Annotated in this window: 99 protein-coding genes and 2 pseudogenes (2 of these 101 running past the window's edge); 65 read left to right on the top strand and 36 right to left on the bottom strand. The window is 55.1% G+C overall.

Going from position 1 to position 115,343, the window contains the following annotated elements:
• Window positions 1-726, top strand: the 3' portion of a protein-coding gene (sseB, locus tag ACLHV8_RS16405) for an enhanced serine sensitivity protein SseB (protein ID WP_028016087.1). The gene continues 51 nt to the left of window position 1, outside the view; the window shows 726 of its 777 coding nt (coding positions 52-777); the start codon falls outside the window, past its left edge; its stop codon occupies window positions 724-726.
• A gap of 31 nt (window positions 727-757) precedes the next feature.
• Here sseB and sseA read toward each other — a convergent pair whose 3' ends face one another.
• Complete coding sequence (gene sseA / locus ACLHV8_RS16400) at window positions 758-1,606, bottom strand: 3-mercaptopyruvate sulfurtransferase (protein ID WP_208594781.1); 849 nt, start codon at window positions 1,604-1,606, stop codon at window positions 758-760.
• 193 nt (window positions 1,607-1,799) lie between these two features.
• On the opposite strand from sseA, the gene ACLHV8_RS16395 reads away from it, so the two are divergent.
• The 22 genes and pseudogenes from ACLHV8_RS16395 to ACLHV8_RS16290 all read left to right on the top strand — a co-directional run bounded on the left by ACLHV8_RS16395 (window position 1,800) and on the right by ACLHV8_RS16290 (window position 27,278).
• The gene (locus ACLHV8_RS16395) at window positions 1,800-6,752 is read left to right on the top strand and encodes an alpha-2-macroglobulin family protein (RefSeq protein WP_208594782.1); all 4,953 of its coding nucleotides are present in this window, start codon (window positions 1,800-1,802) and stop codon (window positions 6,750-6,752) included.
• A 1-nt stretch (window position 6,753) separates the two neighbouring features.
• Window positions 6,754-9,078 carry a peptidoglycan glycosyltransferase PbpC gene (gene pbpC / locus ACLHV8_RS16390; protein ID WP_208594789.1) on the top strand — a complete coding sequence of 775 codons (2,325 nt, stop codon included), beginning with the start codon at window positions 6,754-6,756 and terminating at the stop codon, window positions 9,076-9,078.
• Window positions 9,079-9,234: 156 nt separating this feature from the next.
• The gene (ndk, locus tag ACLHV8_RS16385) at window positions 9,235-9,666 is read left to right on the top strand and encodes a nucleoside-diphosphate kinase (protein ID WP_003860625.1); all 432 of its coding nucleotides are present in this window, start codon (window positions 9,235-9,237) and stop codon (window positions 9,664-9,666) included.
• A 169-nt stretch (window positions 9,667-9,835) separates the two neighbouring features.
• Window positions 9,836-11,002 (top strand): bifunctional tRNA (adenosine(37)-C2)-methyltransferase TrmG/ribosomal RNA large subunit methyltransferase RlmN, encoded by a 1,167-nt coding sequence (locus ACLHV8_RS16380; protein ID WP_014832896.1) that lies wholly within the window; start codon window positions 9,836-9,838, stop codon window positions 11,000-11,002.
• Window positions 11,003-11,295: 293 nt separating this feature from the next.
• Window positions 11,296-12,312: a cytoskeleton protein RodZ gene (gene rodZ / locus ACLHV8_RS16375; RefSeq protein WP_208594783.1), complete on the top strand. Its 1,017-nt coding sequence runs from the start codon at window positions 11,296-11,298 to the stop codon at window positions 12,310-12,312.
• A 26-nt stretch (window positions 12,313-12,338) separates the two neighbouring features.
• Window positions 12,339-13,457, top strand: coding sequence for a flavodoxin-dependent (E)-4-hydroxy-3-methylbut-2-enyl-diphosphate synthase (ispG, locus tag ACLHV8_RS16370; RefSeq protein WP_208594784.1), 1,119 nt, complete (start codon window positions 12,339-12,341; stop codon window positions 13,455-13,457).
• Window positions 13,458-13,537: 80 nt separating this feature from the next.
• Window positions 13,538-14,812, top strand: coding sequence for a histidine--tRNA ligase (gene hisS, locus ACLHV8_RS16365; protein ID WP_049005537.1), 1,275 nt, complete (start codon window positions 13,538-13,540; stop codon window positions 14,810-14,812).
• A gap of 13 nt (window positions 14,813-14,825) precedes the next feature.
• Complete coding sequence (locus tag ACLHV8_RS16360) at window positions 14,826-15,446, top strand: YfgM family protein (protein WP_049005538.1); 621 nt, start codon at window positions 14,826-14,828, stop codon at window positions 15,444-15,446.
• Between the two features lie 10 nt (window positions 15,447-15,456).
• A complete protein-coding gene (gene bamB / locus ACLHV8_RS16355) occupies window positions 15,457-16,635 on the top strand; it encodes an outer membrane protein assembly factor BamB (protein ID WP_028016094.1) in 1,179 nt (392 codons plus the stop codon).
• Window positions 16,636-16,747: 112 nt separating this feature from the next.
• Window positions 16,748-18,223, top strand: coding sequence for a ribosome biogenesis GTPase Der (der, locus tag ACLHV8_RS16350; protein ID WP_024908655.1), 1,476 nt, complete (start codon window positions 16,748-16,750; stop codon window positions 18,221-18,223).
• A 227-nt stretch (window positions 18,224-18,450) separates the two neighbouring features.
• Window positions 18,451-19,704 carry a tyrosine-type recombinase/integrase gene (locus tag ACLHV8_RS16345; protein ID WP_241308195.1) on the top strand — a complete coding sequence of 418 codons (1,254 nt, stop codon included), beginning with the start codon at window positions 18,451-18,453 and terminating at the stop codon, window positions 19,702-19,704.
• Between the two features lie 113 nt (window positions 19,705-19,817).
• Entirely contained in the window at window positions 19,818-20,705 is an 888-nt protein-coding gene (locus ACLHV8_RS16340) for a hypothetical protein (protein WP_410376987.1), read from the top strand.
• A gap of 45 nt (window positions 20,706-20,750) precedes the next feature.
• Window positions 20,751-21,731 carry an IS5-like element ISKpn26 family transposase gene (locus ACLHV8_RS16335; RefSeq protein WP_000019445.1) on the top strand — a complete coding sequence of 327 codons (981 nt, stop codon included), beginning with the start codon at window positions 20,751-20,753 and terminating at the stop codon, window positions 21,729-21,731.
• Entirely contained in the window at window positions 21,713-21,919 is a 207-nt protein-coding gene (locus ACLHV8_RS16330) for a hypothetical protein (protein ID WP_410376986.1), read from the top strand. The genes ACLHV8_RS16335 and ACLHV8_RS16330 overlap by 19 nt, the downstream gene beginning before the upstream one ends.
• A gap of 96 nt (window positions 21,920-22,015) precedes the next feature.
• On the top strand, window positions 22,016-22,234 hold the full coding sequence (locus tag ACLHV8_RS16325; protein WP_047026876.1) for a helix-turn-helix transcriptional regulator: 219 nt from the start codon (window positions 22,016-22,018) through the stop codon (window positions 22,232-22,234).
• Window positions 22,234-22,644: a hypothetical protein gene (locus tag ACLHV8_RS16320; protein WP_410376985.1), complete on the top strand. Its 411-nt coding sequence runs from the start codon at window positions 22,234-22,236 to the stop codon at window positions 22,642-22,644. The genes ACLHV8_RS16325 and ACLHV8_RS16320 overlap by 1 nt, the downstream gene beginning before the upstream one ends.
• A pseudogene (locus ACLHV8_RS16315) lies at window positions 22,643-24,073 on the top strand (DUF927 domain-containing protein); the annotation flags it as partial. The gene ACLHV8_RS16320 and the pseudogene ACLHV8_RS16315, both read left to right, overlap by 2 nt.
• 389 nt (window positions 24,074-24,462) lie before the next feature.
• Window positions 24,463-24,924, top strand: a complete 462-nt coding sequence (locus ACLHV8_RS16310) for a single-stranded DNA-binding protein (RefSeq protein WP_047026869.1) — start codon at window positions 24,463-24,465, stop codon at window positions 24,922-24,924.
• 11 nt (window positions 24,925-24,935) lie between these two features.
• Window positions 24,936-25,247, top strand: a complete 312-nt coding sequence (locus ACLHV8_RS16305; protein WP_220394470.1) for a PerC family transcriptional regulator — start codon at window positions 24,936-24,938, stop codon at window positions 25,245-25,247.
• A 417-nt stretch (window positions 25,248-25,664) separates the two neighbouring features.
• Window positions 25,665-26,042, top strand: coding sequence for a hypothetical protein (locus tag ACLHV8_RS16300; protein ID WP_060682968.1), 378 nt, complete (start codon window positions 25,665-25,667; stop codon window positions 26,040-26,042).
• A 387-nt stretch (window positions 26,043-26,429) separates the two neighbouring features.
• On the top strand, window positions 26,430-26,615 hold the full coding sequence (locus ACLHV8_RS16295; protein ID WP_071786473.1) for a hypothetical protein: 186 nt from the start codon (window positions 26,430-26,432) through the stop codon (window positions 26,613-26,615).
• A gap of 120 nt (window positions 26,616-26,735) precedes the next feature.
• Window positions 26,736-27,278, top strand: a complete 543-nt coding sequence (locus ACLHV8_RS16290; protein WP_023308799.1) for a plasmid pRiA4b ORF-3 family protein — start codon at window positions 26,736-26,738, stop codon at window positions 27,276-27,278.
• On the opposite strand, the gene ACLHV8_RS16285 is transcribed toward ACLHV8_RS16290, so the two are convergent.
• Complete coding sequence (locus tag ACLHV8_RS16285) at window positions 27,271-27,630, bottom strand: hypothetical protein (RefSeq protein ID WP_023337612.1); 360 nt, start codon at window positions 27,628-27,630, stop codon at window positions 27,271-27,273. The genes ACLHV8_RS16290 and ACLHV8_RS16285 overlap by 8 nt on opposite strands.
• A 580-nt stretch (window positions 27,631-28,210) precedes the next feature.
• Between ACLHV8_RS16285 and ACLHV8_RS16280 the strand changes: the two genes are divergently transcribed.
• The 3 genes from ACLHV8_RS16280 to ACLHV8_RS16270 all read left to right on the top strand — a co-directional run bounded on the left by ACLHV8_RS16280 (window position 28,211) and on the right by ACLHV8_RS16270 (window position 31,120).
• On the top strand, window positions 28,211-29,752 hold the full coding sequence (locus tag ACLHV8_RS16280) for a peptide MFS transporter (protein WP_208594785.1): 1,542 nt from the start codon (window positions 28,211-28,213) through the stop codon (window positions 29,750-29,752).
• 61 nt (window positions 29,753-29,813) lie between these two features.
• On the top strand, window positions 29,814-30,848 hold the full coding sequence (locus tag ACLHV8_RS16275) for a Gfo/Idh/MocA family oxidoreductase (protein WP_208594786.1): 1,035 nt from the start codon (window positions 29,814-29,816) through the stop codon (window positions 30,846-30,848).
• Window positions 30,849-30,898: 50 nt separating this feature from the next.
• Window positions 30,899-31,120, top strand: coding sequence for a zinc ribbon domain-containing protein (locus ACLHV8_RS16270; protein WP_049005540.1), 222 nt, complete (start codon window positions 30,899-30,901; stop codon window positions 31,118-31,120).
• Here ACLHV8_RS16270 and ACLHV8_RS16265 read toward each other — a convergent pair.
• The 3 genes from ACLHV8_RS16265 to xseA are packed head-to-tail and all read right to left on the bottom strand — an operon-like array spanning window position 31,117 to window position 33,919.
• On the bottom strand, window positions 31,117-31,467 hold the full coding sequence (locus ACLHV8_RS16265; RefSeq protein WP_208594787.1) for a protealysin inhibitor emfourin: 351 nt from the start codon (window positions 31,465-31,467) through the stop codon (window positions 31,117-31,119). The genes ACLHV8_RS16270 and ACLHV8_RS16265 overlap by 4 nt on opposite strands.
• Entirely contained in the window at window positions 31,468-32,487 is a 1,020-nt protein-coding gene (locus ACLHV8_RS16260; protein ID WP_208594788.1) for a M4 family metallopeptidase, read from the bottom strand.
• 58 nt (window positions 32,488-32,545) lie between these two features.
• Entirely contained in the window at window positions 32,546-33,919 is a 1,374-nt protein-coding gene (gene xseA, locus ACLHV8_RS16255; RefSeq protein ID WP_028016100.1) for an exodeoxyribonuclease VII large subunit, read from the bottom strand.
• Window positions 33,920-34,078: 159 nt separating this feature from the next.
• On the opposite strand from xseA, the gene guaB reads away from it, so the two are divergent.
• Window positions 34,079-35,545 (top strand): IMP dehydrogenase, encoded by a 1,467-nt coding sequence (gene guaB, locus ACLHV8_RS16250; protein ID WP_028016101.1) that lies wholly within the window; start codon window positions 34,079-34,081, stop codon window positions 35,543-35,545.
• Between the two features lie 67 nt (window positions 35,546-35,612).
• Complete coding sequence (guaA, locus tag ACLHV8_RS16245; RefSeq protein ID WP_024908661.1) at window positions 35,613-37,190, top strand: glutamine-hydrolyzing GMP synthase; 1,578 nt, start codon at window positions 35,613-35,615, stop codon at window positions 37,188-37,190.
• A 146-nt stretch (window positions 37,191-37,336) separates the two neighbouring features.
• Here guaA and ACLHV8_RS16240 read toward each other — a convergent pair whose 3' ends face one another.
• The gene (locus tag ACLHV8_RS16240) at window positions 37,337-37,555 is read right to left on the bottom strand and encodes a hypothetical protein (RefSeq protein WP_028016102.1); all 219 of its coding nucleotides are present in this window, start codon (window positions 37,553-37,555) and stop codon (window positions 37,337-37,339) included.
• Between the two features lie 236 nt (window positions 37,556-37,791).
• Here ACLHV8_RS16240 and ACLHV8_RS16235 point away from each other — a divergent pair, with 236 nt between their 5' ends.
• From ACLHV8_RS16235 to ACLHV8_RS16220, 4 genes are all read left to right on the top strand, one after another.
• Window positions 37,792-38,277, top strand: a complete 486-nt coding sequence (locus ACLHV8_RS16235) for a GNAT family N-acetyltransferase (RefSeq protein ID WP_028016103.1) — start codon at window positions 37,792-37,794, stop codon at window positions 38,275-38,277.
• A 257-nt stretch (window positions 38,278-38,534) separates the two neighbouring features.
• A complete protein-coding gene (locus tag ACLHV8_RS16230) occupies window positions 38,535-38,897 on the top strand; it encodes a YcgJ family protein (protein ID WP_032666651.1) in 363 nt (120 codons plus the stop codon).
• Between the two features lie 218 nt (window positions 38,898-39,115).
• Window positions 39,116-40,312: an NAD(P)/FAD-dependent oxidoreductase gene (locus tag ACLHV8_RS16225; RefSeq protein WP_208594477.1), complete on the top strand. Its 1,197-nt coding sequence runs from the start codon at window positions 39,116-39,118 to the stop codon at window positions 40,310-40,312.
• Window positions 40,312-40,689, top strand: a complete 378-nt coding sequence (locus ACLHV8_RS16220; protein WP_028016106.1) for a DUF1641 domain-containing protein — start codon at window positions 40,312-40,314, stop codon at window positions 40,687-40,689. Before ACLHV8_RS16225 ends, ACLHV8_RS16220 begins: the two co-directional genes overlap by 1 nt.
• A gap of 55 nt (window positions 40,690-40,744) precedes the next feature.
• On the opposite strand, the gene ACLHV8_RS16215 is transcribed toward ACLHV8_RS16220, so the two are convergent.
• Window positions 40,745-41,578: a MurR/RpiR family transcriptional regulator gene (locus ACLHV8_RS16215; RefSeq protein WP_028016107.1), complete on the bottom strand. Its 834-nt coding sequence runs from the start codon at window positions 41,576-41,578 to the stop codon at window positions 40,745-40,747.
• Between the two features lie 292 nt (window positions 41,579-41,870).
• On the opposite strand from ACLHV8_RS16215, the gene ACLHV8_RS16210 reads away from it, so the two are divergent.
• The 10 genes and pseudogenes from ACLHV8_RS16210 (at window position 41,871) to iolB (ending at window position 54,983) form a co-directional block, all read left to right on the top strand.
• A complete protein-coding gene (locus ACLHV8_RS16210; protein WP_028016108.1) occupies window positions 41,871-43,376 on the top strand; it encodes a CoA-acylating methylmalonate-semialdehyde dehydrogenase in 1,506 nt (501 codons plus the stop codon).
• 11 nt (window positions 43,377-43,387) lie between these two features.
• A pseudogene (iolD, locus tag ACLHV8_RS16205) lies at window positions 43,388-45,312 on the top strand (3D-(3,5/4)-trihydroxycyclohexane-1,2-dione acylhydrolase (decyclizing)).
• Window positions 45,313-45,601: 289 nt separating this feature from the next.
• Window positions 45,602-46,588, top strand: coding sequence for an inositol 2-dehydrogenase (gene iolG, locus ACLHV8_RS16200; RefSeq protein WP_208594479.1), 987 nt, complete (start codon window positions 45,602-45,604; stop codon window positions 46,586-46,588).
• 31 nt (window positions 46,589-46,619) lie between these two features.
• Window positions 46,620-47,549: a sugar ABC transporter substrate-binding protein gene (locus ACLHV8_RS16195; RefSeq protein ID WP_410376984.1), complete on the top strand. Its 930-nt coding sequence runs from the start codon at window positions 46,620-46,622 to the stop codon at window positions 47,547-47,549.
• A 51-nt stretch (window positions 47,550-47,600) separates the two neighbouring features.
• A complete protein-coding gene (locus ACLHV8_RS16190) occupies window positions 47,601-49,148 on the top strand; it encodes a sugar ABC transporter ATP-binding protein (RefSeq protein ID WP_129324013.1) in 1,548 nt (515 codons plus the stop codon).
• Window positions 49,149-49,159: 11 nt separating this feature from the next.
• Window positions 49,160-50,188, top strand: a complete 1,029-nt coding sequence (locus ACLHV8_RS16185) for an ABC transporter permease (protein WP_049005552.1) — start codon at window positions 49,160-49,162, stop codon at window positions 50,186-50,188.
• 8 nt (window positions 50,189-50,196) lie between these two features.
• A complete protein-coding gene (locus ACLHV8_RS16180) occupies window positions 50,197-51,330 on the top strand; it encodes a Gfo/Idh/MocA family protein (protein ID WP_028016113.1) in 1,134 nt (377 codons plus the stop codon).
• Window positions 51,331-51,342: 12 nt separating this feature from the next.
• Entirely contained in the window at window positions 51,343-53,247 is a 1,905-nt protein-coding gene (locus ACLHV8_RS16175; protein ID WP_208594482.1) for a bifunctional 5-dehydro-2-deoxygluconokinase/5-dehydro-2-deoxyphosphogluconate aldolase, read from the top strand.
• An 11-nt stretch (window positions 53,248-53,258) separates the two neighbouring features.
• Window positions 53,259-54,149: a myo-inosose-2 dehydratase gene (gene iolE, locus ACLHV8_RS16170; protein ID WP_208594483.1), complete on the top strand. Its 891-nt coding sequence runs from the start codon at window positions 53,259-53,261 to the stop codon at window positions 54,147-54,149.
• Window positions 54,150-54,158: 9 nt separating this feature from the next.
• Window positions 54,159-54,983, top strand: a complete 825-nt coding sequence (gene iolB / locus ACLHV8_RS16165) for a 5-deoxy-glucuronate isomerase (RefSeq protein WP_208594484.1) — start codon at window positions 54,159-54,161, stop codon at window positions 54,981-54,983.
• A gap of 89 nt (window positions 54,984-55,072) precedes the next feature.
• On the opposite strand, the gene ACLHV8_RS16160 is transcribed toward iolB, so the two are convergent.
• From ACLHV8_RS16160 to ACLHV8_RS16150, 3 genes are all read right to left on the bottom strand, one after another.
• A complete protein-coding gene (locus ACLHV8_RS16160) occupies window positions 55,073-55,816 on the bottom strand; it encodes an alpha/beta fold hydrolase (RefSeq protein WP_108090883.1) in 744 nt (247 codons plus the stop codon).
• An 11-nt stretch (window positions 55,817-55,827) separates the two neighbouring features.
• Window positions 55,828-56,079, bottom strand: a complete 252-nt coding sequence (locus ACLHV8_RS16155) for a DUF6130 family protein (RefSeq protein WP_108090882.1) — start codon at window positions 56,077-56,079, stop codon at window positions 55,828-55,830.
• A gap of 208 nt (window positions 56,080-56,287) precedes the next feature.
• The gene (locus ACLHV8_RS16150) at window positions 56,288-56,476 is read right to left on the bottom strand and encodes a YfgG family protein (protein WP_028016118.1); all 189 of its coding nucleotides are present in this window, start codon (window positions 56,474-56,476) and stop codon (window positions 56,288-56,290) included.
• 353 nt (window positions 56,477-56,829) lie between these two features.
• On the opposite strand from ACLHV8_RS16150, the gene ACLHV8_RS16145 reads away from it, so the two are divergent.
• Complete coding sequence (locus ACLHV8_RS16145; protein ID WP_208594485.1) at window positions 56,830-59,070, top strand: EAL domain-containing protein; 2,241 nt, start codon at window positions 56,830-56,832, stop codon at window positions 59,068-59,070.
• Window positions 59,071-59,074: 4 nt separating this feature from the next.
• Here the strand turns inward: ACLHV8_RS16145 and ppx are convergent, their stop codons facing one another.
• The 4 genes from ppx to purM all read right to left on the bottom strand — a co-directional run bounded on the left by ppx (window position 59,075) and on the right by purM (window position 64,557).
• Window positions 59,075-60,613: an exopolyphosphatase gene (gene ppx, locus ACLHV8_RS16140; RefSeq protein WP_028016120.1), complete on the bottom strand. Its 1,539-nt coding sequence runs from the start codon at window positions 60,611-60,613 to the stop codon at window positions 59,075-59,077.
• Between the two features lie 3 nt (window positions 60,614-60,616).
• The gene (gene ppk1 / locus ACLHV8_RS16135; protein ID WP_208594486.1) at window positions 60,617-62,677 is read right to left on the bottom strand and encodes a polyphosphate kinase 1; all 2,061 of its coding nucleotides are present in this window, start codon (window positions 62,675-62,677) and stop codon (window positions 60,617-60,619) included.
• A gap of 204 nt (window positions 62,678-62,881) precedes the next feature.
• Window positions 62,882-63,523, bottom strand: a complete 642-nt coding sequence (gene purN / locus ACLHV8_RS16130; RefSeq protein ID WP_208594487.1) for a phosphoribosylglycinamide formyltransferase — start codon at window positions 63,521-63,523, stop codon at window positions 62,882-62,884.
• Window positions 63,520-64,557, bottom strand: a complete 1,038-nt coding sequence (gene purM / locus ACLHV8_RS16125) for a phosphoribosylformylglycinamidine cyclo-ligase (protein ID WP_208594488.1) — start codon at window positions 64,555-64,557, stop codon at window positions 63,520-63,522. Before purM ends, purN begins: the two co-directional genes overlap by 4 nt.
• A 266-nt stretch (window positions 64,558-64,823) precedes the next feature.
• On the opposite strand from purM, the gene ACLHV8_RS16120 reads away from it, so the two are divergent.
• From ACLHV8_RS16120 to ACLHV8_RS16105, 4 genes are all read left to right on the top strand, one after another.
• On the top strand, window positions 64,824-66,254 hold the full coding sequence (locus ACLHV8_RS16120) for a 6-phospho-beta-glucosidase (protein ID WP_208594489.1): 1,431 nt from the start codon (window positions 64,824-64,826) through the stop codon (window positions 66,252-66,254).
• A gap of 217 nt (window positions 66,255-66,471) precedes the next feature.
• On the top strand, window positions 66,472-67,098 hold the full coding sequence (gene upp, locus ACLHV8_RS16115; protein WP_008501641.1) for a uracil phosphoribosyltransferase: 627 nt from the start codon (window positions 66,472-66,474) through the stop codon (window positions 67,096-67,098).
• Window positions 67,099-67,181: 83 nt separating this feature from the next.
• Window positions 67,182-68,471, top strand: a complete 1,290-nt coding sequence (gene uraA / locus ACLHV8_RS16110; RefSeq protein WP_049007806.1) for a uracil permease — start codon at window positions 67,182-67,184, stop codon at window positions 68,469-68,471.
• A 95-nt stretch (window positions 68,472-68,566) separates the two neighbouring features.
• Window positions 68,567-69,268 (top strand): DnaA inactivator Hda, encoded by a 702-nt coding sequence (locus tag ACLHV8_RS16105; protein WP_218064865.1) that lies wholly within the window; start codon window positions 68,567-68,569, stop codon window positions 69,266-69,268.
• A 42-nt stretch (window positions 69,269-69,310) separates the two neighbouring features.
• Here the strand turns inward: ACLHV8_RS16105 and ACLHV8_RS16100 are convergent, their stop codons facing one another.
• From ACLHV8_RS16100 to celB, 3 genes are read right to left on the bottom strand one after another with little or no spacing between them, the layout of a single operon-like run.
• Window positions 69,311-70,735, bottom strand: coding sequence for a leucyl aminopeptidase family protein (locus ACLHV8_RS16100; protein WP_208594510.1), 1,425 nt, complete (start codon window positions 70,733-70,735; stop codon window positions 69,311-69,313).
• Window positions 70,735-71,691 (bottom strand): N(4)-(beta-N-acetylglucosaminyl)-L-asparaginase, encoded by a 957-nt coding sequence (locus ACLHV8_RS16095; protein WP_028016128.1) that lies wholly within the window; start codon window positions 71,689-71,691, stop codon window positions 70,735-70,737. The genes ACLHV8_RS16100 and ACLHV8_RS16095 overlap by 1 nt, the downstream gene beginning before the upstream one ends.
• A 3-nt stretch (window positions 71,692-71,694) precedes the next feature.
• Window positions 71,695-73,014 (bottom strand): PTS cellobiose transporter subunit IIC, encoded by a 1,320-nt coding sequence (gene celB / locus ACLHV8_RS16090; RefSeq protein WP_208594490.1) that lies wholly within the window; start codon window positions 73,012-73,014, stop codon window positions 71,695-71,697.
• Between the two features lie 147 nt (window positions 73,015-73,161).
• On the opposite strand from celB, the gene ACLHV8_RS16085 reads away from it, so the two are divergent.
• Window positions 73,162-73,986 (top strand): XRE family transcriptional regulator, encoded by an 825-nt coding sequence (locus ACLHV8_RS16085; protein WP_208594491.1) that lies wholly within the window; start codon window positions 73,162-73,164, stop codon window positions 73,984-73,986.
• On the opposite strand, the gene arsC is transcribed toward ACLHV8_RS16085, so the two are convergent.
• A complete protein-coding gene (gene arsC / locus ACLHV8_RS16080) occupies window positions 73,983-74,339 on the bottom strand; it encodes an arsenate reductase (glutaredoxin) (RefSeq protein ID WP_208594492.1) in 357 nt (118 codons plus the stop codon). The genes ACLHV8_RS16085 and arsC overlap by 4 nt on opposite strands.
• An 18-nt stretch (window positions 74,340-74,357) precedes the next feature.
• Window positions 74,358-75,821, bottom strand: a complete 1,464-nt coding sequence (gene bepA, locus ACLHV8_RS16075) for a beta-barrel assembly-enhancing protease (RefSeq protein WP_028016132.1) — start codon at window positions 75,819-75,821, stop codon at window positions 74,358-74,360.
• A gap of 221 nt (window positions 75,822-76,042) precedes the next feature.
• Between bepA and ACLHV8_RS16070 the strand changes: the two genes are divergently transcribed.
• A complete protein-coding gene (locus ACLHV8_RS16070; RefSeq protein WP_028016133.1) occupies window positions 76,043-77,107 on the top strand; it encodes an AI-2E family transporter in 1,065 nt (354 codons plus the stop codon).
• Between the two features lie 95 nt (window positions 77,108-77,202).
• Here ACLHV8_RS16070 and bcp read toward each other — a convergent pair whose 3' ends face one another.
• Window positions 77,203-77,673, bottom strand: a complete 471-nt coding sequence (gene bcp, locus ACLHV8_RS16065; protein WP_014171119.1) for a thioredoxin-dependent thiol peroxidase — start codon at window positions 77,671-77,673, stop codon at window positions 77,203-77,205.
• Window positions 77,673-78,242: a glycine cleavage system transcriptional repressor gene (locus tag ACLHV8_RS16060; RefSeq protein WP_028016134.1), complete on the bottom strand. Its 570-nt coding sequence runs from the start codon at window positions 78,240-78,242 to the stop codon at window positions 77,673-77,675. The genes bcp and ACLHV8_RS16060 overlap by 1 nt, the downstream gene beginning before the upstream one ends.
• A gap of 145 nt (window positions 78,243-78,387) precedes the next feature.
• Between ACLHV8_RS16060 and dapA the strand changes: the two genes are divergently transcribed.
• From dapA to ypfH, 6 genes are all read left to right on the top strand, one after another.
• A complete protein-coding gene (gene dapA / locus ACLHV8_RS16055; protein ID WP_049007810.1) occupies window positions 78,388-79,266 on the top strand; it encodes a 4-hydroxy-tetrahydrodipicolinate synthase in 879 nt (292 codons plus the stop codon).
• Window positions 79,267-79,282: 16 nt separating this feature from the next.
• Window positions 79,283-80,317 carry an outer membrane protein assembly factor BamC gene (bamC, locus tag ACLHV8_RS16050; RefSeq protein ID WP_028016136.1) on the top strand — a complete coding sequence of 345 codons (1,035 nt, stop codon included), beginning with the start codon at window positions 79,283-79,285 and terminating at the stop codon, window positions 80,315-80,317.
• Between the two features lie 109 nt (window positions 80,318-80,426).
• Window positions 80,427-81,140, top strand: a complete 714-nt coding sequence (gene purC, locus ACLHV8_RS16045; protein WP_014071282.1) for a phosphoribosylaminoimidazolesuccinocarboxamide synthase — start codon at window positions 80,427-80,429, stop codon at window positions 81,138-81,140.
• Window positions 81,141-81,260: 120 nt separating this feature from the next.
• Window positions 81,261-82,130 carry a neutral zinc metallopeptidase gene (locus tag ACLHV8_RS16040; RefSeq protein WP_049007811.1) on the top strand — a complete coding sequence of 290 codons (870 nt, stop codon included), beginning with the start codon at window positions 81,261-81,263 and terminating at the stop codon, window positions 82,128-82,130.
• Window positions 82,130-84,076 carry a tRNA(Met) cytidine acetyltransferase TmcA gene (locus tag ACLHV8_RS16035; RefSeq protein ID WP_208594493.1) on the top strand — a complete coding sequence of 649 codons (1,947 nt, stop codon included), beginning with the start codon at window positions 82,130-82,132 and terminating at the stop codon, window positions 84,074-84,076. Before ACLHV8_RS16040 ends, ACLHV8_RS16035 begins: the two co-directional genes overlap by 1 nt.
• Before the next feature lie 73 nt (window positions 84,077-84,149).
• Window positions 84,150-84,845: an esterase gene (gene ypfH, locus ACLHV8_RS16030; RefSeq protein WP_208594494.1), complete on the top strand. Its 696-nt coding sequence runs from the start codon at window positions 84,150-84,152 to the stop codon at window positions 84,843-84,845.
• Between the two features lie 38 nt (window positions 84,846-84,883).
• Here the strand turns inward: ypfH and ACLHV8_RS16025 are convergent, their stop codons facing one another.
• The 3 genes from ACLHV8_RS16025 to ACLHV8_RS16015 are packed head-to-tail and all read right to left on the bottom strand — an operon-like array spanning window position 84,884 to window position 86,594.
• Window positions 84,884-85,081 carry a YpfN family protein gene (locus tag ACLHV8_RS16025; protein ID WP_014171111.1) on the bottom strand — a complete coding sequence of 66 codons (198 nt, stop codon included), beginning with the start codon at window positions 85,079-85,081 and terminating at the stop codon, window positions 84,884-84,886.
• A gap of 24 nt (window positions 85,082-85,105) precedes the next feature.
• Window positions 85,106-86,233 (bottom strand): succinyl-diaminopimelate desuccinylase, encoded by a 1,128-nt coding sequence (gene dapE / locus ACLHV8_RS16020; RefSeq protein WP_028016140.1) that lies wholly within the window; start codon window positions 86,231-86,233, stop codon window positions 85,106-85,108.
• Between the two features lie 10 nt (window positions 86,234-86,243).
• Window positions 86,244-86,594, bottom strand: a complete 351-nt coding sequence (locus ACLHV8_RS16015; protein ID WP_049007813.1) for an ArsC family reductase — start codon at window positions 86,592-86,594, stop codon at window positions 86,244-86,246.
• Window positions 86,595-86,981: 387 nt separating this feature from the next.
• On the opposite strand from ACLHV8_RS16015, the gene ypfM reads away from it, so the two are divergent.
• Entirely contained in the window at window positions 86,982-87,041 is a 60-nt protein-coding gene (gene ypfM / locus ACLHV8_RS16010) for a protein YpfM (RefSeq protein ID WP_015572204.1), read from the top strand.
• Window positions 87,042-87,150: 109 nt separating this feature from the next.
• Here the strand turns inward: ypfM and acrD are convergent, their stop codons facing one another.
• Together acrD and narQ are read right to left on the bottom strand one after the other, a co-directional pair.
• Complete coding sequence (gene acrD / locus ACLHV8_RS16005) at window positions 87,151-90,264, bottom strand: multidrug efflux RND transporter permease AcrD (protein WP_128348019.1); 3,114 nt, start codon at window positions 90,262-90,264, stop codon at window positions 87,151-87,153.
• 142 nt (window positions 90,265-90,406) lie between these two features.
• A complete protein-coding gene (gene narQ, locus ACLHV8_RS16000; RefSeq protein WP_128348018.1) occupies window positions 90,407-92,101 on the bottom strand; it encodes a nitrate/nitrite two-component system sensor histidine kinase NarQ in 1,695 nt (564 codons plus the stop codon).
• Window positions 92,102-92,253: 152 nt separating this feature from the next.
• Here narQ and aegA point away from each other — a divergent pair, with 152 nt between their 5' ends.
• The 3 genes from aegA to ACLHV8_RS15985 all read left to right on the top strand — a co-directional run bounded on the left by aegA (window position 92,254) and on the right by ACLHV8_RS15985 (window position 96,034).
• Window positions 92,254-94,230 (top strand): formate-dependent uric acid utilization protein AegA, encoded by a 1,977-nt coding sequence (gene aegA / locus ACLHV8_RS15995; RefSeq protein WP_208594495.1) that lies wholly within the window; start codon window positions 92,254-92,256, stop codon window positions 94,228-94,230.
• A 65-nt stretch (window positions 94,231-94,295) separates the two neighbouring features.
• A complete protein-coding gene (nudK, locus tag ACLHV8_RS15990; protein ID WP_028016145.1) occupies window positions 94,296-94,889 on the top strand; it encodes a GDP-mannose pyrophosphatase NudK in 594 nt (197 codons plus the stop codon).
• A 101-nt stretch (window positions 94,890-94,990) separates the two neighbouring features.
• A complete protein-coding gene (locus tag ACLHV8_RS15985; protein WP_208594496.1) occupies window positions 94,991-96,034 on the top strand; it encodes a DUF1176 domain-containing protein in 1,044 nt (347 codons plus the stop codon).
• On the opposite strand, the gene ygjK is transcribed toward ACLHV8_RS15985, so the two are convergent.
• The 6 genes from ygjK to ebgR form a co-directional block, all read right to left on the bottom strand.
• Entirely contained in the window at window positions 96,031-98,376 is a 2,346-nt protein-coding gene (gene ygjK / locus ACLHV8_RS15980; protein WP_410376983.1) for an alpha-glucosidase, read from the bottom strand. The genes ACLHV8_RS15985 and ygjK overlap by 4 nt on opposite strands.
• A 13-nt stretch (window positions 98,377-98,389) precedes the next feature.
• The gene (gene ygjJ, locus ACLHV8_RS15975; RefSeq protein ID WP_028016148.1) at window positions 98,390-99,448 is read right to left on the bottom strand and encodes a protein YgjJ; all 1,059 of its coding nucleotides are present in this window, start codon (window positions 99,446-99,448) and stop codon (window positions 98,390-98,392) included.
• A gap of 38 nt (window positions 99,449-99,486) precedes the next feature.
• Window positions 99,487-100,923 (bottom strand): amino acid permease, encoded by a 1,437-nt coding sequence (locus ACLHV8_RS15970; protein ID WP_028016149.1) that lies wholly within the window; start codon window positions 100,921-100,923, stop codon window positions 99,487-99,489.
• A gap of 56 nt (window positions 100,924-100,979) precedes the next feature.
• The gene (locus ACLHV8_RS15965; RefSeq protein ID WP_028016150.1) at window positions 100,980-101,429 is read right to left on the bottom strand and encodes a beta-galactosidase subunit beta; all 450 of its coding nucleotides are present in this window, start codon (window positions 101,427-101,429) and stop codon (window positions 100,980-100,982) included.
• On the bottom strand, window positions 101,426-104,509 hold the full coding sequence (gene ebgA, locus ACLHV8_RS15960) for a beta-galactosidase subunit alpha (protein WP_208594498.1): 3,084 nt from the start codon (window positions 104,507-104,509) through the stop codon (window positions 101,426-101,428). The genes ACLHV8_RS15965 and ebgA overlap by 4 nt, the downstream gene beginning before the upstream one ends.
• A gap of 146 nt (window positions 104,510-104,655) precedes the next feature.
• The gene (ebgR, locus tag ACLHV8_RS15955) at window positions 104,656-105,639 is read right to left on the bottom strand and encodes a transcriptional regulator EbgR (protein WP_208594499.1); all 984 of its coding nucleotides are present in this window, start codon (window positions 105,637-105,639) and stop codon (window positions 104,656-104,658) included.
• 137 nt (window positions 105,640-105,776) lie between these two features.
• On the opposite strand from ebgR, the gene ACLHV8_RS15950 reads away from it, so the two are divergent.
• Window positions 105,777-106,109: a tRNA-binding protein gene (locus ACLHV8_RS15950; protein WP_108090861.1), complete on the top strand. Its 333-nt coding sequence runs from the start codon at window positions 105,777-105,779 to the stop codon at window positions 106,107-106,109.
• Window positions 106,110-106,199: 90 nt separating this feature from the next.
• On the opposite strand, the gene tkt is transcribed toward ACLHV8_RS15950, so the two are convergent.
• Complete coding sequence (gene tkt, locus ACLHV8_RS15945) at window positions 106,200-108,188, bottom strand: transketolase (protein ID WP_208594500.1); 1,989 nt, start codon at window positions 108,186-108,188, stop codon at window positions 106,200-106,202.
• A 19-nt stretch (window positions 108,189-108,207) separates the two neighbouring features.
• Window positions 108,208-109,158, bottom strand: coding sequence for a transaldolase (gene tal, locus ACLHV8_RS15940; RefSeq protein ID WP_129324032.1), 951 nt, complete (start codon window positions 109,156-109,158; stop codon window positions 108,208-108,210).
• A 289-nt stretch (window positions 109,159-109,447) separates the two neighbouring features.
• On the opposite strand from tal, the gene maeB reads away from it, so the two are divergent.
• Window positions 109,448-111,727: an NADP-dependent oxaloacetate-decarboxylating malate dehydrogenase gene (maeB, locus tag ACLHV8_RS15935; protein WP_114977560.1), complete on the top strand. Its 2,280-nt coding sequence runs from the start codon at window positions 109,448-109,450 to the stop codon at window positions 111,725-111,727.
• Between the two features lie 19 nt (window positions 111,728-111,746).
• On the opposite strand, the gene hemF is transcribed toward maeB, so the two are convergent.
• Together hemF and amiA are read right to left on the bottom strand one after the other, a co-directional pair.
• A complete protein-coding gene (gene hemF / locus ACLHV8_RS15930) occupies window positions 111,747-112,646 on the bottom strand; it encodes an oxygen-dependent coproporphyrinogen oxidase (protein ID WP_029739984.1) in 900 nt (299 codons plus the stop codon).
• Window positions 112,646-113,521: an N-acetylmuramoyl-L-alanine amidase AmiA gene (gene amiA / locus ACLHV8_RS15925; RefSeq protein ID WP_023308739.1), complete on the bottom strand. Its 876-nt coding sequence runs from the start codon at window positions 113,519-113,521 to the stop codon at window positions 112,646-112,648. Before amiA ends, hemF begins: the two co-directional genes overlap by 1 nt.
• Window positions 113,522-113,733: 212 nt before the next feature.
• Between amiA and ACLHV8_RS15920 the strand changes: the two genes are divergently transcribed.
• From ACLHV8_RS15920 to ACLHV8_RS15905, 4 genes are all read left to right on the top strand, one after another.
• Window positions 113,734-114,159 carry a GNAT family acetyltransferase gene (locus tag ACLHV8_RS15920; RefSeq protein WP_023308738.1) on the top strand — a complete coding sequence of 142 codons (426 nt, stop codon included), beginning with the start codon at window positions 113,734-113,736 and terminating at the stop codon, window positions 114,157-114,159.
• On the top strand, window positions 114,146-114,595 hold the full coding sequence (locus ACLHV8_RS15915; protein ID WP_028016158.1) for a DUF2919 domain-containing protein: 450 nt from the start codon (window positions 114,146-114,148) through the stop codon (window positions 114,593-114,595). Before ACLHV8_RS15920 ends, ACLHV8_RS15915 begins: the two co-directional genes overlap by 14 nt.
• A gap of 63 nt (window positions 114,596-114,658) precedes the next feature.
• Window positions 114,659-115,234 carry an RpoE-regulated lipoprotein gene (locus ACLHV8_RS15910; RefSeq protein WP_208594501.1) on the top strand — a complete coding sequence of 192 codons (576 nt, stop codon included), beginning with the start codon at window positions 114,659-114,661 and terminating at the stop codon, window positions 115,232-115,234.
• 92 nt (window positions 115,235-115,326) lie between these two features.
• Window positions 115,327-115,343 carry the 5' portion of a Dyp-type peroxidase gene (locus ACLHV8_RS15905; RefSeq protein WP_028016160.1) on the top strand. The gene runs 883 nt beyond the window's last position, so the window shows 17 of its 900 coding nt (coding positions 1-17); it begins with the start codon at window positions 115,327-115,329; its stop codon lies beyond the right edge, outside the window.

The following is a 115,343-nucleotide window of genomic DNA, read 5'->3' as shown; positions in this document are numbered from 1 at the left end:
GAGCCTGCCCATCGTCCGGCATTTTTCCGCACGCTGCTGGAATCCACCGTCTGGGTGCCGGGTACCGCCGCGGAAGGTGAGCAGGTCGTAGAAGACAGCGCGCTGGATCTGCTGCACTGGGAGAAAGACGACGGCACTTCGGTGATCCCGTTCTTCACCTCACTGGAAGCGTTGCAGCAAGCCGTTGAAGACGAACAGGCGTTCGTGGTGATGCCGGTACGTACCCTGTTTGAAATGACGCTCGGCCAGACGCTGTTCCTCAACGCGAAGCTGCCGACCGGAAAAGAGTTCACCCCGCGTGAAATCAGCCATCTGATTGGCGAAGAGGGTAACCCGCTCAGCACGCAAGAGGTACTGGAAGGGGGCGAAACGCTGCTGTTGTCTGAAGTGGCGGAACCGCCTGCGCAGATGATCGATTCGCTGACCACGTTGTTCAAAACCCTGAAACCGGTAAGACGCGCGTTCCTCTGTTCAATTAAAGAGCATGCAGACGAACAGCCGGTGTTGCTGATCGGTATTGAAGCTGATGGTGATATCGACGAGATCATTCAGGCGGCGGGCAGCGTGGCCACCGATACGCTGCCGGGTGATGAGCCGATTGATATTTGCCAGGTGAAGAACGGAGAGAAGGGCATCAGCCACTTTATTACTGAGCATATCACCCCGTTCTATGAGCGTCGCTGGGGCGGTTTCCTGCGCGATCTCAAAACCACGCGGATCATATAAACTTTTCGGGGTGAATATTCACCCCGTGAGTTTATCTGGTGGGTTCAACCGGCAGATCGTCTCGGGCTCCCCATTCGCTCCAGGCGCCGTCATAGAGCGTCACGTCGTTTACACCGAGCGTGGCGAGCGCCAGGATCACCACGCAAGCCGTTACGCCGGAGCCGCAGCTGGCAATAATCGGACGGTGTAAATCCACACCCTGACTCTCAAAAATAGCGCGAAGTTCGTCTGTGGTTTTCAGTTCGCCTTCAAATACCAGATCGCCCCACGGTACATTCAGTGCGCCCGGGATGTGACCGCGCTTCAGCCCTGGACGCGGCTCATCCGCTTCGGCATTGAAACGCGGAGCTGGGCGGGCATCGACGATTTGTGCCGTTTTTTCATGGCTAACCACCAGTACATCGGTCAGGCGTTTCACCACGTGTGGGGCAAACGTCGCATCGAAATCGCCTTCCGCCTGCGTGACTTCACCCTGTTGCAGCGGCAGTTCATCGCGCTTCCAGCCAGCCAGACCACCTGCCAGAATCGAGACCTTTTCGACGCCGAAGTTTTTCAGCATCCACCACGCGCGCGGCGCGGAGAAGAGGTTGCCCTCATCGTAGACAACCAGATGCTTGTCCTGGTTGATGCCCAGCTCGCGCATCGCCACAGAAAAGGCTTCCGCACGTGGCAGCATGTGTGGCAGGGGAGTGGTGTGATCGGAGAGGGCTTCAATATCAAAATATACCGCACCAGGCAGGTGGCCTGCGCGGTATTCCGCGACCATATCGCGGAGATGTTCCTGCCCGGCAGGGGCCATTCGCGCATCGATAATCTGGACTTCCGGGTCATCGCTGTGCTCAATGAGCCAGTCGGCGGCGACAAAATATGAGGTAGTCATGGGGTGCCTCCATTCTTTTCCGTAAAAAAGAATTGTCGGTGTTTTTTCTGACGTCGACAAGCAAACTGCGTTCAAGTCGCGAGCCACCCCTTAATTTTACGGATTCTCAAATTGGACTTTTTGAATTAGTGAAACTTGCGGATAATACTTATCCGGACGACGACCAACAGGCTCCATGGGCCAGGGACAAAGGATGAAACCGTTTCGCTTAGCCGCGCTCTCTCTTGCGCTGCTTACCACGTTTACGCTTGTCGGCTGTGATAACAGCGACGATAAATCTCAGGCTGCGGCTCCCGCAGCATCCACAGCCACAACACCAAAAGCGGCGGAAAAGCCCGATGCTGAAAAACTGGCCAAACTTGCGGCACAGAGTCAGGGTAAAGCGCTAACTCTGCTGGATGCTTCTGAAGTGCAGCTCGATGGCGCATCAACACTGGTGCTGACCTTCTCTGTCCCGCTGAATCCCGATCAGGATTTCGCGAAAACAGTGCATGTTGTGGATAAGAAAAGTGGCAAGGTTGACGGGGCGTGGGAACTTGCGCCGAACCTGAAAGAGCTGCGTCTGCGCCATCTGGAGCCCAATCGCAATCTGGTCGTTACCGTTGAACGTGGCCTGCAGGCGCTGAACAAAGCGACATTCGGAATTGATTATGAAAAAGCGCTGACCACCCGGGATGTTGAACCGACGGTCGGTTTCGCCAGCCGGGGCTCACTGCTGCCGGGCAAGGTGGTGGAAGGTCTGCCGGTGATGGCGCTCAACGTCAACAATGTGGACGTTAATTTCTACCGCGTGAAGCCGGAATCGTTGGCCTCGTTTGTCAGTCAGTGGGAATACCGTAATTCGCTGACAAACTGGGAATCTGACAATCTGCTGAAGATGGCGGATCTGGTATACACCGGGCGTTTTGACCTCAACCCGGCGCGCAATACGCGCGAAAAATTACTGTTGCCGCTGAAAGATATTAAGCCGCTTCAGCAGTCTGGGGTTTATATCGCGGTGATGAACCAGGCGGGGCACTATAACTACAGTAACGCCGCGACTCTCTTTACCTTAAGCGACATTGGGCTGTCCGCTCACCGTTATCATAATCGTCTGGATATCTTCACCCAGAGCCTGGAAAACGGTGCGGCGCAGTCCGGTGTGACCGTCACCCTGTTGAACGATAAAGGGCAGACGCTTGCCGAAGCGAACAGCGATGGCGATGGTCATGCAAAGCTTGAGACCGACAAAGAGGCCGCGCTGATCCTTGCCAGTAAAGACGGGCAAACGACGCTGCTTGACCTTAAGTTACCGGCCCTCGATCTGGCGGAGTTTGATATTGCAGGGGCGCCGGGTTACAGCAAGCAGTTCTTTATGTTTGGCCCGCGCGATCTCTACCGCCCTGGCGAAACGGTGATCCTTAACGGTTTGTTACGTGACAGTGATGGTAAACCACTTCCCGATCAGCCCGTGAAACTTGACGTGCTGCGTCCGGACGGGCAGGTAGCACGCACAATCGTCGTCCAGCCAGAGAATGGCCTCTATCGCTTTAACTATCAGCTGGACAGCGGGGCGCAGACCGGCATGTGGCATGTCCGTGCCAACACGGGGGATAACCTGCAGCGTCTGTGGGATTTCCACGTTGAAGATTTTATGCCAGAGCGTATGGCGCTCAATCTGACCGGACAAAAAACACCGGTTTCACCGCAGGATAACGTCGACTTTAACGTGGTCGGCTATTACCTGTACGGTGCGCCAGCCAACGGTAATTCCCTGCAGGGCCAGCTTTTCCTGCGTCCGCTGCGTGAGGCAGTGGCTGCGCTGCCGGGCTTCCAGTTTGGTGATATTGCCGAGGAGAACCTGAGCCGCAGCCTGGATGAAGTTCAGCTGACTCTCGATGATAAGGGGCGTGGGCAGGTTTCCACCGAAAGCCAGTGGAAAGAGGTGCACTCTCCTCTGCAATTGATTCTGCAGGCCAGCCTGCTGGAGTCGGGCGGTCGTCCGGTAACGCGCCGTGCTGAGCAGGCCATCTGGCCGGCGGCTGATCTGCCGGGGATCCGTCCTCAGTTCGCCAGCAAAGCCGTTTATGACTACCGTACCGATACGACAGTTAACCAGCCAATTGTCGATGAAAATGGCAACGCCAGCTTTGACATTGTCTATGCCGATGCCAGCGGGGCGAAAAAGGCCGTTTCCGGATTACAGGTTCGCCTGATCCGCGAGCGCCGGGACTATTACTGGAACTGGTCAGAAAGCGAAGGCTGGCAGTCGCAGTTTGATCAAAAAGATCTGATCGAAGGTGAGCAAGAACTGAGTCTTAAGGCCGATGAAACCGGCAAAGTTACCTTCCCGGTAGAGTGGGGCTCATACCGTCTTGAAGTTAAAGCACCGGATGAGATGGTTAGCAGCGTGCGCTTCTGGGCGGGCTACAGCTGGCAGGATAACAGCGACGGCACGGGCGCTGCGCGTCCTGATCGCGTGACGTTGAAGCTGGATAAGCCGTCTTATCAGCCAGGGGATACGATTCAACTGCATATTGCTGCGCCGGCCGCAGGCAAAGGCTATGCGATGATCGAATCCAGCGAAGGTCCGCTGTGGTGGAAAGAGATCGACGTACCGGCAAACGGGCTGGATCTCTCTATTCCGGTGGATAAGGCCTGGAAACGCCACGATCTCTATCTCAGCACACTGGTGGTACGCCCCGGGGACAAATCCAAATCCGCTACGCCAAAACGTGCGGTGGGTCTGCTGCACCTGCCGATGGGCGACGAAAATCGCCGTCTGAACATTGCCCTGGACAACCCGCAGAAGATGCGTCCGAACCAGACGCTCTCTGTGAAGGTGAAAGCCAGCGTGAAAGAGGGTGCGGCTCCGCAGAAAGTGAACGTGTTGCTTTCGGCGGTGGACAGCGGGGTGCTGAACATTACCGATTACGTCACGCCGGATCCGTGGCAAGCCTTCTTCGGTCAGAAGCGTTATGGCGCAGATATCTATGATATCTACGGCCAGGTCATTGAAGGTCAGGGCCGTATGGCCGCGCTGCGTTTTGGTGGTGACGGAGATGAACTCAAGCGTGGCGGCAAACCGCCGGTGAACCACGTCACCATTATCGCCCAGCAGGCTCAGCCGGTTACGCTTGATGCCAACGGGGAAGGTACCGTTACGCTGCCGATTGGCGATTTCAACGGTGAGCTGCGCCTGATGGCGCAGGCCTGGACGGAAGATGATTTCGGCAGCAGCGAAAGCAAAGTCATTGTCGCCGCGCCGGTCATTACCGAGCTGAATACCCCACGCTTCCTGGCAAGTGGAGACACCTCGCGGCTGACGCTGGATCTCACCAACCTGACTGACAAGCCGCAGACGCTGAACATCGCCCTGACCGCGACCGGTAAACTGTCGCTTGAAGGCGCACAGCCGCAGCCGGTTCAGTTATCTCCTGGCGCACGCAGTACGCTGTTTATTCCCGTACGTGCACTGGACGGTTATGGCGACGGTGAAGTGACCGCGCAGGTTACCGGCCTGCAGCTTCCGGGCGAGACTTTCGCACCGCAGCAGAAGAGCTGGAAAATCGGCGTGCGTCCGGCGTTCCCGGCCCAGACGGTGAATACGGGGGCTATGCTGAACCCTGGTGAGTCCTGGACGGCACCTGCGCAGCACATCAATGGTTTCTCTCCTGCGACCCTGCAGGGGCAACTGTTACTGAGCGGCAAACCGCCGCTCAATCTGGCGCGTTATATTCGCGAGCTGCAGGCTTATCCGTATGGCTGTCTGGAACAAACTGCCAGCGGTCTGTTCCCGTCGCTCTACACCAATGCGGCGCAACTCACCGCGCTTGGCATCAAAGGTGATACGGACGACAAACGCCGTGCGGCCATTGATATCGGTATCTCCCGTCTGCTGCAGATGCAGCGTGAGGACGGCGGTTTCGCTCTTTGGGATAAAAATGGCCCGGAAGAGTACTGGCTGACCGCCTACGTTACTGACTTCCTGGTGCGCGCGGGCGAGCAGGGTTACAGCGTACCTGTCGATGCGGTGAATAACGCCAATAGCCGCCTGCTGCGTTATCTGCAGGATCCGGGCATGATGTCCATTCGCTATAGCGACGATACTCAGGCCAGCAAGTTCGCCGTACAGGCTTACGCTGCACTGGTGCTGGCGCGTCAGCAAAAAGCGCCACTGGGTGCGCTGCGTGAGATCTGGGAGCGCCACGGGCAAGCGGCTTCCGGGCTACCGCTGATGCAACTGGGTATGGCACTTAAACTGATGGGTGATGCTCCGCGCAGCCAGCAGGCGCTGGATCTGGCACTCAAAACACCGCGTAACGACAGTAAAACCTGGATGGCCGATTATGGTAGCGTCCTGCGTGATAACGCACTGATGCTCTCCCTCCTGGAGGAGTACAAGCTGCTGCCGGATGCGCAAAATACGCTGTTGAACGCCTTGTCTGAACAAGCCTTCAGCCAGCGCTGGTTGTCCACTCAGGAGAGTAATGCTCTTTTCCTGGCCGGACGTTCGCTGCAAACCTTGTCAGGGGCATGGCAGGCGAAAACATCGTTGTCTGATACCGCTTCAGGTGGGGATAAATCGCTGATCCAAAATGTGAATGGCGATCAGCTTGGCGCACTGCAGGTGACCAATACCGGTACGACACCGCTGTGGGTGCGCCTGGACAGTACGGGTTATCCGGAATACGCGCCTCAGCCAGCCTCTAACGTATTGCAGGTTGAACGCCATATTCTGGCAACAGACGGCAGCACGAAGTCTCTTTCTGAGCTGAGGAGCGGGGAGCTGGTGCTGGTGTGGCTCGAAGTCAAGGCCAGTCAGAACGTGCCTGACGCGCTGGTTGTCGATCTGCTCCCGGCTGGGCTGGAACTGGAAAACCAGAACCTGGCGAGCAGTAGCGCCAGCCTGCAGGATAGCGGTAGCGAAGTGCAGAACTTGCTCAGTCAGATGCAGCAGGCCGATATTCAGCATATGGAGTTCCGTGACGATCGCTTCGTGGCGGCAGTTCCTGTCAATGAAGGACAGCCGGTGACGCTGGTCTACCTGGCCCGTGCGGTCACGCCGGGAACCTACCAGGTGCCGGTTCCGATGGTTGAATCCATGTATGTTCCGCAGTGGCGGGCAACGGGTGCGGCCAGTGGCCCGCTGATTGTTGTTCCGTAATATGCTGATGGCACCTTTGATACGCTCCCGCTGGCTTTGGCTGGCGGGAGCGCTTCTCGTTTTATGGGGGCTGATCTTCGTTGCTGACCGCCTGTGGCCGTTGCCTCTGAAAGAGGTCAACCCTGCGCGGGTTGTGGTGGATGAAAAGGGGACGCCGCTCTGGCGTTTTGCCGACAGCGACGGGATCTGGCGCTACCCTGTGACGATTGAAGAGGTCTCTCCCCGTTATCTTGAGGCCCTGATCCAGTATGAAGATCGCTGGTTCTGGGATCATCCTGGCGTGAACCCTTTCTCTGTTCTTCGTGCGGCCTGGCAGGATCTCTCTTCCGGAAAGGTTGTCTCTGGCGGCAGCACGCTCACCATGCAGGTGGCGCGCCTGCTGGATCCACATCCGCGTACCTTTGGCGGCAAAATTCGTCAACTCTGGCGGGCGATGCAGCTGGAATGGCATCTTTCCAAACGCGAGATCCTCACGCTCTATCTCAACCGCGCCCCGTTTGGCGGCACGTTGCAGGGGGTGGGAGCCGCAAGCTGGACCTATCTCGGCAAACCGCCGTCGCAGCTCAGCTATTCCGATGCGGCGCTGCTGGCGGTGCTCCCTCAGGCTCCGAGTCGTTTACGCCCGGACCGCTGGCCTGAACGGGCCGAAGCGGCGCGCAATAAAGTGCTCGACAGGATGGCGACGCAAGGTGTCTGGTCTGCAAAACAGGTCAAAGAATCCCGTGAAGAAGCGGTATGGCTGGCACCACGACAGATGCCGCAGCTGGCGCCACTCTTTGCACGGATGATGCTCAGTAAAAGTCGCGACACGAAAATTGTCACCACTCTCGATGGCGGGCTGCAACGGCAGCTCGAAGAGCTGGCGATGAACTGGAAATCCCGCCTGCCTGCACGCAGCTCGCTGGCGATGATCGTGGTCGATCATACCGATATGAAAGTGCGCGGCTGGGTGGGATCGGTGGATATCAACGATGACAGTCGTTTCAGCCATGTGGATATGGTCAATGCGATCCGATCCCCGGGATCGGTATTGAAGCCCTTTATCTACGGTATGGCGCTGGACGATGGCCTGATCCATCCCGCGTCGTTGCTTCAGGACGTTCCAAGAAAAACCGGTGATTATCGCCCGGGGAATTTTGACAGTGGGTTCCACGGACCGGTCAGCATGAGTGAAGCGCTGGTGCGCTCCCTCAACCTGCCTGCGGTACAGGTGCTTGAAGCGTATGGGCCAAAACGGTTTGCCGGGATGCTGAGCAACGCAGGCTTGCCGCTTATACTGCCTGCGGGCGCTCAGCCAAACCTTTCGCTGATACTGGGAGGTGCCGGCGCACGACTGGCGGACATTACGGCAGCCTACAGCGCCTTTGCCCGACACGGTAAAGCGGGGCGATTGCGTTTACAGCCAGGCGATCCGCTGATTGAACGTCCGTTATTGTCACCAGGCTCGGCGTGGATTATCCGCCGTATTCTGGCCAACGAGGCCCAGCCGCTGCCGGATAATGCGCTACCGCAAATCGCGCCGCTGGCGTGGAAAACAGGTACCAGCTACGGCTACCGTGATGCCTGGGCCATTGGTCTGAATGCCCGTTACGTGATAGGTATCTGGACCGGACGGCCGGACGGCACGCCCGTGGCGGGGCAGTTTGGTTTTGCCAGTGCCGTGCCGCTGTTAAATCAGGTGAATAACTTGCTTCAGTCCCGCTCAACGGTAGACGAAGCCCGTCTGCCGCGCGATCCGCGTCCGGCAAGTGTCGGGCGGGGTGTGATCTGCTGGCCTGGTGGTCAGTCGTTGCCGGAGGGCAGTGAAAACTGCCGACGTCGTCTTGCGACGTGGTTACTTGACGGGAGTGACCCCCCCACGCTGCTTTTACCGGAACAGGAAGGTATACGCGGCATTCGTTTCCCGGTTTGGCTGGATAAAACCGGCAAACGCGTTGCGGCAGACTGCCCTGATGCTACTGAGAAAGTGCTGGATGTCTGGCCGTTGCCGCTTGAGCCATGGCTGCCTGCCACAGAGCGTCGTGCGGTCCGGGTTCCTCCCTCTTCAGCAACGTGTCCGCCGTTGTCGCAGGATGCACCTGCTCCGCTTATGTTGACCGGCGTGCGTGAGGGGGCCGTTATCAAACGTCTGCCGGGGGAATCCCGCGTTTCGCTGCCGCTTCAGGTGACCGGCAATAGCGGCGAGCGCTGGTGGTTTTTGAACGGCGAACCGCTGAGTGTGAAAGGAAGAGTTTACACATTACAGCTTGATAAATCGGGTGATTATCAGTTACTCGTTATGGATGAGAGTGGGCAGGTCGCGGCGGTGAATTTTACGCTGCAGTAATCCGAAAACAGCTTTCAGATGTGAGCTGTTGCTAAAACTCGTCTTATTTTAAAAAAATGTTACCTGAATCCATAGGCAATGGCGCTATTGCTCATTATAATCCGCGCCACACCATACTCAGGTATGCAAAACAACAGAACATTGACAGAGGTTATCATGGCTATTGAACGTACTTTTTCCATCATCAAACCAAACGCGGTGGCAAAAAACGTTATTGGCAGCATCTTCGCTCGCTTTGAATCAGCAGGTTTTAAGATTGTTGGCACTAAAATGCTGCACCTGACCGTTGAACAGGCTCGCGGTTTCTACGCTGAGCACGAAGGTCGCCCATTCTTTGACGGCCTGGTTGAGTTCATGACCTCTGGTCCGATCGTTGTATCCGTACTGGAAGGCGAAAACGCAGTACAGCGTCACCGTGACCTGCTGGGTGCAACCAACCCGGATAACGCGCTGGCAGGTACCCTGCGCGCCGACTACGCTGACAGCTTCACCGAGAACGGTACTCACGGTTCTGACTCTGTTGAATCTGCTGCCCGCGAAATCGCTTTCTTCTTCGCAGAAGGCGAAGTGTGTCCACGTACCCGTTAATTTAACGGTTTCGTTTACACATTATTTTCGTAAATGCCGCGTCCAGACGTGGCATCCCTGCGTCAGAGTTTGTACAATGCAACGCCCCGGACGAGCAGACTGCTTTCCGGGGCGTTTCTATTCAACCCTCCATGGGCCATAACGTGTAACAACGAGGCCGGAAAATATTATGTCTGAATTAGTGAATACCTCCGAAGTCGCCACGCCTGCGGTTCCAAATAAAAATGGAAAAATCAACCTGCTGGATCTGAACCGTCAGCAGATGCGCGAGTTCTTTAAAGAGATGGGTGAGAAGCCGTTTCGTGCCGATCAGGTGATGAAATGGATGTACCATTACTGCAGCGACAATTTTGATGACATGACTGACATCAACAAGGTCCTGCGTAATAAGCTCAAAGAAGTTGCAGAGATCCGTGCGCCAGAAGTGGTGGAAGAGCAGCGTTCTTCTGACGGCACCATCAAATGGGCGATTGCCGTAGGCGATCAACGCGTTGAAACCGTCTACATCCCGGAAGAAGACCGCGCCACGCTGTGTGTCTCCTCTCAGGTAGGCTGTGCGCTGGAGTGCAAATTCTGCTCTACCGCGCAGCAAGGTTTTAACCGTAACCTGCGTGTCTCTGAAATTATCGGCCAGGTCTGGCGTGCCGCAAAAATTGTGGGCGCAGCAAAAGTGACAGGTACGCGTCCCATTACCAACGTGGTGATGATGGGCATGGGTGAGCCACTGCTGAACTTGACCAACGTCGTTCCGGCGATGGAAATCATGCTGGATGACTTTGGCTTTGGTCTGTCCAAGCGTCGCGTAACGCTGTCGACCTCGGGCGTTGTGCCTGCCCTGGACAAGCTCGGCGACATGATTGACGTTGCGCTGGCAATCTCCCTGCACGCACCAAACGATGAAATCCGTGACGAAATTGTGCCGATCAACAAAAAGTACAATATCGAAACCTTCCTCGCCGCCGTGCGTCGTTACCTGGAGAAATCTAACGCGAACCAGGGCCGTGTCACTATCGAGTACGTGATGCTTGACCATGTTAACGACGGTACCGAACATGCGCATCAGCTGGCTGAACTGCTGAAAGATACGCCATGCAAAATCAACCTGATTCCATGGAACCCGTTCCCGGGCGCACCTTATGGACGTAGCTCGAACAGCCGTATCGATCGCTTCTCCAAAGTGCTGATGGAGTATGGTTTCACCACCATCGTGCGTAAAACCCGTGGTGATGACATTGATGCCGCATGCGGACAGCTGGCAGGTGATGTCATTGACCGTACCAAACGCACCCTGCGTAAACGCATGCAGGGCGAGACGATCGCGGTCAAAGCTGTTTGATTATTATGCACTCACGGCGCATTATTTGCGCCGTGAAGCATAATCTTACTGAATAATCAGTCAGATTCGTGAAGACTGATTAATAATTACGGTGCGTTTCATTCGACTTTCGGGCAGTATGTAACGACGTAACAACAGTTTAGCCGTACGGGCAGGGCTGTACTGTCATCTCCGGGCTGACAGTCTTATACTGTCTGTTCACGGTTAACTGACCAGAAGTTTCGCGGTGCGGGTGGCATTGTGACTCACCGGCACCTGAACCCTTATTTTTCACGTACCAGTAGTTGTAGCGAATGAATACTGAAGCCACTCACGACCAACATGAAGCACTCTCCACTGGCGTTCGTCTTCGCAACGCCCGTGAACAACTCGGACTCAGCCAGCAAGCCGTAGCAGAACGCTTGTGCCTGAAGGTTTCCACGGTTCGCGATATTGAAGAAGATAAGGCGCCTGCCGATCTGGCTTCAACGTTCTTGCGCGGTTATATCCGCTCTTACGCAAAACTGGTGCACATCCCCGAAAACGAATTACTGCCGATGATGGAGAAGCAGGCACCGGTACGTGCAGCGAAAGTTGCGCCGATGCAGACCTTCTCCCTGGGGAAACGTCGTAAAAAACGTGATGGCTGGCTGATGAGCTTTACCTGGCTGGTGCTGTTTGTGGTGATCGGTCTGACCGGGGCATGGTGGTGGCAAAACCACAAGGCGCAGCAGGAAGAGATCACCACCATGGCCGATCAATCCTCCGCCGAACTCAACCAGGCCGGAAGTGAGAACGGCCAGAGCGTGCCGCTGAATACCGACGGCGCAGCGTCCTCCAGCGAGCCACAGACCGTAGCGCCAGACGCGTCGGCGACCGGTGCAGCGCAGGCCCCGGCAGCAACGGCGAACACCGCTGCGCCTCAGGCTCAGGATCAAAACGCGGTGGTTTCCCCTTCTCAGGCTAATGTTGATACGGCGGCGAACGCGCCAGCGGCCACTCAGCCTGCGGACAATACCGCAGCCTCTCTGCCAACCAATCCGGCAGGCACCGCCACGGCAGCCGCCGATCCGAATGCGCTGGTGATGAACTTTAACGCCGACTGCTGGCTGGAAGTGACTGACGCAACAGGTAAAAAACTGTTCAGCGGCCTGCAGCGTAAAGATGGCACGTTAAACCTAACCGGCCAGGCTCCTTATAAACTTAAAATCGGCGCTCCGGCAGCGGTACAGATCCAGTATCAAGGAAAACCTGTCGACCTGAGCCGCTTTATCAGAACTAACCAGGTTGCACGTCTTACCGTTAATGCCGAACAATCAGCAGCACAGTAACAGACGGGCAACGCGGGAGATTTTTCATGCATAACCAGGCTCCGATTCAACGTAGAAAATCGAAACGGATTTACGTTGGGAATGTGCCAATCGGCGATGGGGCACCTATCGCCGTTCAGTCGATGACCAACACGCGCACCACCGATGTGGAAGCGACGGTCAATCAAATCAAAGCATTAGAACGTGTGGGCGCGGACATTGTTCGCGTCTCCGTCCCGACCATGGATGCCGCTGAGGCGTTCAAACTGATCAAACAGCAGGTCAGCGTTCCGCTGGTGGCTGATATCCACTTCGACTACCGCATTGCCCTGAAAGTGGCCGGATACGGCGTCGATTGCCTGCGTATTAACCCGGGCAATATCGGTAACGAAGAGCGTATCCGCATGGTAGTGGACTGCGCCCGCGATAAAAATATTCCTATCCGTATCGGCGTCAATGCCGGTTCCCTGGAAAAAGATCTGCAGGAAAAGTACGGTGAGCCTACGCCACAGGCGTTGCTCGAATCCGCGATGCGTCACGTCGATCATCTCGATCGTCTTAACTTCGATCAGTTCAAAGTCAGTGTAAAAGCGTCCGATGTATTCCTTGCGGTGGAGTCTTACCGCCTGCTGGCAAAACAGATCGACCAGCCTCTGCACCTCGGGATCACCGAAGCAGGCGGTCTGCGTAGCGGTTCGGTAAAATCCGCGATCGGTCTGGGGCTGCTGCTCTCCGAAGGGATCGGTGACACCTTGCGCGTCTCTCTGGCGGCCGATCCGGTCGAAGAGATCAAGGTCGGATTCGATATCCTGAAGTCGCTGCGTATTCGCGCACGTGGGATCAACTTCATTGCCTGCCCAACCTGTTCACGTCAGGAGTTTGATGTGATCGGTACGGTGAATGCTCTGGAACAGCGTCTGGAAGACATCATTACCCCGATGGACGTCTCTATCATCGGCTGTGTGGTGAACGGTCCGGGTGAAGCGCTGGTGTCAACTCTGGGCGTGACCGGCGGTAACAAGAAAAGTGGTCTCTATGAAGATGGCGTTCGTAAAGATCGTCTGGATAATAGCGACATGATCGACCAGCTTGAAGCCCGCATCCGTGCCAAAGCGGCCATGATGGACGAGACACAGCGTATCAGCGTTCAGCAGGTTGAAAAATAACGTGATGGGAAGCCGCGAGCTTCCCATGTATGATTGAACCCATTCTTTGGGTTTTTTTTGTATATAGAAAGAGAATAAACGTGGCAAAAAACATTCAAGCCATCCGCGGCATGAACGATTATCTGCCTGGCGAAACCGCCATCTGGCAGCGCATTGAAGGCACACTGAAGCAGGTGCTCGGCAGCTACGGTTACAGCGAAATCCGTTTGCCGATTGTAGAGCAGACCCCGTTATTCAAACGCGCGATCGGCGAAGTCACCGACGTGGTTGAAAAAGAGATGTACACCTTTGAGGACCGTAACGGCGACAGCCTGACCTTGCGTCCGGAAGGGACGGCGGGCTGCGTACGCGCCGGCATCGAACATGGTCTTCTGTACAATCAGGAGCAACGCCTGTGGTATATCGGCCCGATGTTCCGCCACGAACGTCCCCAGAAAGGTCGTTATCGCCAGTTCAACCAGCTGGGTGTGGAAGTTTTTGGCCTGCAGGGGCCGGATATTGACGCTGAGCTGATTATGCTGACCGCTCGCTGGTGGCGCGCGCTGGGGATTTCTGAGCACGTTTCGCTGGAGCTGAACTCAATCGGCTCTCTGGAAGCACGCGCAAACTACCGTGACGCGCTGGTGGCGTTCCTGGAACAGCATAAAGAGAAGCTGGACGAAGACTGCAAACGTCGTATGTACAGCAACCCGCTGCGCGTTCTGGATTCCAAAAACGCAGATGTACAGGCGCTGCTGAACGATGCGCCTGCGCTGGGTGACTACCTGGATGAAGAGTCTCGCGAACACTTCGCGGGCCTGTGCAAGCTGCTTGAAGCGGCAGGTATCGCTTACACCGTTAACCAGCGCCTGGTGCGCGGTCTGGACTACTACAACCGCACTGTATTCGAGTGGGTTACCTCAAGCCTCGGTTCGCAGGGCACCGTGTGTGCGGGCGGTCGTTATGACGGTCTGGTAGAGCAGTTAGGTGGCCGTGCAGCCCCTGCGGTTGGCTTCGCGATGGGTCTTGAACGACTTGTTTTGTTGGTTCAGGCAGTTAATCCGGAATTTAAAGCAGATTCCGTTGTCGATATATACCTGGTGGCCTCAGGTGCGGATACGCAGTCTGCGGCGATGCAGCTTGCTGAACGCGTGCGCGATGCACTGCCGGACGTTAAGCTGATGACCAACCACGGCGGCGGCAACTTTAAAAAACAGTTTGCTCGTGCCGATAAGTGGGGCGCAAGTATTGCACTGGTGCTGGGCGAGTCCGAAGTGGCTAACGGCGAAGTAGTAGTGAAAGACCTGCGCTCTGGTGAGCAGACAACGGTAACGCAGGACGGCGTTGCGGCGCACTTGCGCACTCTATTAGGCTAAGGAGAAGGACTGCGTGGAAATTTACGAGAACGAACACGATCAGGTCGACGCGATTAAACGCTTCTTCGCTGAAAACGGCAAAGCGCTGGTTGTTGGGGTTATTTTAGGTGTCGGTGCGCTGATAGGCTGGCGTTACTGGAACAATCATCAGGCGGATTCCGCGCGTGGCGCGTCCCTGTCCTATGAAAATACCGTGAGCGCAATTCGAGCCGATCAGCCACAAACGCTGACGGCAGCCGAAAAGTTTGCGGCTGATAACAAAAACACCTACGGTGCACTGGCTGCACTGGAAGTAGCACAGCAGTACGTTGATAAGAACGAACTGGATAAAGCGGCTGCTCAGCTGTCTCAGGGCCTTGCGGCCGCCAGCGATGAAAACCTGAAAGCGGTTATCAACCTTCGTCTGGCACGTATCCAGGTTCAGCAGAAAAAAGCTGACGACGCGCTGAAAACGCTCGATACCATCAAAGGTGATGGCTTTGCTGCCATCGTTGCCGATCTGCGCGGTGAAGCACTGCTGAGCAAAGGTGACAAAGCGGGCGCGCGTAAAGCGTGGCAAGCTGGCGTGGATAGTCAGGCATCACCTGCGCTGAGCGAAATGATGCAGATGAAAATAAATAATTTGTCCGTCTGAGAGGGACCCGATGCAATTGCGTAAATTACTTCTGCCAGGACTGCTTTCTGTTACGTTATTGAGTGGTTGTTCACTGTTCAGTGGCGAAGAAGACGTTGTGAAAATGTCCCCACTGCCGACGGTTGAAAACCAGTTTACCCCATCCACTGCGTGGAGCACCTCCGTGGGTGATGGGATTGGTGATTTCTATTCCAACCTTCATCCGGCCTTTGCCGACAGCGTAATCTATGCGGCTGACCGCAAAGGTACCGTGAAAGCGGTGAACGCTGATGACGGAAAAGAAGTGTGGTCGATTAACCTGGCGGAAAAAGACGGCTGGTTCTCCCGTAAACCTGCACTGCTGTCTGGTGGCCTGACGGTTGCCGGTGGTCATGTCTACGTGGGCAGCGAAAAAGCACAGGTTTATGCCCTGAACAGCAGCGACGGCTCCATTGCCTGGCAAACGACCGTGGCGGGTGAATCCCTGTCTCGTCCGGTGGTGAGTGACGGCCTGGTGCTGATTCATACCAGCAACGGTCAGCTGCAGGCGCTGAACGAAGCGGACGGACTGGTGAAATGGACCGTTAACCTGGATATGCCAGCGCTTTCTCTGCGCGGCGAATCCGCACCGGCTACCGCGTTTGGTGCTGCCATTGTCGGCGGTGACAACGGTCGCGTGAGCGCAGTGCTGATGCAGCAAGGCCAGATGATCTGGCAGCAGCGTATCTCTCAGGCTACGGGCTCAACGGAAATTGACCGTCTGAGCGACGTCGACACAACGCCGGTTATCGTTAACGGTGTGGTTTACGCGCTGGCCTATAACGGTAACCTGACTGCGCTGGATCTGCGCAGCGGCCAGATCATGTGGAAACGTGAGCTGGGCTCGGTGAATGATTTCATCGTTGAGGGTAACCGCATCTATATGGTTGACCAGAACGACCGTCTGCTGGCGCTGAGCACCGAAGGTGGCGTGACGCTGTGGACGCAAAGCGATCTGCTGCACCGTCTGCTGACAGCGCCAGCGCTGTACAACGGTAGCCTGGTGGTTGGTGACAGCGAAGGGTATATGCACTGGATTGATCCAGAAAATGGTCGCTTTGTTGCACAGCAAAAAGTCGACAGCTCTGGTTTCCTGACCGATCCGGTTGTGGCCGATGGTAAACTGCTGATTCAGGCAAAAGACGGCACGCTGTACGCGATCACGCGTTAATTACCCGGCGGTTGTAGTATACTAAACGGCTCCTGTTCATTCAGGAGCCGTTTTGACATTTTTAAAAACGCCGCGAAAGCGACGTTATTTTGAATTTTATGAGGCTTCAAACATGGTACCTGTGGTCGCGCTTGTCGGGCGCCCTAACGTTGGAAAATCCACTCTTTTTAACCGTTTAACACGCACCCGTGATGCGCTGGTTGCGGATTTCCCGGGGCTGACGCGTGACCGTAAGTACGGTCGTGCAGAAGTAGAAGGACGTGAGTTCATCTGTATTGATACCGGTGGTATTGACGGCACTGAAGATGGTGTTGAAACCCGCATGGCAGAGCAGTCGCTGCTGGCAATTGAAGAGGCCGATGTGGTGCTGTTCATGGTGGATGCCCGTGCTGGCCTGATGCCAGCGGACTCCGCGATCGCCAAACACCTGCGTTCACGCGAAAAGCCGACCTTCCTGGTGGCGAACAAAACTGACGGCATCGATGCCGATCAGGCCATCGCGGATTTCTGGTCTCTGGGCCTGGGTGAAATCTACCCTATCGCGGCATCGCATGGCCGTGGCGTAACCAGCCTGCTGGAAACCGTTCTGCTGCCGTGGGTCGACGAAGTTAACCCGCCAGAAGAGGTGGACGAAGACGCCGAATACTGGGCGCAGTTTGAAGACGGAGAAGAGGGCGAAGAAGAAGAGCCTGAAGACGACTTCAACCCGCAGGATCTGCCGATCAAGCTGGCTATCGTGGGTCGTCCAAACGTAGGTAAGTCTACACTTACTAACCGTATCCTGGGTGAAGAACGCGTGGTCGTTTACGACATGCCGGGCACCACCCGTGACAGTATCTACATCCCTATGCAGCGCGATGAGCGTGAGTATGTCCTCATCGACACCGCAGGCGTACGTAAGCGTGGAAAAATCACCGATGTGGTGGAAAAATTCTCCGTTATCAAAACCCTGCAGGCGATTGAAGATGCCAACGTGGTGCTGCTGGTTATTGATGCTCGCGAAGGTATCTCCGATCAGGATCTCTCTCTGCTCGGCTTCATCCTCAATAGTGGGCGCTCACTGGTTATCGTGGTCAACAAATGGGATGGCCTGAGCAATGAAGTGAGAGAGCAGGTGAAAGAGACCCTCGACTTCCGTCTGGGCTTCATCGACTTTGCTCGCGTGCACTTCATCTCCGCGCTGCACGGCAGCGGCGTGGGCAACCTGTTCGAATCGGTGCGTGAAGCGTATGACAGCTCCACCCGTCGTCAGAGTACCGCCATGCTGACCCGCATCATGAACATGGCTGCAGAAGACCATCAGCCGCCGCTGGTGCGCGGTCGTCGCGTGAAGCTGAAATATGCCCACGCCGGTGGTTATAACCCGCCAATCGTGGTGATTCATGGCAACCAGGTGAAAGACCTGCCGGACTCCTACAAGCGCTATTTGATGAACTACTTCCGTAAATCGCTCGACGTGATGGGTACGCCTATCCGTATCCAGTTTAAGGAAGGGGAAAACCCGTTCGCCAACAAGCGCAACACCCTGACGCCAAACCAGATGCGTAAGCGTAAGCGTTTGATTAAACACATTAAGAAAAGCAAATAAGCTATCAGGACGATTCACCCACCAGCATGAAATCCATAAAGCCCGCATATGCCGGGCTTTTTTGTTATCAGGGGCTATCATAACGACGCATCAGAGTGCATGATAATGTTGTACACAAGGTTGTACCCGGTTTGATATACGGCTTTTCTGGGTACAAGTGTGGTGGTTTTTGGGTGCAAAAGCTTTGTACCCATGACGGAATGAGCTTGTTTCACGGGTATTCGCACATGCCAAAACTTACAGATATGCAAATTCGCGCTTGGGTTAAGAGCGGGGAAAGGTTCGAGGGACGTGCTGACGGTGACGGGCTGTATCTGAGGTTTCGTAAAGAGGATAAAACCCCTTTTTGGCGCTACCGCTATCAAATGGCAGGTAAGTCCAGAACTATGCTGATTGGCTCTTACTCTGACTTCCCTTTGTCTAAAGCAAGGGAGATAGCAAGGGAGCTTTCAGCACGCGTTGCGCTGGGTTATGACGTGGCAGCAGAGAAGCAGCAGCGAAAAGCCGATGCTATGGCAAAGATCGAGGCTGAGAGGAACGCCATTAACGTTTCGGCGCTTGCCGCTGAGTATTACACCCGCCAGATAGAACCGAATTACAAACACCCTGACCTTTTCCGCAGCAGCCTACAAAAAAACATCGTGGCGCTAATCGGCAAAATGAACGTCGAGGACGTTCGCCCGCGCCATATTGATAGCATTTTGCAGGACGTACTACAGCGCGGTTCTCCCACAGTCGCTAATGATGTATTGAGAATGCTAAAGCGCCTGTTTGATTACGCTGTGGTGCGCGGAATGATTGAGGTGAACCCTGCTATATCCTTTGGCTCGAAGGATGCCGGGGGTAAGGAGCAGGGGCGAAAACGAGCCTTATCACGCGATGAACTAATCCAGTTCTTTAAAGCGCTACGCCGTGGGCGTGGGATAAGCAGGGAAAACGAGCTTACCTTCAAAATCATTCTTGCGCTGGGCGTCAGAAAGATGGAGCTATGCGCCGCTGAATGGGCTGAGTTCGATTTGAAAAACGCCGTCTGGCACCTGCCGGGCATCCGCGCGAAGAATGGCGATGATATCGATATTCCGCTGCCGCAGCCGGTAATCGAGTGGATCGAAGAAATAAGGCTCTTTGCCGGAGACAGTCGCTGGTTAATTCCGGCCAGGCGAGCCAGAACGACCTCACACGTCAGCCGCGCCACCCTGAATATGGTTATGCCCGCCGTCCTGAAAGAAATGCCGGACGTTGAGCCATTCAGTATTCACGATCTGCGCCGCACGATGCGCACTCAAATGGCAGCGTTGGGGATTGACCCTGTGATAGCTGAGCGATGCCTGAACCACAAAATACCGGGCGTTGAGGGTATCTATAACCGGCATGAGTATTTCGACGAACGAAAAGCGGCGCTGACACAGTGGGCGGGATTGCTGGTGGCACTGGAGCGCGGCGAAGAATACAACGTTACACCGCTGAGAAAGGCGAAATAACCAAGATATGTAAAGAATCAACGGACAGATTGAGCCTAGCCCGACGGGGCGAAAAGCGGAAGCCTTACCGCCTGGCTCAATCAAGTGAAAGGCAAAGCGTGAAAGGTAGCGTGATGATCTTACCAAAGCATAGATATTATTCGCTTGAAAAAGTAGCCAAAATCACTAAGTGCGAAGTGTCTGATTTAATACATTTTGCTTCAATAGGCTTATTACAGTTTTGTATTAAGATGCCTCATATTGAATTTCTATTCGATAGCTCGCCAAAAAATGAGAACGAGGAAGTAAAGTTAATTAATGTTGAGTCTGATAGTATTTTGCCTGTCGATTACTTAAAAGAAAAATATGATATTAAGCCTGAACCTAATGCTGATCTACACTGCCTAAGATTTAGCTATAAGTCAGATTATTTCTCTGTTACAGAGCAATATGATATGAACTCAGGAAATAAATCCATTGAAAAATGGAGTGGTTTTCTGGCGATCCCTCAAGAGTTTATCGAAGCAGAGGAGAGGTATTTATCTGATTATTGGGATGATTGGGATATAACTATCGATACTCTTGATGTGCCCAGATGCGAAAACGCAACGTTTAGAGATGGCTACGTTGCTGGACGATTTTATTTCGATGACTGGTATACTGTTCATAGTAAGGATATGTATATAACCAGTTATGAGCTTGAATTGCTATGCAATGGCGGCAAGGAAATCACATCAGAAACCAATCTTGCAACAAGAAATAGCCCCAATATTTTATCCACCTCACCACTACCAGTTAATAAAAAAGCTGAGAGACATGCTTCCAATAGAGAGGGGCTATTGAAAGCTGCTATTTATATCCTAAGTAAATATCCTGACGACTGCCGAGGGGAAAGAAAAGAAGTCAGTCCTGAAAAATGGCGGGACTGCTTACTTAAACACAAAGATGAAATTCCACCATTAATGATTACCAATGGTGATGTGATCCTTAAACATCTAAGGAAGGTGCGAACAAGTTCCTGATATGAGATCATCATATTCATCCGGAGCGCATCCCAGAGGGACATCATGAGCCATCAACTCACCTTCGCCGATAGTGAATTCAGCACTAAGCGCCGTCAGACCCGAAAAGAGATTTTCCTCTCCCGCATGGAGCAGATTCTGCCATGGCAGAATATGACCGCTGTCATCGAGCCGTTTTATCCCAAGGCGGGCAATGGCCGACGGCCCTATCCGCTGGAGACCATGCTGCGTATTCACTGCATGCAGCATTGGTACAACCTGAGCGACGGTGCCATGGAAGATGCCCTGTACGAAATCGCCTCCATGCGCCTGTTTGCCCGATTATCCCTGGATAGCGCCCTGCCGGATCGCACCACCATCATGAATTTCCGCCACCTGCTCGAGCAGCATCAACTGGCCCGTCAATTGTTCAAGACCATCAATCGCTGGCTGGCCGAAGCAGGCGTCATGATGACCCAAGGCACTTTGGTGGATGCCACCATCATTGAGGCACCCAGCTCTACCAAGAACAAAGAGCAGCAACGCGATCCGGAGATGCATCAGACCAAGAAAGGCAATCAGTGGCACTTTGGCATGAAGGCCCACATTGGTGTCGATGCCAAGAGTGGCCTGACCCACAGCCTGGTCACCACCGCGGCCAACGAGCATGACCTCAATCAGCTGGGTAATCTGCTTCATGGAGAGGAGCAATTTGTCTCAGCCGATGCCGGCTACCAGGGAGCGCCACAGCGCGAGGAGCTGGCCGAGGTGGATGTGGACTGGCTGATCGCCGAGCGTCCCGGCAAGGTAAAAACCTTGAAGCAGCATCCGCGCAAGAACAAAACGGCCATCAACATCGAATACATGAAAGCCAGCATCCGTGCCAGGGTGGAGCACCCGTTTCGCATCATCAAGCGGCAGTTCGGCTTCGTGAAAGCCAGATACAAGGGGCTGCTGAAAAACGATAACCAACTGGCGATGTTATTCACCCTGGCCAACCTGTTTCGGGTGGACCAAATGATACGTCAGTGGGAGAGATCTCAGTAAAAACCGGAAATAACGCCAGAAATGGTGGAAAAAATAGCCTAAATAGGCTGATTCGATGTGTTTGCGGGAAAAAAATCGGCCCAGATCCGCGAAATTTTAATCAGCGAGTCAGCTTGGGAAGAAATGACCTGCTTATTCGCACCTTCCCTAAGATCCTCAGTCAACGGGAAGGGGCAGAGTTAATTTAGTGTAAGGGTACAGTGCGCTTACTGTACCTTATGCTCTCATTTTTTTGCCGCTAACCTCATACCGTAACAACAGCTATCACAGGAGTTACGGGACATATGACAGTACACCACGCAGCACAATCAGCATTTCCCACTACTGGATACATCCGCCGTTTTCGTATGCCGGAACTTCTGGGTGTTTCCATGCCAACCATTGACCGCTGGGTTAAGAACGGCACGCTGCCGCGCCCGGTGAAACTTACCGATAACGTGACCGCCTTTGATGCGGTAGAGATTAATAACTGGCTGGCTGAGCGCCGGGGAAAGGTAGCGTAATGGAAAAGAAAAACCGCCCCGTACAGCAGGCGGCTAACTCAGATATTCGCACGTCTGATATTACGCCGACCACCAGCCCGGTACAAGTACCTAAGCGAACCCCAAAGAAACACCGCGCCCGCGTCTATATGCTGCGCACTGGCGTAGAGGGATGGACAGAAAATGATATTCTGCGCTACTGCCGTCTTTCATCCGGGCGTAATTATGCGTCTGAACTGGAGCGCCAGCTTGATATTCAACTGGAGCGTATCGACGAGAAAAACCCGGATGGTATCGGCGCACACCTGCGCTACCGCTTTTCCTGCCGTGGCGATGTTCTCAAGGTGATCCAGCTTGTGAACCATAACGCCGCCATTAATGAACATCACGGGTTATCTCAGCAGGATATTACCGACATTCTGAACCTCTAATGTCACCACCAAAAGCAGCTTACGGGCGATTCTGGCCGACTGGCTACAGCGTAGCGGCTCGCGTGAATTGTGGCGCGTTGCTCATGCTACAGGCTGGCAGTGCGGGGCATACATCATGCCGGACGGGGAAATCATCGGCACACCTGAGCGGCCTGTTTTGTTCAGCGGGCGCAGTTCAGCCGCTGCCGGATATACCGTAGCAGGAACGTCGGAAAGCTGGCGTAACAGTGTTGCGCGGCTGGCATACGGTAATTACGCGATGATGACAGGCATCGCCGCAGCACTGGCAGCGCCATTAATCGGGGTGGCAGATCGTGACGGATTCGGGATTCATTTTTATGAGCAATCGAGCGCCGGGAAAACAACCACGCAGAACGTGGCGAGCAGTCTATACGGCAACCCTGATGCCTTGCGCCTGACGTGGTACGGCACGGCGCTGGGGCTGATAAACGAGGCCGCCGCCCACAATGACGGGCTGATGCCACTGGATGAAGTCGGACAGGGCGCAGACCCGATAAGCGTTTCTCAGTCTGCCTATGCCCTGTTTAACGGCGTGGGGAAATTGCAGGGAGCAAAGGAAGGAGGCAACCGGGATCTGAAACGCTGGCGCACCGTGGCAATCAGCACCGGGGAAGTGGACTTAGAAACCTTCATCGCCACCGCCGGACGCAAGACCAAAGCCGGGCAACTAGTGCGCCTGCTGAATATTCCGCTGAGTAAGGCGGTACGCTTCCACGACCACCAGAACGGCAAACAACACGCTGATGCGCTGAAAGACGCCTACCAGCACCACCACGGCGCAGCGGGCCGAGAGTGGATCAGATGGCTTTCAGACCACCAGCAACAGGCCATTGATACCGTGCGCGAGTGCGAAGCCCGCTGGCGCAGTCTAATCCCTGCCGACTATGGGGAGCAGGTTCACCGTGTAGGGGCAAGATTTGCCATTCTGGAGGCCGCTTTACTGATGGGTGGCGTGGTTACTGGCTGGGATGCTCAAACGTGCCGGGATGCGATACAGCACGCCTATAACGCATGGCTAAAAGAGTTCGGCACGGGGAACAAAGAGCACCAGCAGATCATCGAGCAGGCGGAGGCATTTTTAAATGCCTATGGCCAGAGTCGATTCGCGCCGCTGCCTTACGACCCCGCCAGCCTGCCGATTCATAATCTGGCTGGATACAGGCAGCGCGGAAATCATGACGATTCACCGATAACGTTTTACACGTTCCCCGACACTTTCGATAAGGATATTGCTAAGGGGTTTAACAGGCAGCAGGTGGCCCGCGTCCTGAAAGAATCGGGGATGCTTACCCCTTCGGCAGACGGAAAAAAATTTCAGAGGAAAAGCCCGCGCATTCAGGGGAGGCAGATTAACGTTTACGTTTTGCAATTCCTGCCGGATGGGGAGGAAAGCCAGCCAGAGCAATAATCTTTTTCACGTGCGAGGTTTTTTGTGGTGGTTCAGGTGGTTCAGGTGGTTCAGTAAGTAATTGTTATTGATTTATAATGTTTTTTTGTAAGAAAGTGAACTACCACTGAACCACCAAACGGGTATTTTGAACCACCAGAGAGAAACGGATTATTTTCACTGGCTGGCAGTGAACCACCAAGAAGGGCGACTGAACCACCAGATAAATTTAAAAGGTGGTTCAGCAAAACCCAGAGCTGGCGCGGCCTAGAGGGGTACTGAACCACTGAACCACCTGAACCACCAACTTTTTTGTTTATATACAAAAAAAATCTGGCGAAGGTGTCCCACAATAAGACGGAGCCGGGTAATCTTCATTAGCAAAACTAATAATTCGAGGTATTCGCAAAATGACAGCACAGATATCAGCCTACGGGCGTTTAGTCGCAGACCCCCAGACCCGCACCACAACGAACGGTACAAGCATGGCAATGGGACGGTTAGCGGTGGCACTGCCCTGCCATGCAGCAGAGGGCGGAGAGGTTACTTTCTGGCTGGGCGTGGTGGCATTCGGCAAACAGGCCGACGCACTGGCAGGACACGTTAAAGGCGATTTAGTCAGTGTTGCCGGAGCGATGCAGGTCAATCAGTGGACGGGCAAGGATGGCGGTACACAGCAGGGGTATCAGGTAGTAGCCGACAGCGTGATCAGTGCGAGGACAGCAAGGCCGGGCGGAAAGCGTGGCGCGTCAGCTAGCAAAAATGAAGTCAACAAAGGCCATACCACGCAACCCGCGCCGGGATGGGAAATATATAACACCCCTGATGATTTTGACCAGCGCCAGCCATTCGACGATGAAGCGCCATTCTGAGGGAGAAAAGCATGGTAAAGGACAGCAAAGCCGAGGCTCTGGAAGCGAAGGGGCTGTATCGCAGGGCAGCTACACGCTGGCAGGAAGTCATGATGATTTGTGCTGAGGACGATGATCGGGAATGGGTAAAGCAGCGCCGTGATACGTGTCTGACGAACGTGAAGCGCCCACCAGTGAAAACCGATGATTACGGCGATCTGCATAAAGCAGTCACTGAGACACAACACCGCATGGGGATAGCGCAACCAAACGGCAATGCCTTCCGATTAAATGGTGGTAAGAAGCAACGACAGCCCACCAGCGGGGGCGATGGTTCGCAGTAACGTTCGCACCAGAACGGATGTAAATCCTGGACTGTCCTGGACGGATCTTAAACCCTCGTAGCGCTAAACCCGCGCCAGTTGCGGGCTGGAAGCCAGAATGTGATTTAGATTGTCCAAAATATTCTGGTTCGCGCCACTGGTTCGCAGTACGCAGTCAGGTACGCGGCAAAACTGCGCATTTAACGTGCGTACCACCTGACGAATGCTAACGGTGGCATTGCGTACAGAAATTGCGAATTCGCAGTAATTTGTAAGCGCGAATTGCGCATTCGCAAAATGGTGGAGAGGCTTGATATTTCTGGCTTGGGCGCTATCCGTTCGCAGTAGATGGCGGAAGTTAGATATACAGTTTTATTAAGGTATTGTTAGGGTTTGTTAAGGTTTTTGCGCACAAAAATGCGCACAGTGAGCCGTTAAATGAAAAAAAATAGCCAACAATCAAGATCGGGATGGGGTGGCAAGCGGAAAGGCGCAGGCGCACCATTGGGCAATAATAATGCCGTCAAGCATGGCGAACGCAGTCGGCGGGCATTCTTCCCATTTGAGGGGGGCGAGGCGCTTTCTCCGCTGGTGCGAAATCGTGCAAGAAACCTCATGCTGGCTGAGAGATACGGGCTATTACTGGCGAATAATCCGACGCCGGGAACAGAAGAATGGCGCGAGATGACATTGATTAACGGATTCATGGGGCTACATGCCGACAGAATCGCACGGCTTGAGCTGAGTTTAGCGAGATCCGTTTCAATGCAAGCAAGGCGGGATCTGCGAAGGGTTAAAAAAAGCGGCGCATGTTAGCAATCCGTATAGTCACCGATGTTGAAATACTGGACTGTTCAGGACAGAACCAAAGCCCATATGAGGCGAGACCCGCGCCAGTAGTGGACAGAATCACGGGCGTGATTGAGCGTAAGACGGGGAAAGCAGCCAGAGGCATTGGCCTGACTTTGTAAAAGCAAAACGCCCGCACGGGGCGTCAAGGAACGGGATAGACTTCTGCGACAATTTGCATTCGCCGCCAATATAGCAAGCCGTCCACATCAAGCAATAAACTATCACCGGGAGGGGGAGGCCAAATCTCTGCAACCCTGAGCCTTAAGGACTGCCCGCCTCCTCGTATTTTTATACCCGCGAAAAATAAAATTTAATCCGGGCGTGTTTCATCCTTCCAGATGGGTATGACGTATGACACCACGCGAAATAGCTTTATTGACCACCGCCAAACTGGAGCACGAAGGCCACCAGCTAACCCCGGCAGATCAACGGGAGATAGAACGCTCAGTTAATGCCGATATAGCCCGGCGTGACAAATTCCGCGAAATGATGCGATCACCCGCCTACCAGTGGAGGAAGCCAGCGCCGCGCAGGTAGATACGGGATTATTCCGCATGTAACTTATGCCTATTAAGCAAATTACCTTTATTCACCTTTACAGAATTGTGAGTGCGTCAGTATCGTTATCCTTCCGATTCGCATTTATTCAGGATTTGCATGTACCAGCTAAAGATAACCATCCGAGACAGCAAACCACCAATATGGCGGCGTGTGCTGGTTCCAGAGCAAATCCCCTTTAGTGAACTTCACGCGGTGATCCAGTTGGCTTTTGGCTGGAATGACGAACATCTGTATATGTTCGAGAAAGGTCGTAAAGGTGATCCCGGTAGCGAGTATCGCGTATGGGGTGAGGATGAAAGCATGGGTAACGCGGCAATCACGCCACTATGGGCGGCGCTCCAGAATGAGGGGGACAGGCTGGTTTACACGTATGACTTTGGCGACTGGTGGGATTGCCTCGTTGTGCTGGAGAAGCGAACACACGATACTAGTAAGCAGCCCATTGGCTGTCTGCGCGGGAAAGGCACCACCCCGGCGGAAAACTCAGGTGGTTTGCATGGATACAATGAATTGCTCTTACAGGCCAGAGATTCTGATAATCCTCAACAGGCCGAGATCCACAATTTTCTGATGCTGGATATTGAACGCCGGGTTTACGACCTGAGCCGCATCAACGACAGATTGCAGGCTATTAACTGACCCGCATGTATTCACCTGATATTGCGTTATCAGCGCCGCCAGTATCGCGCATAACAGCACAATGACCGGGTAAACCGTAACGCACGACCGTTGCGTTAGTCTCACCGCCGCGCCGTACCTGACGAGACTCATACACCGTCACACGCTCAAGCAACCCACCAGCAACCATACTTTCAAGAGTTCGCCGGGTTGATTCGAGCTGGTGGCGCTTATCGAACGACGCCATGCCATGAAGAAGGTAGGCCACGCCCGACACATCGAACGGCGGCGCACCAATCTCACCTGTCACCCATTCGAGGTTATCCGGCTCAAAGTAGCTGAGTATCTCTTTTTTGCGGCTGGTCATTCTCATGGCTGGCTGAGTCCTTATTGTGGGATAGAAGTATCATACAATAAGAAAATGGCTATCACGGTAAGGATACGGTGAGGTTTCGATAGCACGGCAAGATTACGGCAAGGGATCGGAGAAACTGCAAAATTTTCGTAGTTCAAAAAGTGAGCTAAAAAGCAGAGCACTTTGATTTTTGTTGTACACAAGGTTGTACCCATTTTTATTTGTCGAATTATAAAAACATTTAAAATCAATGTTATTGGTGCTGTATTTGTCTTTCACATTAAGAAAAGCAAATAATCATTGCAGATCTCACCAAAGCCCGCGTTTATCGCGGGCTTTTTTTTCGCTCAATCATACCGTCGGTTTTCTCTGTGTGAAGTCAATCACTATCCACTTTTAACCAAGTTTAAATCTAAGAAAGTAGACAATAGTCGAATTTTCATCTTAAAGTCCGGGGTCCGGTACTAGACAAAACTAGCGCCTGGTTATCAAATGGTTAACTAACTTTTCGCCGCATGTAAAAAATCGGTCAGATACGTAACTGACCGGCGTACTTGCTGGTGTTTACAAGCACGACGACATACCTTTCGGGAGAATTATGCAATCCTCTGTTAATCAAAAAGAAAGCCGAACGTTCTTCGGCCATCCGTATCCGCTCGGTTCTCTGTTCTTCACCGAGATGTGGGAGCGCTTCTCGTTTTACGGCATTCGCCCGTTACTGATCCTGTTTATGGCCGCCACCGTCTATGACGGCGGGATGGGGCTGGCGCGCGAAAACGCCTCGGCGATTGTCGGTATCTTTGCCGGGACCATGTATCTGGCCGCACTGCCGGGTGGCTGGCTGGCCGATAACTGGCTCGGCCAGCAGAGAGCCGTCTGGTACGGTTCGATTCTGATTGCGCTCGGTCACCTGTCGATCGCGCTGTCGGCCATCATGGGCGATAACCTGTTCTTCATCGGCCTGATGTTCATCGTGCTCGGCTCTGGTCTGTTCAAAACCTGTATCTCGGTGATGGTCGGTACCCTGTACAAAAAAGGTGACGCGCGTCGTGACGGCGGATTCTCGCTGTTCTACATGGGCATCAACATGGGCTCGTTCATCGCGCCACTGATTTCCGGCTGGCTGATCAAAACCCACGGCTGGCACTGGGGCTTTGGTATTGGCGGTATCGGGATGCTGGTCGCGCTGATTATCTTCCGCGTGTTTGCCGTTCCGGCGATGAAACGCTATGACAGCGAAGTCGGTCTCGACTCCACCTGGAACAGCCCGGTCGTGAAGCGTAACGGCGTGGGCGTGTGGCTCCTGGCACTTGCCGCAGGTGTGGCGACGATCGTCACGCTGATCGCCCAGGGCGTGATTGTGATTAACCCGGTCGCGGTAGCCAGCGTGCTGGTTTACGTGATTGCGGCGTCCGTGGCCCTCTACTTTATTTATCTGTTTGTTTTTGCAGGCCTGAACCGTAAAGAGCGCGCCAGACTGCTGGTCTGTTTTATTCTGCTGATCTCTGCGGCCTTCTTCTGGTCTGCGTTTGAGCAGAAGCCAACCTCGTTCAACCTGTTCGCCAACGACTACACTAACCGCACGATCGGTGATTTCGAAATCCCGGCGGTGTGGTTCCAGTCAATTAATGCCCTGTTCATCATCCTGCTGGCACCGGTATTTAGCTGGGCATGGCCGAAGCTTGCGAGCATGAACATTCGTCCGAGCAGTATCACCAAGTTTGTTATCGGTATTCTGTGTGCTGCGGCAGGTTTTGGCCTGATGATGCTGGCGGCAGAAAACGTGCTGAGTAATGGTGGCGCGGGCGTGTCGCCGTTCTGGCTGGTGGGCAGTATCCTGATGCTGACGCTCGGCGAACTGTGCCTGAGCCCGATTGGCCTGGCGACCATGACATTGCTGGCGCCAGAGAGAATGCGTGGTCAGATGATGGGCTTGTGGTTCTGCGCCAGTGCCCTGGGGAACCTGGCTGCGGGCCTGATTGGCGGTCACGTGAAGGCCGACCAGCTGGATATGCTGCCGGATCTCTTTGCTCGCTGTTCCGTCGCGCTGCTGATTTGTGCCGCGGTACTGATCGTCCTCATTGTTCCAGTGCGTCGTATGCTGGAAAATGCGCAGACTAAACCGGCTGCTAACGCCTGATAAACCTCAGCGTGCCGGGGCAGACGTTACGCCCCGGCACTGTATTCCCTGAGGTGAAATTATGCAGTTAGGATTTGTTGGTCTTGGCGCGGTAGTGGAAACCGCGTATATGCCCGCGTTGCGACACCTTTTTGGTCACTCGGTTCGTTGTTTCGGGTTTGATGTTCTTCCCGCAAAGCACCCTGAAGGCGTTACGCGCTGCACTTCCCTTGCGGAACTTCTTGCTATACCGCTGGATACCCTGTTTATCACCACTGCATCGCTGCATCATCTTGAGGTGCTGGAGCAGGCGATTGCCTCGCCCGTTCCACGCATTGTGGTTGAAAAACCGGTAGTCGCCACGCTTCCCCAAATAGAAAAGCTCAATACGCTGCTGGCAAAACCCGGTGTGGCATCTCGCGTGCTGGCGCTCGACCACTGGATGGCGCGCCTTGAAACGGTGAAGCGGTCGCTGGTGGGTAATGTCTCTGACATCGTCAAAATCGACGGTTTTTTGCAGGAGCCGAGTGGCTATAACGTAGCTGGAGAACCCATCGCGCTTAACTTTGCCACGGGCGAGCCGGATACCCGTACGCTTTGCCATCCTGATGGCGTGATTCTGGATATCGGTACGCACGTGCTGGCGATGCTGCGCGAAACGGTGCGTTATCTGGGAGGCCATGACGATATGACGTTGCAGGTCGTCACGGCTAAAGACCGCCTGGGTCGCGAAATCGCAAAAGGCGACCTGACCACGGCGGAAGGCGAGGCGCATCTTCAGGGAAGCATCAGCGGCGTGCCGGTGGATATCTGGCTTAACAAATACGCGGGACCCGCGGGCGGGCAAAAAGGTTTACGGTTCTGCTTGAGGGACGGGGGCACTATCAGCTACGACCGGCACGGCACAGAAGATGTGCTGGAGCTGATAAATGGCGAGACCCGTCAATGCTGGAAAATTCCCGGCACAATCTACGAACACTGTCTTGCAGAGCATATTCTGGGCGTCAGGAGTCTGTATGAACGGGCTTCGCAAGAGGTGAGTCGCACCACGCGCCGCAGGATCGAGGAAGTGACGCTGCTGCTGACCTTGCAGCAACAGTTGCGTGGCCCGCACTGAACGCAACGTGGTAAAATTATCACAGACATGAATGCGCTAAAGGAGTCACCATGACGATTACCTGCCCGGATTGCCAGACACCGCTTGAGCCCCTGAATGGGGTGGCACATTGCGACAGCTGTAATAAAGACATTGCGCTTGAAGCCCGTTGCCCGGAATGCCATCAGCCGCTCCAGGTATTAAAAGCCTGCGGCGCGGTGGACTATTTCTGCCAGAACGGCCACGGTCTTATCTCTAAAAAACGCGTGGAGTTCGTTCAGGCTGAAGGCTAATCGCACACGCTGCCTTCGCCTTTCTGCCACAGCTCGACCAGCGACTCGGGGGCTTCCTGCTCGGGTACCAGCACGATGATATCGGCGTAGTGCGCCTGATTTTGCCCGGTCCAGATAATCTGGATGCGGAAATAGCGCTGGTCACCGCTGCCGGGTGACGAGGCTTGTCCCGGCGGCTGACCGCGCGGAAAGGCCTGCTCCAGGATGCTCACCACGCGCTGGCGCTGAGCCTCATTGAGCGAAGAAAGCGCGATGGTACGCTGGCCGCTCAGCTTAGGAATAAAAGCGACGCCGCCTTCACGGGCCAGCTCAACCACGGCGTCATCCGTCAGTTCCGGAACCTGCATTTACAGCACTCCCACCTGTTCCCAGGCTTGCTTAATGGCCGCTCCAACGTCGCCACCGGAGCGTTTCTCTCCGTGCGCTATCGTCAGTTTTGCGAAGGCATCAAAATCCGCATCCTGCGCCAGTTTGCGATCGCAAACTGTGTCGTACCAGGCATAACCCGCTTTTTCCCAGGCGTAGCCGCCGATAGCCGTCGCGGCCAGATAAAATGCCCGGTTGGGGATGCCGGAGTTCAGGTGTACGCCGCCGTTATCCTCACGCGTTTTAATGAAATCTTTCATGTGCGCGGGCTGCGGATCTTTGCCGAGCAGCGGATCGTCGTAGGCGGTGCCGGGTTCAGACATCGAGCGCAGCCCTTTACCGTTGATTCCTTTTGCAAGCAGCCCTTCACCAATGAGCCAGTCTGCTTTATCGGCGGTTTGCTTCAGATGATACTGTTTGACCAGGGATCCAAACACGTCTGACAGCGACTCGTTCAGCGCGCCAGACTGTTCAAAATAGATAAGCCCGGCTTCGGTCTCAGTCACACCGTGGCTCAGCTCGTGTGCCACCACGTCGATGGCGATGGTAAATCGGTTAAAAATTTCCCTGTCACCGTCGCCGAATACCATCTGCTGACCGTTCCAGAAGGCGTTCTGATATTCCCGACCGTAATGCACGGTGCCGGTCAAAATAAGCCCTTTATTATCGAGTGAGTCACGCTGATATTCTTTCCAGAAGAAATCATGGGTAATACCCAAATAATCGTACGCTTCATCCACTGCCACATCACCGTTCGAAGGCTGGCCTTCGTAACGCACCTGCGAACCCGGCAGTTCCTGGGTCTGCTTCGCGTCGTAAATATCGCGCTCCAGCTGTCCGGCTTTATTCACGTGCGGCGCGGCAGGTTTTCCCGGCATGTGGGCCATCAGCGTCTGGACATGGGTTAAGGTCTGGCGGGCGCAGCGCTGTTGCGGCTCTGAACCGCTTTCGATAATACGACGAAGAATATAAGGGGGAATAACGCTATGACGATGGGACATGCTGCTCTCCTTATTAAAAAAGGGAATAGCAGCAGTATAGTAAGTAACCGGCGAAGAATTATCCGGTTTTACGCTGGCGCGTTTTTTTCACCGGTTTAATTGATTTCACTTCGCTTTCTACCCAACCGTCTGAAAGACGTGTCGTCAGCACATCACCGGTATTCACCTGTTTAGTTTGCTTCAGCACTTTGCCGTCCGTCGCCGTCGTCACGCTATAGCCGCGCGCCAGCGTGGAGAGAGGGCTGACCGCTTCAAGATGGGTCACCGCATTGCCAAAGCGTTCGCGGGTTGAGCTCAGTCGTGTACGGATATTCTCTGCCAGACGATATTCGAGCTGCTGGATCCGCGTTTGCGCGCGATAAATTTTCGGCTGCGGGTTCTGCTGGTTCAGGCGCTGCGTGACGCGCTGCTGACGCGACACCGCGCGCTTGAGCTGGTTATCCAGCGCGAAATTCATGCGCTGACGCAGGCGCTCCAGGACGGTCTGCTGACGCGCCAGTCGCAGTTGTGGGTGCTGCTGCTGCAGTCGATGATGAAGCTGGGTAAAACGACGGGTACGGTTTGCGAGGAAGTAGTCCATCGCCATTTCAAGACGCTGCTGGCCGTTCTGAAGCTGACGCAGCAGTTCCAGCTGGTTGCGACTCACCACTTCCGCTGCTGCGGACGGCGTAGGGGCGCGTAAATCCGCAACAAAATCCGCGATGGTGACGTCCGTTTCGTGCCCGACGGCGCTCACGACAGGGATATGGCTTGCGAAAATCGCTCGTGCCACACGTTCGTCGTTAAAGCTCCACAGGTCTTCCAGCGAGCCGCCGCCACGTCCGACTATCAGCACGTCGCACTCCTGACGCGCATTCGCCAGTTCAATGGCGCGGACAATCTGGCCCGGTGCGTCATCACCCTGTACGGCGGTTGGGTAGATGATCACGGGTAGGGAAGGGTCACGACGCTTAAGCACGTGCAAAATATCGTGCAGGGCCGCACCGGTTTTTGAAGTAATAACCCCAACGCAGTGGGCAGGAGACGGCAGGGGCTTTTTGAACTGCTGGTCGAACAACCCCTCTTCCGAGAGTTTTGCTTTTAGCTGTTCATACTTCTGCTGTAGCAAGCCTTCGCCCGCAGGCTGCATGCTCTCGACGATAATCTGATAGTCGCCGCGCGGCTCATACAACGTGATATTGGCGCGCACCAGAACCTGCTGGCCGTGCTGAGGACGGAACGTCACGCGACGGTTGCTGTTGCGGAACATCGCGCAGCGCACCTGGGCGGTATCGTCTTTTAGCGTAAAGTACCAGTGACCGGATGACGGCTGCGTGAAGTTTGAGATCTCACCGCTGATCCACACTTGCCCCATTTCCTGCTCAAGCAGTAAACGAACCGTTTGATTAAGGCGGCTAACAGTAAAAATTGAAGGGGTTTGAGAGGATAACATGTGAGCGGGATCAAATTCTAAATCAGCAAGTTATTCAGTCGATAGTAACCTGCTGAGAGGGGAGTGCAAGGTTTTTTTATAAAAAAGTGTGGATGCAATCGGTTACGCTCTGTATAATGCCACGGCAATATTTAACCACCCAGGTCAGAGATATTGCCCATGCTACGTATCGCTAAAGAAGCACTGACGTTTGACGACGTCCTCCTTGTTCCCGCTCACTCCACTGTTCTGCCGAATACTGCCGATCTCAGCACGCAGTTGACGAAAACCATTCGCCTGAACATTCCTATGCTCTCTGCGGCAATGGACACCGTGACTGAAGCGCGCCTGGCTATCGCCCTGGCACAGGAAGGTGGCATCGGCTTTATTCACAAAAACATGTCTATCGAGCGTCAGGCAGAAGAAGTTCGCCGCGTGAAGAAACATGAATCCGGTATCGTGTCTGACCCACAGACCGTTCTGCCAACCACCACTCTGCACGAAGTGAAAGCCCTGACCGAACGTAACGGCTTTGCCGGTTACCCGGTTGTGACTGAAGCCAACGAACTGGTCGGTATCATTACCGGTCGTGACGTGCGTTTCGTGACCGACCTGAACCAGCCTGTCAGTGTTTATATGACACCGAAAGAGCGTCTGGTAACCGTTCGTGAAGGCGAAGCCCGTGACGTCGTGTTCGCTAAAATGCACGAAAAACGCGTTGAGAAAGCGCTGGTTGTGGATGCGAACTTCCACCTGCGCGGCATGATCACCGTTAAAGATTTCCAGAAAGCAGAACGTAAACCTAACGCCTGTAAAGACGAGCATGGCCGTCTGCGCGTAGGTGCTGCGGTTGGCGCGGGTGCCGGTAACGAAGAGCGTGTTGATGCGCTGGTTGCTGCGGGCGTTGACGTGCTGCTGATTGACTCCTCTCACGGCCACTCCGAAGGCGTTCTGCAACGTATTCGTGATACCCGTGCTAAATACCCTGATCTGCAGATCATCGGCGGTAACGTGGCAACGGGCGCAGGTGCTCGCGCACTGGCTGACGCTGGTTGCAGCGCGGTGAAAGTGGGTATCGGTCCTGGCTCCATCTGTACTACCCGTATCGTCACCGGCGTGGGCGTTCCACAGATCACTGCAGTTTCTGACGCGGTTGAAGCGCTGGAAGGTACCGGTATTCCGGTTATCGCTGACGGCGGTATCCGCTTCTCTGGTGACATCGCTAAAGCGATCGCCGCAGGTGCTGCTGCGGTGATGGTAGGCTCTATGCTGGCTGGTACCGAAGAATCCCCGGGTGAAATCGAACTCTACCAGGGCCGTTCTTACAAATCTTACCGCGGTATGGGCTCTCTGGGCGCGATGTCCAAAGGTTCCTCTGACCGTTACTTCCAGACCGATAACGCCGCTGACAAACTGGTACCGGAAGGTATCGAAGGTCGCGTTGCTTATAAAGGCCGTCTGAAAGAGATCATTCACCAGCAGATGGGCGGCCTGCGCTCCTGTATGGGTCTGACCGGCTGTGGTACCATTGACCTGCTGCGTACTAAAGCGGAATTCGTACGCATCAGCGGTGCGGGTATCCAGGAGAGCCACGTTCACGACGTGACGATCACCAAAGAGTCCCCGAACTACCGTCTGGGCTCCTGATAAGTTTCCGCGCCCGGCTCCTGCCGGGCGCTCTGTTTTTGTTTCACTTGCCTCGGAATTAGCGTCAATGACGGAAAACATTCATAAACATCGCATTCTCATCCTGGACTTTGGTTCTCAGTATACTCAGCTGGTGGCGCGTCGCGTACGTGAACTGGGCGTTTACTGTGAACTGTGGGCGTGGGATGTCACGGAAGCACAGATTCGCGAATTCAATCCAAGCGGCATCATCCTTTCTGGCGGCCCGGAAAGTACTACCGAAGAGAACAGCCCGCGCGCACCGCAGTACGTGTTCGAAGCTGGCGTGCCGGTATTCGGCGTTTGCTACGGCATGCAGACCATGGCAATGCAGCTTGGCGGCCACGTCGAAGGTTCTAACGAGCGTGAGTTTGGCTACGCGCAGGTAGAAGTTGTCACCGACAGCGCGCTGGTGCGCGGTATCGAAGACTCCCTGACCGCAGACGGCAAACCGCTGCTGGACGTGTGGATGAGCCACGGCGACAAAGTCACCGCCATCCCGTCTGACTTCGTGACCGTTGCCAGCACCGAGAGCTGCCCGTTCGCTATCATGGCAAACGAAGAAAAACGCTTCTACGGCGTGCAGTTCCACCCGGAAGTGACCCACACCCGTCAGGGTATGCGCATGCTGGAGCGCTTCGTGCGTGACATCTGCCAGTGTGAAGCCCTGTGGACCCCGGCAAAAATCATCGACGACGCCGTTGAACGTATCCGCCAGCAGGTTGGCGATGACAAAGTGATCCTCGGCCTCTCGGGCGGCGTGGACTCCTCCGTGACCGCGATGCTGCTGCACCGCGCCATCGGCAAAAACCTGACCTGTGTCTTCGTCGACAACGGTCTGCTGCGTCTGAACGAAGCCCAGCAGGTTATGGACATGTTTGGTGACCATTTCGGTCTGAACATCGTTCACGTGGAAGGCGAGCAGCGCTTCCTGGACGCGCTGAAAGGTGAGAACGATCCGGAAGCGAAACGTAAAATCATCGGCCGTGTGTTCGTGGAAGTGTTCGACGAAGAAGCGCTGAAGCTGGACGACGTGAAATGGCTGGCGCAAGGCACCATCTACCCGGACGTGATCGAGTCTGCGGCATCCGCAACCGGTAAAGCACACGTTATCAAATCTCACCACAACGTGGGCGGCCTGCCGAAAGAGATGAAGATGGGTCTGGTTGAGCCACTGCGTGAGCTGTTCAAAGACGAAGTGCGTAAGATCGGTCTGGAGCTGGGTCTGCCGTACGATATGCTCTACCGTCACCCGTTCCCGGGTCCGGGTCTGGGCGTGCGTGTGCTGGGCGAAGTGAAGAAAGAGTACTGCGACCTGCTGCGTCGCGCGGACGCGATCTTCATCGAAGAGCTGCACAAAGCTGACCTGTACAACAAAGTGAGCCAGGCGTTCACCGTGTTCCTGCCGGTTCGCTCTGTAGGCGTAATGGGCGATGGCCGTAAGTACGACTGGGTTGTCTCCTTGCGTGCGGTAGAAACCATCGACTTCATGACCGCGCACTGGGCGCATCTGCCGTATGACTTCTTAGGCCGCGTGTCTAACCGCATCATCAACGAAGTTAACGGTATTTCCCGCGTGGTGTATGACATCAGCGGTAAACCACCAGCTACGATTGAGTGGGAATGATTTCCCAACCGGATACGTCTGGTACTAACAGACTATAAAATATCTCTAAGCCCGCGGATAGCGGGCTTTTTTTTGGGCCATGGCTGGCAACATCATGCCAGGTTAGTGCCAGGAGCGGGCGTAATGTAAGGCTATCCATTAAATTCTTATTCGATGCGTTCCACATTTGGATGACGATCGGTTGCGGCTTCATGGAAAATGTCACCCAGCCAGCCGGCAATCTCACCTTCAGTCATATCGTCAGGAATAGCGATGTCATAGAGTCGAGAAAACTTTCTCTCCGTCAGGTCAGCACGAAATACCAGCCAGCGTTCATTCTTACGTTGAACGCCAATATGCCGTCCAAAAACGTTATATATCAGCATATGCAATCTCCGATCATGCTAGTGAGTTCCTGTATCTATGATACATACGTCAGATCAGGCCAGAGAGTGAATCGTACAAATATGAAAGGTCAGCGTCCGCTCCTTGCTAAAAATGCTTTAATCAACTATGGAACAACAGGGTTAGTTTAACAATTAGCAATAGAAACTTTTATTGCTATAGCTTTATTGCTTATATATTAATTTAAAATAGATATATTTTTCTTAAGGAGATATGCATGAGCATCACCATCTGCAAACCACACGAATATCCTGATTTGGTTGATATTTTTATCGAGATGGAACACTACTATAATCAGAAGCTTTGCTTGTCCCGTAATGACATGACCGTATATCTGAGGGACAAGGTCCTTGCCTTTGATTCTAATACCGAAGTTCACAAAGTGGTTTGTGATGGAGTAATAGCTGCGTTTTCATGTGTATCAGTGATGTACCCTTCACCACGTTTCAGCGGGCAAATGTTTATCAAAGAGCTTTTTGTTTCTGCACCTTTCAGGAGGAATGGAATTGGTAGAAAGCTGATGAGTTTTATAGCCTGTCGAGCACAAGAACGAGGGTGTTTACAACTCGATTGGTTATCTGTGGCAGCAGACCCATTGGCGCAGAAGTTTTATGAGTCCCTCGGAGCTCAGGTTATCAAGAGTGTTAACTATCACCGGGTTTTTGGCACAAAAATAGATGAGCTGGCCCGTAGTGCAGGCTGAAGTACTCTGGAAAAGAGACGCCCTGTTGATAAAAATAGCATAATGGTAAATCCGCTCCTCGCTCACACTGGACCCACCTGAATAGGGCCCTTACAATTACCCCCAACCTGAACTTTCGACGACCGTTTAGGTCAACAAAAAACTAAACAGGGCATTTCCAGTTGAAACTCAGAACCCTCCAGGGTTTTTCACCCTCATGATGGTTCCACCGCGCCCGGTGTAAAGCCGACACTCATTAACCAACGGAGGTTATCATCTTGAACAAGACAATACTCTCATGCTCTGTGGCCGCGCTGTTGGCTGTGTCCGCCATGTCCGCTCAGGCCAGGACCCCGGCCAAACTCCATTCGCCAGTGTCAGGCGTGCTCTGCGACCGATATGTATGCGCCAATGACAAGGGAATTTCCCGTGAGCTGACCGAGAAGTATCTCGGCAAGAAGGCTGCTGCAAACGAGGTGTTCACATCGAGCGATGTCGATCTGACCGAATTCACCTTTGCTAACGGCATTTTCTGCGATGTGAAGGAACGGCTGTGTCGTGAAGATCGCTATTATGGCGCCAACGGTCAGCGTTCCGGGGCGGTCTCTAAAAAGTACACAAAGCTGCTCTTTGGTGAATAATAATGATGAAAAAGAGATCTCAGGCAGAGGCTACGTTTTAGGGATATAAATTATATTTTGCAGCGTATATTTTAAATAATGATATGATTGCTGAAATTAAATATTTCATTAAGGATTGTATTGCGGAATATTGCTCTGTTACTACGCTTTAGCTGAGCGTAACAGTGAAGCGGTCTGGTTACGTGAATTCCCATTCACTACCATGAGCGAATAACGGAATGAAAAACCGCATAATGATTGTCGGTGGCGGGACGGGAGGGACGATTGTCGCCAACCTGCTGGCCAGGAAATTACGACGCGAAATTGCCGCCGGTCAGGTAGAACTGATGCTGATATCCGAATCACCGGTGCACTACTACAAACCCGCGTTTATGTACGTCGCGTTTAACCTCTTTCATCACCATGAGCTGGCCCGGCCTGAGCGGCAATTATTGAGTCCGGAAATTCAATTTATTACCGATAAAATAGAATCTTTCGATTTTAAACAACGCCGCTTATACAGCGCCAGTAAGAAACACTACGACTGGGACCTGCTGGTTATTGCTACTGGTTGCACACCTTTCCCTCAAAAAATCCCTGGCCTTGCTGAAGTGGGCGATCATTTTTACCAATACGCGGCGGCCAGACAATTAGCCCATAAACTTGCCACCATTAAAAAGGGACGAATCTTTATCACCGTCTCTTTCCCGGAAACCCCTAATGTGCCCCACCAGTGTGGGATCGCCCCCATCGAAACCACGCTGATGGTTGACGACTATCTGCGTCAGCGTGGTGTACGTAATCAGGTTGAGATTGTTTATACCTATCCGACCGTAGCGCAATTACTGCGAAACTGTCTGTTCCTGCAACGTCCGGTTGGGGAGGCGCTGGGGGATATTTTTGCTGCCAAAGGCATACAGCACCAGCGCGGTTTTACCTTAAGTCATGTCGATCCTGACAGCAAAATCGCGTATTCCGCCGAGGGCGATTCGCAGAACTTCGACATCCTGATGGCCACGCCTCCCATCAGGGCGGTAGAGGCGGTGCGTAATACGGGGCTCAGTGAGATTCAGAATGGAGAAGGCTGGTTGCCGACGGATCACCAGACGCTCGGCGTCTACGGGTTAGAAGGCGTTTATGTGATCGGCGATACCGTCGATCTCCCTATCAGTAAAGCTGGCGGGTCGTGCCATAACCAGGCCCCGATCATTGTCGACAATATTGTGGCGGAACTGTATGGCAGACCACCCGGAAGCGGTAATCATTACGATGGCCGGGTTCAGGCCGTCGCGCAGATGGGGCTCTGGGCGGGGATGCCGCTGGTATATGACTATCGCAATGATGTGACGCCGGTGCCTGCGACAAAACTCGGTGGCATGCTGCGAAACGGTTTTAACCGTGGACTGTATTGGGGTGTCGTGAGGGGGATGTTCTGATGAGCGAACAGGAACAATTGCTGAAAAATCTTGCTCCGCTTATGGCCGGCAATCGCCTGAATAATCTTGTTGATTTGCTCGCCCTGGTGGCGGACCTGCTTGAAATGACCGATAACGCGATGGTCGAAAAACTGGCCGGCGTTTTTGAAGATGTTGTGACTGTCGGCTGGGAAGGCGGAACTGCGCTACGCATGGCATGGGGAGAGCAAATTAACCGGGAAGGGGATGTTTCGCTTCGGCAGGTGTTCTCGATGCTGAACGATCCAGATACCCGTCGCGGCATTATGCTTCTACTGCGCGTTCTGCAGATTACGGGGCAACGCCTGAGTGCTCTCTCATCCGTAGACTACCCGGAGTGTACTGAAATAAAGAACTGACCAAAATGCCGGGGGGCGGCTGTGCCGTTCCCGGCCGGCAAAAGGGCAATGCAGACTATTTGTCCCCACTTCCCAACCTGTACGCCAGCGCCACCACCAGCGACTGCACCAGGCACAGCGTTGCTGACTGGGAGCGGAACGCATCCACCTGTGCCTCTTTCACCACAAAACAGAGATCGCTGAACGTCGCCAGCGGGCTGATCTGGCTATCCGTAATCACAATCTGACGTGCGCCAACGCTGGCGGCGGTTTCGCTGACCATCACCGTCTCTTCCGCGTACGGCGAGAAGCTGATCGACACCACAATATCTCGGGCCTTAATGCGGCTGATCTGCTCGCGCAGCATCCCCCCCATCCCGTCGAGCAGGATAGGGCGGCACTCCAGGTGGCTCAGGGCGTAGGTCAGATAGGCCGCGACGCTGAAGGAACGGCGTAAACCGGCGATGTAGATGGTGTCGGCATCGGCCAGCAACTGCACGGCGCGCTCCAGCATTTCTGGTTCGGCGCGGGCGGCCAGCTGCTGTAACGCCTGCGCATTCGAGCGGGCGAATTCCTGCAGGATATCGAGCGGCGTTTCCGGCACGGCCTCGCTCTCCATTTCGCGGAATAGCCGGGCGCGGTCGCTGTAGCTGGCGGTCTCCTCCACCAGGTTCATGCGAAACAGCTGTTTCATCTCGTTGAAGCCGGTGAAGTCGAAGGCGTTGGCGAAGCGGATGAGCGTCGATGGTGGTACGTCGGCGCGCTCGGCAATGACAGCAACCGTATCAAAGGCCACGCTGTTGGTGTTATCAAGCACATAGCGGGAAACCTGCTGCAGCCTCTTGCTCAGGCTATCGTAGCGATCGCGGATTTGCTGCTGCAGTTCGTTCAGGCTGGTTGCTGTCGTCATGTTATCCCCCAAATACAGTCATATGATTCTAAACGCAAAACCGCGTCTTTTAAATGTCGGCCATCCATCTGGCAGCAAAAATGAAACAGAAGCTTCAGTCATTTCCTCGCCCGAAATCCCTTAATAGCTCAGGCTGAGTCAGTGATGTTGGCTGTTAACATAAAAATCCATCCTTGATCACAATAATCATCATTTATTTTATTTCAACTTAAAATGGAATATTTGTTTCATATATAGTGTTCAGTACACAACGTTCAGGTAACAGTCACGTATCAACAGCGAGAGGTTAAGGATGGAGACGGTAGCGAATTTTATTCACGGCGAATGTGTCACCGGTTCAGGCCAGCGCGTTCAGGCGATCTTCAACCCGGCCACTGGTGAACAAATCCGCCAGGTGGTGATGAGCACGGCACAGGAAACCGAACAGGCGATTGCCGCAGCACAGCAAGCGTTTCCCGCGTGGGCGCGTTTTGCTCCACTTAAGCGCGCACGTGTGATGTTCCGCTTCAAAGCGTTGCTTGAAGAGAATATGGAGCGTCTGGCCCGTATCATCAGTGAAGAACACGGTAAGGTCTTCTCAGACGCAGTTGGCGAACTGACCCGTGGCCTGGAAGTGGTGGAATTCGCCTGCGGCATCCCGCATCTGCAAAAAGGTGAACACTCTGCGAACGTCGGCACGGGCGTCGACAGCCACTCGCTGATGCAGCCGCTCGGGGTCTGCGCCGGGATCACGCCGTTTAACTTCCCGGCGATGGTACCCATGTGGATGTTCCCGATTGCGCTGGCGACAGGCAACACCTTCGTGCTGAAACCATCGGAAAAAGACCCTTCACTCGCGCTCGCGCTGGCGCAGCTGCTGAAAGAGGCCGGCCTGCCGGACGGCGTCTTCAACGTGGTGCAGGGCGATAAAGAGTCCGTTGATGTGCTCCTGACCGACCCACGCGTGCAGGCGGTGAGCTTTGTTGGCTCAACGCCGATTGCCGAATACATTTACCAGACCGCGTCCGCCCACGGTAAGCGTTGTCAGGCGCTCGGCGGCGCGAAAAACCACTGCATTTTAATGCCGGATGCCGACATGGATATGGCGACGAACGCCATCATGGGCGCGGCTTTTGGGGCGGCAGGGGAGCGCTGTATGGCGCTTTCCGTGGTGCTGGCCGTGGGCGATAAAACCGCCGATGATCTCTGCGCCCGGCTGGAAAAACAGATCGCCGCGCTGCGCGTCGGGCCGGGGCTGGACCAGAAGCCAGAAAACGAGATGGGGCCGCTGATCTCCGCCGCGCACCGCAGCAAGGTGCTGGGCTACATTGACAGTGGCGAAGCGCAGGGGGCGAACCTGCGCGTGGATGGGCGTGGCTTCAGCGTGAAGGGTCACGAGCAGGGCTATTTCGTTGGGCCGACGCTGTTCGATAACGTCACTCCGGAGATGACCATCTATAAAGAAGAAATTTTCGGTCCGGTGCTTTCTGTGGTGCGCGTAGCAGATTACGCCAGCGCGGTGGATCTGATTAACCGCCACGAATATGGTAATGGCTCGGCTATTTTCACCCGTGACGGTGGCTGCGCGCGCCGCTTCTGTGAAGAGGTGCAGGCGGGCATGGTGGGGGTCAACGTGCCGATCCCGGTACCAATGGCATTCCACAGCTTCGGCGGCTGGAAGCGTTCCATCTTTGGTGCGCTCAATGTTCACGGGAACGATGGCGTGCGTTTCTACACCCGAATGAAAACCATCACCGCGCGCTGGCCGGAAATGCAGCAGGAGACAGGCGCTGCGTTCTCCATGCCGACGCTGGGCTGACAGGGGGTTTTATGCAAACCGAACGTATGACCATGGCCCAGGCGCTGGTCAGATTCCTTAATCAACAATACGTTAGCGTTGATGGTAACGAAACGCCCTTTGTGGAGGGCGTGGCAACGATCTTTGGGCACGGTAACGTGCTCGGTATCGGCCAGGCGCTGGAGCAGGACCCCGGCCATCTGCAGGTGATGCAGGGCTGTAACGAGCAGGGGATTGCCCATATGGCGACGGGATTCGCCAAACAGCATCGCCGCCAGCGTATTTTTGCCGTCACCTCATCCGTTGGGCCTGGTGCTGCCAATATGGTGACGGCGGCCGCGACGGCCACGGCGAACCGTATTCCGCTCCTGCTGTTGCCGGGCGATATCTACGCCAGCCGTCAGCCGGACCCGGTGTTGCAGCAGATCGAGCAGTATCACGATCTCAGCATCAGTACCAACGACTGTTTCCGCCCGGTCTCCCGCTACTGGGACCGCATCAACCGTCCTGAACAGCTCATGAGCGCGATGTTAAGCGCGATGCGAACGCTTACTGACCCCGCAAATACAGGGGCAGTGACCATTTGCTTACCTCAGGATGTGCAGGGGAAGCCTGGGATTACCCCCTGAGTTTCTTTGCGCGTCGTGTGCATCATATTGAACGCCGTCCACCTGACCCGCAGCGGCTGGCGCAGGCTCAGGCATTGATTGCCCGCAAGTGCCGTCCGCTGGTGGTATGCGGCGGCGGCGTGCGTTACTCCGGTGCGCATGAGGCGTTACGGGAATTTGTTCAAACGCTGCAACTGCCGTTTGCCGAAACTCAGGCCGGAAAGGGGGCGCTGGTAAGCGATCACCCGCTTAATCTGGGGGGCGTCGGTGTGACGGGCGGAATGGCCGCCAACCAGCTTGCGCCGCAGGCTGACTTAGTAATTGGCATCGGCACGCGTCTTACTGATTTTACCACCGGCTCCAAGGCGCTCTTTTCCCATCCGGACGTCGAGTTCCTGCTGCTGAACGTGGCCGAGTTTGACGCCCTGAAGCTGGATGCCACCGCGCTGATTGCCGATGCCCAAACCGGGTTGACGGCCTTGACCCACGCGCTGAAAGATTATCGCAGCGGCTGGGGAGAGGCGATCGCTGAGGCGAAATCCGCCTGGCGCGACGAGTGCCGTCGCCTGTGGGATCGCCAGTGGCGTCCGGACGACGCGCCTGAAGTGGCAGGGCACCTTGATGCGCAGCTCATGGAATACGGTGAAACGCTCAACACCCGCCTGACCCAGACTCGGGTGCTTGGGCTGATCAACCAGCATGTTGAAGATAACGCCATCGTGGTGGGCGCGGCCGGTTCGCTGCCGGGAGATTTACAGCGCCTCTGGCAGATCAAAACGCCGGACAGTTACCACCTGGAGTACGGTTACTCCTGTATGGGGTACGAGGTCGCAGCGGCCATCGGCGCGAAGCTGGCAAAACCTCAGCAGCCGGTGTACGCCATGGTGGGTGATGGTTCGTACATGATGCTGCATTCAGAGCTGCAAACCGCCGTACAGGAGGGCATTAAGGTCACCATTCTGCTGTTTGATAACGCCAGCTTCGGCTGCATTAACAACCTGCAGATGGGGCACGGAATGGGGAGTTTTGGCACGGAAAACCGCTACCGCAACCCGAAAACGGGTCGGCTTGACGGGCCACTGGTGAAGGTCGATTTTGCGCAAAACGCGGAAAGCTACGGCTGTCGAGCATGGCGAGTTCATGACGAGCAAAGCCTGCTGACGGCGCTGGAAGCCTCGCGCGCCCACCCGGGGCCGACGCTCCTCGACATCAAAGTGCTGCCGAAAACGATGACCCATGATTACGCGTCATGGTGGCGAACCGGCGATGCGCAGGTGGCTGAGTCGCCAGCGGTGCGCCAGGCCGCCGAGCAAACGCAGGCTCAGGTGAAAAAAGCCCGTCAGTATTGAGATTTCCTGCCATAACGAAATTTTCATTTCATTTTTCTTTTTCCCCTCACCCTGACCCTCTCCCAACGGGAGAGGGGACGGTACGGTGCGGTTTTCACTCCCTCGCTCCTTTGTAATGGAGGGGCATACCTTCCTCCATGTTGTGAGATTGATAACAAAATTTATCTCATACATCTCAAAAGTGTTAACTCGCACTCAAAAACATAATTTTCACTATTTATAAAAATGAAATAAATGTTTTATTTATAGTGTCGTTAGTTCACAGCATTCACCAACACCGGGAGCCGTTATGTTTAACATTGCTTTACTGGGCGCTGGCCGAATTGGCCAGGTACATGCAGCTAACATCGCCAGCCACAGTGCGACCACGCTCTGGTCCGTGGTTGACCCGAATCAGGAATTCGCCACCCGTCTCGCCACGCAATATCAGGCGCGTCAGCAGAGCTTGGATGAGGCGATGACCGACCCGAACGTTCATGCCGTACTGATCGCCTCCGCGACCGACACCCACGCTGATCTGATTGAAATGGCCGCTCGTCACGGCAAAGCCATCTTCTGTGAAAAACCGGTACACCTTGATCTTGCCCGCGTACGCGACTGCCTGAAGGTGGTCAGGGAGTATGACGTACCGCTGTTCATCGGCTTTAACCGTCGCTTTGACCCGCAGTTCCGTCGCGTGAAAACCGACGCTCAGGCCGGGCGTATCGGCAAACCGGAATCGCTGCTGATCATCTCCCGCGATCCGTCCCCACCGCCTGCGGAGTACGTGCGTGTTTCCGGCGGCATGTTCCGCGATATGACCATTCACGACTTTGACATGGCGCGCTTCATCATGGGTGAAGAGCCGGTGTCGGTGTATGCCCAGGGCAGCAATCTGGTGGATCCGGCGATTGGCGAAGCGGGAGATATCGACACCGCGTTTATCGTTCTGAAGTACGCCTCCGGCGCGATGGCGACCATCGTCAACAGTCGCCGCTCTTCATACGGCTACGACCAGCGCCTGGAGCTGCACGGCTCCGAAGGGCTGCTGTGCGCGGGCAATATCCTTGAAAACCAGGTGCAGCACTACGGCAAACAGGGTTGCACCAGCGCGCTGCCGGAACACTTCTTCCTGCAACGCTACAAATCCGCTTACGCCGCGGAATGGGAACACTTTGTTGCGGTCCTGCGCGGCGAAGCGGTACCTGATTGCAGCGGCGATGATGGTGAACGTGCGCTGTACCTCGCGGATAAAGCGCTGGAATCACTGCGTTGCCAGCGCGAGATCGTCCTCTAAACACAACAACCCTACACAGAGAGACATAATAATGAAAAAACTGATCTTAGCCGCCCTCATCGTCATGACATCCGGGGCCGCCCTCGCCGAAAACGAGCAACTTGTTTTCAGTACACCAAACCTGGCCATGCCGTTTGAAGTTCACATGCAGCGCACGGCGGTGAAAGCCGCAAAAGAGATGGGCGTGAAACTTCAGGTACTGGACGGTCAGGGCAGCTCACCGAAGCAGGTGGCTGACCTGGAAAACGCCATCACCCGTGGTGCGCAGGGCTTTATCGTCTCCCCGAACGATGTGAACGCGGTCTCCAGTGCGGTAGATGAAATTCAGGATGCGAAGCTGCCGGTTGTGACGCTTGATCGCTCCGTCGATAGCCAGAAAAAAGTGCCGCACTTTGGCTCCAATAACTACAAGGGCGGCCAGGCGATTGGCGACTTCGTCAAAACTAAATTCCCCAACGGCGCAGACATCATTCTGTTGACCGGCCAGCCGGGCTCCTCCTCCAACATTGAACGCACCAAAGGGATCCGCGACAGCCTGAAGGCGGGTGGGGATAAGTACAAGATCGTCGCCGATCAGACCGGCAACTGGATGCGTTCGGAAGGGATGCGCATTGTCGAAAGCGTTCTGCCGTCGCTGCCGAAACGTCCGCAGGTGATCCTCTCCGCCAACGATGATATGGCGCTGGGGGCGATTGAAGCGCTGCAGAGCCAGGGTGTGAAGCCGGGCGAAATTCTGGTGACCGGCTTTGATGCGGTACCGGAAGCGCTGGCCCGCGTGCGCGACGGCTGGCTGGCGGTAACGGCGGATCAGCGCCCGGGCTTTGCGGTGACCACGGCGATGAGCCAGCTGGTGGCTAACGTACGTGAGAAAAAAGCCATCACCGGGGCGGACTATCCGCCGACGCTGATCACCAAAGAGAACCTGCAGCAGGCTGAGCGTATTGCTGAGGCCGGTAACTGATTTGTCCGGAGCCGCCGTACGGGCGGCTCCCCATAAATAAGGAGCAGGCTGATGTCGCAACCCTTACTGAAAGTAACCGACCTGGCAAAAAGCTTTTCCGGCGTATGGGCGCTGAGCAGCGCCCAGCTCACCGTCGGCACGGGTGAAATTCACGCTTTGCTGGGCGAAAACGGCGCCGGGAAATCCACGCTGTTGAAGGCACTCGCGGGCGCACAGCCGCAGACGCGCGGAGAGATCTGGTTCAACGGTGAAACGCTGCCGGTGGACGACTCCCCGGTAGAACGGCAGAACAAGGGCATTATCACCATCTATCAGGAATTCAACCTGCTGCCCAACATGACCGTCGCGGAAAACATGTTTCTCGGACGCGAACCGCGCAAACGTAACCTGATCGTCGACGAAAAAGCGGTCAATCAGGAAGCGCAGGTGATTCTCGATTATCTGCAACTGAATGTCGCACCGACCACGCCCGTCGCTCGTCTGAGCGTGGCCCAGCAGCAAATGGTGGAGATTGCCCGGGCGCTGACCCTCAATGCCAGGCTGATCATCATGGATGAACCCTCCGCCGCGCTGAGTGACAGCGAGGTGGAAAGCCTGCACCGCGTGGTGCGGGAGCTTAAAAACCGTGGCGTGAGCATTATTTATGTCACTCACCGCCTGCATGAAGTTTTCCAGCTTTGCGATCGTTTCACCGTTTTCCAGGATGGCCGTTTCACCGGCACCGGCGCGGTAGCGGAGACCAACGTAGAGCAGTTGATCCGCCTGATGGTAGGGCGTGACGTGGCCTTTAACCGCCGCCCTGCCAGCGAAACCCATCATCAAGACAAACCTGTCCGTTTGTCGGTGAAGGGGTTAAGCCGGGAAAAACCGCCGCTGGATCCACACGGTATCGCTCTGCATGACATCAGTTTCCACGTCCACGCCGGGGAAGTCTTAGGGATTGCCGGGCTGGTGGGGGCTGGCCGTACCGAGGTGGCGCGCTGCCTGTTTGGCGCTGACGCCTTTACTTCAGGCAGCTTTGAGCTGGACGGCGTGCCGTACCAGCCGCGCGACCCGCTTTATGCCCTCGATCAGGGGGTGGCACTGGTACCGGAAGACCGTAAGAAAGAGGGGGCGGTGCTGGGGCTGTCGATTCGCGACAACCTGTCGCTCTCCTGCCTCTCCTCGTTGCTGCAGTGGCGCTGGTTCGTGAATACCCGCAAAGAGGACGACCTGATTGAGTCTTACCGCCAGGCTCTGCAGATCAAAATGGTCAACAGCGCGCAGGAGGTGCGCAAGCTCTCTGGCGGCAACCAGCAGAAAGTGATCCTCGCGCGCTGCATGGCGCTCAACCCGCGGGTGCTGATTGTCGATGAGCCGACGCGTGGCATCGACGTCGGGACCAAATCGGAAGTGCACCAGGTGCTGTTTGATATGGCGAAAAAGGGCGTGGCGGTGATTGTGATCTCCTCCGATCTGCCTGAAGTGATGGCGGTGTCTGACCGGATCATCACGCTCAGTGAAGGCCGGGTAACTGGCGAGATCCACGGTGACGACGCTAACGAAGAACGGCTGATGACGATGATGGCCATCAACCACAACGCCCTGAACGCGGCATAACGGAGTTTCTCATGACGCAGATGATTTCTAAAACGCAGGCCCCGGTCAAACGCGCCGGACGCATCGATCCCATCGCCTTCTTCGAGCGCTTCGGGGTGCTGATTTTCATGATCCTGCTGCTGATCTTCTTCCAGTCGCAGAACAGCAACTTTTTCTCTGAACGCAATATTTTCAACATCCTGACCGAAGTCTCCATCTACGGAATTATGGCCGTGGGGATGACCTTCGTTATTCTGACCGCCGGGATCGACCTCTCCGTGGGCTCCATTCTGGCGGTGTGCGCCATGACCGCGGCCTACGTGATCAAAGGCGACAACTTCACCACCGTTGACCCGAACGCCTGGGGCGGCATGAGCTGGCTGATTGGGCTGGGGATCTGTCTGGCCATGGGCACGGCGATTGGTTTTCTGCACGGTCTGGGCGTCACCCGCCTGCGCCTGCCGCCGTTCATCGTCACCCTCGGCGGGATGACCATCTGGCGCGGCCTGACGCTGGTGATTAACGATGGCGCGCCGATCGCCGGTTTCGATCAGGGCTATCGTTGGTGGGGGCGCGGGGAGCTGCTCGGCATCTCCATTCCGATCTGGATCTTTGCCATCGTCGCCATCGGCGGTTATCTGGCGCTGCATAAAACCCGCTGGGGGCGCTTCGTCTACGCCATTGGTGGCAATCCGGAGGCGGCACGTCTGGCAGGAGTGAACGTGAAGCGCGTGCTGGTCAGCGTCTATGTGCTGATTGGCTGTCTGGCTGGGCTGGCGGGCTTCATCCTGAGCGCCCGTCTGGGGAGCGCCGAGGCGGTGGCCGGGATCTCCTTTGAGCTGCGCGTTATTGCTTCAGTAGTCATTGGCGGCACGTCGTTGATGGGCGGCTACGGACGCATCGGTGGCACGATTATCGGCTCCATCATCATGGGCATTCTGATTAACGGCCTGGTACTGATGAACGTCTCGGCCTACTACCAGCAAATTATCACCGGATTAATTATCGTTCTGGCGGTGGCATTCGACACCTATGCCAAGAGCCGTCGCGGCGCACTGTGAGGATCACGATGAAAGAGGTTCGTATTGGATTGATTGGCACCGGGTATATCGGCAAGGCGCATGCCATTGCCTATGCCCAGGCCCCGACGGTGTTCAACCTGCGCGGCAAACTGGTGCGTGAGATGGTGGCGGAGGTGAACCCGACGCTGGCGGCAGAGCGCGCGCAGGCGTTTGGCTTCAATCGCTCAACCGGTGACTGGCGGGCGCTGGTTGCCGACCCGGCCATTGATGTGGTGGATATTTGCTCCCCCAACCATCTGCATAAAGAGATGGCGCTGGAGGCGATCCGTCACGGCAAGCATGTTTACTCGGAGAAGCCGCTGGCGCTGAATGCCCACGACGCGCGCGAAATGGTCGACGCCGCGAAGCGGGCAGGGGTGAAAACGCTGGTGGGGTTCAACTACATGAAAAACCCGACGGCGCAGCTGGCGAAAGAGATTATTGCGCGCGGCGAAATTGGAGAGGTGATCCACTTCTACGGCACCCACAACGAAGACTATATGGCCGACCCGCTTTCCCCCATTCACTGGCACTGTTTTAAAGAAACCGCCGGACTGGGCGCACTGGGTGACCTGGCGGCGCATATCGTCAATATGGCCCAGTACCTGGTGGGGGAGATTGAGCAGGTTTGCGGCGATCTGAAGATTGTGGTGCCGGCACGTCCGGCGAAGGCCGGATCGTCGGAAATGGTCGCCGTGGAAAATGAAGATCAGGCCCACGCGATGGTGCGCTTCGCGGGTGGGGCGCAGGGCGTCATTGAAACTTCCCGCGTCGCCTGCGGCCGCAAGATGGGGCTTTCGTATGTGATCACCGGGACGAAAGGTGCCATCAGCTTCACCCAGGAGCGGATGGCGGAGCTGAAGCTTTATCTGCATGACGATCCGGTGAACCGTCAGGGGTTCCGCACGCTGCTGGTCGGCCCGGCACACCCGGACTACGGCGCGTTCTGTATGGGTGCAGGCCACGGTATTGGCTTTAACGATCAAAAAACGGTGGAAGTGCGTGACCTGGTAGACGGCATCGCCGCCGACGCGCCGATGTGGCCGGACTTCGAAGAGGGCTGGAAGGTCTCGCGCGTGCTGGACGCCATCGCACTCTCACACCAGCAAGGCCGCTGGCTGAACGTGAATGACATTGTCTGAAGAGGGTTCAACGTGGAAAAGCAGTTTGATGTGATATGCATGGGCCGCGTGGCGGTAGACCTCTACAGCCAGCAGATTGGTGCCCGTCTGGAGGATGTGTCGAGCTTCGCCAAATATCTCGGCGGCTCGTCCGGCAACGTGGCGTACGGCACCGCGCGTCAGGGCCTACGCTCGTCAATGCTGGCGCGTGTCGGCGATGAGCATATGGGACGTTTCCTGCGGGAAGAGTTAAACCAGGTGGGCTGCGATACCAGCCATCTGATCACCGATAAAGACCGCCTCACGGCGCTGGTGCTGCTCGGCATTAAAGACCGGGACACCTTTCCTCTGATTTTTTATCGCGATAACTGCGCGGATATGGCGATTACCGCCAGCGATGTGGACGAAAGCTACATTGCCTCCGCACGGTGTCTTGCCATCACCGGGACTCACCTTTCTCACCCGCAGACCCGCGAGGCGGTGCTGACGGCGCTGAATTACGCCCGCCGTCACGGCGTGCGCACGGTGCTGGACATCGACTACCGTCCGGTGCTGTGGGGGCTAACCTCCTTAGGCGACGGCGAAACGCGTTTTATCGCCGCCGATCAGGTCACCCGCGAGCTGCAGGAAGTGCTGCACCTCTTCGACGTCATTGTCGGCACCGAAGAGGAGTTTCATATTGCCGGGGGCAGCACCGATACGTTGCAGGCGCTGGCGCAGGTGCGCCACGTCAGCAAGGCGACACTGGTGTGCAAGCGCGGCGCGCTTGGATGCTCGGTGTATACCGATGCTATTCCCCCTCGGCTGGACGACGGCCTGACGGTGACCGGCGTGCGCGTGGAGGTGCTGAACGTCCTCGGCGCGGGGGATGCGTTTATGTCCGGCCTGCTGCGCGGTTATCTGAACGACGAGGGCTGGGAGCAGGCGTGCCGCTACGCCAACGCCTGTGGGGCGCTGGTGGTCTCGCGGCACGGCTGTGCGCCGGCGATGCCGAGCAAAATCGAGCTGGATGATTACCTCTCCCGCGCCGCGCTCGTTCCACGCCCGGATCTCGACCCGCGTCTAAACCATCTGCACCGGGTGACCACCCGCCGCCGCGAGTGGCCGGAGCTGTGCGTGATGGCCTTCGATCACCGCAGCCAGCTTGAGGATATGGCGCTGCAATGCGGCGCGTCGCTCAAACGCATTCCGGCCCTGAAGCAGCTGATCCTGCAGGCCAGCCGCGAGGCGGCAAGCTCTGCCGGGCTGGAGGGGAAAGCCGGCCTGCTGTGCGACGGTACCTTTGGTCAGGATGCGCTGAACGCCATCACCGGGGAAGGGTGGTGGATTGGTCGTCCCATTGAACTGCCGGGATCGCGTCCGCTGGAGATGGAGCACGGCAACATTGGTACCCAGCTTATCAGCTGGCCGCAGGAGCACGTGGTGAAGTGCCTGGTCTTTTTCCATCCGGAAGATGCCCACGGCCTGCGTCTGGAGCAGGAGCAGAAAATCGCTGAGGTGTACCACGCCTGCTGTCAGTCCGGACATGAACTGCTGCTGGAGGTGATATTGCCCGCCAGCATGCCGCGCAGCGACGAGCTCTACCTGCGCGCCATTTCCCGTTTCTACAACCTGGGCATCTACCCCGACTGGTGGAAACTGCCGCCGCTCTCTGCCGGGGGCTGGACGGCGCTGAGCGAGATTATCGCGCGCCGGGACCCGCACTGTCGCGGCGTGGTAATCCTGGGTCTGGATGCTCCGGCAGAACAGCTGCGTGCCGACTTCAAAGCCGCATCGGGACAGGCGCTGGTAAAAGGCTTCGCCGTGGGACGCACGCTGTTTGGCGATGCCTCCCGCGCATGGCTGAAACACGATATTGACGATGCGCAGCTGGTGGCGCGCATTCGGGACAACTACCTGCAGCTTATCGCCTGGTGGCGCGAGCGCGGACACGCATAATGGAGACGACAATGAGTGTACAACTGGGCATCAACCCGCTGACGTGGACGAACGACGATCTGCCTTCACTGGGCGCAGAGACATCTCTGGAGACCTGCCTGAGCGAAGGGAAAGAGGCCGGATTCGCGGGGTTCGAACTGGGTAATAAATTCCCACGTGAAGCGCGCCTGCTCGGCCCCATCCTGCAGCGTCACGACCTGCAGCTGATCTCCGGCTGGTATTCCGGCCGCCTGCTGGAACGCAGCGTTGAAGACGAGATTGCTGCCGTGCAGTCCCACCTGACGCTGCTGCGCGAGCTGGGGGCGAAGGTGCTGGTTTTTGCGGAAGTGAGCGGCTGCATTCACGGCGAGCAGCAGACGCCGGTTCACCTGCGCCCGCGTTTCCCGCAGGAACGCTGGAAAGAGTATGGCGAGAAGCTCACCGAATTTGCCCGCTATACGCAGCAGCAGGGAGTACAGATTGCCTACCATCATCATATGGGCACGGTGATTGAGTCCGCTGAAGACGTGGACAACCTGATGATCCACACTGGCGATGCGGTGGGGTTACTGCTGGATACCGGCCACCTGACCTTTGCCGGGGCCGATCCGCTGGCGGTGGCGCAGCGCTGGGTGTCGCGCATCAACCACGTTCACTGCAAAGACGTGCGTGCCGACGTGCTGGCGGACGTCAAAAACCGCAAAACCAGTTTCCTCGATGCGGTGCTGAGCGGCGTGTTTACCGTGCCGGGCGACGGCTGCGTGAACTACCCGCCGATCATGCGACTGCTGAAAGCGCAGGACTATCACGGCTGGCTGGTGGTGGAGGCCGAGCAGGACCCGGCGATTGCCCATCCGCTGACCTACGCCCGTCTGGGGTATAACAACCTGAGCCGCCTGGCGCGCGACGCCGGGCTTATCTGAGGAGGTGCCATGTCACGTCTGTTATCGCGCTGGCAACAGCCGAACGTTGAGGGGCGGACTCAGTCCGTCACGCCGGAAAGCGCCGGTTGGGGGTATGTCGGCTTTGAGACGTATGAGCTGCAGGAGGGGCAGACGCTGACGCTGCCCGCCGTCAGCGAAGAGCGCTGCCTGGTATTGGTGGCCGGGCGCGCTTCCATTAGCACGCCTTCTGCACAGTTTACTGACATCGGCGAGCGGATGAGCCCGTTCGAGCGCATCAAACCCTGGGCGGTGTACGTCACCTCACAGGAGACGGTGCAGGTGAAGGCGCTAACGAAAGTCGAGCTGGCGGTCTGCGCCGCGCCCGGCAAAGGGACGTACCCGACGCGGCTGATAGCCCCGCAGGATATTGACGGCGAAGCGCGTGGTAAGGGCCACAACCAGCGCTACGTGCATAACATCCTGCCGGAAAACAAACCCGCCGACAGCCTGCTGGTGGTGGAGGTCTGGACCAACGAAGGCTGTACCAGCTCGTACCCGAGCCATAAGCACGACACGGACAACCCGCCGCAGGAGACCTATCTGGAGGAGACCTATTACCATCGCCTCAACCCGGGACAGGGATTCTGCATGCAGCGTGTTTACACCGACGACAGAACGCTGGATGAGTGTATGGCGGTCTACAACCGGGATGTGGTCATGGTGCCGAAGGGCTATCACCCGGTGGCGACAATGGCCGGGTATGACAGCTACTACCTCAACGTGATGGCCGGGCCGGTGCGCAAATGGATGTTCACCTGGGAAGAGGACCACGCGTGGATTAATCGGGATTATCCCGCAGAGAGGGGGGACTGAGACGGCCTTTCTTGTCGGGTGGCGCTGCGCTTACCCGACCTACGAAATCGTAGGCCCGTGCAAGCGTAGCGCCGCCGGGCGAATTTTTCTCAGTGCATCCGCCTTGCCTGCTCAATCGTCCGGGCGATAGCCTCCGGCTGGCTCACCATCGACACGTGGCTTGCCGTCACCTCGACGGTTTTCGCATGGATCGTCTTCGCCATCGCGCGCTCAAGAGCGGGGTTGATCATTCGGTCATTCTTGCTGACCACAAACCAGCTCGGTTTCTCGTGCCACGCCGCGTGGGCAACCTTTTCACCAAACGCCTCGACCTTAATTGGCCCCTGCGTGGCTGCAATCGTATCTTGAATGGCTGGCTTCACGTCAGGCGCGAAGTCCTTCCTGACGGCTTCTGTCGGCAGGTATAAATAGCCGTCCGCCGTTTTAGCAATGCCCGCACTGCCCGGCGGGGCAGGATAGCTTCCTGCCAGATCCGCCGTCGACTGACCGGAATCCGGCGCGAACGCCGCCACGTACACCAGCGATTTAACCCGCGCATCGTTGCCTGCTTCGCTAATCACGGTGCCTCCCCAGGAGTGGCCCACCAGCACCACATTCCCGTGTGCACGGGCGATGGCTCGCTGCGTGGCCGCTACGTCATCTTTTAGCGATGTCAGCGGCAACTGGACGGCTATAACCTCGGTGTGTTGTTTTTGCAAAAGAGTAATCACCTTATTCCAGCTGCTGCCGTCGGCAAACGCGCCATGCACCAGCACCACGCTGGTTTTACTCTCCGCCAAAGCACTGGCCGAAATCGCCAGCAAACCCGCTGTCAGTAACGATAATGCTTTCATCTTCAGGCTCCTCAGAAATGGTGGACCGGCGCATGCGCTGGCACGGTGAATTCAAGAGTTTTATGGTCAAGAGGCTTATGCGTTGGGTCGGCCAGAATAATGGTCACCTTGTGTTTTCCAGCGGGCGGTTGTGGGTGTTCCAGCGGCGCAACGGCGGCGGGACCGTTAACGTCAGTGGCGCTGAGGTTGTCCAGAGGGGCGGCCTGGACATATGCGACGGATGCCAGGGCGAGTAGGGGGAAAAGTGTGTATCGACGAATCATCGGTGTCTCTCCTCATCGGTTCTGAATGACGACAGGGAAAGAAAACCATTTTTATGTATCAGAGATATTTGCCGGAGGCGGCGTTTTGTACCCGTTTGTCAGCGTGGCGCTGTGGATACAGTGCGATACAGTTTGCCGGGCTGCAGGATAAGATCCTTAGCAAAGGGATTGCAGGCATTATTCAAAGAGTGCAAAACCCTCCGGCGGCCTAGCGGTCAGCGGTGTCGACGGTCAGACTGGATTGCTGTGACTGGGTCTTATCCTGATGGTGATACCAGGCGCCAATCGAAGAGTAAACGAAGCGGCCAAAGAAAAACAGGAAGCTGATGAGCAGTATGATGCGGGTCATTCGGGTGTTAAATCGATGTCGTTTGCGCATACGCGTGGCCTGACTCACTGTGTTTTTCCTGGACATGCCCTTTTGGGCGATAGGGATATTAAGGCACAGCGGGAAGAGGGGGTCAATTCTGCAATGTGTAAATAACCGTCAATAGTTACATTAATTAATGTTATTAGAGTTAATAATTACATTTACCATATTGATAATGTGAAGAAAATTATTGCAAAAAAATCGGCAGAAAAGGTTGTTTGCGTAAAGTAGTTTGATTTAAGTCAACGGATTCCCTGTCCTGATATTTAAAATCCTCCCTCCACACTGTTCGCCCTCAACGTTGCCGGGCGGCTCGCACGTCAGGTCGGATGCCTGTCTTTATTTTCCCTCTGGAGAGAAAGGGGTTTAACCGGGCATCTATGAACATTATTGCTTTTCTGAAAAACAATGAAGACCGCTGGTGGGCATTGCCGCTTATTTTACCTGTGGTTTTACTCCCCGTGCTGAGCGTCGCGAATACGTTCACGAAACTGGGCGAAGGTATTGTGGCGCTCTATTATTTACCCCTCTCATTTTTGCTTTCGCTGATGATGTTCTTTGGCCTGGAAGCGCTTCCCGGGATCGCGTTGTCGCTGTTTATCCGCTATTACCCATCGGTTGGGCTGTTTGAAACCGTCGCCGGTATGCTTCATTTTATCGTCCCGATAGTGCTCAGTTGGGGGGGATACCGGGTGTTTGCTCCCGGACGCAATATGACGGCGTACGGGGACACCCGGCTGATGGCGCAGCGCATTTTCTGGCAGGTTTTCTGCCCCGCGACGCTATTTCTGGTGCTGTTTCAGTTTGCGGTTTATCTGGGTGTGTACGAGAGTCGCCAGAGCCTTGCGGGATTATCCCCCCTTAATATTCGTACGCTCATTAACTATCAGACACTGCTGGTCAGCGGGCTGACGGGGGTACCGTTGAGCTATCTGCTGATCCGTCTGATTCGCCATCCGCGTTACATCAAAAACCTCATCTCGCAGATCCGTATGCAGATAGAGAAAAAGGTGACGGTCGCTGAGTTTTTGATTTGGGCATTTGCCCTTGGCGGGCTGCTTTTGCTGCTGTTGCTCCCCATGAATGAAAACAGCTCAATTTTTTCCACCAACTACACCCTGTCGTTATTGATGCCGGTGATGCTCTGGGCCGCAATGCGCTTTGGTTATAAGCTGGTGTCACTGATCTGGACGCCAGTCTTGCTGGTGTCCATTCACTATTTTTACCGCTATATCCCGTTGCATCAGGGTTATGACATTCAACTGGCGATCACCTCTTCCAGCTATCTGGTCTTTTCGTTTGTGGTGATTTACATGTCGATGCTGGCGACGCATCAGCGTACCGTGAATCAACGCTCCCGCAGACTGGCGCTACTCGACCCTGTCGTACATATGCCTAACCTGCGGTCGTTATTAAACGATCTGGCTAAAAACCCCTGGTCGGCGCTTTGTTTGCTGCGTATTCCTGAACTGGAAATTTTGGGGCGAAATTACGGCGTGTTGCTGCGCATTTTGTACAAACAGCAGCTGGCGCAATGGATTAATGACAAACTCCAGTCCAATGAGAAGGTCTACCACCTGACCGGGTGCGACCTGGCGATTCGACTCAACGCGGAATCCCACCAGCAGCGGATTGAAACCCTGGATGAGCATATCAAACAGTTCCGCTTTGTCTGGGATGGTATGCCGCTACAGCCTCAGGTGGGTGTGAGCTACTGCTATGTGCGGTCACCGGTGAACCATCTCCATCTGGTCCTGGGGGAGCTGGGGATGGTTGCGGACTTGTCGCTTTCCTCCAACCACCCCGAAAATCTTCAGCAGCGTGGCGCTGTCCATTTGCAGCGTAGCCTGAAGGATAAAGTCGCAATGATGAGCCGTCTGCAGAGGGCTCTCGAGAACAACGCATTTATGCTGTTAGTGCAGCCTGTTTGCGGCCAGCGGGGCGATCGCTACCACGAAGTCTTGCTGCGGATGCAGGATGCAAATGGGGGATTGATCTCCCCCGACCAATTCCTGCCCGTTGCGCAGGAGTTTGGTTTGTCATCGCGGGTGGATTTATGGGTGCTGGACCACACGCTACGCGTTCTGGCAACACATCGCGAAAGGCTGCCCGGCCAGCGGTTTGCCATTAATCTGGCCCCTTCAACCGTTTGCAGAGTGCAGTTCCCGCTTGAGGTAAGTCGTTTGCTGACGAAATACGCCATCGAACCGTGGCAACTGATCTTTGAGGTGACGGAGTGCAGCACGTTCGGCAGTGCTGAGCAGGCACAACAGATCCTCGGTCAGTTGCAGAAGATGGGGGTACGCATTGCCATTGATGATTTTGGTACCGGCTATGCGAGCTATGCCCGGCTGAAAAGCGTGGACGCTGATATTCTCAAAATCGACGGCAGTTTTGTGCAGAACATCGTTAACAACAGTCTGGATTATCAGATAGTGGCGTCAATCTGCCATCTGGCGCGAATGAAGAAAATGCTGGTGGTGGCAGAATATGTCGAAACTGAAGAGATACGTAGCGCGGTTCACGCGCTAGGTATTGATTATGTGCAGGGATACCTGATTGGCAGACCGGTCGCACTGGAATCACTGCTGGAGGCAGAGGCGTCCTGTGCGGACGCCTGAGCCGTTACGCGGCGACGTCGGCACTCTCTTCTTCGATTTTGAGTAGCCAGCCGGTGACCGCTTCCCAGTACTGCTGCTCTTTTTCCAGGTCCAGCAGGACCAGCGCGTTCTGGCTAAACCAGTCGTGCGGGAAGCTCAGCGTCCAGTGGTGGTCGTCGGTTTTCAGCTTCAGTGTTGGCGGTGTGGTGGTGGCCTGACGCTGATTATTAAGCAGCACGCCCAGACGCAGGAGCTGAATAAGCGGCAGGAACTGCTTTTTCTTGAACAGCGTGAAGCGAGGCAGATCGTCGAGCTTGATGGCTTTGCGGTGATAACGCACCAGCGTGGCCATCATGGTCTGCTGCTCCTGGTTGAAGCCTGGTAAATCGCTGTTTTGCAGAATGTACGCTGAGTGGCGATGCATCCCGCTGTGGTTAATGTTCAGTCCCACTTCATGCAGCATTGCTGCCCATTTCAGCAGGGCGGCAAGCTGCGGATGCGCCAGCTTAGGATTTTGTTCCTGCCATTGGTCGTACATCTGAACGGTCGTTTCCAGCACGCGCTTTGCCTGCTCACGATCGATGTTGTACTGGTTTGCCAGGCTTTGTGCAGTGCGGCTGCGAATATCCTGATGGCGGAAACGGCCTTCCATCTCATACAGCACACCTTCACGCAGGGCGCCGTCAGAAAGACGCAGCTCCTTGATGGCCAGCGCATCAAATACGCCGCAGAGGATAGCCAGACCCGGCACAAACACCGCTTTACGCTCGTCGGAAAGACCCGGCAGGCTCAAGGCGTCAAAACTTTTATGCTTTAGCACTTCTTCAGTCAGCAATATCAGGCGTTCAGGCGTGATAAACCCGTCTTTCTCGCCCATCGCCAGCAGCACTTCATGGGCCGCTTTGATGGTACCCGATGCGCCCAGCGCCACATTCCAGCCCTGAATACGGTACTGCCAGGCGAGGTTTTCCAGTTTCTGGATGGCGGCCATACGCGCCCGCTGGAAGTTTTCACGGGTGATGGTGCCACCCGGGAAATACATCTGCGCGAAGCTGACGCAGCCCATACGACGACTTTCCACCAGACGCGGCTCAAAGTCTTCGCCGATTACCAGCTCAGTTGAACCGCCGCCAATGTCGATCACCAGCTTGCGCCCTTTTTCCGGCTGGGTGTGCTCAACCCCCATGAAAATCAGACGCGCTTCCTCGTTACCGGAGATGATCTCAATCGGGTAGGGGATCACTTTTTCGGCCCGCTTGAGAAATTCAGGCGCGTTCAGCGCCTGGCGCAGGGTGTGGGTGCCCACGATGCAGACGCTGGAAGGCGAGAAGCCCTGCAGACGTTCGGCAAACAGCGACAGGCAGTTCAGGCCGCGCTCCATTGCCTCTTCGCTAAGCATGCTGCGTTCATCAAGACCGTCCGCCAGGTGTACACGCTGCTTCAGACGACCGATGATCTGCAGCGCTCCATCCACCTCACGGGCGATGACCATGTGGAAACTGTTAGAGCCAAGATCGACCGCGGCGAATTCCTGCGGGCGTGGGGTCTTATCATTTATCGGCATAGGTTAATCGGGTTGCTCGAGTGATTTGATATAGTCGTAAATCGCCAGTTGCGACCGCACTTTACGGCGGTTGCCGCGCGGTACATAGCGGTTACTGAGTTCTTTGTCGATATAGCGTGCTTTCACCGTATCGCTGAACAGAATCTCGATGATGTCGAGGATCTGCTGCTTCAGTCGCGGATCCAGCAGCGGTGCTGCGACTTCAATTCGATAGTCAATATTGCGTGTCATCCAGTCTGCAGAAGAGAGGTAAACCTGTTTGTCACCCGCATTATCGAAAATATAGACGCGATCGTGTTCCAGGTAACGGTCAACAATGCTGATGACGCGAATATTGTCGCTGATGCCTTCCAGTTCAGGGATCAGGGAGCACATACCGCGGATCAGCAGGTTAACCGGTACGCCGGAACAGGACGCCGCGTACAGGCGGTCCACCAGCCCTTTGTCGACCAGATTGTTGAGCTTCAGCGTAATGCCGGATGACAGCCCTTTCTGGGCATTGGCGATCTCTTTATCGATCATATCGTACAGCAGGCGGCGCGAGTTCTGCGGCGAGACCAGCAGATAGTCGAAGCTTACCGGACGGTACGGGTTCTCAATAAAGTTAAAGACCCGACGCACCTCGTTAGTGATGCGGGCATCGGCGGTCAGCAGCGAGTAGTCGGTATAAATTCGTGCGGTTTTCTCGTTGAAGTTCCCGGTACCGATGTGGGCATAACGCACCACGTCGTCACCCTCTTTACGGGAGATCAGGAACAGCTTGGCGTGAATTTTCAGGCCTGGAGCAGAGAAAATAACGTGAACACCTGCTTCCGTCAGACGACGAGCCCAGTGAATGTTGGCTTCTTCGTCGAAACGGGCCTGCAACTCAACGACCACGGTCACTTTCTTACCGTTGTGCGCGGCATGGATCATGGCATCGATGATGCGTGAATCTTTGGCCACGCGGTAGATGTTGATCTTGATAGCCAGCACGTTCGGGTCGAAAGAGGCCTGGCGCAGCAGTTCCAGCACGTGTTCAAACGTGTGATACGGATAGTAGAGCAGGACATCGCGTTCACGGATGGCATCGAATCCGTTGCGGAATTTATCGAACCAGATATGACGTAACCGCGGTAGCGGTTTGTTGACCAGATTGGCTTTGCCGACGTTCGGGAAGCCAATAAAGTCTTTAAAGTTGTGGTAGCGACCGCCCGGTACAATGGAGTCATAGCGGGAAATCGTCAGTTTTTCGCGCAGCATTTCAACCATGGCGTCTGGCATGTCACGCTGATAAACGAAGCGCACCGGCTCGGCCGTCAAACGCTGTTTCAGGCTGGAAGACATCAGCTCCATCAGGCTGGCTTCCATCTCGTGCACCAGGTCATATTCGGCGTCACGGGTCATCTTCATGGAATAGGCGTTTAATGCATCGTAATCGAAGAAGCCTTTGAAGATATCGTCCAGACAGTAGCGCAGGATGTTATCCAGCAGGATCATCGGTTTGCGTCTGCGCGGGGTTTCCGGCGGCAGGTTCACAAAGCGCGGCACCTTGTCGGACGGGATCTCAAGCAGCGCGTAGCGGATCGAATCACCGCGGATAATTTCCACCGCCAGGTAGGTGTAGTCATCTTTCAGGAACTGCACCAGGTCGGTTTCGCGGTTGATCAGAATCGGGGTGATGTGCTGACGCAGATACTGTTTGAAGTAATGGCGCAGCCAGTTTTGTTGGTTAACGGAAAGCTGTCGTTCGTTAATCAGGAAGATTTGATTGCGCGCCATTTCCAGCAGCAGTTCGTTATACAGGCCATCAAATTCCTGATCGGCTTTCAACACACGGGACTGGATTTTGCCCAGCAGATGCCGCGAGTGAGAGTTTAGGCCCTGTTCTTCGCTGATGATGATTCGCCGTTTCAGCTCGGCAAAACGAACCTTGTAGAACTCATCCAGGTTGTTGGAGTAAATACCCAAAAAACGCATGCGCTCGATAAGCGGGTTACTTTTGTCAGCCGCTTCCTGGAGTACACGTTCGTTGAATGCTAACCAGCTTAGCTCTTTCTCGATATATAACTTTTCCTGACCCATTACAGCTCACACTCCAGTTCAATCACAGGACGTGGTAAATCCGTCTCGTCCTTATTATGGCGAGCATTTCCACGATATGTCCAACAGTGCCAGAAAAGTATGACAGTTATTTTTTTTGTTGGGGATTTTAGAGGGTTGGAGAAGGGAATATCGGGTAATGCAATTTGTAAGTCGGGTAGGCGTAGCGCCACCCGACATAACACACTACTCTTCGGCCGCATAACCCTGCTGGGGTAACTTCACGCCGTCGAGCCAGGCAGCGCCGTCGCGCATCTCCAGACGCCCGTCGACAAACCAGCTTACCACCAGCGGATAAATGGCATGTTCCTGGACCTGTACGCGTTCGGTCACGTCTTCTTCGTTATCGCCTTCAAAGACCGGCACTTTCGCCTGCAGGATCACCGGGCCACCATCCAGTTCGTCGGTAACGAAATGCACGGAGGTACCATGTTCTTCATCGCCGTTTTCCAGAACCTGACGATGGGTGTGCAGACCAGGATACTTCGGTAGCAGAGAAGGGTGGATATTCAGCAGGCGTCCGGCATAATGCTCAACAAAAGCCGGGCTCAGGATACGCATATACCCCGCCAGCACTACGACATCAGGCGCGTAGGCATCAATTTCCTGAACCAGCTCGCGGTCAAAGGCTTCACGCCCGGCGAACTGGCTGGCTTCCAGCGCGTGCGCGGGAATACTCGCTTCCCGGGCTCGCTCAAGGCCGAACGCGTCGGCCTTGTTGCTGAATACTGCCCGAATGGTGCCATTGATCTTCTTCTGTTTGCAGGCGTCAATTATTGCCTGCAAATTGCTTCCGTTACCGGAAATGAGCACCACGATGTTTTTCATTCAATGACCACACGTTGTTCGGAATCGGAAGCTTTAATAGTACCGATTTTCCACGCGTTTTCACCTTTCTCTGTCAGCAGTTTAACCGCTTTATCCGCTTCGCTTGCTGGCAGGGCGATAATCATACCCACGCCGCAGTTAAAGGTGCGGTACATTTCGTGAGAGCTGACGTTGCCTGCGGTCTGCAGCCAGTTAAAGACGGCCGGCCACTGCCAGGAGGATTCGTCGATCACTGCCTGGGTGTTGTCCGGCAGAACGCGCGGGATATTTTCCCAGAAGCCGCCACCGGTCAGGTGGGCAATCGCATGAACGTCGACGTTTTCGATCAGTTCCAGCACGTTTTTCACGTAAATGCGGGTCGGGGCCAGCAGGTGATCGGCAAGCGGTTTGCCATCCAGTTCAGTGGTCTGTGGGTCGCAACCGCTGACTTCGATGATTTTACGTACCAGAGAGTAGCCGTTAGAGTGCGGGCCGCTGGATGCCAGTGCGATCAGGACATCACCATCAGCCACTTTGCTGCCGTCGATAATTTCTGATTTTTCTACCACGCCGACGCAGAAACCAGCGACGTCATAATCTTCGCCGTGATACATGCCTGGCATTTCTGCGGTTTCACCGCCGACCAGCGCGCAGCCTGACTGCAGACACCCTTCGGCAATACCGTTAATCACGCTGGCTGCGGTATCCACGTCCAGTTTACCGGTCGCGTAATAATCGAGGAAGAACAGCGGTTCAGCACCCTGAACGACCAGGTCATTCACACACATCGCGACCAGATCGATACCGATCGTGTCATGACGTTTTAAATCCATCGCCAGGCGCAGTTTTGTACCTACACCATCAGTACCCGAGACCAGAACAGGTTCACGATATTTTTGCGGCAGCGCGCACAGTGCGCCGAATCCACCCAGACCACCCATCACTTCCGGGCGGCGGGTTTTTTTCACCACACCTTTGATTCGGTCAACCAGCGCATTACCTGCGTCAATATCAACACCGGCATCTTTGTAGCTGAGAGAAGTTTTGTTGGTCACGGCTCAAGTCCCCACGCGATTGCATAGCTAGTAAGAAAAATCGGCGCAATTCTAACAGTCCAGGCAAACGTTTGCGAGCCTATTCTCGGTGAGACGATTTTTTTTTCTGTGCGGCCTGCCAATGTGTCCAAACTTGAGTCTGTTCACGAAAATGAAACCGGTTTCGGTTTTCTCCTTGCAACAGGAATCACCTTTGCACATCATTCAGATGAAACCGGTTTCTGTAATTGTTTTTGCAGAAAATAACGCAGAATGAGGGAAAGAGAATGTCAGGATTTAAAGAAGGTTTTCTGTGGGGTGGTGCGGTTGCGGCGCATCAGCTGGAAGGGGGCTGGAAAGAGGGTGGAAAAGGCGTTAGCGTTGCCGATGTCATGACCGCGGGCGCGCATGGCGTGCCGCGTGAAATCACCAACGGCGTGTTGCAGGGGAAAAATTACCCTAACCATGAAGCCATCGACTTCTACCATCGTTATAAAGAAGACATCAAACTCTTTGCCGAGATGGGGTTCAAATGCTTCCGCACTTCGATAGCCTGGACGCGGATCTTCCCGAAAGGGGATGAGCTGGAACCTAACGAGGCTGGCCTGAAATTCTATGACGATCTGTTCGACGAGTGCCTGAAGCACGGCATTGAGCCGGTCATCACACTCTCTCACTTCGAGATGCCTTTCCATCTGGTCACCGAATACGGCGGCTGGCGTAACCGTAAACTGATCGATTTCTTTGTCCGTTTCTCAAAAGTGGTTTTCCAGCGTTATCAGCACAAAGTGAAGTACTGGATGACCTTTAACGAGATCAACAACCAGGCGAACTTCCACGAAGACTTTGCGCCGTTTACCAACTCCGGGTTGAAGTATGAGCCGGGCGAAGACCGTGAGCCGGTAATGTTCCAGGCCGCGCACTATGAGCTTGTAGCCAGTGCACTGGCGGTAAAAGCGGGGCGTGAGATTAACCCGTCGCTGCAAATCGGCTGCATGATTGCCATGTGCCCGATTTATCCGCTGACCTGCGCGCCAGACGACATGATGATGGCGATGAATGCCATGCACCGTCGTTACTGGTTTACCGACGTTCACGTACGCGGCAAGTATCCGCAGCACCTGCTCAACTACTTTGAGCGTCGTGGCTTTGCGTTGGATATTACCGAAGAAGATAAAGCCGCACTTAAGCAGGGATGTGTGGACTACATCGGATTCAGCTATTACATGTCCTTCGCCACCAAAGCGACGGCTGACAACCCGCAGCTGGATTACGACGAGAGCAAGAGCCTGGTCTCCAACCCATATGTGCAGAAATCCGACTGGGGCTGGCAGATTGACCCGGTTGGGCTGCGTTACTCCCTGAACTGGTTCTGGGATCACTACCAGTTGCCGCTGTTCATCGTTGAGAACGGTTTTGGTGCTATTGACGTGCAGGAGAGCGACGGCACGGTGAACGACCAGTACCGCATTGATTATCTTGCGGCGCACATCCGTGAAATGAAAAAAGCGGTGGTTGAAGATGGCGTTGACCTGATGGGGTATACCCCGTGGGGCTGTATTGACCTGGTGTCTGCCGGTACCGGCGAAATGAAAAAACGCTACGGCTTTATCTTTGTCGACAAAGATAACGAAGGCAACGGCACGCTGAACCGCAGCAAGAAGAAGTCGTTCGACTGGTATAAGCAGATGATTGCGAGCAACGGCGATAACCTGTAATTGTCGGGTGGCGCTAACGCTTACCCGACCTACACTTTCCGTAGGCCCGCGTAAGCGTAGCGCCACCGGGCAGAACCTCGCACTCAAGCCGGAGATATACCTCCGGTTTTTTTATCTTTGCTTGATCGCTGTCAAGCAAGATGGGTATGGCCTAATCCGAAAAAAGCGGTATAATCCCGCGATTTTTTTGCGGATGCCACCTCAGAGGAGAAAGAGAATGAAGATTGTGGAAGTGAAACACCCACTCGTTAAACACAAGTTGGGCCTGATGCGTGAGCATGACATCAGCACGAAGCGTTTTCGCGAACTGGCTTCTGAAGTGGGCAGCCTGCTGACCTACGAAGCAACCTCCGATCTGGAAACAGAAAAAGTCACCATCGAAGGCTGGAACGGCCCGGTGCAGGTTGAACAGATCAAAGGTAAGAAAATTACCGTTGTGCCTATTCTGCGTGCCGGTCTTGGCATGATGGAAGGTGTGCTGGAGCACGTGCCAAGCGCGCGTATCAGCGTCGTCGGTATCTACCGTAATGAAGAGACGCTGGAGCCGGTTCCTTACTTCCAGAAGCTGGTGTCTAACATCGACGAGCGTATGGCGCTGGTGGTTGACCCAATGCTGGCAACCGGCGGTTCTATGATTGCCACCATTGACCTGCTGAAAAAAGCGGGCTGCAGCAGCATTAAAGTGCTGGTGCTGGTTGCGGCACCGGAAGGTATCGCGGCGCTGGAAAAAGCGCACCCGGACGTTGAGCTGTATACCGCATCTATCGACCAGGGGCTGAATGAGCACGGGTACATCATCCCGGGGCTTGGCGATGCCGGCGATAAGATTTTTGGTACTAAGTAATCGAATAACGATAAATAAGCCGACTTTGATAGTCGGCTTTTTTTTGAATAAAACACCAACAATACTACTCAGAGGAAAACACTATGACGCGCCGTGCTATCGGGGTGAGTGAAAGACCGCCGCTTTTACAGACTATCCCGCTTAGTTTGCAGCACCTGTTCGCTATGTTTGGCGCAACCGTGCTGGTGCCAATCCTGTTTCACATTAACCCGGCTACCGTACTGCTGTTCAACGGTATCGGGACGCTGTTGTACCTCTTTATCTGTAAAGGCAAAATCCCGGCGTATCTGGGGTCGAGCTTCGCCTTTATTTCTCCGGTCCTGTTGCTGCTACCGCTTGGGTACGAAGTGGCGCTGGGCGGCTTTATCATGTGTGGCGTGCTGTTCTGCGTGGTGTCCTTCATTGTGAAGAAAGCCGGTACTGGCTGGCTGGACGTGATGTTCCCGCCTGCGGCGATGGGCGCAATCGTTGCCGTTATCGGTCTGGAACTGGCCGGTGTGGCGGCGAATATGGCTGGTTTACTGCCTGCTGACGGTCAGTCACCGGATTCCAAAACCATTATCATTTCTCTGGTGACGCTGGGCGTAACGGTGTTTGGCTCCGTGCTGTTCCGTGGTTTCATGGCGATTATCCCGATTCTGATCGGGGTGCTGGCGGGTTATGCGCTCTCCTTTATGATGGGTGTTGTCGATACCACGCCAATTGCCCAGGCGCACTGGTTTGCCCTGCCAACCTTCTATACACCACGCTTTGAATGGTTTGCTATCTTCACTATCCTGCCTGCGGCGCTGGTGGTGATTGCTGAGCACGTTGGTCACCTGGTGGTGACGGCAAATATCGTGAAACGCGATCTGATCCGCGACCCGGGTCTGCACCGTTCTATGTTTGCTAACGGCTTCTCTACCATTATCTCCGGTTTCTTTGGCTCTACGCCAAACACCACTTACGGTGAGAACATCGGGGTGATGGCCATTACCCGTGTCTACAGTACCTGGGTTATCGGCGGTGCGGCCATCATTGCTATCCTGCTGTCTTGTGTGGGCAAACTGGCGGCGGCGATCCAGATCATCCCGGTACCGGTGATGGGCGGTGTTTCTCTGCTGCTTTACGGGGTAATCGGAGCGTCTGGTATTCGTGTGCTGATTGAATCCAAAGTGGATTACAGCAAAGCGCAGAACCTGATCCTGACCTCCGTGATCCTGATCATCGGCGTGAGCGGTGCCAAGGTGCACATCGGTGCGGCCGAGCTGAAAGGCATGGCGCTGGCGACCATCGTTGGCGTGGGCCTGAGCTTGATTTTCAAGCTGATTTCCGTGATCCGCCCGGAAGAGGTGGTGCTGGACGCCGACGAAAGCGAAAAAGCGTCACATTGATCGTAAAACCGGGTGGGCGATCCGCCCGGTTCTCTCCTTGCTGGTTCCGTGTTAAACTCCGTTCCGATTTTATGTAAGATCTGGTTGAGGTACTTCTGAACGGACCGGCACAGCTCTCTCTGCCACTTTATCTCCCTGACGACGAAACTTTCGCGAGTTTCTGGCCGGGTGATAACCCCTCTTTACTGGCTGCACTGCAAAACGTGCTGCGTCAGGAACACAGCGGATACATCTATATCTGGTCACGCGAAGGCGCGGGGCGCAGCCACCTGCTGCATGCCGCCTGTGCGGAGCTTTCTGCGCGTGGTGATGCGGTAGGTTATGTGCCGCTGGATAAACGTACCTGGTTTGTGCCTGAAGTGATGGAGGGAATGGAACATCTCTCACTGGTCTGCATTGATAATATCGAATGCGTGGCGGGGGATGAGCCGTGGGAAATGGCGATTTTTAACCTCTACAACCGCATTCTGGAGTCGGGTAAAACCCGGCTGCTGATCACCGGCGATCGTCCGCCACGCCAGCTCAATCTGGGGCTGCCGGATCTGGCATCTCGTCTGGACTGGGGACAAATCTATAAGCTCCAGCCGCTGTCGGATGAAGACAAGCTCCAGGCGTTACAGCTGCGCGCAAAGCAGCGTGGGTTTGAGCTGCCGGAAGACGTGGGCCGTTTTCTGCTCAAGCGTCTGGATCGTGAAATGCGTACCCTCTTTGATACGCTCGATCAGCTCGATCGCGCCTCCATTACCGCCCAGCGCAAGCTGACGATTCCGTTTGTGAAAGATATTCTCAAGCTTTAAGTTTTTTGCCCGGTGGCGGCAGCGCCTAACCGGGCAAAACAATCAGACGCAATCCCTCAACAAATGCTCCACCAGCAGCGGAACTGGTCTCCCCGACGCCACGCTTCGCCCGTTCTCACGCCACAGCGCCGTGCCGCTGATATCCAGATGCGCCCACGGGATCGTTGGTGGACAAAAGTGATGTAGCAGCCACGCCGCCGAGGCACTGATTGCCGCGTTATTGCCTGGTGTATTGCAGAGATCGGCGATGGCGCTGTCGGTCTGCTTTTTCAGCCGTGCATCCAGCGGTAGCGACCAGACTTCATCGCCGCTCTGTTTACCCGCGCGGGTCAGTGCCTGACGCAGGGGCTCATCCTGCGTCATCAATCCGCTCAGTTCATACCCCAGCGCTTTGACCACCGCGCCAGTGAGTGTGGCCATATCAATAATATAGCGCGCCTGCGGATGCCTCTTACTGGCCCAGGCAATCGCATCTGCCAGTACCAGCCGACCTTCGGCATCGGTGTTGTTGATTTCAACCGTAGTGCCGTTGCAGGCGCGTGCGACCGTACCGGGCTGCATGGCATCGGGACCGATGGCATTTTCCGCCAGCGCCAGCACGCCCATGATGCGTACGGGCAGCGCCAGCTCTGCGACGGTCAGCATCAGCCCCAGCACGTTTGCCGCCCCGCACATGTCATACTTCATGGTATACATGCCCGCGCCTTCTTTCAGCCACAAGCCACCGGTATCAAACGTAATGCCTTTACCCACGTAGCAGCGCACCGGGCCCTCAGTGACTCCGTCATAGTGGATGGCCAGCAGACGTGGCGGACAGGATGCCCCTTTGCCCACGGCGTGCAACAGCCCCAGACCTTGTTCAATGATTTGTGTTTCATCGAGTACTTCACATCGCAGGGCGGGGAAGTCGGCACACCGTTTTTGTGCCTCTTCCACTACATACTCAGGCGTGCAGCGATCGGATGGCATATCCGCCAGACGCCGTGCCGCCACCATGCCATGGGCAATGGCCTGCTGCTGGTGGAAGATAGCCTCGAGTCTGTCCTGCTGCTCCGGCAAACAAAGAGCGGTTATATGCTGTAGACGTACCGCTGATTCGTTGGTTTTCTTTAGCTTTAAGTCGCTGAGCCTGTGTGCCTGATTAAAGAGAAAACGCAGTACTTGCGCCAGCACAACATCGTTGATATCCGTGACGTCCAGTACCACATCAGGACTGGCGGGTGAGGCCAGGAGTGGGCGCAGTGCCGTGAGTAATTCTTCGGTCAGGCTATCGTGCCAGAGCGCATCCGGCAGCAGGGTGATTCGGGAAAAAGGCGCGCAGCCAAAGCGGGTGTCCGTGATGCAATCCGGGTCACGCATCTCGGCGATAAGCGCTGTCTTCGGCAGCAGGTTACAGGTGGTACGGGCGATTAAATGGCTCTGCGGCTTCGCATCTGAAAGCGCAGTAATAAGCTGATATGTAATCATCATTGTTCCTCAATCGGCGCGCGGATCCGCGCGGCGTAAGCCTGCATCCATTCCTCATCCACGGCCTGATAATGTGTCTTCTCATGCAGACGCTCGGTACGAAACACAGTAAGAGGCTGGCGAGCGGTAGCAACCACGAACGAGAACGTTTTGATGTTGGTCGCAGCGCCAAATTCGCCCTTGTTGTTCATGCAAACGACGGAAAGATCGCCCACACGACCGAAGCGCGACATAAGTCTGTCCTCCAGCTCAAAGACGACCGAGTCGGCAGCCTGCTGCGGCGACATTCCCTGCGCCATACGACGAACGATTTCATAGCTGGTACAGCCTTTCATCAGATCTTCACCGACGCCCGTGGCGGTGGCTGCACCGGTTTCACTGTCGCAGTAAAACCCGGAGCCAATTATTGGTGAATCACCAATCCGCCCCCGCTTTTTCATAAATAGCCCGCTGGTGGAGGTCGCGACGCTCATCGAACCTTGTTTATCGAGGCCGATAATGCCGACGGTATCGTGGCCATCATAGGGACTCAGGCCCTTGTCCAGCGTCTCCCGGCAGCGTTTGCGGTAATGCTGCATTGCCCGGTCGGTGAGCATGGTTTTGTTGGCAAAACCCTGGCTTAGCGCCCATTCCCGAGCACCCTGGCCAACCAGAAGGCTGTTATAGCGCTGGCGACTCAGCGCGTGGGCCACGCGTACCGGGTTAGCGATATCCACCAGGTTACCGACTGCGCCAAAGGCCAGCGTGTCGCCATCCATATAAGCAGCATCCAGCTCAACTTCACCGTTCTCCGTTGGCAGCCCGCCGTAACCGACAGATTTATAAAGCGGAAAGTCTTCGACGGTCGCTACGGCATCCACCACCGCCGCAGCGACCGGTTTCCCCGCAGCCAGCGCCGACGCAGACTCTGTTACTCCTTCAAGCGCCATTCGCCAGGTTGCGATAATTCCCCACATGCTTTACTCCTGTTTTGCAAGGGTGGTGTCGGATTGCGTAACGGTGGCAATTTCCGCCGCGCGGTACTGTTTGTCCACGATACGCATGAAAGGTAGATACAGCATGGCGCCAATCAGCAGGTTGATAAGCTGCATGACGCTGCCGCTGAGGTGTCCGGTGACGATAAAACCGCTGATGACGGGAGGCAGCGTCCAGGGGATAAACACCCCGGTAGTGACGGCAACCGCGCCAATTTTCATTGCTGCATACTGCACGGTGACCAGCACCAGTGGGACAAGATTGAAGGGAATGAGCATTATGGGGTTCATGATCACCGGCAGGCCAAACAATATTGGCTCGTTGATATTGAACACCGATGCCCCCGCGCCCAGTCGTGCGACTTCGCGCATATTTTTACTGCGGGCAAAAATGAGCATCGCAATCACCAGCGACAGCGTTGCCCCTGCGCCGCCCATCCAGATCATGTCAAAAAATTGCTCGGTGATGATGTGCGGCGGGGTTGTGCCGGCCTGGATAGCAGCGATGTTGTCGGTCTGGTTCTCCATCCACAACGGGCGAATAATGCCGTTGATCATCGAGCCTGAGTTAATGCCCACTGACCACAGAATAGTGATGCTGAAGACGGTCATCAGCGCGCCAAAGTAAGAGGTGCCGTAGTGACGCACCGGTGTAGCAACGACTTCATAAATGAACTGGTGAATGGTGTTGTAGTGGGTATTTTCAAAGACGATGCGAATAATCAGCACCAGAATCATCACCAGCAGCGCCGGGATCAGCGCGGCGAACGACTCCTGCACCGCTGGCGGTACGCCATCCGGCATTTTGATGACCAGATTTTTGCGCTTCAGCCAGCAGAACAGCTCCGTCCACAGCAGCGAACCTATCATCGCCACAAACAGCCCTTTACTGCCAATCCACTCAACGGGTATCACGGTAATGCCACCGTTTTCAGCCACTTTGATAAAGGGCGTCAGGATCAGGAAGGCGACCAGCGCCAGAATACCGCAGGAGATGCGATCTTCACCGTAGTGCTCGGCCAGGCGAAACGCCACCAGGAAGCTGATGAACAGCGACATGGTCGAGAACACCGCATTAAACGGGATCTCGATAATGGCACTCCAGCTTTCACCAAAGGCCTGAGACATAAACTGCTGGTAGGTTTGATTCGGGAACGACGAGATCACCAGCAGAATAGAGCCGACGATGATAAATGGCATGAATGAAACGTAGGCACCGCGAATCGCACCCAGATGACGCTGCTGAGCCGTTTTGGCCGCCAGCGGCATCAGTTTTGCTTCAAGAAATCCCAGAACATTGTTCATTGTGAACTCCGTACAAGATTGAGTGGTGTTGTTTATGTTATGTGTGTGGATTATCAGTGAAGCGTGGCGAACGAAAGGTGAAATCGGTCACAAAGCATTCGTTGATGTTATATAAGTCTTATGAGATTAGTTTCATGGAGCTTTGCGATGGAAATTAAACTGCACGCCAATGCCACGACGACACCACGTATTCGTCGCTACCTCCAGCAGTCTGATAAAAGCGACAGAGAGCTTGCGGTTGAGCTTGGGATCTCGGTGACAACCGTCAGGCGCTGGCGCAATCGCGAACAGGTTTCTGATAAGCATACGACGCCAAAAGTGATACACAAAGCGATGAGACAAGAGCAGGTGACTCTGGTCAATACGCTGCGTGACATACTGGGCGCACCGCTGGATGAGTTGCTGCTTCTGGTGAATGACGTTCTGGGGATCCCCGTTTCCAGAGCGACCCTGAACCGTTATCTGAAGCCCGCCTCGGCAACACAGAAGGGGGCACCGTTGCAGGGTAAAAAGGCGCTGAAAGCTGGCATCGTGCCGCATCAGCTGGAGTTACATCATCTGCCTTTGTCGCTGCATATGGACGATGGTGGGGAGCAACACCTGCTGTGGGCACGTGAGCCGGTGAGCGGCTGGTGTTTTGCCCGGCTTTACGCAGGCGTATCACCTCAGCTCCTGACCCGCTGGGTTCAGGCGGTACTTGAAGCGTGTCCGGCGCTTATACAATCTATTGAGACTTTTGGTTTTGACATAACGCTGCCGGGACAAGATATCGCCGTAAAAGTGCATGCGCAAAAACACAGCGCTGTACAGGTCGCAGCACCTTTACAGGACATTATCCCGCGCGTGAAAAATGTACCTGCCGGAGAGTTGCTCATTCAGCTGTGCGAATTTTATAACCAGGGTAAAGCGCAGAAAAAGCTGGGAGACAGTACGCCGCAGGCGTTTTTGAACGCGCTGCGGCGGGGGGATTAGAGGATATCGAGTACGTCTTCCGGCGGGCGTCCAATGCGTGCGTGGCCGTTTGCCACGACTATCGGGCGCTCGATCAGCTTAGGATTTTCAACCATAGCCTGCACAAGCTCGGCCTCAGTGAGACGGGTGTCATCCAGATTGAGCGACTTGTACAAGTCTTCTTTCTGGCGCATCAGCTCTCTTGCACTTCCCATACCCAGCATGTGCAACAGTTGGCGGATCGTCTGCGCGTCCGGTGGTGTTTCGAGATAGAGCACCACTTTCGGGTCAATACCGTTAGACTTCAGCAGGCTCAGGGTATCGCGGCTCTTGGAGCAGCGCGGATTGTGGTAAATTTTTACGGCGTCTGTCATGACGTGAATTCTCCTTTATTACATCTTCTCGTACGGCTTGAAGCGCTGTTGCAGGCCGCGAAGCTGATCGATACGCGCGTCGTAACGGGCCTGCTGGAGGCTGCCGAGTTTGACCTGCGCGCTGGCGCTGCTGAGTGCAGAAATAGCCTGGTCGAGGCGTCCCACCAGGGCAAAGCCTTCGGCACGCGCCGCCAGCTCCTGATCGCGGTTGCCCAGTTGGGCTTCCGCCTGAGCGAGCAGATCCCAGCCGTTTTGGTCGTCTTTATTATTAAAGGTATAGCGGTTCAGAATGGTCGCCGCTTCAGCAGGTTGACCACCCTGTAAGTAAGCGTTCGCCAGGTTAAGCTGCAGCACCGGGTTGGTACGGACGTCCTTCGCCCCTTTCAGGCGATTAATGGCATCGGTGGTTTTCTTCTGCCCCAGATCGATATCCGTCGAGAGATCGAGATACCACGGGTTATTCGGGTCGGCGGCCAGAAGGGGTTGCAGCGCTTTACGCGCCTCGTCGTATTTGCTGGCTTCCATCGCCTGTAGTGCCTGACCATACTGCGCGGCATTCTTTTCTCGCACGTTGCCTTTCGCCAGGGAGTCCAGCAGATCGCTGGTGAGCTGGTTGCGCCCGGAATTGTACATCCCCAGCGTTCTCACTTTCGCCATGTAGAAATCCTGCGACGACTGGACCACGACCGGGCGCATCTGGTTGGCACGGTTACGCGCATCTGACAGGCGACTTTCCGGTAAGGGGTGGGTGAGCAGAATTTCTGGTGGACGGGAAGAATAACGCGCCTGATCGAGCAGTTTTTCCAGGAAGCTCGGCATGGCCTGAGGGTCAAAGCCAGAACGTTGCAGCACCTGAATCCCGATGCGGTCCGCTTCCTGTTCGTTTTGTTGTGTAAAGCTAATCATCCCCTGCCGCGTTCCCGCCAGAGTACCGGTTAATGCCGCCATCCCGGCCTGCGGGCTGGCCATTGCCAGCAAAATAGAACCCAGCGCTCCAACCCAGGTCAGCGGGGCGTTACGTTTCTGGTCTTCCATCGCTCGCGCCAGGTGGCGCTGGGTGACGTGCGAAATTTCGTGCGCCATAACGGAAGCCAGCTGACTTTCGTTATCGGAGTAACGGAATAATGCCGAATGCAGCACCACGTTGCCGCCAAAGAAGGCGAAGGCGTTGATTTCGTCATTATTGATTAAGTAGAAGTGAAAGGGCGTTTTTACCGAGTCGGCATGCGCAACAAGACGCATCCCCAGACCGTTGATGTACTGAACAAGTAACGGGTCATTGATGAGGGGGGCGCTACCGCGCAACTGGCGAACGTAGTAATCGCCCATTTGCATCTCTTGCCCAATGGAGAGCGTGCTTCCTGCTGTGGTGCCCATGTCCGGCAATGAATCGGACGAGTCGGCAAAAGCGGGCAACACCTGACCGACCGTCAATGCGGCAATCAGTGTCGCAACCAGTGTTTTTTTCAACTGCCTGAACATAACCACGGTCCTGTATGTTGGTTGTGCTAATTTGACCGATGAACCGGCATATCGTTCATCTCTGTTGCCTTGCGAGTGTAGCCGTGTTGCAGCATGAAGAAAATCCCATTCATCAGGCTTTTGCGATTCGTGACAGAGAGACAAAAAGCGAAAGTCTTTTTTGTGACAGTTAGATACAATTCACATTCTCACTCCCGCCATTCGATTCAGGGAAGGGTTGTATGCTCGAAATGTTAATGCAGTGGTATCGGCGTCGGTTCAGCGACCCGGAAGCCATTGCTTTGTTGGTTATTCTGGTCGCCGGATTTGGCATTCTGTTCTTCTTCAGCGGTCTTCTCGCCCCCCTGCTGGTGGCGATTGTGCTGGCGTATCTGTTGGAATGGCCAACGGCACGGCTGGAACATATCGGCTGTTCCCGTCGCTGGGCGACCAGTATCGTACTGGTGTTGTTTGTCGGCATTCTGCTGCTGATGGCGTTTGTTGTCATGCCGGTTGCCTGGCAGCAGGGAATTAACCTGATCCGCGATATGCCGGGCATGTTGAATAAACTTTCTGATTTTGCCGCCACGCTACCGCGTCGCTATCCAGCCCTGATGGATGCCGGGATTATCGACGCGATGGCCGAAAATATGCGCGCCCGCATCATGACCATGGGCGATTCGGTGGTGAAATACTCTCTGGCCTCCCTGGTCGGCCTGCTGACGCTGGCGGTTTACCTCGTGCTCGTCCCGCTAATGGTGTTCTTCCTGGTCAAAGATAAAGAGCAGATGCTGAACGCCGTCAGGCGCATTTTGCCGCGTAATCGCGGGCTGGCAGGGCAGGTCTGGGAAGAGATGAACCAGCAGATCACCAACTACATTCGCGGCAAAGTGCTGGAGATGATTGTGGTCGGGGTCGCGACGTGGATTGGTTTCCTGATCTTCGGCCTGAACTACTCGCTGCTGCTGGCGGTGCTGGTGGGCCTCTCAGTCCTTATTCCGTATATCGGTGCGTTTGTGGTGACCATTCCGGTTGTGGGCGTCGCGCTGTTCCAGTTTGGCCTCGGAACTGAGTTCTGGAGCTGCTTCGCGGTGTATCTGATTATTCAGGGGCTGGACGGTAATCTGCTGGTGCCGGTACTGTTCTCAGAGGCGGTGAACCTGCATCCGCTGGTGATTATCTTATCCGTGGTGATTTTTGGTGGGTTGTGGGGATTCTGGGGCGTGTTCTTTGCCATTCCGCTGGCAACACTGATTAAGGCCGTGGTTCACGCCTGGCCGGATGTGCCGGCGGTAGAAGACAAGTAGTTTTTGTGCGGCCTGATGGCCTCACCCCGACCCTCTCCCACGGGAGAGGGCGTAAACACTAAAAACGGCAACCTGGGTTGCCGTTTTGCTGTTTATCAGGCACTTTGTTTCAGCCAGTTCAATACCACATCGTGGTGATTGCTGGTTTTGAAGTCATCAAACACATGTTCAACTTTACCGTCAGCGTCAATCAGGAAGCTGATGCGGTGAATGCCGTCGTAGGTTTTACCCATAAATGTCTTCTCGCCCCAGACGCCGAACTGCTCGCACACCTGATGGTCTTCGTCAGAAAGCAGCGTGAAGTTCAGCAGCTCTTTCTCGGCAAATCGTGACAGTTTTTCTGGTTTATCGGTGCTGATGCCCAGCACTTCCACGCCGACTTTTTTCAACTCGTCCATGTTGTCGCGTAAGCCGCAGGCCTGTACGGTGCAGCCGGGGGTCATGGCTTTCGGGTAGAAATAGACCAGAACACGCTGTCCCTGGAAGTCGGTCAAATTTACTTGCTCGCCGTCTTGATCCGGTAAGCTAAATTTCGGTGCGATATCACCGGCTTTCAGTGGATTCATTACTCAACTCCATCCTGTTCGTGCTGCGAATAATTGACGACGCTTATACTGCCCTGCGCGTTTAATTCTGTACAGAGGGCTTTGAACGCTTGCTCGATATTTGACGCATCCTGTGAGGCAGGGCTGTGTGCGGTAATTTGAATAAAGAGCGTGGGAACGGCGCTTTCGTCGCCCGGTTGTGTACGGGAAACGAGCTCAGCGATGTTCATCTGATGGCTGTCAAACAGCGCGGTAAAGCGCTCAATCAGATGGGGGGAATCAGGGACTTCAACCTGCACCCAGACGGTCGCCGGCATGGCCGGACGCGGGCGCGCGGTGGTACGTTTCATCACGATCAGCAAATCCAGCTCCGCACCTTTCAGTGGCAGGGTAGATTCGATAAGCGTAATCGCATTCCATGTTCCGGACAGCAGCATAATAAACGTGAACTCTTCGCCCAGCATCGCCAGGCGGCTGTCTTCGATATTACAGCCGCAACTGCTCACGTGACGGGTGATGGTGTTCACGATACCCGGCCTGTCGGCACCCAGCGCAGTGATAACCAGGTAATGTTGTGATGAGGTTGTCAAACCTGTTCTTCCTTTGCATGGTTAAGTCTTCCTAAGGAAAGCATAAAAAAAACATGCATACAACCGCCTGAGGGCCTCAGGTCGCTTGCTTTTATTACAGTTCCAAACGTACCATTGAGACTCTTGTTCGCACAGAGGATGGCTCATGTTCACGGGAAGTATTGTCGCGCTTGTAACACCGATGGATGAAAAAGGTAATGTCTGCCGGTCAAGCATGAAGAAGCTGATTGATTACCATGTCGCCAATGGAACCTCGGCGATCGTTTCGGTAGGGACTACCGGTGAATCTGCAACGCTGAGCCACGAAGAGCACGGCGATGTGGTCATGCTGACCCTGGAGCTGGCTGACGGACGTATTCCTGTCATCGCGGGGACAGGAGCTAATGCAACCGCAGAAGCTATCAGTCTGACCAAACGTTTTAATGACAGCGGCATTGTGGGCTGTCTGACGGTAACCCCTTACTACAACCGTCCTACTCAGGAAGGTTTGTTCCAGCACTTCAAAGCCATCGCTGAACATACTGACTTGCCACAAATTCTGTATAATGTACCGTCCCGTACTGGCTGCGATATGCTGCCGGAAACCGTCGGTCGTCTCGCGGAAGTAAAAAATATTATCGGTATTAAAGAGGCGACAGGGAACTTAAGCCGCGTTCATCAGATCAAAGAGCTGGTTTCAGACGACTTTATCCTGTTGAGTGGTGATGATGCGACCGCGCTGGACTTTATGCAGCTCGGTGGTCATGGCGTGATCTCCGTAACGGCAAACGTTGCGGCGCGCGATATGGCTGAAATGTGCAAACTGGCAGCAGCGGGTCACTTTGATGAAGCGCGTGTCATTAATCAGCGTCTGATGCCGTTGCACAATAAATTATTTGTCGAACCCAATCCGATCCCTGTGAAATGGGCATGTAAGGAGTTGGGACTTGTAGCAACCGATACGCTGCGTCTGCCAATGACACCGATTACCGACCACGGTCGTGAAATCGTTAAGGCAGCGCTGAAGCATGCCGGTTTGCTGTAAAGTTTAGGGAGATTTGATGGCTTATTCAGTACAGAAGTCGCGCCTGGCGAAGGTTGCGAGTGTTTCGCTTGTTATGCTGCTCGCTGCCTGTAGTTCAGACTCGCGCTACAAGCGCCAGGTGAGCGGTGATGAATCCTATCTGGATGCGACCCCGCTTGCTGAACTTCACGCACCGGCTGGTATGATCCTGCCGATTCAAAACGGCGATTATAATATCCCCGTGACCAACGGCAGCGGCCTGGTCGGTAAAGCGCTTGATATTCGTCCACCAGCACAGCCTCTGGCGCTGGTAAACGGGGCGCGTACTCAGTTCACGGGTGATACGGCGTCTCTGATGGTTGAGAGCGCGCGCGGTAGCACCCTGTGGCCGCAGGTGGTGAGCGTCATTCAGTCGAAGAACTACACCATTGATAAACGTGATGACGCCAGCCAGACGTTAACCACCGACTGGATCGAATGGAACCGTCTGGATGAAGATCAGCAGTACCGTGGTCGCTATCAAGTCTCCGTTAAACCACAAGGTTATCAGCAGGCGGTTAACGTTAAGCTGTTGAACCTGGAACAGGCGGGCAAACCGGTTGCAGATGCATCCTCCCTGCAGCGTTACAGCACCGAAATGCTGAACGTGATTGCTGCGGGTCTGGATAAGACCGCGACTGATGCCGCCAACGCAGCGCAGAGCCGCAACGGCGTGACGTTCGACGTTCAGAGCGGTGCGGATGATACCGGTCTGCCAATGCTGGTCGTTCGTGCACCGTTTAACCAGACCTGGCAGCGCCTGCCAGCGACGCTGGAAAAAGTGGGCATGAAAGTGACCGACAGCACGCGTTCAACCGGCAGCATCACGGCAACGTATAAGCCGCTGTCTGACAGCGCGTGGCAGGAACTGGGCGCTAAAGATCCTCAGCTTGCCTCCGGTGACTACAAGATTCAGGTAGGCGACCTTGATAACCGCAGTAGTCTGCAGTTTATCGATCCGAAAGGTCACACGCTGACCCAGTCGCAGAACGATGCGCTGGTCGCTGTCTTCCAGGCGGCATTCAGCAAATAAATATGAGGGCTGGTTAATCCAGCCCTTTTTATTTTAGTGCTACGCAAACGTGTGCGTGGCATAATATCCCCAGTTTTGAACACAAATCATCACACCAGGAGTAATGAAGATGCAGAAGCAAGCTGAGTTGTATCGTGGCAAAGCGAAGACCGTATACAGCACGGAAAACCCGGATCTGTTGGTGCTCGAGTTCCGCAATGATACGTCAGCAGGGGATGGCGCACGCATTGAGCAGTTCGATCGTAAAGGCATGGTGAACAACAAGTTCAACCACTTCATTATGACTAAGCTGGCCGAAGCGGGTATCCCGACTCAGATGGAAGCGTTGCTGTCCGATACGGAATGTCTGGTGAAAAAGCTGGATATGGTTCCGGTTGAGTGCGTCGTTCGTAACCGTGCCGCGGGCTCCCTGGTGAAGCGTCTGGGCATTGAAGAAGGTATCGAGCTGAATCCACCGCTGTTCGACCTGTTCCTGAAAAATGATGCCATGCACGATCCGATGGTCAATGATTCTTACTGCGAAACCTTCGGCTGGGTGAATAAAGAGAACCTGGCGCGTATGAAAGAGCTGACCTACAAAGCCAACGACGTGCTGAAAAAACTGTTTGATGACGCGGGCCTGATCCTCGTTGACTTCAAGCTGGAGTTTGGCCTGTTCAAAGGTGAAGTTGTCCTGGGCGACGAATTCTCACCAGACGGCAGCCGTCTGTGGGATAAAGAAACTCTGGATAAAATGGACAAAGACCGTTTCCGTCAGAGCCTGGGTGGCCTGATTGAAGCGTACGAAGCCGTTGCTCACCGTTTAGGCGTTAAGCTCGACTAACTCCCTCAGTTGCCAAAGGATGTTCGCATCCTTTGGCGTCTTACCTTTGTTTCCTATGGTAATCTTGCCGTTAACCGCCTACGATCATAGCTATTATTAATGGAATAGTTCGAGGTGGTTATGCGCTGGCAAGGGCGTCGTGAAAGTGACAATGTAGAAGACAGACGCAGTGATGGCGGTGGCGGTCCTTCCATGGGCGGGCCCGGCTTCCGGTTACCCAGCGGGAAGGGTGGGATCATTCTGCTGATTGTGGTGCTGGTCGCGGGGTATTACGGGGTCGATCTCACCGGTTTGATGACTGGTCAGCCGTTGCAACAGCAGCAACATTCTCAGCGCTCCATCAGCCCAAATGAAGATGAAGCGGCCAAATTTACCTCTGTTATCCTCGCCACAACAGAAGACACCTGGGGTCAGTTGTTCGAGAAGATGGGGCGTTCCTACCAGCAACCGAAGCTGGTGATGTACCGCGGTGCAACCCGCACCGGATGCGGTACCGGTCAATCTGTGATGGGGCCGTTCTACTGCCCGGCAGATGGCACAGTTTATATCGATCTCTCTTTTTACGATGACATGAAGCGCAAGCTTGGCGCTGACGGTGATTTTGCCCAGGGCTACGTGATTGCGCATGAGGTCGGCCATCACGTGCAAAAGCTGCTGGGGATTGAGCCAAAAGTGCGTCAGCTTCAGCAAAATGCTTCGCAGGCTGAAGTTAACCGCCTTTCGGTAAAAATGGAGCTTCAGGCGGACTGCTTTGCCGGCGTCTGGGGCCACAGCATGCAGCAGCAGGGTGTTCTGGAGTCCGGCGATCTTGAAGAGGCGCTGAACGCCGCGCAGGCTATCGGCGATGACCGTCTTCAGCAACAGAGCCAGGGGCGCGTGGTGCCGGACAGTTTCACTCACGGTACATCGCAACAACGTTACAGCTGGTTTAAACGCGGTTTCGACAGCGGCGATCCGGCGCAGTGTAATACCTTCGGCAAAGCGATGTAATGGCGTCGTTTGAACAGCTGATCGGCGAGCTTGAGCGCACTGGTCAACGTCGGCTGGTGGTGCTGAGCGGTGATGAGCAATGGACATTATCGCAGGCTGCGGCTCTGCGAGAGACGTTACCTGGAGACTGGGTGTGGCTGGACGAACAGCCATCAAAAGCCATCAGTAGCCTGCTGGGACGCGAGTTCCGGCATGCTGTCTTTGACGCCAGCGCCGGGTTTGATGTCGCCGCTTTTGCCGCCCTGAGCGGAACGCTGAGCGCCGGAAGTCTTCTGGTGCTGCGTGTTCCGCCGCTCGCGCACTGGGCTGAACATCCCGATCAGGATTCCCTGCGCTGGAGCGACAGCGCCGAAGCGATAGCTACTCCGCATTTTGTCCGCCATTTTTGCCGGACCGTTGCCGCCGATCCCGATGCGATTGTGTGGCTTCAGGGGCACCCTTTTTCGCTTCCTCCTTTTCCCGACGCACCCGACTGGCTGCCTGCCAGCGGGGGACCGCAACGCGAGCAGGCTGAGATCCTCAATGTGCTTGAGGGGATGTCGCCTGGCATCGTGGCCGTCACCGCCGCGCGCGGGCGCGGAAAGTCAGCCCTGGCGGGAATGTTGCTGAATCGCATTGCGGGCAGCGCTGTGGTCACCGCCCCAGCGAAGGGGGCGACGGATGTTATTGCCCGTTTTGCAGGAGAGCATTTCAATTTTATGGCCCCGGATGCGCTTCTGGCCTCCTCATTGCAGGCTGACTGGTTAATTGTCGATGAAGCCGCTGCGATCCCCGGCCCGCTACTTGAAAAGTTGGTATTGCGGTTTCCTCGCGTGCTGTTGACCACGACGGTTCAGGGTTATGAGGGGACGGGGAGAGGGTTCTTATTAAAATTCTGTGCCCGGTTTACCGGATTGCAGCGTTTCAGCTTATCGGTACCGATTCGCTGGGCCGCGGGCTGCCCGCTTGAGCGGGTCGTCGCCAGCGCACTGCTTTTTGACGATACGCTTCTCGGTCGCCGCCCGGAAGGCGAGGTGCGTTTGACCTCTCTGGAACCGGAGGCATGGGAACGCCAACCGGCACTTGCGACAGGCGTTTACGAGCTACTCTGTGCGGCTCACTATCGCACCTCACCGCTTGATTTACGCCGCATGATGGACGCTCCCGGGCAGCATTTTGCCGTCGCCCAGACAGACTCTGATATCGCCGGAGCGCTCTGGCTGGTGGATGAAGGCGGGTTATCACCCGAGCTTAGCCGCGCCGTCTGGGCGGGGTATCGGCGTCCTCGTGGGAACCTGGTGGCACAGTCTCTGGCAGCCCATGGCGGATCGCCACTGGCGGCGACGCTCAAAGGCAGACGGGTGACTCGTATTGCTGTACACCCTTATCGTCAGCGGGAGGGCATCGGTCAGGCGCTGATTCGCAACGCCAGCGGTGAGGATTATCTGTCGGTGAGTTTTGGCTATACCGATGAGCTTTGGCATTTCTGGCAGCAATGCGGTTTTGTGCTGGTGCGGATGGGTAGCCATCGTGAAGCCAGCAGTGGCTGTTTTACCGCAATGGCGCTGCTGCCGCTGAGCAAGGTGGGGCATCAGTTGTGTGAGCAGGCGCAACTGCGTCTGAAGCGCGATGCGCGGGTGTTATCGGCCTGGAACGGTGAAAAGATCCCGGTGGACGATGGCTGGGAAGCTACCCTTAATAATGACGACTGGCTTGAGCTGGCCGGGTTTGCCTTTGCGCACCGGGCATTTTCAACCTCCGTCGCTGCGCTAACGCGTCTGCTGCTGAGTGTGGACACGCCTCTCCCGGCACTGCGCGATAAGATGGCAGGGAAAGCGGATGACCTCGGGCGAAAAGCGTTGCTGGCAAAGCTCCGCAGCGAAACAGCGCAAGCGCTTGAAAGTCTGGATAAAGCGCGCTGTCAGCAGCTGAAAAACGCTATTTTGCAATGGCAATTTTTTCAATGACTTCTTCAGTAAAGTGGCATGGTCATTCCCGCCGGGAGGCGTAGAATCCAGGTCATCTATTAAGGAGATCACCATGAAACACGACCATTTTGTTGTTCAAAGCCCTGACAAACCGGCTAAACAGTTACTGCTGCTGTTTCATGGTGTTGGTGATAATGCCGTCAACATGGGCCAGATTGGCAGCTGGTTTGCGCCTGTTTTTCCGGATGCCTTGATTATCAGCATCGGTGGCATAGAGCCATGTGGCCCGAACGGTCGGCAGTGGTTCTCTGTGCAGGGCGTGACGGAAGAGAATCGTCAGGCTCGTATTGACGCCGTCATGCCAGCGTTTATTGATATCGTGCGCTACTGGCAGCAGCAGAGCGGCGTGGGGGCTGACGCCACCGCGTTGATTGGCTTCTCGCAGGGATCAATCATGTCGCTGGAAAGCGTAAAAGTGCAACCGGGTCTGGTGTCACGCGTCATTGCATTTAACGGTCGTTTTGCGACGTTACCGACGATCGCCACCACGCAGACGACGATCCACCTGATCCACGGTGGTGAAGACCGTGTGATTGAGCTCTCGCATGCAGTTGCCGCCCAGGAAGCGCTGATTCGCGAAGGTGGGGATGTGACGCTGGATATCGTTGACGATTTGGGGCATGCCATTGACGATCGCAGTATACAATTTGCGCTCGACCATCTGCGCTATACCGTACCGAAGCACTATTTTGATGAAGCGCTCAGCGGCGGTAAGCCGGATGACAATGATATTGTAGAGTTTATGTGAGGTCATCCCCTCTCCTCAGGAGAGGGGATCCAGACTGATTACTTCTTCTGGTCCTTCTTCGGCCAGTCGTCGTCATCGTCCCACTTGTCGTTAAAATCACGGTGTGGTGGCAGATCCGGCTTGTTAGCGAGAAATTTTTTATGGTCAACGCGCTTAAGATCTTTAATCACGTTAAGCAACACGCCAACCAGAAAAACTAACACCAAAATCCACCAGTATTTTGAAAGCCAATCCATTCGCTATTCCTCTCAGAGCGTTCGTCAGGCGACGAGTTGCTCCATAATGCGTTGATACATACGGGCCAGCAGTTGCAAATCTGCGGCATTCACACACTCATTGATTTTATGAATGGTCGCGTTCACTGGCCCCAGTTCGACAACCTGGGCGCCCATGCGGGCGATAAAGCGTCCGTCAGAGGTGCCACCCGTCGTCAGCAGCTGTGGCTTAATTTCATTATAGTGCTCGATGGCGTTCACTACCGCATCCACCAGTTTGCCACGCTGCGTCAGGAACGGCTGACCGGAAAGCCACCAGTCCACGGTGTAGCGCAGGTTATATTTCTCAAGCAGGGCGACAACACGCGCTTTGATCATCTCATCGGTCAGTTCAGTGCTGAAGCGGAAGTTAAACTGGACGAAGAAATCACCCGGGATCACGTTGTTGCTGCCGGTCCCGGCTTTGACATTTGCAATCTGCATACTGGTCGGTGGGAAGAACTCATTGCCTTTGTCCCACTCAATCGCCACCAGTTCGTTCAGCATCGGCGCAGCGCGATGGACCGGGTTATCGGCCAGATGCGGATATGCAACATGCCCCTGAACCCCGTGAATGGTCAGGTTACAGGTCAGCGAGCCACGGCGACCATTTTTGACGACATCACCCACCACTTCAGTACTGGACGGCTCTCCGACCAGACAGTAGTCGAGACGCTCGTTTCGCGCCATCAGTGCTTCAACAACCTTCACGGTACCGTTATGGGCACTGGCCTCTTCATCTGAGGTGATTAAAAATGCGAGACGGTTTTTATGGTTCGGATGCTGGGCAACAAAACGCTCTGCTGCCACGACCATCGCCGCCAGAGAGCCTTTCATGTCTGCCGCACCGCGACCAAACAGCATGCCATCGCGGATGGTCGGTTCAAACGGCGGGTTAATCCAGCGATCCGCATCACCTGCGGGAACGACATCAGTATGCCCGGCAAAGGCCAGAGTTTCGCCCTGACCACGCCACGCCCAGAAGTTCTGGGTATCGCCAAAATCCATGCGTTCGACGGTAAAACCGATGGCACGCAGGCGCTCAATCATTAATGCCTGACAACCTGCGTCGTCCGGGCTAAGGGAAGGACGGCGAATAAGCTGCTGAGTCAGCTCAATGACCGGGCATGACATAAACTACACCTCAACGAAAAAAGTCGGAATAAAGGGTTTCACTGAAACCCAGCAGCATAGGCTGCCCGGGCGCGCAGAGCAATGGGCGTTTGATAATTGCCGGCATCTCGAGCATCAGTTTTGCCGCGCTGTCGGCGTTATTGATGCTGGCGCGCAGAGATTCATCCAGTTTACGCCAGGTGGTGCCGCGTGTATTCAGCAGGGCTTCCCATCCCAGTTCTTTGATGGCGTTATGCAGAAATTCTGCATCAAGCCCATCGGCGCGGTAATCATGGAAGCGGTACTCCACGTTGTTCGCGTCCAGCCAGCGGCGGGCTTTTTTGATGGTGTCACAGTTTTTAATGCCGTACATCACAACCATGGTGAATCCTTTTGTTCCTGTGGTGATAAAACGTTCAATAAATTCGAAGATATATCCTTAAGCAGAATATAACACATTCAAGAATTGTCTTAATTTACTCATCATCTTAATTCAACTCACACTTGTACGCTGAATATTCTTTCAACATTTAAGCATAGATGTCCATAAGGTTTAAATTGCCAATAAACTCAGTAAGTAAAATAAAACTCACCTGCTCGTATGGTTATTTCTAAATATTGCTTGCCGTCACAAAAAATTTAAAGTTCTCCGTTCATATTTATCATAATTCTCTGACAGTGGCGGGGTATAATCACAGCAATTGGTTAAATAGTCTTCACAATGATGATACGTTTTCGTAGAATGCGCATAATAATAAGAGAGGTTGTTATGATTGAACGTGAACTGGGGAACTGGAAAGATTTTATCGAAGGCATGCTTCGTAAATGACATTCAGTAAGAATTGCAAGAGCACTTAAATAAGTAAAATAATCATAGTGTGAATTAATCACACAATAAAAAGGCGGCCGATAAAGCCGCCTTTTTTTATTTCAATCACTTACTCCTGGCGTTCCTTTAGCGGGAAGCGGCGACGCACCAGCACAAAGAACAGCGGAACGAAATAAATGGCCAGGATAGTGGCTGAAATCATGCCGCCCATAACCCCGGTCCCTACCGCATGCTGGCTGCTGGAGCCTGCGCCGGTGCTGGTTGCCATCGGCAGTACGCCGAAAACAAATGCCAGTGACGTCATCAGGATCGGGCGTAAGCGTTGGCGACAGGCGTGCAGCGTGGCAGCCATCAGTTCGTGGCCTTTAGCATTCATCTCGTTAGCGAACTCAACGATCAGAATGGCGTTTTTCGCCGACAAACCGATAACGGTGAGTAGCCCCACCTGGAAGTAAACATCGTTCTCCAGGCCGCGCATCCAGGTTGCCAGCAGCGCGCCGATGACCCCAAGGGGAACCACCAGCATGACCGAGAACGGGACCGACCAGCTTTCATACAGTGCGGCAAGACAGAGGAAAACCACCAGCAGAGAAAGCGCATAAAGCGCGGGAGCCTGCGCTCCGGAGAGTCGCTCCTGGTATGACATGGCCGTCCATTCCAGACCAAAACCAGCAGGTAGCTGTTGCACCAGTTTTTCCATGGTATCCATGGCGGTACCTGTGCTGACGCCCGGCGCGGCTTCCCCGACGATTTCAACCGCAGAATAGCCGTTATAGCGTTCCAGACGTGGTGAACCACTCTCCCAGTGCGAGGTGGCAAAGGCGGAGAACGGCACCATGCCGCCAGTATTATTTCGCACAAACCAGCGATTAATGTCATCCGGCAACATGCGGAACGGCGCGGCGGACTGGACATACACTTTTTTCACGCGGCCGCGATCCATAAAGTCATTCACATAGCTTGAGCCCCACGCCGTTTGCAGGGTGTCGTTGATGTCGTTGATTGAGACGCCCAGCGCCTGCGCCTTACGCTGGTCGATATCCACCTGGAGCTGCGGGCTGTCATCAAGACCGTTGTGACGAACGCGTGTCAGACCGGCATCCTTCCCCGCCAGCTCTAAGAGCTTATCGCGTGCCGCCATCAGCGCAGTGTGACCCGCTCCGGCGTGATCCTGCAACTCCATATCAAACCCGGCGGAGCTGCCCAGACCGCTAATCGCCGGTGGACTGCTGGCAAAGACGCGCGCTTCTTTGATATGTGCAAAGGCTTTCGTCGCGCGCTCAATAATGGCAAAGGAGGTTCCCGTTTTCGTGTCACGCTCGTCCCAGTCTTTCAGGCGAACAAACATACGGGCGACGTTCTGCCCGTTTCCGCCAGGGCCGGAACCGACGGTGGAGAAGACCGATACAACGTTATCCTTCTCTTTCGTGAAGAAATACTGCTCCACTTTCTGAACCACTTTTAGCGTCTGCTGCTGCGTTGCGCCACTCGGGAGTTGCACCGAGGTGGTGAACATACCCCGGTCTTCCATCGGCAGGAATGAGGTCGGCAGATGGAGGAACAGCCAGACCATGCCGCCCAGCAACACCACATAAATCATCATCCAGCGCAGGCTGCGGTGAAGCACTCGCCCGACGGCAGATTCATATCGCGCGGCATTGCGGTTGAACATCCGGTTAAACCAGCCGAAGAACCCTTTTTGGCCGTGATGCTCCCCTTTGTGCAGCGGCTTCAGGATTGTGGCGCAGAGCGCGGGGGTGAGGATCAATGCGACCAGCACGGAGAGCACCATTGCCGAGACGATGGTTATCGAGAACTGGCGGTAGATCGCCCCGGTGGTGCCGCCAAAGAAGGCCATCGGGATAAAGACCGCCGACAGCACCATCGCAATACCGACTAACGCCCCCTGAATTTGTCCCATGGATTTGCGCGTGGCCTGACGCGGGGAAAGGCCTTCCTCGCTCATAATTCGCTCGACGTTTTCGACCACCACGATGGCATCATCCACCAGAAGGCCAATCGCCAGCACCATTGCAAACATCGTCAGGGTGTTAATGCTGTAGCCAAACGCGTAAAGCACCGCAAAGGTTCCCAGCAGGACAACAGGGACGGCGATGGTTGGGATCAGCGTTGCACGGAAGTTTTGCAGGAACAGGTACATGACCAGGAACACCAGCGCGATCGCTTCCAGCAGGGTCTTCACTACATCTTCAATCGAGGCTTTGACGAAGGAGGTGGTTTCATAGGCAACTTTATATTCCAGCCCGTGCGGGAAATACTGTGAAAGCTCATCCAGCCGATCTAAAACCAGTTTCGCTGTGGCCATTTCATTGGCGCCGGAGGCCAGTTTAATCCCAAGGCCAGAGGCCTGATTGCCGTTAAAGCGGCTCAGGTAGTCGTACTTCTCCGCACCCATTTCCACCGTGGCGACATCACCCAGACGTACCTCCGAACCATCCTGATTCACGCGCAGGGTAATGTCGCGGAACTGCTCCGGGGTCTGAAGCAGTGACTGCGAATTAATGGTGGCATTCAGGGCTTGTTTATCGACGGATGGCGTCCCCCCTAGCTGCCCCACGGCAATCTGCGCGTTCTGGGCTTTGATGGCATTCGTTACGTCGGTTGCGGTCATCTGGTAGCTGTTGAGCTTGTTGGGATCGAGCCAGATGCGCATTGAGTATTGTGAACCGTAAGCGTCGATATCGCCAACGCCGTTAATTCGGCTGATGGGGTCCTGAATATTACTGGCGACGTAGTCTGCAATATCCTGCTTGTCCATGGAACCATCAGTGGAGACAAACGCGATGGTCAAAATGTTGGTATCACCGGTTTTACGCACGGTTACACCCTGGTTCTGCACCGCCTGAGGCAGCTTACGCATGGCCGACTGCAGCTGGTTTTGCACCTGCTGCACGGCTTCATCAGGATTGGTGCCGGCAGTGAAGCTCAGCGTGACCGTCGCCTGACCTGTTGCGCTGCTTTGTGAGGACATGTACATCAGGTTATCCAGACCCGTCATGTTCTGCTCGATAACCTGCGTCACGGTATTTTCCAGCGTTTGTGCGGAGGCGCCTGGATAGTTGGCGGTGACGCGTACGTTAGGTGGCGCCAGATCGGGATATTGCTCAACAGGAAGTGACGTAATCGCCAGGACACCCGTCAGACATAACAGAATGGCCAGTACCCAGGCAAAAATGGGGCGATCGATGAAAAAATTCGCCATGAAAAAGTAACCTCGTTTTGCTGCACGTCATTATTGTTTATTGCCTGCATCACTTTAGCGGCAAGACGAAGACCAAACGTGGAGAAATAAAGGAGATAATGTAAATTATCATGCGCTTTTTCCTGCGCTTCCCCCTTTACCGTTATTTACCTGTTAACGGCGTGGGGACCGGGAACGTCACGCTGACCAGCGTGCCGCCGTTTTGCGGCTGCGAAAAGTGCAGCATTCCTCCGAGCCGTTGCGCGCGTTCACGCATAATATTCAACCCGTAGTGTCCCGCAGGTTCGCTGGCTTCGCCAATCCCGATGCCGTTGTCACGAATGCTGACGCTGTGCGTGCCATCCACGGAGGTCACGCAGCTCACGGTAATTTCGCTGGCTTGCGCATGTTTAATCGCATTCAACACCGCCTCACGCACGATCTGCAACAGATGCACCTGCTTTTGCGCGTCCAGCGCCAGCGAGGAGAGGCGACAGTCAAGATGCAGTTTTGCCTGCGTCTGGCTCTGCAGAACGTCGAGAGACTCCTGGAGTGCTGCGGGTAAATTCGCGTGGTTAAGCGTCAGGCGGAAGGTGGTGAGCAGCTCGCGCAGTTGATGCCAGGCGTTGTTCAGCTCGCGGGAGAAGTCGGTGATGATGGTTTGTGCCGGGGCATTGTCCTGCGGCACCGCATGTTTAAGCAGCGTAAGCTGGATCCGCAGATACGACAGCACCTGCGCCAGCGAATCATGGAGTTCACGGGCGATGGTGGCGCGCTCTTCCATCAGCAGCAGCTGCTGGTAATGTTTTTGCGCCTCGTTAAAGTACAGCCCGCGTCCGAGCATCGTCGCCACACTTCTCATCAGCGGGAGAGGAACGCTGTCCGTCTCACTTTGCCAGCGCAGTTCACCATACAGCGTATCCTGCATCAGCACCGGCAGGTTTTGCAGTGGAATACCGCTCGTTTCTGTTCCTTCACACAGCCGCCAGTCATCGCTGGTGCGTAATTCCAGATAATTCATCTGCGTATAGTCATGGACGATCTGCAGGATATGCCGGAAACACAGGCTGTCAATTTGGCCGGTGTTCAGCGCCTGAGAGCATTTGAACAGCATTTCGAGCTGCTGATGGGCTTCATGCAAATGTCGCGTCTTTTCCGCCACCGAGGCTTCAAGCGAACGATAGAGAGTATGTAACTCGGCCGACATATGGTTGAAGGCGCGGGAGAGTTGGCCCAGTTCATTCGGCAGTGCGGTATCCGGGGCAGGGGTCTCAAATTCCCCTCGCTCAATCCGCTCGCTTGCCGCGACAAGATTGTTAAGCGGCAGCACTACCTGACGACGGATGCGTCGCAGGGTAAACAGCGTCAGTAGCAGGATCCCAAGCGCGCCAGCCAGAGAGAGCAAGGTCACCGTCTGGATTTTATGTTCGGTGTAGTGCTGGAGGGCGAGCACAAAGGCATCAATACGGCCGACAAAATCTTCAATGTGGCTTTGATACCACGCGATGTCGCCGCGCGCGATGCGCGTATCCATCTCCAGCCAGGCGACGTGCAGCTGCTGATAGCGCTGTTTGACGTTGTCCGGTACGTACCAGCGGTTCAACTTTTCTAATGCCGGGGCGCTTAATGTCTTCTGCCAGTTCTCGCGGTGCGCCGCCAGAGACGGGCTGTTTCCCTGCATCTCATAGCCCAGGCGGTAGCTCTGCATGCGCAGTGAACCTGCGATGTTGATGGCTTCGGCATCTCGCTGGCTACTGGCCAGCGTCAGCAGCGCAGCGCTGCTTGTCAGAATAGATAACGCAATAATCGAAACGAAAGCCCAGGCAAGGCTGCCGGAAACAGGTCGTTTAACGGTCACAGAACGGCCCTCTGAATAAAATTGATCTGCCACAGGTTCACTGGAAATAGTTTGGCGTCCTGGGCATTTGAACATTGCCCGATCGCGCCGTAATGCGTAAATACCTTATTCATACAAAGAATAAGGTTATTGAACCAAAAACAGGTGTGGTTATGAATCGTTTTATTATGGCTAACGGCCAGCAATGCATTGGGTGTCGGGCCTGCGAAGTGGCCTGCGTGATGGCGCACAACGGCGAGCAGCATGTCCTGAGCGAGCGCCATTTTCATCCTCGTATCACGGTCCTGAAATCTGGCGAGACGAGAAGCCCCGTTACCTGCCGTCACTGTGAAGCTGCGCCCTGCGCGCAAAGTTGCCCGAACGGCGCCATCAGCAAATGCGATGACAGCGTACAGGTGAATCAACAAAAATGCATTGGTTGTAAAGCCTGCGTGGTAGCGTGCCCGTTTGGCACGATGGAAATTATCGTTACCCCGCTTGAAAACGGCGGTGTGAAGGCATCGGCGAATAAGTGCGATCTCTGCCTGACGCGCTCGCAAGGCCCCGCCTGTATTGAAAATTGCCCGGCAGGTGTCCTTTCACTGGCGACGTCCGCCGTGCTGGATAATCTGGCTAAATCGCGCCGACAGCGCACGGCCAGTCTGGAGGCGCAGCCCTGGCATGCGGAGGCTGCCAGAGAGGTTATTTCGCAAACCAAACTGCAGCGGATGCAAACGACCCCGCCACGCGGTGAACCTGACAAGCTTACTGCCGCAGAACGCGTTAATCATTTTAACGAAATTTACCTGCCGTTCCGGGCTGCACAGGCCAGTCGTGAGGCATCTCGATGCCTGAAGTGCGGAGAGCACAGCATCTGCGAGTGGACCTGTCCGCTGCACAACCATATCCCGCAGTGGATTGAGCGCGTCAATGCGGGGGATATTGCGGGTGCCGTTGAGCTTTCTCATCAGACCAACTGTTTACCCGAAATTACCGGCCGCGTCTGCCCGCAGGACCGATTATGTGAAGGGGCCTGCACGCTGCACGATAGCGCGGGTTCAGTCACCATTGGCAATATTGAGCGCTATATTTCTGACCAGGCGCTGGCGATGGGCTGGAGACCGGATATGAGCGGCGTTACTCCGGTGGACAAGCGGGTTGCGATTATCGGGGCAGGGCCTGCCGGGCTGGCCTGCGCCGATGTGCTGGTGCGTAATGGTGTCAGCGTGACGGTTTATGACAGGCATCCGGAAATCGGTGGTTTGCTGACCTTTGGTATCCCGGCATTCAAGCTCGACAAATCACTGCTCGCGCGGCGCAGAGAGATATTCACCGCGATGGGCATCCGCTTCGAGCTGAACTGCGAGGTGGGTCAGGACGTGTCGATGTCTCAGTTGCAGGACGACTTTGATGCGCTGTTTATTGGCGTGGGAACCTATCGCTCCATGAAAGCGGGGATCCCGCATGAAGACGCGCCAGGCGTCTATGACGCGTTGCCTTTCCTGGTGGGCAACACGCGCCACGTGATGGGGCTGGAGGCGACGGCCAGTGAACCGTTTATTGACACTCACGGGTTAAACGTCGTGGTGCTGGGTGGCGGAGACACGGCGATGGACTGCGTTCGCACCGCGCTACGCCACGGCGCGGCGAAAGTCACCTGCGCCTATCGTCGGGATGAGGCCAATATGCCGGGCTCGAAGAAGGAGGTGAAGAATGCCAAAGAAGAGGGCGCGGCGTTTGAATTTAACGTCCAGCCGGTTGAGTTGACGCGTGATCCAGACGGCAAGGTCAATGGCATCCGGATGCTGCGTACCAAACTCGGCGAACCGGATGCGCAGGGACGGCGTCGACCTGTTCCGGTGGCGGGCAGCGAGTTTGTGATGCCTGCTGATGCAGCGATCATGGCGTTTGGTTTTAATCCACACGCGATGCCGTGGCTGCAGGCGCAGGGTGTCGAAATGGATGACTGGGGGCGAATTGTGGCCTCGGTAGAGAGTCATTATCGTTACCAGACGACCAACCCGAAAATCTTCGCGGGTGGCGATGCGGTGCGTGGGGCGGATCTGGTGGTGACCGCGATGGCGGAAGGGCGTCATGCGGCACAAGGAATACTCGACTGGCTTGGGGTTGGCGCGTTCAAACATCATTAACCGGCGGGCGACAAAGCGGGAGCCACGGCGTAGTATAGGACGACTCATTGCGCCGTGGAGCCCGTATGACCCTGAAAATTGACGTTATCAAAGACAAAATTCTCTCTGAAAACTACTTTGTCCTGCGTAACATCACCTATGATCTTACACGTAACAACGGTGAAGTGATCCGCCACAAACGCGAGGTCTATGACCGCGGTAATGGGGCAACCATTTTGCTCTATAACCGTGAAAAGCAGAGCGTGGTGCTGATCCGTCAGTTCCGGGTTGCAACATGGGTTAATGGCAACCCTGATGGTCGTTTGATTGAAACCTGTGCCGGCCTGCTTGATGATGACGAGCCGGAAGTGTGTATCCGCAAAGAGGCCGTAGAAGAGACCGGCTTTGAAGTGGGAGAGGTCAAAAAGGTCTTCGAGCTGTTTATGTCCCCAGGCGGCGTAACGGAAATTGTGCATTTCTTCATTGCGGAATACAGCGATGCGCAGCGGACTCACCGGGGCGGTGGTGTCGAAGATGAAGATATCGAAGTGCTGGAGCTCCCCTTTTCTCGTGCGCTGGAGATGATGCGTTCAGGCGAAATCAGGGATGGCAAGGCTGTGATATTACTGCAGTATTTACAAACAACCGGGCTGATGGACACTGCTTTCGAACGGATGTAGATGATTTTTCGGGTATATCTGATAAATCCGATTGAGCAACCTCGGTGGTAACCCGAAGATACTGCCCAGTTAAGCGTTTTCGTTCCGGGATTGTGTCATTCATGCGCTACAGTGTTTTTTTATTCTCCCTCTTCTGCGTGCTCTTCGCTCCGCTGGTGCGGGCTGCGCCTGCTCAGCAGGCATTTTCTGACTGGCAGGTGACCTGCAATAACCAGAATTTTTGCCTGGCACGTAACACGGGGGAGCATCGTGGTTTGGTCATGACGCTCACCCGAAGCGCCGGGGCGAAAACGGATGCAACGCTGCGTATCGATCTCGGCGGCCTTGACGCCCCGTCGGTTAATGAGCCGGATATTGCTCCCCGGTTGCTGCTGGATAACGTTCCCCTGAAGCTGGACAAGCCGCACTGGCAGCTCACGCCCTGGCATCTGAAAACGGACGATGCCGCCACCATTACCGCCTTTTTGAAAAACATCCAGGAAGGGAAATCCCTGACCCTGCGCGACGGCAAGCAGGTGATTTCCCTGAGCGGTCTGAAAGCGGCGTTGCTGTTCATTGATGCGCAGCAAAAGCGCGTCGGGAGCGAAACCGCGTGGATCAAGAAAGGTGACGACCCGCCGTTAAGCGTTCCACCCGCTCCAGCTTTAAAAAAGGTGTCGGTCGTCAACCCGACGCCGACGCCGCTCTCCCACGCCGAACTGAACGACCTGCTGGACTATGGTACCGGACGGATGAACAGCAACCAGTGCTCGCTGGATCCTAACCGCCGGGAAGTGCGCGTCACCGCGTTAACCGATGACAAAGCGCTGCTGATCGTCAGCTGCGAGGCGGGAGCTTATAACACCGTCGATCTGGCGTGGCTGGTATCACGTAAAAAGCCGTTCGCCGCCCGCAGCGTCAGGCTGCGTCTGCCGTTTACACCTTCAGACGACAGCAGTGAAATAGAGTTGATGAACGCCAGCTTTGATGAAAAAACGCGCGAGCTGACGACGCTCGCGCTGGGACGTGGTTTGGGCGATTGTGGCGTCCAGACGCGCTGGCGTTTTGACGGCCAGCGTTTTCGCCTGGTACGTTATGCCGGGGAGCCCAGCTGCGATAACTGGAATGGACCCGACGCCTGGCCCACGCTGTGGATCACCCGTTAGTTTCTCCGAAAAAAGTCGTTATACAGCATGTACAGATGTGCCGCGCTCCACGAGAAGTTGGGTGCGCCTTGCTGTGCCCCGGTCAGCGGGTTGTAGTTTTCCTGAATTGGACCATCAGACGTTAACCCCTTCGCGTGCTTAAAGAAGTTATCTGCCAGCGTTCGTGCCTGTTCCCGATAGCCGTAGCGTTCCATCCCTTTGAGTCCAAACCAGAACTGGTCGACCCAGACGCGACCACGCCAGTAGATATCCGCACCGAATGCCGGGTTGGTCAGTGCAGCGGTACCCAGCGGCACATAGGTGTTGAACTCTTTCGGATCCAGCATCACCTTCACCACGGCATCAGCATGTTCCTGGGTTGCTGCACCGTTAAACAGAGGAGACCAGCCTTCCGGCCCTTTACCGCGCTCGGTGATAGGTTTGCCCGCACAGCCATTCTCAAGCGGTTTATCCTCAATGCGAATGTCATAGTAAAAACCGCTGTTCGCATCGAACATACAGGTATTGATGTAGGTCGCGAGTTTATCCGCCAATTGGCGATAGTGGCTGGCATCCTGCTCTTTACCCAGCAGGCTCGCCATTTGTGCCAGATAGTGATTATCGCTGTACATATAACTCGCCTGGTCGACGGACTCCTGGAGTAACGAGTAACCCAGCAGATCGCCTTCTTTACTTCGGTTTTCGGCAAACTTTACTATCCAGTCGCTGCGTTTTCCGCCTTTTGCGACATAGTTATCCAGCTGCGTTTTATCTATAAATCCGAACACGGCGGCGTCATCACGTCCGGACTCCCACGAGGCGGCAACCTGCGCCGGGATCTCCAGACTGTCGTAATGTCCTTTTTCGATTACCCGGGCGTAGTTATTCAGTCCGGAAAGCGGTTCCTCTTTATCGCCTTTTTTCACCGTAAACAGCATGTCACCGCTGGCGGTGTTATGGGCTTTGTCACGCGTCGCACCGTACTCCGGCACACCGTTACCATTATGGTCACGGTTACGGAGCCACCAGTCATGGTAGGCCACCAGTTTAGGGTACATCTCTGCCAGCCAGACCTTGTCATGTGTGGTGTTGTATACCTCCATCACCGACCATGCCGCCAGGCTCGGTTTGGTGTTTCGTTCGTTCCAGTTGCCTCCGTCACCGCCGCGTTCCGGGCTTAGGTTCCAGGCGATAAGATCAGGCACGAATCCTGCATCCTGAGGGCGCACCGGATCGTCGGGTTTAATCTGCCAGGAGAACACCGCGCGAATGTTCTCTTTGGCGATATCCGGGTTGAAATGCGACATGGCAAACGCCTGTTTCCAGGTGTCCCATGGCCAGGTCTGGTTGCCGGAGAACCAGCGTCCGGTCACGGAGGGCGTCACCGTGTTAAAACGTACCGCACCACCCGGTGAACGCCAGTTACCGTTTAGCGTCTCGATGGCCTTCACCGCGACACGAGTTTGTTCTGGTGTCGCATTCGGGTTGGTGAGTCCCTTTTGTAAATATCCCTCCCAGCGTGTTTGCGAGGCGCTCATGAACCAGGCGGGCCGCGCCAGAATATCGCGAATTTTCGGCTGCTCGCGCGCAACGTCGTCAGCACTCAACAGATGGGAGTAGGTGGTGTACAGCGTGGTGCTGCCGGAAATGTGTGCCCGACTGATAAAGCGATGACCGTCGACGGTGGTATCGATCGGGATTGATTTATGCACCTGATATTCGGAACTGCCGGAGGTGAGGAGATCCCAAGTGGATCGCACTTTACCAAAGGTCACCTTCAGGCCGTCACGGGTGGGAACCATTTTGCGCTGATAATCGGGATACGCGCCGTCTATGGTCTTATCCGAAAGCGGTTTGCCCTCTTTGGCCTCAAGTTTTTCCAGCAGCTCGCCATCCCATACCAGGTCCAGTGGCGTCTTGCTCGTAATCTGCGTTTCTAGCAATGAGGTGCGCGCGGTTGCGAAACGTAGCGTCATTTCGATTTGCACATCTTTCGCGCTCAGCTTTTGCACCAACGCGCCGGGAAGACTGAAAGCCTCAAGGGTGAAATCCACTTTTTTACCGTTCTGGTACACGCTCAGGCGATCAAAATTCGCTGCCATAAAATTGATGTACTCTTCGGTGAGCAGCGCTACGCCTGGAAATCCTCCCTGGGTTTGCGGTCCGTCAGGCAGCAGATGCCCATGCCAGGCACCCAAATCGAAAAAGGGGCTAAAACGCTGGTGGTCGTCAGCGTCGAAATCGTGCATATACTGCGGCGCACCGGTGCGGTTAATCACGTTTTTAAAGTCATTTGCCGTGGTGGCGTGGGCTGAAAAACTCAATACCAGCGCGCAGGCCAGCGGCGTAAGACAGAATTTCATGGGGAAGATCCTTTTACCAGTAGAAGTATTGCATCAGGAAGACCCGATCGCTTGGGTCGCCTGAGGCATTTTTCATATAGAAGCGGCTGTCCGCTGCGGTGGCAAAGCGCCCTCCGCCGTACTCGTACCAGATACCGAACTGCATAAAGGACGTCGTTTCGTCCCCGCCATTGTCCGGACGGTGTTTGGCATAGCTGTAGGCGGTAGAAAGGTAGACGCCTTTTAGCGCTTCCACCATGGCGCTGACCATATAGCCCGTTTCTGTCCCTGGTACATCTTTACCCCTGGCGCGTCCCGTGTGGTGCCAGGCGCGTGCGGCCAGGTTCGGCGACAACATCCCGGTTAAAAAGAGTTGTCCGGTACCGTCGGTGATTTCCAGACCGTTCATCCAGGTGACATCTTTCGCGATGTCATACTGGAGATAGCCGTTCACCATCGCCGGATAGGTATACTTGTCGTCGTAGCGATCGTATTTGCCGAAATGCAGCCAGGCCTTGCTCTCATCATGATGCCCGGCAGGCGTTGCGGTGATGCTATAGCGCAGATCGCCGGAGAGATTCTGCACCTTGAGGGCATACATTATGTCGCGGGTGTTGGGGATCACGTAGCCCAGATCCGGGGTGAAATCTCCCCACCACTGCAGGTCATCCAGAGAAGAGTCCTGGCGCAGGCTCAACATAATTTCGGTGCTGTTAGCGGTTTTGTAGCCGCCGTAAACACGGTTAAGCCCCCCTTCGAAACCGCCCCAACTGTGGTCTGGTACCCAGGCGTTACCCTGACTATCGGCCTGAACGGTCCAGCCTTCGCCATAAATCAGGCCGAACCAGTTCCCGTGCTTCATCTCCAGACCGCCCTCAATATAGGTGCCGTCACTGTATTTATGTTTATTCTTACCCTCCAGATCCATATATCCGCCGATACCCAGTTCACCATAAAAGCGAAATGAAGAGGTGGTGAGTTCCGGTGTTTTGGTATCGTCGTGTTCAGCGGGTCGGGCTTCTTCTGCGGCAAATGCGGGGCAGCAGAAAGAGAGGGCAGCGAGTGCCCCAATTGTTTTCTCTTTAATTTTCATGCACTCATCCCAAAGAAAGAATATCCGTGCCTTCGGTGTTAATGAATATTTGAGGCTGGTGAGGCTTCAATTTGTTGTTGTTCTTTTGATAATCCTTTGACGTATTTGCTGTATTTCCACCAGGCAAATCCGAGGAATAAAACGATCCCTCCGACGTTATAGAAAATAATCGTCAGAATATTGCCACCGGTGGGGAAGGTTGAGGCCACAAAGCCGATAGCAAAAATCACAATCAGCATCGACACCACCACCATACCCATGGTGCGTGAGCCCATTTTGAAATCGCGCGGCAGGTGGTCGAGCTTACGACGCAGGTTCAGGTAGGCCAGCATAATGAACAGCGGCGGCAGCATGGAGGCGGCGGCGGTCATATTGATGACGGTGTTCATCAGCTCCTGAGCGGTATTTGAACCCATTGTGGGAATAATCATCAACGGGATCACAATGAGATACTGGATCCACGCCGCACGGGCCGGTACGCCATTTTCGTTCAGCGCCACGGTTTTTGGGCCAAAAATTCCGGTTGGGATCTCAGAGAAGAAGATTTTTACCGGCGTTGCGGTCCACATCAGCAGAGAACCGAACATCGCAGTAAAGGAAACCAGGCCGACAAAGCGGTTCATCAGGACTTCCGGCAGCCCAAACCACACCGCCAGACCGTGGAACACCTGAACCGAACCGCCGGTAAATTTCAGTTCTTTACTGCTGATAAAGACGTTAATCAACACCGAGGAGATGGAGTACAGCACGCCGATGAAAATCCCCGCCAGAATAATCACCTTCACGAAGGATTTAGAGCCACCTTTAACGTCGTTGACATAGACCGCAACGGATTCCGCGCCACCGGCAGCCATAAATATCCAGGTGGTGATGCCGAGGAAGGCCCAGTTGAAGTTCGGGATCATTGCGTCAACGGTGATCGGGTCGGCTGGCTGCACGCCACCCACCAGCGCGGCGCCGGCCAGAAGGATATAGGAGAGAGTGAGCAGCAGCATCAGTGTGGAGGTCACTGAGGTGATCGGCCCCAGCATTTTCGCCCCGTTGGTGGAGACCCAGGTTGAGAACGCGAACAGCACCATACTCAGTACCGTGGTAGCAAACGGCGTAAGAATGTACTCATAGCCTAAAAAAGCATATGAAGCGTAGGCGATGACGCGCGGTAATAACGAGGTGAAGAAGAACAGATTCACGAACCAGTAGGTGTAGGCGGTAATAAAGGCCCAGCGTCCGCCCAGCGAACTTTTCACCCAGGCGTAAACCCCGGCTTCGGAGTTTTTATTCAGTGAGACAAATTCAGCGATAATTAAGCAGAACGGAATGAAATAGAACAGGGTGGCTAAAAAGAACATGGGCGCGGAGGCGAGCCCCAGCTCAATATTGTTATTGATAACGTTGTTAAAACTAAACACGGCGGCAAATGTCAGCGACAGCAGGCCGAATTTGCCGATGGTATTGCGTTTGATGGTTTCAGACATAACGTTTCTCCGGGTACAGGGAGGATAGCGGTGCTTCATTGGCACCGCTCACATTTTTATTTGTTATGGAAATAACCGTCTTCGATGGTGACATAGAGGACGACTTTTTTTGTCGGCATGTCGCTGATGAAGCGATACGCCTCGTGATTCTCACAAATCACAACTTGCCCCTCGTGGACCTGAGCGGTGTGACCCACACCTTTCAGGTATTCGCGGTCGGTTTCATCGCGATAGCACTCCACAACCTGCAGGGATGCTTTCGCGGCGTATTCAATTTTCTGCGTGCCCTGTAGGTAGTAATGCACTTCGAAATAGCGCCGATGACCGACAAATAGCGCGTCGGTACTGGCATCGCAGGAGACGCGGTAGGCCAGCGAATCACCGATCGAGTGGGCTACACCGGGTTGGATGTTGTCGATATTGTTAATCGCTTCTGAACAGCGCTGCCATTTACGCCCCGCACGGTAAAGTTTCTGGAACTGTTCCAGACTGTCGATAACGATCATTGGTTTGCCTCGCTGTGCGAATTCATGGAGAAGAAACCGGTGCCAAACTGATGGTTCGCCAGCGCCTGCGCGGCAGTTTGCCCACCTTCAAGCGGGAGCAGCGTGAAGCCGTAGCGGAACGGTCTGAACCAGACGCGCCAGGCGTCCAGCACTTCGCTTCCCCAGGAGTTAGAGCCTAAACCCAGTACCTGATGGTCAAGGTTGAGGGTGATGTCATCGCAGCGACGCAGTTCGTTGCAGTGTTGTGCTGCGTGGATGTTTTCTGCCGTGTAGTGCCATGCGCTGAAATGGATGGGTTGCTCAGGCACCACCAGCAGGCCGCTGCCGTGACGGTTGGCAAGCGTGGCCCAGCGTACCTGCTGGCGGTTGCCGTTGTTCTGCGGGAACGGATAGTTTTCAAACATCTCATCTACCGTGGTGTGCCACAGATCGATGGTGCTGGCCTGTTGGCTGTCCGGATAGTTTTCCCCCGGTCCGCGTCCGTAATAGCTCACCTGGTCAAATTCGCCGTTGATGCCGAGCGTAAAGCCGATGCACGGAATGATGTGTGGATACTCGCCGTAGCGCTCACCGCTCAGTTCAACGTTGATTTGCCCATCGGCGGCGATGCGCCAGCGGTAGGTGCAGCGCATGCCAAAATCAAACACCGGCGGGGCAATCAGCGTACGGGTTGTGATAATGATCGCGTCGTCACGTTGCTCAACCTCGAAACCGCGCAGGTGCTCCTGCATGATCTGCAGGTGGTTGGGTTGCCACAGCCCTTCATACTCTTGCTTGTGGTTATCAATCATCGGCTTGAAGAAGTTAATCTTCGGCTCACGAGTGATGTTCTCTTCGCCGTTTACCTGCCAGGCGCTGAGTTTTCCCGTCACTTTAGAGAAGCTCGCGCGGAAGTTGTGTCCGGTCACGGTGCAGCTCAGGCGATCCTCTTCCAGATGAAGTGGCGTCGCGTTGGTATTGATAAGCGGTGTGGCGTGGTTTGTGCGTGCTTTTAACGGGAACTGGTACACAGCGATACCGTGCCCGGCTTCGCTGTAGCGCGTACGGCTATTTTTGCTGATGCGCACGGTCAGGAACGCTTCCCGCTCATCCAGTTCAGGTAAATTCAGGCTTATGCTGCTTTCGCTGTTGGGGGCTACTCCTGTCATCGTCAGTAGCTGGCTGTGCAGGGTTTCACCTTCCGCCCGTACCTCGACGTGCAGGGTGTAATCATCCAGGTTTGTGAACCAGAAGCGGTTTTCTACGCAGAGTTTGTCGTCCTGCCAGCGTAGTTTCACCGGAGCAATTACCTGCTTGTACTCACGCAACCCCGGGCCTGGGGTTTGATCGGAGTAAATCAGCCCGTCGAGGCAGAAGTTGTAGTTATTCGGGTAGTCGCCAAAATCACCACCATAGGCGTAATACGTATTGCCTCTGGCATCAACCGCCTGAATACCGTGGTCGCACCATTCCCAGACGTAGTGGCCCTGAATGCAGTCGTGACGATCGAACACGTTCTGGTACTCAGTTAACCCGCCGGGACCGTTGCCCATCGCATGAGCGTATTCACAGATAATCCGTGGTTTGGCGTGCGGGTACTCACCGAACAAATTCATCAGCGGTACGCGGGTATACATGGTGGAGATGATATCCACTACCTCGGCATCGCGATCTTCTTCATAGTGCAGCAGTCGCGTGTCATCCAGCGCTTTTGCGGCACGGGCCATGGCGCGGATGTTGCAGCCGTAGCCTGACTCGTTCCCGAGCGACCAGATGATGATGGACGGGTGGTTTTTCTGGGCGTGAATGTGGCGCTCAATGCGCTCAACGTATACGTGCTCCCATACCGGATCGTCGGTAATTCGACTCAGGTCGCCAACGTTGGCAAAACCGTGGGATTCCACATCCGTTTCCGCCATCACAAACAGGCCGTAGATATCGCACAACTCATAGAAGCGTGGATCGTTGGGGTAGTGGGCGGTGCGAACCGAGTTGATGTTGTGCTGCTTCATCAGGATCAGATCGCGCTCAACGCGATCCATGCCCACCGCACGGCCTTTCAGGTGATCGTTATCGTGACGGTTTACACCGTGGAGTTTCAGGTAGTGGTTGTTAACGTAGAACAGGCCGTCGCGCACTTTAATGTCGCGGAAACCAACCCGCTGCGGGATCACCTCCAGCGTTTGCCCGTGCTTATCTTTAAGCGTTACGACCAGATGATAGAGGTAGGGCGATTCCGCAGACCACTGCTGAGGCTGTTTGACCTCAATGCTAAAGGCGGTTTCAGTGCTGCGGGACACGGTCAGGCTGTCGGTCGTGCCCTGATGAAGTCTGACCTCGCCATCAAACAGGGCGTACTCCAGCGACACGGTAGAGGCGTGAGGGGCCAGGTTTTCCAGTTCCAGCTGACAGAAAAGGGTCGCATCCTTGTATGACTCGTCAAACGTGGTTTTGATCGTGACGTCGCGGACGTGTGTCGGCGTTTTACCGACCAGATAAACGTCGCGGAAAATCCCTGCGGTCCACCACATGTCCTGATCTTCAATGTAGGTGGAGTCTGCCCACTGCATCACACGCACGCACAGCAGGTTTTGTCCGCTATGTACCGCGTCGCTGATATCAAATTCGGCAGTCAGTCGACTTCCCTTACTAAAACCGATGTAGCGGCCATTCACGTAGACTTCGAAGTAGGTTTCGACGCCGTCAAACTTGATGATTGTCTGTTTACCCTGCCAGTTGTCTGACAGAGTGAACCAGCGCTGATATGCCCCGGTGGGGTTATCGGTGGGCACCCACGGCACGTCTACCGGGAAGGGGAAACCCTCATCGGTGTATTGCAGTTGACCGTGACCTTCCATCTGCCACATGCCCGGTACGGTAATCTGGCCCCAGTCAGCCATGTACTGTGTGGTGAAGTTTTCCGGTACCAGCAGCGGGTTCGGGAAAAAATGAAAGTTCCACTGGCCGCTTAGCGACAGAAAATGGCTGCTGACCTCGCGGGCAAAGGTGAGAGCCTGGGCGACAGTGTCATAAGAGAAGAAGTACGCACGCGGCGGAAGCCGGTTTTCATGCGTGAGTTGAATATTTTCCCAGCGATTCATGCGATCTCCCTGTAGGGGTAAAACATCATTGCTGAGGATTTTAGTAAAAATTTTACTAAATAAAATCAGTAAAACTGATTTGCTTTAACTCGATCACGAAATAAAAAAAGCCGGGCATGCCCGGCTGTGTGTTTGAAGAGGGGAAATCAGCGTGTCGTGCCGCGCAGTTTCAGGACGCTTGGCACGAAAACCTGAAGGGGGAGTGCCCGGCCATCACGGGATTTTTCCAGCAGCAGGTTAACGCCCTGACTGCCCATCATTTCGGAATGAATGCGTACGGTGGAAAGCGGCGGAAAGGTGAAGCGGGCGGTTGGGATATCGTTCACGCTAATGAGCGAGATATCCTCAGGGATCGCCAGCCCCTTTTCGTGGATAGCGCGTAATACTCCGATGGCGATGGAGTCTGACGCCACAAACAGCGCGCCAGGCCAGCTCTTCTCAGCCAGCATTTTTTTCGCCAGTTCATATCCTGAGGAGCTGGAAAATCCGCCGCGCCAGATATCCTGCTCTGACACAACGCCTTTCAGGCGCCCATATTCCACAAATGCCGCTTCACGGATATCGGCTTTACCGGGTTCATCTTCTCCGCCGATAAAACCGATGCGTTTAACATCCTGCTTAATAAAGAAGTCTATGATCTGTTTGCTGATGCGGGAGAGGTCGATATCGACGGAGTCAAATTCGCTACCGGGCTCATGGAAATCAATAAAACAGACGTTGTCGGTCAACGCCATCGCAGTGCGGCGTATGGCTGTGGAAGGTTTGCCGACAATCAGTACCCCGGTGAGTTTTTTAATGTCAGGCAGGGTTGTATTGGCGTAACAGTTACTCAGTTCGACACCCAGTTTTTCACACTGTGTCTCAATGCCGTGGCGAATCGCAAGGTAGTAAGGGTCGTTAATCTCCAGCTCTTGCTGATAGCTGTAGAGTGCCAGAATATGTTGTTGACCCACTGCGACAGACTGCATTTTACGGGACGTTGTGCTCTTATATTCCAGCTTTTCAGCAATCTCCAGAATGCGGTGTTTGGTCTCTTCTTTTACGTTCAACGTTGGGTCATCGTTTAAAACCCGGGATACCGTCGCCAGCGAGACGCCAGCCTCCGTCGCGATGTCTTTGAGCGTTGCCATAATTGTCCTTATTCCCCACGTGATAACCCATTGTAAAGGATGCGTTCGGACATGCATCAGTTTTTACTAAATATCCTGCGTGTTGCCTCCCACAAATATCGTGCTAATATTTAGTAAAATTTTACTAAGGAGGGAGCATGGACACGATAACTTACGATGACTTTGCAAAGCTGGAGATCCGCGTGGGGACGATCGTGGACGTTAAACGCCACGCTAACGCAGACAAACTCTATATTGCGCAGATTCATGTGGGCGACAGAACGCTGCAAACCGTCACCAGCCTGGTGCCCTATTACCGGGAAGAGGAGTTGATGGGGAAAGTGGTGGTGGTGCTGTGTAATCTGGCAAAAGCCAAAATGCGCGGCGAGACGTCTGAATGCATGTTGCTCTGTGCGGAGACTGACGATGCCAGCGAAAGCGTGCTGCTAACACCGGAGCGGGCGATGGCAGCAGGGGTAAGAGTGGTGTGAAAAAGCCGGGTGGCGGCTATGCTTTACCCGGCCTATGTTTCGGACCATGTAGGCCCGGTAAGCGTAGCGCCACCGGGCACGCAGGCCGCACTAGATCACGCTCAACGCCTTCTCAACCACGTTCTCAACGGTAAAGCCGAAATACGGGAACAGCTTATCGGCAGGCGCCGATTCACCGTATCCGTGCATCCCGACAATTGCCCCCTTCAGTCCCACGTATTTGTACCAGTAGTCTGCAATACCCGCCTCTACCGCTACGCGAGCCGCAACGTTTGATGGCAGAACCGCTTCCCGGTACGCTTCATCCTGGGCGTCAAAGATATCCGTTGATGGCAATGAAACCACGCGCACCGCATGACCTTCGGCGGTCAGCTTCTCGGCGGCTTTCACCGTGATTTCCACCTCTGAACCGGTCGCAATCAGGATCACGTCCGGTTTACCGCCGCTGTCTTTCAGGATGTAGCCGCCGCGGGCGATGTTTTTCACCTGCTCCGGGGTACGCTCAATTTGCGCCAGGTTCTGGCGTGACAGGATCAGCGCTGTCGGGCCAGTATGACGTTCCACTGCCAGCTTCCAGCCGACCGCCGCTTCCACCTGATCGCACGGACGCCAGGTGCTGAAGTTCGGCGTTAAGCGCAGGCTTGCCAGTTGTTCCACCGCCTGGTGCGTTGGTCCGTCTTCTCCCAGACCAATTGAGTCATGGGTATAGACCATAATCTGTCGCGCCTTCATGAGGGCCGCCATGCGCGCCGCGTTACGGGCATACTCGACAAACATCAGGAAGGTGGCGGTGTAGGGCACGAAGCCGCCGTGATGGGCGATGCCGTTGGCAATGGCGGTCATTCCGAATTCGCGCACGCCGTAGTGAATGTAGTTCCCGGCGATGTCCTCTTTCAGTGATTTCGAGCCAGACCAGATCGTCAGGTTACTGGGTGCCAGGTCCGCTGAACCACCGAGCAGTTCGGGCAGGATAGGCCCAATGGCATTGAGCGTATTTTGAGACGCCTTACGGGTGGCGATTTTCGCCGGGTTAGCCTGCAGGTTTTCAATCAGCGCCTGGGTTTTATCGTCCCAGTCTTCCGGCAGACCGCCGCTCATGCGGCGGGAAAACTCGGCGGCCAGGTCCGGGTGCGCTTTTTTGTAAGCGGAGAACTTCTCGTTCCAGGACTGCTGTGCCTTTTCACCGGTTTCTCGGGCATCCCATGCTTTGTAGATCTCTTTTGGGATTTCGAACGGCGGGTATTTCCAGCCCAGTTTTTGTCGGGTTAACGCCACTTCCTCTTCACCCAGCGCCGCGCCGTGCGCCTCCTCTTTACCTGCTTTGTTTGGCGAGCCGAAGCCGATAACCGTGCGGCAGATAATCAGCGACGGTTTGTCCTTCACGCTCTGCGCTTCCTGAATCGCTTTTTTCACTGCCTCAGGATCGTGCCCGTCGATCTCATGTACCACGTGCCAGTGGTAGGCTTCGAAGCGTTTCGCCGTGTCGTCGGTGAACCAGCCTTTGGTTTCCCCGTCGATGGAGATGCCGTTGTGATCGTAGAAGCCAATCAGCTTGCCGAGCCCCAGCGTGCCCGCCAGGGAGCAGACCTCGTGGGAAATCCCCTCCATCAGGCAGCCGTCACCCATAAACACGTAGGTGTAATGGTCAACGATGTCATGCCCCGGCTGATTAAACTGCGCGCCCAGCGTACGCTCGGCAATCGCCAGCCCGACTGCATTCGCCAGCCCCTGACCGAGCGGTCCGGTGGTGGTCTCCACCCCTGGCGTATAGCCAATCTCCGGGTGCCCCGGCGTTTTGGAGTGCAGTTGGCGGAAGTTTTTCAGCTCCTCAAGCGGCAGATCGTAGCCGGAGAGGTGCAGCAGGCTGTAGAGCAGCATTGAGGCGTGGCCGTTGGAGAGAATAAAACGGTCGCGATCGTACCAGGTGGGGTCGTTGGGGTTGTGCTTCAGGAAGTCGTTCCACAATACTTCGGCAATATCAGCCATGCCCATAGGCGCGCCAGGGTGGCCGGAATTGGCTTTCTGCACGGCATCCATGCTGAGGGCGCGAATGGCATTGGCTAGCTCTTTACGGGACATAGTTCACTCCGTGGCAAGGTTAAAGTTTGGCGGCGAGAAGGTCTTCAAGTTTGCGCTGATCGACGGCGAACAGGCGGATACCTTCCGCCAGTTTTTCTACGGCCATGGCGTCCTGATTATGTTCCCAGCGGAACTCGGCTTCGGTCATGGCTTTCGGTTTTGGCAAGACGGTAGAGGTGGGCACCAGCTTGCGGATCACCGTCTCTTCTTTGTCCTGCAGCTCTTTGAGCAGATTAGGGGAAATGGTCAGGCGGTCGCAGCCTGCCAGGGCGAGGATCTGCTCGGTACGGCGGAAGCTGGCACCCATCACGATAGTGTCGTAGCGGTGCTGTTTAAAGTAATCATAGATATTACGAACCGATTTCACGCCCGGATCCTCATCGACCACGTACGGATCCATCGGCTGTTTTGCCTGATACCAGTCGTAGATGCGTCCGACAAATGGCGAGACGAGGAACACCCCCGCTTCGGCACAGGCGCGTGCCTGAGCAAACGAGAACAGCAGCGTCAGGTTGCAGTGGATACCCTCTTTTTCCAGCACTTCCGCCGCACGAATACCTTCCCACGTCGACGCCAGTTTGATCAGGATGCGAGATTTATCGATCCCCTGTTCCTGGTAGAGTTCAACCAGACGGCGAGCCTTGTGAATACTCTTTTCTTTATCGAAAGAGAGGCGGGCGTCGACTTCGGTCGAGACGCGTCCGGGGATGCTTTTAAGAATTTCTGCACCAAAATTAACGGCCAGCTTGTCGCTGGCTTCGGTGACCTGCTGCTCCTGGGTTTTCCCGCGCTGTTTACCGTAGGCAATGGCGTCATCAATCAGATGACTAAAATGCGCAAGCCCGGCGGCTTTAAGCAGTAGCGAAGGGTTGGTGGTCGCATCCTCCGGCTGATAGTGGCGAATCGACTCGATATCGCCGCTGTCTGCGACCACGGTGGTGAATTGTTTGATGCCGTCTAACTGATTCATAAATAATTACTCCTTGAAAATAAAAGAGTTAGATGAGTGCGTTAGTTCACACTTCTGGAAAAATCATGATGGACTTAACAAAAAAGCATAGCAGACGGGGGCGGCATTGCTTTTGAGACGGGTAACATGGCTGTTATAAATTGATAACAATTTTTAATGTGTGATGGTGAGAGTTTGGCAGCCTTCAAAGTTTATGTGGCGGCCTGCGGCGATACTAGGCGGCACACCAGGGTGTGCAACAGGATCGCTTACGTCACCCTTTTGACCGATACGTGAAAGGAAAAAGAAGATGGATGAGCAGTTAAAACAGAGTGCCCTCGATTTTCACGAGTTCCCTGTCCCGGGTAAAATCCAGGTTTCCCCCACGAAGCCACTGGCAACGCAGCGCGATCTGGCGCTGGCCTATTCGCCGGGCGTTGCTGCACCGTGTCTGGAAATCGAAAAAGATCCGCTGGCGGCCTACAAATATACCGCGCGTGGCAACCTTGTTGCCGTGATCTCTAACGGCACGGCGGTATTAGGTCTTGGCAACATTGGTGCGCTGGCGGGTAAACCCGTGATGGAAGGGAAGGGTGTTCTGTTCAAGAAATTCGCCGGTATCGACGTGTTTGATATCGAGGTGGATGAACTCGATCCCGATAAATTCATCAACGTGGTGGCTGCGCTGGAGCCGACCTTCGGCGGTATCAACCTGGAAGACATCAAAGCGCCGGAATGTTTCTATATCGAGCAGAAGCTGCGCGAGCGTATGAACATTCCCGTGTTCCATGATGACCAGCACGGTACTGCGATTATCAGTACCGCTGCGATTCTGAACGGTTTGCGCGTGGTGGAGAAAAATCTCTCTGACGTGCGCATGGTAGTTTCCGGTGCGGGAGCTGCGGCCATCGCCTGTATGAACCTGCTGGTGGCGCTGGGTATGCAGAAGCACAACATTGTGGTCTGTGATTCCAAAGGCGTTATCTATAAAGGCCGCGAGCCAAACATGGCGGAAACCAAAGCGGCATATGCGGTTGAAGACGACGGTAAACGCACGCTTGAGGACGTCATTGATGGCGCGGATATCTTCCTCGGCTGTTCAGGCCCGAAAGTGCTGACCCAGGAGATGGTGAAGAAGATGGCGCGCGCGCCAATGATTCTCGCGCTGGCTAACCCGGAGCCGGAAATTCTGCCGCCGCTGGCGAAAGCGGTGCGTGAAGATGCCATCATCTGTACTGGTCGTTCCGACTACCCTAATCAGGTGAACAACGTGCTCTGCTTCCCGTTCATTTTCCGTGGCGCGCTGGACGTTGGCGCGACGGCAATCAACGAAGAGATGAAGCTTGCCGCGGTTCACGCTATCGCGGAGCTGGCGCACGCCGAGCAAAGTGAAGTGGTTGCCTCCGCCTATGGCGACCAGGATCTGAGCTTTGGCCCGGATTACATCATTCCAAAACCATTTGACCCGCGTCTGATTGTTAAGATTGCCCCAGCGGTAGCTAAAGCGGCGATGGACTCCGGCGTGGCGACGCGCCCGATTCAGGACTTCGACGCCTACGTCGATAAGCTCACCGAGTTTGTCTATAAAACCAACCTGTTCATGAAGCCGATCTTCTCTCAGGCGCGCGCCGACGCGAAGCGCGTGGTGCTGGCGGAAGGGGAAGAGGCTCGCGTGCTGCACGCCACCCAGGAGCTGATCACCTTAGGTCTGGCGAAGCCGATCCTGATTGGTCGTCCGAGCGTTATCGAGATGCGCATCCAGAAGCTGGGTCTGCAGATTAAGCCGGGCGTCGACTTCGAGATCGTTAACAACGAATCCGATCCGCGCTTCAAAGAGTACTGGAGCGAATACTACGCGATCATGAAACGTCGCGGGATCACCCAGGAACAGGCGCAGAAAGCGGTGATCAGCAACACGACGGTGATCGGCGCGATCATGGTCCATCGTGGTGAAGCCGATGCGTTGATCTGCGGTACCGTTGGTGACTACCACGAACACTTCAGCGTGGTGCAGGAGATCTTCGGCTATCGCGATGGCGTTCATACCGCCGGGGCGATGAACGCGCTGCTGCTGCCAAGCGGCAACACCTTTATTGCCGATACTTACGTTAACGATGACCCAACCCCGGACGAACTGGCGGAAATCACCGTGATGGCGGCGGAAACCGTGCGTCGCTTTGGTATTGAGCCGAAGGTGGCACTGCTGTCGCACTCTAACTTTGGTTCGTCCAAATCTGCGGCGGCCTGCAAAATGCGTCAGACGCTGGAGCTGGTGCGCGAGCGTGCACCGGAGCTGATGATTGACGGGGAAATGCACGGCGATGCCGCGCTGGTGGAGAGCATCCGTAACGAACGTATGCCGGACAGTCCGCTGAAAGGATCGGCGAACATATTGATTATGCCGAACGTGGAAGCGGCGCGTATCAGCTATAACCTGCTGCGCGTCTCCAGTTCTGAAGGTGTGACCGTAGGGCCAGTACTGATGGGGGTGGCGAAACCGGTGCATGTGTTAACACCGATTGCCTCCGTGCGTCGTATCGTGAATATGGTGGCGCTGGCGGTGGTTGAGGCGCAGACGCAGCCTCTTTAATCGCAGCGCCATCCGGCAGTTACACCCAGTCCCGAACCTGAATAAACTCACGCAAGGCAGCCTCCGGGCTGCCTTCTTTTGGTTCGTAGCAGTACTCCCAGCGCACCAGCGGCGGCATCGACATCAGAATCGACTCCGTGCGCCCGCCGGTCTGCAGGCCGAACAGCGTCCCGCGATCCCACACCAGGTTGAATTCCACGTAGCGCCCGCGACGATAGAGCTGGAACTCGCGTTCGCGCACGCCATAGTCGGTATTTTTACGGCGCTCGACAATCGGCAGATAGGCGTCGGTATAGCCTTCGCCCACGGCGCGCATAAAGCTGAACGCGGTATCAAAATCAGGGGTGTTGAGATCGTCAAAGAACAGCCCGCCGATGCCGCGCTGCTCGTCGCGGTGCTTCAGATAAAAGTAGTCATCGCACCACTTTTTAAATTTCGGGTAGACGTCTTCGCCAAACGGCAGACAAAGGTCTCGCGCGGTGGTGTGCCAGTGCACGGCGTCCTCTTCGAAGCCGTAGTAGGGCGTGAGGTCGAAACCGCCGCCAAACCACCAGACCGGATCGGCCCCTGGTTTTTCCGCAATGAAAAAGCGCACGTTGGCGTGGCTGGTGGGCACAAACGGGTTGTGTGGATGCACCACCAGCGAGACGCCCATCGCTTCAAAACTGCGGCCTGCCAGTTCAGGACGGTGCGCGGTCGCAGATGCGGGCATCGCGTCGCCGTGAACGTGGGAGAAATTGACGCCCGCCTGTTCAAAGATGCCGCCGTTACGCAGCACCCGACTGCGCCCACCGCCACCGGCCTCGCGCTGCCAGTTATCTTCCTGAAATTCACCGCCGTCTGCGGCGGCCAGTTTCTGGCAAATCTCATCCTGCAGCTGTAGCAGGAAGGTTTTGACCAGTTGAGCATCGGGTTTCATCAACGTTTCCTGGAGTGCGCTTTTTGGTTATCAAACCAGTTGAAGTAGCTAATAATGCCGGAGGCGATGGCGTTGGCGATCTTCTGACGAAACGCCGTGGTACCGAGGAGTCGCTCTTCTTCCGGGTTGGTAATGAAGGAGGTCTCCACCAGCACGGACGGGATGGACGGTGATTTCAGCACCACGAACGCCGCCTGCTCGGTGCCTTTACTGTGCAGACGATGCACCGGCTTAATCTTCTTCAGAATATGTGAGCCGAGCGTCAGGCTGTTTTTGATCGTATCCGTCTGCACGAGGTCGAACAGCACCTGCTGTAGCAGGTGGTCTTTATCGGTGGCTTTCTTTCCGGCGACTTCATCTGCCCGGTTTTCGCGATCGGAGAGATATTTCGCCATGGCGCTACTGGCACCACGGTTGGAAAGCGCAAACACCGAGGCACCTGCCGCAGAAGGGTTGGTAAAGCCGTCGGCGTGAATCGACATAAACAGATCCGCACCGTGCTGATGGGCGATCTCCACGCGGTCATACAGAGGAATGAAGGTGTCACCGGAACGCGTCAGGCGTGCGTCAATGCCGTTACTGCGTAAAATCGCGCGCACATTTTTTGCAATCGCGAGCACGACGTGTTTTTCTTTCGAACCGTTTTTGCCGATGGCGCCGGTATCAATCCCGCCATGGCCCGGATCAAGCATCACCAGACGCTTCGCGCCCGGCTTTTTGGTTTTCGGTTTACTGTGTCCGTTACTGGTTTTGAGCGTGCTCTCGTCTTTTGCCTGAGCCTGCTTTGCGATGCCCGTTAACGTTAAGGCCGCCAGCCCCGCTTTGAGAACCTGACGACGCGATGTGAGTGCTTTTAATGGTTTGAATGTGCTCATGCGGCCTGAATTGTAAAAATTGGAGTCCTGGTGTTATATCGTATCGTGATTAGCGTTACGACAGTCCTTATTGGCAATTGTTTTACTTTTCATTTCAATACGTGACAAAGTGACATTATGCCAAATTTTGGTGAGATTTTCCCCGGTTATTGGCTAAACGAGAGGTTCACGCCATAATCACTGTTTTTAAACCCGAAAAGGCGGTTAATACCATGGAGATACGCGTTTTTCGCCAGGAAGATTTCGAAGAGGTGATCACCCTTTGGGAACGCTGCGATCTGCTGCGTCCGTGGAACGATCCGGAAATGGATATCGAGCGGAAGGTGAATCACGATGTCAGTCTGTTTCTGGTCGCGGAAGTGAACGGCGAGGTGGTGGGGACGGTAATGGGCGGTTACGACGGTCATCGCGGGTCGGCCTATTATCTGGGCGTGCACCCTGAGTACCGTGGTCGTGGCATCGCCAATGCATTGCTTAATCGTCTTGAGAAAAAGCTCATTGCCCGCGGTTGCCCGAAAATTCAGATCATGGTGCGGGAAGATAACGACGTCGTACTGGGCATGTATGAGCGTCTGGGCTATGAGCATTCTGACGTCTTGAGTTTAGGAAAACGTCTGATCGAAGATGAAGAGTACTGAGATCCATCCGGCAGATTATGACGCGCAGGGCCGCGTCAGGCTGCCCTTTTTATTCTGGTGCGTTCTGCTGCTCCAGGCCCGCACCTGGGTGCTGTTTGTGATGGCCGGCGCGTCGCGCGGGCAGGGCGACACGCTGCTAAACCTTTTTTACCCCGATCACGATGCGTTCTGGCTTGGCTTATTGCCGGGCGTACCAGCGGTAGTGGCTTTTTTGTGCAGCGGACGACGGCATACGCTCCCTCGTTTGTGGCGCGCGCTTCGCTGGCTATTGATCTTTGCCCAGATCGTGCTGCTCTGCTGGCAACCGGTACTCTGGTGGTACGGTGAACCGCTTACGGGTATCGGCGTTGCGCTGGTGGTTGCCGATATTGTGGCGCTGCTGTGGCTGCTGACCAACCCGCGTCTTCGCGCCTGTTTTACGCATCAGGATGATTAATACGGCACTTTTTGCCGATGTCGCACTCCAACAAGCGTTGATTTAACAAGTAAGGACGTTTCAATGAAATCGCTGCGTTTACTTTTATGCGCTCTCCCGCTGGCGTTAACCGGGTGTTCAACGCTCTCATCCATTAACTGGTCCGCTGCGTATCCGTGGAACTGGTTTGGCTCATCAACGGAAGTGACCGAGCAGGGCGTAGGAAAAATTACCGCCGCAACGGCGCTGGACCAAAATGCTATTCAGGATGCGCTCAGCAGCGATTACCGCCTGCGCAGCGGCATGAAAACGGAGAATGGCAATATTGTTCGCTATTACGAAGCGCTGAAGGGCGACAAGCTGGCGCTGGTGATTAACGGTGATAAAGGCACGGTGAACCGCATTGCGGTGCTGGATGACGCGATTCCCACGGCAAGTGGGGTGAAGGTCGGTACACCGTTTAGCGATCTCTATAAACAGGCCTTCGGCAACTGTGCAAACGCCTCTTCTGACGATGGCGTGGCTGTGGAATGTAAAGCTGAGGGTAGCCAGCACATCAGTTACGTCTTCACTGGAACCTGGAGCGGTCCGGAAGGATTGATGCCGTCTGACGACACGCTGAAGAACTGGAAAGTGAGCAAAATTATCTGGAAGCAGTAATTTGCGCCGGAACAAACCGCCTCGCTGAATTCAGGGTATAATAGCCGCCATCAATGCCACGCTGACGTGGCATCTTTATTTCAGGAGGAGCGATGTCTCAGGTTCAGAG

It is taken from the genome of Enterobacter sp. CPE_E863, assembly GCF_046521465.1.
Classification (GTDB): Bacteria; Pseudomonadota; Gammaproteobacteria; order Enterobacterales; family Enterobacteriaceae; genus Enterobacter; species Enterobacter adelaidei.
The sequence above is the reverse complement of the archived record's forward strand: the minus strand, read 5'-3'. Positions and strand labels throughout refer to the sequence as shown.

What these genes read in the sequence shown, in the direction of transcription:
- ACLHV8_RS16100 (WP_208594510.1), bottom strand. Translation starts at nt 70,735, where the DNA reads ATGATTACATATCAGCTTATTACTGCGCTTTCAGATGCGAAGCCGCAG.
- ACLHV8_RS16235 (WP_028016103.1), top strand. Translation starts at nt 37,792, where the DNA reads ATGAGCATCACCATCTGCAAACCACACGAATATCCTGATTTGGTTGAT.
- sseA (WP_208594781.1), bottom strand. Translation starts at nt 1,606, where the DNA reads ATGACTACCTCATATTTTGTCGCCGCCGACTGGCTCATTGAGCACAGC.
- ACLHV8_RS16325 (WP_047026876.1), top strand. Translation starts at nt 22,016, where the DNA reads ATGACAGTACACCACGCAGCACAATCAGCATTTCCCACTACTGGATAC.
- ACLHV8_RS15965 (WP_028016150.1), bottom strand. Translation starts at nt 101,429, where the DNA reads ATGATCGTTATCGACAGTCTGGAACAGTTCCAGAAACTTTACCGTGCG.
- ACLHV8_RS15915 (WP_028016158.1), top strand. Translation starts at nt 114,146, where the DNA reads ATGAAGAGTACTGAGATCCATCCGGCAGATTATGACGCGCAGGGCCGC.
- hemF (WP_029739984.1), bottom strand. Translation starts at nt 112,646, where the DNA reads ATGAAACCCGATGCTCAACTGGTCAAAACCTTCCTGCTACAGCTGCAG.
- ygjJ (WP_028016148.1), bottom strand. Translation starts at nt 99,448, where the DNA reads ATGAAAATTAAAGAGAAAACAATTGGGGCACTCGCTGCCCTCTCTTTC.
- bamC (WP_028016136.1), top strand. Translation starts at nt 79,283, where the DNA reads ATGGCTTATTCAGTACAGAAGTCGCGCCTGGCGAAGGTTGCGAGTGTT.
- ACLHV8_RS15950 (WP_108090861.1), top strand. Translation starts at nt 105,777, where the DNA reads ATGGACACGATAACTTACGATGACTTTGCAAAGCTGGAGATCCGCGTG.
- xseA (WP_028016100.1), bottom strand. Translation starts at nt 33,919, where the DNA reads ATGTTATCCTCTCAAACCCCTTCAATTTTTACTGTTAGCCGCCTTAAT.
- ACLHV8_RS16195 (WP_410376984.1), top strand. Translation starts at nt 46,620, where the DNA reads ATGAAAAAACTGATCTTAGCCGCCCTCATCGTCATGACATCCGGGGCC.
- guaA (WP_024908661.1), top strand. Translation starts at nt 35,613, where the DNA reads ATGACGGAAAACATTCATAAACATCGCATTCTCATCCTGGACTTTGGT.
- ACLHV8_RS16040 (WP_049007811.1), top strand. Translation starts at nt 81,261, where the DNA reads ATGCGCTGGCAAGGGCGTCGTGAAAGTGACAATGTAGAAGACAGACGC.
- ACLHV8_RS15985 (WP_208594496.1), top strand. Translation starts at nt 94,991, where the DNA reads ATGCGCTACAGTGTTTTTTTATTCTCCCTCTTCTGCGTGCTCTTCGCT.
- iolE (WP_208594483.1), top strand. Translation starts at nt 53,259, where the DNA reads ATGAGTGTACAACTGGGCATCAACCCGCTGACGTGGACGAACGACGAT.
- ACLHV8_RS16290 (WP_023308799.1), top strand. Translation starts at nt 26,736, where the DNA reads ATGTACCAGCTAAAGATAACCATCCGAGACAGCAAACCACCAATATGG.
- ACLHV8_RS16160 (WP_108090883.1), bottom strand. Translation starts at nt 55,816, where the DNA reads ATGAAAGCATTATCGTTACTGACAGCGGGTTTGCTGGCGATTTCGGCC.
- bcp (WP_014171119.1), bottom strand. Translation starts at nt 77,673, where the DNA reads ATGAATCCACTGAAAGCCGGTGATATCGCACCGAAATTTAGCTTACCG.
- ACLHV8_RS16220 (WP_028016106.1), top strand. Translation starts at nt 40,312, where the DNA reads ATGAGCGAACAGGAACAATTGCTGAAAAATCTTGCTCCGCTTATGGCC.
- nudK (WP_028016145.1), top strand. Translation starts at nt 94,296, where the DNA reads ATGACCCTGAAAATTGACGTTATCAAAGACAAAATTCTCTCTGAAAAC.
- bepA (WP_028016132.1), bottom strand. Translation starts at nt 75,821, where the DNA reads ATGTTCAGGCAGTTGAAAAAAACACTGGTTGCGACACTGATTGCCGCA.
- maeB (WP_114977560.1), top strand. Translation starts at nt 109,448, where the DNA reads ATGGATGAGCAGTTAAAACAGAGTGCCCTCGATTTTCACGAGTTCCCT.
- ACLHV8_RS16300 (WP_060682968.1), top strand. Translation starts at nt 25,665, where the DNA reads ATGAAAAAAAATAGCCAACAATCAAGATCGGGATGGGGTGGCAAGCGG.
- tkt (WP_208594500.1), bottom strand. Translation starts at nt 108,188, where the DNA reads ATGTCCCGTAAAGAGCTAGCCAATGCCATTCGCGCCCTCAGCATGGAT.
- ACLHV8_RS16260 (WP_208594788.1), bottom strand. Translation starts at nt 32,487, where the DNA reads ATGTCCCATCGTCATAGCGTTATTCCCCCTTATATTCTTCGTCGTATT.
- guaB (WP_028016101.1), top strand. Translation starts at nt 34,079, where the DNA reads ATGCTACGTATCGCTAAAGAAGCACTGACGTTTGACGACGTCCTCCTT.
- ispG (WP_208594784.1), top strand. Translation starts at nt 12,339, where the DNA reads ATGCATAACCAGGCTCCGATTCAACGTAGAAAATCGAAACGGATTTAC.
- bamB (WP_028016094.1), top strand. Translation starts at nt 15,457, where the DNA reads ATGCAATTGCGTAAATTACTTCTGCCAGGACTGCTTTCTGTTACGTTA.
- der (WP_024908655.1), top strand. Translation starts at nt 16,748, where the DNA reads ATGGTACCTGTGGTCGCGCTTGTCGGGCGCCCTAACGTTGGAAAATCC.
- ppk1 (WP_208594486.1), bottom strand. Translation starts at nt 62,677, where the DNA reads ATGGGTCAGGAAAAGTTATATATCGAGAAAGAGCTAAGCTGGTTAGCA.
- ACLHV8_RS16025 (WP_014171111.1), bottom strand. Translation starts at nt 85,081, where the DNA reads ATGGATTGGCTTTCAAAATACTGGTGGATTTTGGTGTTAGTTTTTCTG.
- ACLHV8_RS16145 (WP_208594485.1), top strand. Translation starts at nt 56,830, where the DNA reads ATGAACATTATTGCTTTTCTGAAAAACAATGAAGACCGCTGGTGGGCA.
- ACLHV8_RS15910 (WP_208594501.1), top strand. Translation starts at nt 114,659, where the DNA reads ATGAAATCGCTGCGTTTACTTTTATGCGCTCTCCCGCTGGCGTTAACC.
- ACLHV8_RS16095 (WP_028016128.1), bottom strand. Translation starts at nt 71,691, where the DNA reads ATGTGGGGAATTATCGCAACCTGGCGAATGGCGCTTGAAGGAGTAACA.
- ACLHV8_RS16155 (WP_108090882.1), bottom strand. Translation starts at nt 56,079, where the DNA reads ATGATTCGTCGATACACACTTTTCCCCCTACTCGCCCTGGCATCCGTC.
- ebgA (WP_208594498.1), bottom strand. Translation starts at nt 104,509, where the DNA reads ATGAATCGCTGGGAAAATATTCAACTCACGCATGAAAACCGGCTTCCG.
- ACLHV8_RS16310 (WP_047026869.1), top strand. Translation starts at nt 24,463, where the DNA reads ATGACAGCACAGATATCAGCCTACGGGCGTTTAGTCGCAGACCCCCAG.
- purN (WP_208594487.1), bottom strand. Translation starts at nt 63,523, where the DNA reads ATGAAAAACATCGTGGTGCTCATTTCCGGTAACGGAAGCAATTTGCAG.
- ACLHV8_RS16280 (WP_208594785.1), top strand. Translation starts at nt 28,211, where the DNA reads ATGCAATCCTCTGTTAATCAAAAAGAAAGCCGAACGTTCTTCGGCCAT.
- ACLHV8_RS16380 (WP_014832896.1), top strand. Translation starts at nt 9,836, where the DNA reads ATGTCTGAATTAGTGAATACCTCCGAAGTCGCCACGCCTGCGGTTCCA.
- aegA (WP_208594495.1), top strand. Translation starts at nt 92,254, where the DNA reads ATGAATCGTTTTATTATGGCTAACGGCCAGCAATGCATTGGGTGTCGG.
- ACLHV8_RS16035 (WP_208594493.1), top strand. Translation starts at nt 82,130, where the DNA reads ATGGCGTCGTTTGAACAGCTGATCGGCGAGCTTGAGCGCACTGGTCAA.
- ACLHV8_RS16395 (WP_208594782.1), top strand. Translation starts at nt 1,800, where the DNA reads ATGAAACCGTTTCGCTTAGCCGCGCTCTCTCTTGCGCTGCTTACCACG.
- ACLHV8_RS16240 (WP_028016102.1), bottom strand. Translation starts at nt 37,555, where the DNA reads ATGCTGATATATAACGTTTTTGGACGGCATATTGGCGTTCAACGTAAG.
- dapA (WP_049007810.1), top strand. Translation starts at nt 78,388, where the DNA reads ATGTTCACGGGAAGTATTGTCGCGCTTGTAACACCGATGGATGAAAAA.
- ebgR (WP_208594499.1), bottom strand. Translation starts at nt 105,639, where the DNA reads ATGGCAACGCTCAAAGACATCGCGACGGAGGCTGGCGTCTCGCTGGCG.
- acrD (WP_128348019.1), bottom strand. Translation starts at nt 90,264, where the DNA reads ATGGCGAATTTTTTCATCGATCGCCCCATTTTTGCCTGGGTACTGGCC.
- ACLHV8_RS16070 (WP_028016133.1), top strand. Translation starts at nt 76,043, where the DNA reads ATGCTCGAAATGTTAATGCAGTGGTATCGGCGTCGGTTCAGCGACCCG.
- ACLHV8_RS16305 (WP_220394470.1), top strand. Translation starts at nt 24,936, where the DNA reads ATGGTAAAGGACAGCAAAGCCGAGGCTCTGGAAGCGAAGGGGCTGTAT.
- ypfH (WP_208594494.1), top strand. Translation starts at nt 84,150, where the DNA reads ATGAAACACGACCATTTTGTTGTTCAAAGCCCTGACAAACCGGCTAAA.
- ACLHV8_RS16120 (WP_208594489.1), top strand. Translation starts at nt 64,824, where the DNA reads ATGTCAGGATTTAAAGAAGGTTTTCTGTGGGGTGGTGCGGTTGCGGCG.
- iolB (WP_208594484.1), top strand. Translation starts at nt 54,159, where the DNA reads ATGTCACGTCTGTTATCGCGCTGGCAACAGCCGAACGTTGAGGGGCGG.
- ACLHV8_RS16335 (WP_000019445.1), top strand. Translation starts at nt 20,751, where the DNA reads ATGAGCCATCAACTCACCTTCGCCGATAGTGAATTCAGCACTAAGCGC.
- celB (WP_208594490.1), bottom strand. Translation starts at nt 73,014, where the DNA reads ATGAACAATGTTCTGGGATTTCTTGAAGCAAAACTGATGCCGCTGGCG.
- ACLHV8_RS16185 (WP_049005552.1), top strand. Translation starts at nt 49,160, where the DNA reads ATGACGCAGATGATTTCTAAAACGCAGGCCCCGGTCAAACGCGCCGGA.
- amiA (WP_023308739.1), bottom strand. Translation starts at nt 113,521, where the DNA reads ATGAGCACATTCAAACCATTAAAAGCACTCACATCGCGTCGTCAGGTT.
- ACLHV8_RS16085 (WP_208594491.1), top strand. Translation starts at nt 73,162, where the DNA reads ATGGAAATTAAACTGCACGCCAATGCCACGACGACACCACGTATTCGT.
- upp (WP_008501641.1), top strand. Translation starts at nt 66,472, where the DNA reads ATGAAGATTGTGGAAGTGAAACACCCACTCGTTAAACACAAGTTGGGC.
- ACLHV8_RS16215 (WP_028016107.1), bottom strand. Translation starts at nt 41,578, where the DNA reads ATGACGACAGCAACCAGCCTGAACGAACTGCAGCAGCAAATCCGCGAT.
- ACLHV8_RS15970 (WP_028016149.1), bottom strand. Translation starts at nt 100,923, where the DNA reads ATGTCTGAAACCATCAAACGCAATACCATCGGCAAATTCGGCCTGCTG.
- ACLHV8_RS16345 (WP_241308195.1), top strand. Translation starts at nt 18,451, where the DNA reads ATGCCAAAACTTACAGATATGCAAATTCGCGCTTGGGTTAAGAGCGGG.
- ACLHV8_RS16210 (WP_028016108.1), top strand. Translation starts at nt 41,871, where the DNA reads ATGGAGACGGTAGCGAATTTTATTCACGGCGAATGTGTCACCGGTTCA.
- ACLHV8_RS16340 (WP_410376987.1), top strand. Translation starts at nt 19,818, where the DNA reads ATGATCTTACCAAAGCATAGATATTATTCGCTTGAAAAAGTAGCCAAA.
- ACLHV8_RS16015 (WP_049007813.1), bottom strand. Translation starts at nt 86,594, where the DNA reads ATGGTTGTGATGTACGGCATTAAAAACTGTGACACCATCAAAAAAGCC.
- arsC (WP_208594492.1), bottom strand. Translation starts at nt 74,339, where the DNA reads ATGACAGACGCCGTAAAAATTTACCACAATCCGCGCTGCTCCAAGAGC.
- ppx (WP_028016120.1), bottom strand. Translation starts at nt 60,613, where the DNA reads ATGCCGATAAATGATAAGACCCCACGCCCGCAGGAATTCGCCGCGGTC.
- iolG (WP_208594479.1), top strand. Translation starts at nt 45,602, where the DNA reads ATGTTTAACATTGCTTTACTGGGCGCTGGCCGAATTGGCCAGGTACAT.
- ACLHV8_RS16265 (WP_208594787.1), bottom strand. Translation starts at nt 31,467, where the DNA reads ATGCAGGTTCCGGAACTGACGGATGACGCCGTGGTTGAGCTGGCCCGT.
- pbpC (WP_208594789.1), top strand. Translation starts at nt 6,754, where the DNA reads ATGCTGATGGCACCTTTGATACGCTCCCGCTGGCTTTGGCTGGCGGGA.
- ACLHV8_RS16190 (WP_129324013.1), top strand. Translation starts at nt 47,601, where the DNA reads ATGTCGCAACCCTTACTGAAAGTAACCGACCTGGCAAAAAGCTTTTCC.
- ndk (WP_003860625.1), top strand. Translation starts at nt 9,235, where the DNA reads ATGGCTATTGAACGTACTTTTTCCATCATCAAACCAAACGCGGTGGCA.
- dapE (WP_028016140.1), bottom strand. Translation starts at nt 86,233, where the DNA reads ATGTCATGCCCGGTCATTGAGCTGACTCAGCAGCTTATTCGCCGTCCT.
- ACLHV8_RS16320 (WP_410376985.1), top strand. Translation starts at nt 22,234, where the DNA reads ATGGAAAAGAAAAACCGCCCCGTACAGCAGGCGGCTAACTCAGATATT.
- uraA (WP_049007806.1), top strand. Translation starts at nt 67,182, where the DNA reads ATGACGCGCCGTGCTATCGGGGTGAGTGAAAGACCGCCGCTTTTACAG.
- rodZ (WP_208594783.1), top strand. Translation starts at nt 11,296, where the DNA reads ATGAATACTGAAGCCACTCACGACCAACATGAAGCACTCTCCACTGGC.
- ACLHV8_RS16225 (WP_208594477.1), top strand. Translation starts at nt 39,116, where the DNA reads ATGAAAAACCGCATAATGATTGTCGGTGGCGGGACGGGAGGGACGATT.
- ACLHV8_RS15920 (WP_023308738.1), top strand. Translation starts at nt 113,734, where the DNA reads ATGGAGATACGCGTTTTTCGCCAGGAAGATTTCGAAGAGGTGATCACC.
- ACLHV8_RS16295 (WP_071786473.1), top strand. Translation starts at nt 26,430, where the DNA reads ATGACACCACGCGAAATAGCTTTATTGACCACCGCCAAACTGGAGCAC.
- ACLHV8_RS16270 (WP_049005540.1), top strand. Translation starts at nt 30,899, where the DNA reads ATGACGATTACCTGCCCGGATTGCCAGACACCGCTTGAGCCCCTGAAT.
- tal (WP_129324032.1), bottom strand. Translation starts at nt 109,158, where the DNA reads ATGAATCAGTTAGACGGCATCAAACAATTCACCACCGTGGTCGCAGAC.
- purC (WP_014071282.1), top strand. Translation starts at nt 80,427, where the DNA reads ATGCAGAAGCAAGCTGAGTTGTATCGTGGCAAAGCGAAGACCGTATAC.
- ACLHV8_RS16285 (WP_023337612.1), bottom strand. Translation starts at nt 27,630, where the DNA reads ATGAGAATGACCAGCCGCAAAAAAGAGATACTCAGCTACTTTGAGCCG.
- ACLHV8_RS16275 (WP_208594786.1), top strand. Translation starts at nt 29,814, where the DNA reads ATGCAGTTAGGATTTGTTGGTCTTGGCGCGGTAGTGGAAACCGCGTAT.
- ygjK (WP_410376983.1), bottom strand. Translation starts at nt 98,376, where the DNA reads ATGAAATTCTGTCTTACGCCGCTGGCCTGCGCGCTGGTATTGAGTTTT.
- ACLHV8_RS16180 (WP_028016113.1), top strand. Translation starts at nt 50,197, where the DNA reads ATGAAAGAGGTTCGTATTGGATTGATTGGCACCGGGTATATCGGCAAG.